Here is a 113,463-nt window from a genome sequence, read left to right on the forward strand (position 1 = left end):
ACAGCGCCGATGGTACTGCAGGGGGGACCCTGTGGGAGAGTAGGACGCCGCCGAACTCCTTTTAGAGCTCTGGCTCTTGGGCACACAGCCCAGGAGCCAGAGCTTTTTTGCGTTGAGGTAGGGTCGGGGAGCATCGTAGGTACGTTTCCCACAGGAGGCCCCCGGGTGGAGGTCCAGGAGACCCGTGTCCAGACGGACCGGGTCCTCACCATCCCCAACATCCTCAGCATGGCGCGGCTCGTTGGTGTGCCGTTGTTCCTGTGGCTGATTCTCAGGCCCGAGTTCGGCGGGCCGAAGAGCGACGGCTGGGCGCTTCTGGTGCTGGCTCTGAGCGGCGTCAGTGACTACCTGGACGGCAAGCTCGCGCGGCGTTGGAACCAGATCAGCAGTCTCGGCCGGCTACTCGATCCTGCGGCCGATCGGCTCTACATTCTCTCGACTCTGGTCGGTCTCACCTGGCGGGAGATTCTGCCCATCTGGTTGACCGCTGCACTTTTGGCGCGAGAGCTGGTTCTGCTGGTGATGGTGGGCATCCTCAGGCGCCATGGCTATCCGCCACCGCAGGTGAACTTCCTTGGGAAGGCGGCCACGTTCAACCTGATGTACGCCTTCCCGTTGTTGCTGCTCAGCGACGGAGATGGATGGATCCCGTCACTCGCTGCTATTTTCGGATGGGCGTTCGCCGGATGGGGTACAACGCTGTACTGGTGGGCAGGAGTCCTCTACGTGGTACAAGTCCGCCGCCTGGTTCGTGCGGACGCCATGGCCGATTGAACTCGCCGATTGAAGCGGGCGTAGCGGCTCGATGGCCCGCGGCGGAAAAGTGCGGGACAATCTGGATGGGTGAAGTCGGCTAACCGTCGTCTCTTAGAGGAGGACGCTTCCGACATGAAGGCCGTCGTGATGGCCGGGGGCGAAGGCACACGCCTGCGCCCCATGACCTCAAGCATGCCCAAGCCGCTCCTGCCGGTGGCCAACCGGCCGATCATGGAGCACGTTCTGCGGCTGCTCAAGAGGCATGGGCTGACCGAGACCGTGGTGACCGTTCAGTTCTTGGCCTCACTGGTCAAGAACTACTTCGGTGACGGCGAAGAGCTCGGAATGGAGCTCAGCTATGCCAATGAGGAGAAGCCTCTCGGTACCGCCGGAAGCGTCAAGAACGCCGAAGAGGCGTTGAAGGACGATGCTTTCCTCGTCATCTCCGGTGATGCCCTGACCGACTTCGACCTCACCGAGCTGATCAATTTCCACAAGGAAAATGGTGCGCTGGTCACCGTCTGTCTGACACGCGTGCCCAATCCGCTGGAATTCGGCATCACCATCGTCGACGAGGAAGGCCGGGTCGAGCGCTTCCTGGAGAAGCCCACCTGGGGGCAGGTCTTCTCGGACACCGTGAACACCGGCATCTACGTCATGGAGCCGGAGGTGTTCGACTATGTCGAGCCCGACGTTCCCGTGGACTGGTCCGGCGATGTCTTCCCGCAGTTGATGAAGGAAGGCAAGCCGATCTACGGGTATGTCGCGGAGGGATATTGGGAGGATGTCGGCACTCACGAGAGCTACGTGAAGGCGCAGGCCGACGTCCTGGAGGGCAAGGTCGACGTCGAGATCGACGGCTTCGAGATCTCCCCGGGCGTGTGGGTGGCAGAAGGTGCCGAGGTGCATGCCGATGCCGTTCTCCGTGGGCCCCTGTACATCGGGGACTACGCCAAGGTCGAGGCCGGGGCGGAAATCCGGGAGCACACCGTCGTCGGCTCGAACGTCGTCGTGAAGAGCGGGGCCTTTCTGCACAAGGCTGTGGTGCACGACAACGTGTACATCGGGCAGCACAGCAATCTGCGCGGTTGCGTCGTCGGAAAGAACACCGACATCATGCGTGCCGCCCGGATCGAGGACGGCGCGGTCATCGGAGACGAGTGCCTGATCGGTGAGGAATCGATCGTTCAGGGCAACGTGCGCGTCTATCCGTTCAAGACCATCGAGGCCGGCGCCTTCGTCAACACCTCGGTGATCTGGGAGTCGCGGGGCCAGGCACATCTCTTCGGTGCTCGTGGTGTCTCCGGAATCCTGAATGTGGAGATCACACCCGAGCTTGCCGTTCGTCTCGCCGGGGCCTATGCGACGACCCTGAAGAAGGGGTCCACCGTCACCACGGCCCGCGACCACTCCCGTGGTGCCAGGGCGCTGAAGCGGGCGGTCATCTCCGCGTTGCAGGCCAGTGCCATCGACGTACGAGATCTGGAGAACGTACCGCTGCCTGTGGCGCGGCAGCAGACCGCGCGGGGTAGTGCCGGCGGGATCATGATCCGGACGACTCCCGGAGTGCCGGATTCTGTCGACATCATGTTCTTCGACGGGCAGGGGGCCGACCTGTCGCAGGCCAGTCAGCGGAAGTTGGACCGGGTCTTCGCGAGGCAGGAGTATCGGCGAGCGTTCCCGGGAGAGATCGGGGATCTGCATTTTCCGGCCAGTGTCTTCGACTCGTACACCGGGTCGTTGCTGCGGAACGTCGATACGACCGGGATCTCGGAGTCGGGGCTGAAGGTCGTGGTCGACGCCTCCAACGGCAGTGCCGGGCTTGTGCTGCCCAGCCTGCTGGGCAAGCTCGGTGTGGACTCGCTGACCATCAACCCCGGTCTCGACGAGTCGCGGCCCACGGAGTCGGCGGATGCGCGGCGGTCGGGGCTGGTGCGGCTGGGAGAGATCGTGGCGTCCGCGCGGGCGGCGTTCGGGGTGCGCTTCGACCCTGTCGGTGAGCGGCTGTCGCTGGTCGACGAGAAGGGGCGGATCGTCGAGGACGACCGGGCTCTGCTCGTCATGCTCGACCTGGTGGCCGCGGAGCGGCGCAGTGGGCGGGTGGCGCTGCCGGTGACCACCACGCGGATCGCCGAGCAGGTGGCGGCGTATCACGGGACTCAGGTGGAGTGGACGACCACCTCACCGGACGATCTGACCCGGGTCGGTCGCGACGACACGACGATCTTCGGCGGTGACGGCAGGGGCGGGTTCATCGTCCCGGAGTTCAGCAGCGTCTTCGACGGTACGGCCGCCTTTGTGCGGTTGATCGGGTTGGTGGCGCGGACGCAGCTCACGCTCAGCCAGATCGACGCGCGGATTCCGCGGGCGCATGTCATCAAACGGGATCTCGCGACTCCCTGGGCCGTCAAGGGGCTGGTGATGAGGAGGGTCGTCGAGGCGGCCGGAGATCGCTTTGTCGACACCACTGATGGGGTGCGGGTCGTGGAGACCGACGGGCGCTGGGTGATGGTCCTGCCCGACCCGGCCGAGGCTGTCACCCATCTGTGGGCCGAGGGGCCGGACGACGCGTCCGCGCAGGCCCTGCTCGACGAATGGTCGGCCGTCGTGGACAGCGCCGGCCGCTGAGGCAAGCAGCACGCGCGCGTGCCGGACAGGTGTCCCCGAATGGGGCCTGTCCGGCACGCCGGTGGGGCCATTCGGAGGTAGTGGTCGCGACATGCGACGATGTGCGGCATGCCGCAGCCCCCCGTTCGGAGCACACCTACGCCCCCCGCGCGCCCGGACGCGTCCATGTCGCTGCTCACCAACGTCATGGATCACAGCCTCGACGACGGGTATGCCGAGGCCGCGGCCCGGAAGAAGGCCGCGGGCGACGGAGGTCTGCCCAAGACTCTGAGGGCGAAGCTGGGGCTCGCCGCCGGTCTGGTGCTCGCGGCGCTCGTGGTGACCGTGGGAGCGGCGCAGGCGCGGGTCGCGGCGCCCGTCATGGCCAAGGAGCGCGAGGAACTGATCGACCGCATCGACCGTGAGACCGGGGCGGCGGACAAGCTGGAGGAGTCCGTCGACAAGCTGCGGGACGACGTGAGCGCGCGACAGCGCGAGGCGCTGAAGACGACCGGGGACAGCGACCAGGCGGAACTGGTGGGCATCCTGGCCGGTGCTGTGGAGGTGCACGGGCCCGGAGTGAAGCTGGTCGTGAACGACGCCAAGGAAGCCGCCGCAGGGGGTGACGGCGATCCGCGCGGCACGTCCGGATTTTCCGACACCGGGCGGGTGCGTGACCGTGACATGCAGCGTGTGGTCAACGGGCTGTGGGAATCGGGCGCCGAGGCGATCTCCATCAACGGGCAGCGGCTGACAGCATTGTCGGCGATCAGGGCCGCGGGTGACGCGATACTGGTCGACAACAAGCCGCTGGTTCCGCCGTACACGGTGCTCGCGGTGGGGGACGGGGAGCGGCTGAGCACCAGGTTCCAGGACAGCGCCGACGGGCTCTACCTGCATGCCCTGCAGGAGAACTTCGGGATCAGGACCAGCATTTCGGCGCAGGACGACCTCCGGCTGCCCGCCGCACCGAGCGTGACCGTACGTACAGCACAGCCGAACACCGAGAAATCCGAGAAGGGCACATCGTGATCGCCGTACTGGGCCTCGTCGTGGGAGTCGTGGCCGGCCTGTTGGTCCGGCCTGAGGTTCCGGCGGTCGTCGAGCCTTATCTGCCGATCGCCGTCGTGGCGGCTCTCGACGCCGTCTTCGGGGGTCTACGGGCCATGCTCGACGGCATCTTCGACGACAAGGTCTTCGTCGTGTCGTTTCTGTCCAACGTGGTCGTGGCCGCGCTGATCGTTTTCCTGGGGGACAAGTTGGGCGTGGGCGCCCAGCTGTCCACGGGTGTCGTCGTCGTACTCGGCATCCGGATCTTCTCGAACGCCGCGGCGATTCGCCGGCACGTGTTCCGGGCGTGAGGCCGATGAGCAACCACGACGAGACGCCCGAGAACAGGCTGCGCAAGGAACTGCCCGAGGAGGCGCCGGCCGGCGCACCCGAGCCCGCGCAAGCTCCCGAGGAGCAGCGGACCGAGCTGACCGGGCGGCAGCGGCTGGCGCAGGGCCTGTGGCCGCCGAGGGTCACCCGGGCCCAACTCATCGTCGCCCTGCTGCTGTTCGGCCTCGGCTTCGGCCTGGCCGTCCAGGTCGCGTCGAACAGCGACGGTGACAGCGCCCTGCGTGGCGCACGTCAGGAAGATCTCGTTCGCATTCTCGATGAACTGGATGACCGTACTCAGCGTCTTGAGGACGAGAAGCAAGGTCTCGAGAAGCAGCGCGACGAGCTGGAGAACAGCTCGAACCAGGCCGAGGAGGCCCGCAAGCAGACCGTCGAGAAGGAGAGGCAACTCGGCATTCTGGCGGGCACGGTGGCTGCGCAGGGACCTGGCATCACGATGACCATCGACGACACGAAGGGGACGGTCGAGGCGGACATGCTGCTCGACGCGATCCAGGAGCTGCGCGCGGCCGGCGCAGAGGCGATCCAGGTGAACGGCGTACGCGTCGTCGCCGGCACCTATCTGACGGATTCCGGCAACAGCGTGAGCGTCGACGGGAACAAGATCAACGCTCCCTATCGTTTCAAGGTCATCGGCAAGCCGCAGGACCTGGAACCGGCGCTCAACATCCCTGGAGGCGTGGTGCAGACCCTCGAGAAGGAGCAGGCCACCGTGACCATCGAGCGGTCGGACAAGATCGTCGTGGACGCCTTGCGAGCGGCGAAGCGGCCTGACTACGCTCGGTCGTCCTCCCAGTGAACCGGCGGTGCATGGGGGACGTCCGGCGAGGGCATGAGGTTGCGGGGGGTCGGCGCACCGAATGGGTGGTGCGTGGTGGAAACTGTCTGATGGAGACGGACGTTGTCAGGATGTCCGGGTCGGCCAGAGAGTGCAGTCAGGGTTCGTCCTGCCCCACGGGCGGGTCTGTTTCGGTCAAGGGGAATCGCCCGTGAAGTTGTTTGCGAAGTTGTTCGGCAAGAGCGCGCGAGAGAGCAGCGACAACGCGACCGCTCGTCATCGCGCCCAGGGGGACGAGGAGGGCCAGCGCCCGCTGTTCAGGGACCAGGTTCCTGGTCCGGGCGGTGACATTTCCGGAGGTCAGGGCGCGCCGTCAGTTGACCCTGGCCAGTCCGGCGGCATAGGTTTCGGACAACCGTCAACCTCAAGTACGGGTGGAGGGTTTTCCCCGATGTCGGCCCTGGTGTGTACGAGGTGCGGTAACCGCAACGCGGAGAACAGCCGCTTCTGTTCCAACTGTGGCGCGCCGCTGCGGGCCGGTGCGACGCCCGAGCGCCCGTCCGAGACGACCTCCACGATCTCCATCTCCGGCCTCGAGGCGTACGACGCCGAGGCGACCGGCCAGACGCCGATCCCGGCGCTGTCTCCCGAGGCCCAGGCGGCCGTCGACGCGCTGCCGCTGGGCTCCGCGTTGCTGGTGGTGCGTCGCGGACCGAACTCCGGCAGCCGCTTCCTCCTGGACGGCGACCTGACCACGGCCGGGCGGCACCCGCAGAGCGATATCTTCCTGGACGACGTGACGGTCTCGCGTCGGCACGTCGAGTTCCGTCGCGCCCAGGACGGCTCGTTCACGGTGGCCGATGTCGGCAGTCTGAACGGCACGTACGTCAACCGCGAGCGGATCGACCAGGTCGCTCTGAACAACGGTGACGAGGTGCAGATCGGCAAGTACCGGCTGGTCTTCTACGCGAGCCAGCGGGGCTACTGACCCTCCCCCGGAGCCCATCCGGGGAGACCCAGGGAAGGTCCATGCTGAAATCACCGAGCGGCGGTGCCCGGCCCGGCATCGCCGCCACGGACAGTCGGCTGATGAGCATCGGCACGGTCCTGAACGTCCTGCGCGACGAGTTCCCTGACATCACCATCTCCAAGATCCGCTTTCTGGAGTCGGAGGGTCTCGTCGAGCCGCAGCGGACCCCCTCGGGGTACCGCAAGTTCAGTGCGCAGGACGTTGAGCGGCTCGGTCACGTCCTGCGGATGCAGCGGGATCACTATCTGCCGCTCAAGGTGATCCGGGAGCACCTGGACGCCATGGAGCGCGGTGAGGCCGCACCCCTGCCGGCCCTGTGCCGTCAGCGTGACGGAGAAACGGTCCTGGAGCCCGTGGAGGCGCCCACGGCTGCCCGGATCGGGCGGGCCGAGCTGCTCGCCGCCGCCGAGATCGGTGAGCAGGAGCTCGAGGAGTGGGAGTCGTACGGGTTGATCGCTCCGCTGCCGGACGGGGCGTACGACGCGGAGGCCGTCACTGTGGCCTCGCTCGTCGCCGAGCTGGGGCGGTTCGGGATCGAGCCGAGGCATCTGCGGGTGATGAAGGCCGCCGCCGACCGTGAGGCCGGGCTCGTGGACCAGGTCGTGGCACCGCTCAGGCGCCACCGCAACCCCCAGACCAGGGCACATGCCGAGGCCCGGGTGAAGGAACTGGCGGGGCTCACGGTGAAGCTGCACGCCGCCCTGGTGCAGACCGCTCTCGGGGTGCGGCTGCCCTGAGCCTGGCGTGTCGGGGGAAGGCCGGATCGGCCACCCGTTCTCGGCCCGACTACCCAAACGTCCCGAGCACGGCCTAGGGTTGCTGTGTGAACGAGCTCGATGTCGTAGGTGTCCGGGTCGAAATGCCCTCCAACCAACCGATCGTGCTCCTGCGCGAAGTGGGAGGCGACCGCTACCTCCCCATCTGGATCGGGCCGGGGGAGGCGACGGCGATCGCCTTCGCCCAGCAGGGCATGGCCCCGGCGCGACCGCTGACCCACGACCTGTTCAAGGACGTGCTGGAGGCCGTCGGCCAGGAGCTCACCGAAGTACGCATCACGGATCTGCGTGAGGGCGTCTTCTACGCCGAGCTGGTCTTCGCCAGCGGCGTCGAGGTGAGCGCCCGTCCGTCCGATGCCATAGCGCTGGCCCTGCGCACCGGAACGCCGATCTACGGCAGCGACGGAGTGCTCGACGACGCGGGCATCGCGATCCCGGACGAGCAGGAGGACGAGGTGGAGAAGTTCCGCGAGTTCCTCGACCAGATCTCGCCCGAGGACTTCGGCACCAGCAGTCAGTGAGGCGGCGTGGGCGGTTCAGCGGACTCGCGGTCCGTGACAAGGCGGCCCACAGTCGGTTACGGCTCAAATGCCGGCATTTGCCAACGGCGAGTGAGAGCGTCCTGGGGCTTGCGCCGAGCGCATTCGGCTAGCCTTTCCCCGCGGTGGGGTGCGGGAAACCACTCCTAGGGTGATTATCACTCGGCGTGCCGAGTGTGGCGATCGTTGACGCACCCCTGGTGACTGCCTACCGTCGAGAAGGCAGGTCAAGGACGGAGGTCGGCGTGAGAAGCAGCGGCGACGGTACGGGTGGGGGCGCCCCCGGGCGCAGTCTCGGGGCGAGCGGACCGTACCCTCCCCCGGGCACTCAACTTCGTTCGAGCAGGGGGTACCCCCATCCCAGCGGCCCGCTTCAGGGCAGCGCGGCCGATCACGCTCCGCAGCGACCGACGGCCGTGCCGAGCAGCGGTGGAGGGGCGGCGTCCATGGAGACCGAGCAGATCGGCTACCGCGGTCCGACGGCGTGTGCGGCCGCCGGTATCACCTACCGGCAACTCGACTACTGGGCGCGCACCGGCCTGGTCGAGCCGAGTGTGCGGCCCGCGTACGGGTCGGGGACGCAGCGGCTGTACAGCTTCCGGGACGTCGTCGTCCTGAAGATCGTCAAGCGATTCCTCGACACCGGAGTTTCGCTGCAGAACATCCGTACCGCTGTGCAGCATCTGCGGGAGCGGGGCTTTCGTGATCTGGAGCGCATGACGCTGATGAGCGACGGTGCGACGGTGTACGAGTGCACCTCGCCGGACGAGGTGCACGCGCTGCTCCAGGGTGGGCAGGGGATCTTCGGGATCGCCGTGGGTGTCGTGTGGCGGGACGTCGAGAGCGCCCTGTCGCAGCTGCACGGGGAGCGGATCGACACCGGGGAGACGCTGGTCGGGCACAATCCGGCGGACGAGTTGGCTCGGCGGCGTAATCGGGCTGTCTGAGCGGACAGAGCGATCCGAGCGGGCCGAGTGATCCGGGCGGCTATCGCTCGAGGACGTTCGGGAGCCTCGTATCTGCCGGGCGGGTTGGGGCCGGCGGTTTGACGGGACGGCTTGCCGGCGGGCGCGGGAGGCGCCGCTCGTCGGCCGCCTTCGGGCAGTCGTAGCGGGGCATTGTCAGTGGCGTGAGGCAGCATCGGAGATGTGAGAAACGCGCCCACGATCCTGCATCTCGACATGGATGCCTTCTACGCCTCGGTGGAGCAGGCATCCAAGCCGAGCCTGCGCGGGAAGGCCGTGATCGTGGGCGGGCTCGGGCCGCGGGGAGTCGTCGCCACCGCGTCCTACGAGGCTCGGGTTTTCGGGGTGCACTCGGCGATGCCGACGGCGCAGGCGCGTCGGCTGGCGCCGAATGCCGCGTATCTCGTGCCGCGCTTCGGGATCTACCGGGAGATCAGCGAGCAGGTGATGGCGCTGCTGCGGGAGCTGTCGCCGCTGGTGGAGCCGCTGAGCCTGGATGAGGCGTTCGTGGATCTGGAGACAGTGGGAGCGGCGTGGGACGAGCAGTCGGCGCGGCTGGTGGGGACGAAGCTGCGTGCCGACATACGGGCGGTCACCGGGCTTGCGGGGTCGGTGGGGCTGGCCGCTTCCAAGATGCTGGCGAAGATCGCCTCGGAGCAGGCGAAGCCCGACGGGCTGGTGCTGATCGAGCCGGGGACAGAGAGGGCCATGCTCGGGCCGATGTCCGTGCGGACGTTGCCGGGGGTGGGGCCGGCGACGGGGGACCATCTGCGGCGGGCCGGGATCCATACCGTGGACGAGATCGCCGAGGCGGGGGAGGACGAGCTCGTCCGGCTGCTCGGCAAGGCTCATGGGCATGCCCTGTACGCCATGGCGCTGGCGCATGACGAGCGGCCCGTGGTGGCCGAGCGGGAGGCCAAGTCGGTGTCGGTCGAGGACACGTATGACGTGGACATTCATGACCGGGTCCGGGTGGGGCTGGAGGTGCAGCGGCTGGCCGACCGGTGTGTGCGGCGGTTGCGTGGGGCGGGGTTGTCCGGGCGGACGATCGTGCTGAAGGTGCGGCGGTACGACTTCTCCACGCTGACGCGGTCCGAGACGCTGCGGGGGCCTACGGATGATCCGGCGGTGGTGCGGGAGGCTGCGGCACGGTTGCTGGATGCCGTGGACACGACGGGGGGTGTGCGGCTGCTGGGGGTCGGGGTGAGTGGGCTGGCCGACTACACGCAGGAGGATCTGTTCGCGCAGGCGGCGGGGGAGCGGGGCGAGCACTTCGAGGAGGAGGGGGATCACGATGAGCCGGCGGAGGAGCGGGAGGTGGTGCCTGCCGGGCGGCGGTGGGCTGCGGGGCATGACGTGCGGCACGTCGAGTACGGGCATGGGTGGGTGCAGGGCAGTGGGCTGGGGCGGGTGACCGTGCGGTTCGAGACGCCTGAGTCCGAGCCGGGGCGGGTGCGGACGTTTCGGGTTGACGATCCGGGGTTGGAGGCGGCGGAGCCGTTGCCGTTGGTGTCGCGAAGACCCGGGGATTCGGGAGCGGGTGGTGGGGAGGGGGAGGAGGAAGGGGACTCCGGGGTGGCGCCTGCGGTGTCGGGCGGCTAGAGGGTGGGTCACTGAGGGTGCGGGTCGACTGCGAGTGTGGGTGCCCTGTGCCTGGATGTGTGTCGCGGGTTGTGGTTGCGCTGGAGGTGGGGACGCTCGCCCGCGCTTGCGGGGTGCCGCCTGCGCCCACCCGTGCCGCCCCAGCGGCACGACTGCCCGCAGGCTAGGTGAGTGGGTGGGTTCGGGTGCCGCGGGCTGGGTGAGCGGTGCGTCGGGTGGCTGGGGTCGGCTGTGTGAGGACGGCTGGAGGGCTCGGAGGGCCTGGATGCTCAGGTTGCGTGGCCGCAGGCGCTGTGGGCTCGGCTGCTCAAGGCTCCGTGGGCATGGCTCTTGCTGGCCCCGCGGGCTTCGGCTGTGTGGGGTGCCGTGGGATGGGCGGGGCTCTACATGGGCTGTGCGAGGTGGGGGACGTCGGCTGCGCGGGGATGGTGGTTGAGGTGGGTGAAGCGGCAGGGCTGTGGGGTGGTTGTGGGCCGAGACGGGCGTCGGGGCTGGGGGGATGGGCCTGTCAGGTGTCCTCCGTGCCTGCCAGGTTGCCGAAGTCTCGGTCCGGGATGGGGGGTGGAGGGGTCACGTCCAGGCCGTAGTGGTGGTAGAGCTGGAGTTCCTGTTCGGGGGAGAGGTGGCGGCCTACGCCGAAGTCGGGGGCGTCCTTGATCAGGGCGCGCTCGAAGGGGACGTGGAGGGTGCCTTCCACGAGTTCGCTGGGCTCCAAGGGGACGAAGGCGTCTCGGGAGAACAGGCCGGTGCGTATCGCCGCCCATTCCGGTACTCCGGTCGCGTCGTCGAGATAGACCTCGTCGATGGTGCCGATCTTGGTGCCGTTGCGGTCGAAGGCCTTGCGGCCGATCAGATTGCGCGGATCGATGTCGGTCTGCACGGGCCCTCCACTTGGTCGCAACTCATACGTAAGCACTACGAAAGGGCAGATTGGTGAGCGCGGCCACTCGAAGGTTCGTGCGTTGACCCCGCTGGTAGGCTTGCTAGCGGCTGCTGACCCCGTGCGGGAGAGCTCTCCGGACACCATCCGGAGGCGCCGAAGGAGCAAATCCTCCCCGGAATCTCTCAGGCACACGTACCGCACGGACGAGGTCACTCTGGAAAGCAGGGCGGGTGTCGACGGCTTCCGCTCTCACCGACGGTGAAAGCCGGGAGCCCTTGGGTGACCCGGTGAAGCTCTCAGGTTGAGATGACAGAGGGGGAGGCCGTCCGGGTACCCGCGCCGTGGTGCCCCTCGAAGGTCGTGTCAGACCAGGAGGCCTCCGCAATGACCGCCCATCGCATTCCGCTCTCCGAGCTCGAGCAGGGTATTCCCTTCGAGCAGCGTCATATCGGTCCTGATCATGAGGCTCGGGCCAAGATGCTCGCCCAGGTCGGATACGGCTCGCTCGACGAGCTCACCGCCGCCGCGGTGCCGGATGTGATCAAGAACGCTGACTCGCTCGATCTGCCGGGTGCGCGTACCGAGGCCGAGGTGCTGGCCGAGCTGCGGTCGCTCGCCGATCGCAATCAGGTGCTGGACTCGATGATCGGGCTCGGGTACTACGGGACGTTCACTCCGCCGGTCATTCTGCGGAATGTCATGGAGAACCCGGCCTGGTACACCGCCTACACGCCGTACCAGCCGGAGATCTCGCAGGGGCGGCTCGAAGCCCTGCTGAACTTCCAGACCATGGTGGCCGAACTCACCGGGCTGCCGACCTCGGGTGCCTCGCTGCTCGACGAGGGCACGGCCGCCGCCGAGGCCATGGCCCTGTCCCGGCGTATGGGCAAGAACAAGAAGGGCCTGTTCCTGGTCGATGCGGATGTCCTTCCGCAGACCATCGCCGTGATCGAGACCCGCGCCGAGCCGACCGGTGTGGAGGTCGTCGTCGCTGATCTCAGCGCTGGGATTCCGGCCGACGTCGCCTCGCGTGACATCAACGGCGTGCTCCTCCAGTACCCGGGCGCTTCCGGTGTCGTACGGGACATCAAGCCCGTCATCGAGCAGGCGCACGAGCTCGGTGCCCTCGTCACCGTCGCCGCCGATCTGCTCGCGCTCACGCTGCTGAAGTCCCCCGGTGAGTTGGGGGCGGACATCGCGGTCGGCACGACGCAGCGGTTCGGTGTGCCGATGGGCTTCGGTGGGCCGCACGCCGGCTACATGGCCGTGCACGAGAAGTTCGCGCGCAGCCTGCCCGGGCGGCTCGTGGGTGTGTCCGTGGACGCCGACGGGAACAAGGCGTACCGACTGGCCCTCCAGACGCGTGAGCAGCACATCCGCCGGGAGAAGGCGACCAGCAACATCTGTACCGCCCAGGTGCTGCTCGCCGTGATGGCCGGAATGTACGCCGTCTACCACGGGCCCGAGGGGCTGAAGGGCATCGCTCGGCGGACCCATCGGTATGCCTCCGTCCTTGCCGCGGGGCTTGCGGCGAGCGGGGTCGAGGTGGTGCACGGTGCCTACTTCGACACCTTGACCGTGCGGGTGCCCGCGAAGGCCGCCGAGGTCGTCGCCGCCGCCCGGCAGAACGGCGTCAACCTGCGTCTCGTCGACGCCGACCACGTGTCCATCGCCTGCGACGAGACCACCACGCGGGCCCAACTGGGCTCCGTATGGACGGCGTTCGGGGTCGAGGGCGACATCGAGGCGCTGGACGCGGCGGCCGCGGACGCGCTGCCGGGTGGGCTGCTGCGCGACGACGAGTACCTCACGCACCCCGTCTTCCACCAGCACCGCTCCGAGACGGCGATGCTGCGCTACCTGCGCAGGCTCGCCGACCGCGACTACGCGCTGGACCGCGGCATGATCCCGCTGGGCTCCTGCACGATGAAGCTCAACGCGACCACCGAGATGGAGCCGGTCACCTGGCCGGAGTTCGGGCAGCTGCACCCGTTCGCGCCCGCCGAGCAGGCGCAGGGCTATCTGACGCTCATCCGTGAGCTGGAGGAACGTCTCGCCGAGGTCACCGGCTACGACAACGTGTCGCTGCAGCCCAACGCCGGGTCGCAGGGTGAGCTGGCCGGGCTGCTCGCCGTGCGCGGGTACCACCGGGCCAACGGGGACGAGCAGCGGACCGTGTGTCTGATTCCGTCCTCGGCCCATGGCACCAACGCCGCCAGCGCCGTCATGGCCGGCATGAAGGTCGTCGTCGTGAAGACCGCCGACGACGGTGAGATCGACGTCGAGGACCTGCGGGCGAAGATCGAGCAGTACCGCGACGAACTGTCGGTGCTGATGATCACGTACCCGTCGACGCACGGTGTGTTCGAGGAGCACGTCGCCGAGATCTGCGCGCAGGTGCACGACGCGGGCGGGCAGGTGTACGTCGACGGCGCGAACCTCAACGCCCTTGTGGGGCTTGCCAAGCCCGGGCACTTCGGCGGTGACGTGTCCCACCTGAACCTGCACAAGACGTTCTGCATTCCGCACGGTGGCGGCGGTCCGGGCGTCGGGCCCGTCGCCGTGCGGGCGCACCTGGCGCCGTACCTGCCGAACCACCCGCTGCAGCCCGCCGCCGGGCCCGAGACGGGCGTCGGGCCGATCTCGGCCGCGCCTTGGGGCTCCGCCGGGATCCTGCCGATCTCGTGGGCGTACGTCCGGCTCATGGGTGGCGAGGGGCTCAAGCGGGCCACGCAGGTGGCGGTGCTGTCCGCCAACTACGTCGCCAAGCGGCTGGAGCCGCACTACCCGGTGCTCTACAACGGGCCGGGCGGGCTGGTCGCGCACGAGTGCATCATCGATCTGCGGCCGCTGACCAAGGCGACCGGGGTGAGCGTCGACGACGTGGCCAAGCGGCTCATCGACTACGGCTTCCACGCGCCGACGATGTCGTTCCCGGTGGCCGGGACGCTGATGATCGAGCCGACCGAGTCCGAGGACCTGGCCGAACTCGACCGGTTCTGCGAGGCGATGATCGCCATCCGCGCGGAGATCGAGAAGGTCGGGTCGGGCGAGTGGCCCGCCGACGACAACCCGCTGCGGAACGCTCCGCACACCGCCGGCGCGCTGGGCGGGGAGTGGGAGCACGCGTACGGCCGTGAGGAGGCCGTGTTCCCGGCCGGTGTGTCGGTGGCCGACAAGTACTGGCCCCCGGTGCGCCGGATCGACCAGGCCTTCGGTGACCGCAACCTCGTGTGCTCCTGCCCGCCGCTGGACGCGTACGAGGACTGACGTACCGACGTAGTCATCGAGGGGCTCCGCCTGTGCCGTACCTGGCCGGGCGGAGCCCCTCGTGCGTCACGCCGTCGTCAGTGCCACCTCTGTCGCCTTGACCAGCGCGACCACGGGGACTCCGGGGGACAGGGCGAGGTCGGTGGTGGCGTCCTTGGTGATGGCCGCGGTCAGGTCGGCGCCCTCCACGGCGATCTTGACCGATGCCATCGCGCCGCCCGTGGTGAGGGCGGTGATCGTGCCGGGGAGCTGGTTGCGGATGGACAGGCCCTTGACCGGGGCGGTGGCGAGGGAGATCTCCGTGGCCTTCACGAGGGCCTTCACGGCGGTGCCTTCGGCCAGGCCGAGGTCCTCGACGCTCTCCAGGGTGATCGCCGCGGTGAGGTCCTGGCCGCCGGAGAGGCGGATCTTGACCGTTGCCATGACCTCGCCGGGAGTGATGGCGGTGACGGTGCCGGAGAGCTGGTTGCGGATGCTCAGGCTCATGGGGGACGCCTCGCAGGGGGTAGGAGTTTGTGGCGTTTTGGGGTTGCGATTCCTACCGTAGTGGGCCCTCTTGTCCGGTTACGTGCGGTCGATGTGGACGTTCGTCGACTTCACGCGGGCGGTGGCCTCCATGCCGACCTCCAGGCCCAGTTCCTCGACCGCCTCGCGGGTGAGGAGGGAGACCAGCCGGTGCGGGCCTGCCTGGATCTCGACCTGGGCCGCCACGTCGCCGAGCTTGATCGCGGTGACGATGCCGGGGAAGGCGTTGCGGACCGAGGTGTACGAGGTCTCCTCCTCGCCGCTGCCGGACTTGGCGAGTTCGACCGAGAACGCGGCGAGGTCCTTGCCGTCGATGAGGCGCCGTCCGCTCTCGTCGCGGTGGGTCGCCACCCGGCCCGCGTCCGCCCAGCGGCGGGCGGTGTCGGGGCTGACACCCAGCAGCCGCGCCGCCTGGCCGATCGTGTAGGAGTGCATGGCGGTCACGATAGGGGTACGGGCCGGGAACTGCGGGCGGGGGGTTGGGCGTTGGATGTAACGCGATATGGCGTTAGTTCGGGTTGGTGGCGTGTGATCGGGGTGAGGGATGTCGGCTGGGCTGTCGTGTACGGGGCTGCGCGCTTCGGACGCGGACCGGGACCGTGTGGTGGACGCGCTGAACTCCGCGGCGGGGGACGGGCGGCTGACCATGGAGGAGCTGGACGAGCGGGTGAGTGCCGCCCTTTCCGCCCGCACCTTGGCCGAGCCGGCCGAGCTGATGCTGGATCTGCCGGCGGTGCCGGGCGGAGTCGAGGTCAAGGACGTGGTCCGCATCGAGCAGCAGGGCGGTTCGGTCGGATGGGGCGAGGGCATGCGGGGCGGCACCCTGAGGCTGGTCACCCGGCCGGGCGTCGTGGTGGACACCGACTCCCTGGTGGTCGAGTACGCCAAGGGCAAGGCGCGGCCGGCCGGTGACGCCGGCGCGCCGGTCGTGCTGGGGGTCGAGATCGCCGGGCGGAAGGCGTACGGGCGGGTCGTGGTCGGTCCCGCACGGCGCACGCCGTTCGGGAGATCGCCCGCCGCGTGAGCGGTGCGTTCAGTGGATCCCCGACGCCCTGAGTACGGCCTGTGCCGTCGCGTCGTCGATCTGGTGCCCCAACTGCTCCAGCACGTCGGCACCATCCAGCAGCGTCCCGCGTTCGCGTGAGCGGCGTACCCCGGTGTCCAGCTCGTGCCACAGCAGCGGGTTGGCGACGAGGATCCTTGGGTCCAGGTTCAGGCGATGGCCGTCGGTGTCACGAAGGATCAGGTGTGCGGAGACGTCGCCGTACCGCCGTACGGCCACCAGTGCGTCCGTGCGCACCCGCTGTCGGCGTACGAGCCCCTGGACCGCCAGCCATCCCGGGCCCGCGGTCACGCGCTGCGGGAGCAGGATCATGAAGAGTACGGCCGTCATCGCCAGCCACAGCAGCGCGCGGGACGGTGTCAGGGTCTCCGCGTCCAGGTCGACCAGCAGGGTCATACCGAAGAAGACCAGGGCGCAGCCCGTGGCGAACCGGGCGCTGCCACGCCAGTGGCGGTCGCCGGCCGGAGCAGGACTCGGTCTGCTTCCTTGCACAAGCAGACCGTAGGGGTCGGCGGTGCTGGAGCGAACGCCGCTGACGGTGCTCTGACGGCTTACGGTTCAACGTTGACGCGATCCTGATGCCCGAGGCTGTTTCAGCCCGTGTGCACCCGTGGCCTGCGCTCGCGGTCCGGCTCCGCCTCGCGCAGCACCTCGCGGGTGACCGGGGCGACCTCGCCCTGGCCGAAGAGGAAGAAGCGCAGGAAGTTGGTGAAGGGGTTGCCCTCGGTCCACTCGAAGTAGATGTGCGGGATGCAGCCGGTCGAGTCGCGGACGTGCAGGAGCAGTGCGGCCAGGGCGTTGGGGACGGAGGAGGACTCGAGGGTGAGGACGCGGTAGCGGCTGTGCATGACCTCGCCGCGTACGGTCAGGCCCGCCTCGAACTCGGACGGGTCGGTGACCGTCACCTCGACGAAGACGAAGTCCTCCTGGCCCGGGACGTCGTTGTCGTTGCGGATCTGCTCGATCTTGTCGCGGTACTCGGCCTTGTCCCGCTGGTCGGGCTCGTTGGCGATGAACCGGATCTTGCGGCTGGCGATGTCCCGGACGAAACGTTCCGCCATGTCGTCGAGGGTCACGCTGGTCACGCGGAGCTCGAAGGCGCGCAGCAGCCGCGAGAGCAGGGAGATGAGGATGATGCCGGCGATGAAGCAGGCGCCGATCTTCACACCGTCGGGACGCTCGATGACGTTCGCGACCGTCGTGTAGAGGAACACCGCCGAGATGACCGCGAAGCCGATGAACCACTTGCGCTGGCCGGCCTCGCGGGCCGCGATGGTCACGGCGATCGCGGCGGAGCTGATCAGGACCAGCACACCGGTGGCGTAGGCGCCGCCCTGGGCGTCGACGTCCGCGTCGAAGATCCAGGTCACCAGGAACGCGACCAGCGTGAAGACGATGACCATGGGGCGTACCGCGCGCGCCCAGTGCGGGGCCATGCCGTAGCGGGGCAGATAGCGGGGCATCAGGTTGAGAAGGCCGGCCATGGCGGAGGCGCCGGCGAACCACAGGATGGCGATCGTCGAGGCGTCGTAGACCGTGCCGAAGGCGTTGCCGAGGTACTCGTGGGCGAGGAACGCGAGGGCGCGGCCGTTGGCCTCGCCGCCCGCCTCGAACTCCTTCTCCGGGATCAGCAGCGTGGTGATGAAGCTCGTCGCGATCAGGAAGCAGCTCATGATCAGGGCGGCGGTGGTGAGCAGCTTCTTCGTGTCCCGGATCCGGCCCTGGGGGTTCTCCTCGGTCTCGCCCGGGTCGCCCTTGACGTGCGGCATCACCGCGACGCCGGTCTCGAAGCCGGAGAGGCCGAGCGCGAGCTTGGGGAAGACGATCAGGGCCACGCCGATCATGACGAAGACGTTGCCGTGCTCGGCGGTGAGGGCGCTGGACCAGTCGGTGACCACGTGTCCCTCGGTCACGACGTGATAGAGGCCGACGGCCACGACGACGGCGTTCAGCGCGAGATAGCTCGCGACCAGGGCGACGGCGACGCCGATCGCCTCCAGGAAGCCCTTGAGGAACACCGCGCCCAGCAGTGCCACGAGGATCAGGGTGATCACCAGCTGCTTGTCGTGCAGCGCGCTTTCCAGGTGCGGGTTCTCGACCAGGTGGGTCGAGGCGTCCGCCGCCGACAGGGTGATGGTGATCAGGAAGTCCGTGGCCGCGAAGCCCAGCAGGGTCAGGACGAAGAGCTTGCCCTTCCAGAAGGTCAGGAGCCGCTCCAGCATCGCGATCGAGCCCTGGCCGTGCGGGCTCTCCTCGGCCACCCGCCGGTACACGGGCAGGGCGCCGGCGAGGGTGACGATCACTAGCACGATCGTGGCGATGGGGGAGAGCAGGCCGGCCGCGAGGGCCGCGATGCCGGGCTGGTAGCCGAGGGTCGAGAAGTAGTCGACGCCGGTGAGGCACATGACGCGGTACCAGGGCTGGCCCTTGTGCTCCAGCTTGGACTCGGCCTGCTCCGCCTGGCGGCCGTGGCCCTTGCCCATGTCGGACAGGCCCTCCAGCATCCAGGCGCGCAGGCGACTGGGCGGGGGGTGTTCGGTCGTGGCCATCGGCGTGCTCCTGATGTGCGGGACGCCGCAATGTGCGGGGCGACGTCGGAATCCGGCCATCACGCGGACGGCGGCACCAGCGTAAGCAGAGAGTGACGCTGGGGCCCATGGATAACCGGCGTAGCGGCGTCAAGCTTCCGTTAAGACTCGCTGCGCCGGCGTTGGGCGACCGTCAAGAGCTCAGCTCGGGGGCTTCTTCGGGGGTTGCTGGGCTGTATGGGGGTGGGTGGCTCCGGTGGATAGGAGGTGTACACCCAGCGTCACCCCTGACCGCCCCCTGCCTTGTCAAGACAGTGTCAACGTCCCTGTGGGAGGCGCCAGGGATGCGTCAAGAAGCCTGCCCGGGGTCTCACGGAGCGGTTCGCTGAGACCTGATGAACGGAGTATCGCGCGGACGGCTGAAGGTCTACCTCGGGGCGGCCCCAGGGGTGGGCAAGACGTACCGCATGCTCGATGAGGGGCGGCGTAGGGCAGGCCGTGGAGCCGATGTGGTGGTGGCATTCGCCGAGTGTCACGGACGTCCCCGGACCGAGGCGATGCTCGACGGACTGGAGGTCGTGCCGCGGGTCCGATGCGCCCACCAGGGCGGGCAGTTGGAGGAGATGGACCTCGCCGCGGTGCTCGACCGGCGCCCGCAGGTCGCGATCGTCGACGAGTTCGCCCACCGCAACGTCCCCGGCGGCGGGCGCAATCCCAAGCGGTGGCAGGACATCGAGGAGCTGCTCGCCGCGGGCATCGATGTCATCACGGCCGTCAACGTGCAGCATCTGGAGTCCCTCAAGGACGTGGTCGAGAAGATCACCGGGGTTCCGCAGCACGAGACGGTGCCCGACGAGGTCGTACGCCGGGCTCGGCAGGTCGAGCTCGTCGACATCCCGCCCGAGGGGCTGCGGCGTCGTATGGCGCACGGCAACATCTACGCGCCGGAGAAGATCGACGCGGCCCTCGCCCACTACTTCCGGCCCGGAAACCTCACCGCGCTGCGGCAGTTGGCGCTGTTGTGGGTCGCCGACCGGGTCGACGAGGCCCTCAACAGCTACCGTGCCGAGCACGCGATCGGCGGGGTGTGGGAGACCCGGGAGCGGGTGGTGGTCGCGCTGACCGGCGGCCCGGAGGGTGACACGATCATCCGGCGGGCGGCACGGATCGCCGCGCGGTCGGCCGGCGGGGAACTGCTCGCCGTGCACGTGACCCGTAGCGACGGACTGGCCGCCGGTGCCTCGCACGCCTCGCTCGCGCGGCAGCGCCGGCTCGTGGAGGACCTCGGCGGCAGTTACCACTCGGTGGTCGGAGACGACGTCGCGGCCACGCTCGTGGAGTTCGCCCGTGCCGGGAACGCCACCCAGCTCGTCCTCGGCGCCAGTCGGCGCGGGCGCCTGGAACGGTTCGTGACGGGTCTCGGGACGGGGGAGGCCGTCGTCGCGCTCTCCGGCGACATCGACGTCCACCGGGTCACCCATGAGCGGGCCGGCCGCGGCACCCTGCTGCCGTCCCGCCGCCGTACCCTCTCCGCGTCCCGCCTGATCGCGGGACCGGTCGCCGGGCTCGTGCTGCCGGTGCTGCTCACTCTCGTCCTCGCGCACCTGCGCGGCACCCTGAACCTGACCAGCGAGGCCCTGCTGTTCCTGCTTGCGGTCGTGGGTGTGGCCTGCATAGGCGGCGTGGCCTCCGCGGTGATCGCCTCCGTCACCGCGTCCCTGCTGCTCAACTACTGGTTCATCCCGCCCATAGGGGCGTTCACGCTCGACAACGCCGACGCCCTGCTGGCGCTGGCCGTGTTCGCGCTGGTCGCGGCCACGGTGGCCGCCGTCGTCGACCGTTCCCTGCGCCTGTCCCGCAGAGCCGCGCGGGCCACCGCCGAGGCGGAGACCATGTCGTCCCTGGCGGGCAGCATCGTGCGTGGCGGGCAGACGATCCCGGCCCTGCTGGAACGTACCCGGGAGACCTTCGGCATGGAGTCGGCGGAACTGGTCGACGAGCCGCCCGATACCGCCGGGGTGACCGCCGTACCGGCGGGCTCCGGCGCCTGCCTGGTGCTGCGGGGCCGTGACCTGTCGTCGTCCGAACGGCGCGTGCTGGCCGCCTTCGCCGCGCACGTCGGGTCCGCGGTGGAGCGGGCCCGGCTCGCCGAGGCCGTCGCCGAGGTCGAGCCGGTGAAGGCCGCTGACCGGATGCGTACGGCGCTGCTGCGGGCCGTCGGCCACGACCTGCGTACCCCGCTGGCCGCGGGCTGGGCCGCGGTGACGTCCCTGCGCAGCCGGGATGTCGACTTCTCCGCCGAGGACCGGGACGAACTCCTCGCCACCGCCGACGAGTCCATGGCCAGGCTGAACCGGCTGGTGGACAACCTGCTCGACCTCAGCCGTCTGGAAGCGGGCGTGCTGAAGCTGAAGCTTCGGCCCACCTCGCTGGAGGAGGTCCTTCCGGCGGCGCTCGTGGACACCCCCGATGTCGAGGTCGGGGACGTCGAGGATCTGCCCTCGGTGCTCGTCGATCCGCCGCTGCTGGAACGCGTGATCGCCAACCTGGTGGCCAACGCTGCTCGGCACAGCCCGCCGGGAACCAGGGTGCTGGTCACCGCCAGTGCGTTGGCGGGGCGGGCCGAACTCCGGGTCGTCGACCGTGGGCCCGGTCTTCCGGAGGCTGGGCGGGAGCGGCTCTTCGAGCCGTTTCAGCGGCTTGGGGACACCGACAACACGACGGGGCTGGGGCTGGGGCTCGCCCTGGCTCGGGGGCTGACCGAGGCGATGAGCGGCACGGTGTTTCCGGAGGAGACTCCGGGGGGTGGGCTGACGATGGTTGTCTCGTTGCCGATGGCGGACGGCGCAGGACGGTCGTAGGGGTGGGTGCAGGACGGTCGCAGGCGTGGGTGCTGTGTGGCGGGTGCGGGTTCGTCGTGGCTGGTCGCGCTCTCGCGGGGGAGCCGCATGTCGACACATCCCCGCGCCCCTGGGGCGCCGGTCACCCGCGCGTCAAGGTGGTGTCAAGGACGGCCGCGTACGCGCGAAGAACGCGCAAGGAGCCGACGGGAACGACGAGTTCGGGACAGAACCTTGGTCAGTCACGCGCGGCGTCTCGCGCGTGGCTGCTCGTCCGTACGAAGGAGCACGTATCCCATGTCCGTCCTGACCGCCACGCCCGGGGCGACCCCCGCAGACGAGGAACCGCCCGATACCGGCGAACGGCACCGGCTCACCGCCGTCACGGGCCTCGCCGCCCTGTCCCTGGACGCCATGGCGTCGGTGGCCTACGGGCCCGAGGCGATCGTCCTGGTGCTGGCCGCGGCCGGTGCCCACGGCCTCGGGTTCACGCTGCCGGTCACCCTCGCCATCGCCACGCTGCTGGCGGTGCTGGTCGCCTCGTACCGACAGGTGATCGCGGCTTTCCCGGACGGCGGCGGCTCCTACGCCGTGGCGAAGACACACCTGGGCCGACGCACGAGCCTGGTCGCGGCGGCCTCGCTGGTCCTGGACTACGTGCTCAACGTCGCCGTAGCCGTCACGGCCGGTGTGGCGGCCCTGACCTCCGCCTTCCCGGCCCTCTATGACGACCGGCTGTGGCTGTGCCTGGCCGTGCTCGCGCTGATCACGGCGGTGAACCTGCGGGGCATCGTCGAGTCGGCGAAGGCCTTCATCGCGCCGACCGCCATATTCGTCGGCTCCATCTTCGTGCTGATCGTCGTCGGCCTGTTCCGGTCCGCGCCGGTGAGCACCGAGGCCGCCGCGGGGCACGCCTCGGTCCTCTCCGCCGACGCCACCACCGTGGGCGCCCTGCTCCTGCTGAAGGCATTCGCGTCGGGCTGCTCCGCCCTCACCGGCGTCGAAGCCATCGCCAACGCCGTCCCGTCCTTCCGCGTCCCGCGCGTCAAGCGCGCCCAGCGGGCGGAGATCGCCCTCGGCGCGGTCCTCGGCGTGATGCTGATCGGCCTGTCGGTGCTGATCTCCCGCTTCCATCTCCAGCCGGTCGACGGCGTCACCGTCCTCGCCCAGCTCGCGGACGCCTCCTTCGGCCACAACTGGGCGTTCTACGTCATCCAGTTCGCGACGATGATCCTGCTCGCCCTGTCCGCGAACACCTCCTTCGGCGGCCTGCCCGTGCTGCTGAAGCTGCTCGCCCGCGACAACTACCTGCCGCACGTGTTCGCGCTGAAGGCCGACCGGCAGGTGCACCGGCACGGCGTACTGGCCCTTGCGGCCGTCTCCACCGCGCTGATCCTCTTCTCGGGCGGCGACACCAACACGCTCGTCCCGCTCTTCGCCATCGGCGTCTTCGTCGGCTTCACCATCGCGCAGGTGGGCATGGTCCGGCACTGGCGTCTCCAGAGGGGCCCCGGGTGGCGCGGCAAGGCCCTGCTCAACGGCTTGGGCGGGCTGCTGACCGGCGTCTCGGCCGTCGTCGTCACCGCGACCAAGTTCGAGGAGGGCGCCTGGCTGATCGTGATCGCCCTGCCCCTGCTCGTGATGGCCTTCGAGACCGTGCACCGCGCCTACACCCGGATCGGTGAGCGCCTCGGCCTGGGCCGTATCCCCGAGCACCCGCACCGCGACCGCTCGGTCGTGGTCGTGCCGGTCTCCTCGCTGTCCCGGCTCACCTCGGAGGCGCTCACCGCCGCCTCCTCGCTGGGCGACGAGGTCCGTGCGGTCATCGTCTGCCACCCCGACCCCGAGGACCGGGCCGCACTGCACGCCCTGGAGCGCTCCTGGACCGAGTGGGACCCCGGCGTGCCCCTGGTCCGGCTGGCCGGCGAGCGCCGCTCCCTGGGCCGCCCCATCGCCGCGTACGTCCGTGACGTCATGGCCGCCGAGCCGGCCACCCGGGTCACCGTGCTCATCCCGGAGACCGAGCCCGAGCGCGTGTGGCAGCGGCTGCTGCAGAACCAGCGGGGCGCGATCGTCGCGCATGCCGTCCGCAGGGAGACGGACGCGGTGATCTGCCGGTTGCGGTTCCGCTTGTTCTGACCCCGGGCCCGTCTGTCAGCTGCGGCGATCGTGCCGCCGTATGAGTTCCGTCAAAGGCGTGCAGCGGGCCGTAAGGGAGCCGTCAACGGCGCTCGATTCCGGCCACGAAGGCTGTTTCCTCTAACCGTCCCTGTCCGACCGAACCTCACTCCAGGAGCTCACGGTGGCCGATCTGGCCTTCGTCGTCACCACGATCGCGGCCTTCGCGCTGGTGGCCTTCGTCGCCAAGGGGGTGACGAAGCTGTGACCGCCGAGAACATCGTCGGCCTCGTCGTGGCCGTCGCCCTGCTGGGCTATCTCGTCCTCGCCCTGATCTTCCCGGAGAGGTTCTGAGACAAGAGATGGGTCCCGTCCTCGCCGGTGCGCTCCAGCTGCTCGCTCTGATCGCAGCCCTGGCGCTCGCCTACAAACCCCTTGGCACCCACATGGCCAAGGTCTACTCCTCCGACCAGCACTGGCGCGTCGAGAAGTGGATCTACAAGGGCATCGGCGCCAACCCCGACACCGAGATGCGCTGGACCGCGTATCTGCGCGGCGTTCTCGCCTTCTCCGTCGTCGGCGTCCTCTTCCTCTATCTGCTGCAGCGGCTGCAGGGCGTGCTGCCCGGTTCGCTGGGCTTCGCGGCCATCGACCCGGACCAGGCGTTCAACACAGCCGTGTCCTTCGTGACGAACACCAACTGGCAGTCGTACTACGGCGAGCAGGCCATGGGCCACGTCGTGCAGACCGCCGGTCTGGCCGTGCAGAACTTCGTCTCCGCGGCCGTCGGTATCGCGGTGGCGGTCGCTCTCGTACGAGGCTTCGCCCGGTCCCGCACCGGTGAACTCGGCAACTTCTGGGCCGACTTGGTGCGCGGTGTCGTACGCATCCTGGTGCCGGTGGCCTTCGTCGCGGCGATCGTGCTCGTGACGTGCGGCGCGATCCAGAACTTCTCCGGCATCCATGAAGTGGGTCAGTTCATGGGCGGCTCGCAGCAGTGGAACGGCGGCGCGGTCGCCTCCACCGAGGCCATCAAGGAGCTCGGCACCAACGGCGGAGGCATCTTCAACGCCAACTCCGCCCACCCCTTCGAGAACCCCACCCCGCTCTCGAACCTCTTCGAGATCTTCCTGATCCTCGTCATCCCGTTCTCGCTGACCCGCACCTTCGGCCTCATGGTCGGCTCGGTCAGGCAGGGCTACGCGATCCTCGCCACCATGGCCACCATCTGGCTCGGCTTCACGGCCCTGATGATGTGGACGGAGTTCGCCCACCACGGTCCGGCGTTCGACATCGCCGGCGGGGCGTACGAGGGCAAGGAGGTCCGCTTCGGCATCGGCGGCTCGTCGATCTTCGCCACGGCGACCACCCTCACCTCGACCGGCGCGGTGAACTCCTTCCATTCCTCCTTCACCGGCCTCGGCGGCGGCATCACCATGCTCGGCATGATGCTGGGCGAGATCGCGCCCGGCGGTACCGGCTCCGGCCTCTACGGCATGCTGATCATGGCGATCATCGCGGTGTTCATCGCCGGTCTGATGGTCGGCCGTACCCCTGAGTACCTGGGCAAGAAGATCGGTACCCGGGAGATCAAGCTGGCGGCCTGCTACATCCTGGTCACCCCGGCGCTGGTACTCGTCTTCACCGCCTTCGCGATGGCGCTGCCGACCCCGGCGAACTCCATGACCAACAGCGGGGCGCACGGGTTCTCCGAGATCCTGTACGCCTACACGTCCGCCTCCAACAACAACGGCTCGGCCTTCGCCGGTCTGAACGCGGACACGCAGTGGTTCAACACCACCCTGGGCCTGTGCATGCTGCTCGGCCGCTTCGTGCCGATGGTGTTCGTGCTGGCGCTGGCCGGCTCGCTCGCCGAGCAGAAGCCGGTGCCGGCCACGGCAGGCACGCTGCGCACCGAAAAGCCGCTGTTCACCGGGTTGTTGGTGGGCGCGATCCTCATCATCACCGGTCTGACGTACTTCCCGGCCCTGGCGCTGGGCCCGCTGGCCGAGGGGCTGGCCTCATGACCACCGACGTAACGAAGACCGACGTAAAGAAGCAGGACTCCATGTCCACACCCACCCTTGCGCCGCACCAGGACGCGCCGACGGGGCACAAGTCCCCCGAAGGCCGTGTCGGCGCGGGCCTCTTCGACCCGAAGCAGCTGGTCAAGTCGCTGCCGGACGCCTTCCGCAAGCTCGACCCGCGGGTGCTGGTCAAGTCCCCCGTGATGTTCGTGGTGTGGATCGGCTCCGTCCTGACCACCGTCTTCTCCTTCAAGGACCCGGGCGACTGGTTCGGGTGGACCATCAGCGCCTGGCTGTGGCTGACCGTGATCTTCGCCAACCTGGCGGAGGCCGTCGCCGAGGGCCGCGGCAAGGCCCAGGCCGACACGCTGCGCAAGGCCAAGACCGACACGGTGGCGCGCCGGCTCGACGGCTGCGTCGAAGAGCGCGTGCCGGGCACCGAGTTGAGGATCGGCGACCTGGTCGTCTGCGAGGCGGGCGACATCATCCCGGGTGACGGTGACGTCGTCGAGGGCGTCGCGTCCGTCGACGAGTCGGCGATCACCGGTGAGTCGGCCCCCGTCATCCGGGAGTCCGGCGGCGACCGCTCGGCGGTCACCGGCGGTACGAAGGTCCTCTCCGACCGCATCGTCATCAAGATCACGACGAAGCCGGGTGAGACCTTCATCGACCGGATGATCAACCTGGTCGAAGGCGCCGCGCGGCAGAAGACGCCCAACGAGATCGCGCTGAACATCCTGCTGGCCTCGCTGACGATCGTCTTCCTGCTGGCCTGTGCCACGCTGCCGCCGTTCGCGGACTACGCGGGCACGCACCTGACGATGGTCGTGCTGGTCGCCCTGCTGGTCTGCCTGATTCCCACGACCATCGGTGCCCTGCTCTCCGCGATCGGCATCGCGGGCATGGACCGACTGGTGCAGCGCAACGTCCTGGCGATGTCGGGCCGCGCGGTCGAGGCCGCCGGTGACGTCTCCACGCTGCTGCTCGACAAGACCGGCACCATCACGCTCGGCAACCGCCAGGCATCGGAGTTCGTGCCGGTGAGCGGCACCACCGAGGCCGAAGTGGCCGACGCCGCCCAGCTCTCCTCGCTGGCCGACGAGACACCCGAGGGGCGTTCGATCGTCGTCCTGGCGAAGGAGAAGTACGGACTGCGCGAGCGGCACCAGGGCGAGCTGGTCGGCGCCGAGTGGATCGCGTTCACCGCCCAGACCCGGATGTCCGGCGTGGACGTCGACGGACGCAAGATCCGCAAGGGCGCGGCCGGTTCGGTCATCGCCTGGGTCCAGGAGCAGGGCGGCACGGTCGCCGAGGACGCGGACGCCGTCGCCAACCGGATCTCCGAGGCGGGCGGCACGCCGCTGCTCGTCGCGGTGGAGGACGCGGACGGTGCCCGGATCCTGGGCGTCATCCACCTCAAGGACGTCGTCAAGGACGGCATGCGCGAGCGGTTCGAGGAGCTGCGCCGCATGGGCATCAAGACCGTCATGATCACGGGTGACAACCCGCTGACCGCCAAGGCGATCGCCGACGAGGCGGGCGTCGACGACTTCCTCGCGGAGGCGACTCCCGAGGACAAGATGGCGCTGATCAAGCGGGAGCAGGCGGGCGGCAAGCTCGTCGCGATGACCGGTGACGGTACGAACGATGCGCCCGCTCTCGCGCAGGCCGACGTCGGCGTGGCCATGAACACCGGTACGTCGGCCGCCAAGGAGGCCGGCAACATGGTCGACCTCGACTCGAACCCGACCAAGCTCATCGAGATCGTCGAGATCGGCAAGCAGCTGCTGATCACCCGCGGCGCGCTGACCACGTTCTCCATCGCCAACGACGTCGCGAAGTACTTCGCGATCATCCCGGCGCTGTTCGCGGCCGTCTACCCGGGTCTGGACAAGCTCAACATCATGGGCCTGTCCTCGCCGGACTCGGCGATCCTGTCCGCGGTCATCTTCAACGCGCTGATCATCATCGCGCTGGTGCCGCTGTCCCTGAAGGGCGTGCAGTACCGGCCGGTCAGCGCGGACCGCATGCTGCGGCGGAACCTCACCGTCTACGGACTGGGCGGTCTGGTCGCCCCCTTCATCGGCATCAAGCTCATCGACCTGCTCATCTCCCTCATCCCCGGGCTGTAACTTTCCAAAGGCGTGCTGATCCCCATGAACAACTCGGTTACGAACACGGCCCGGCTGCTCGGGGCGGGCCTGCGCGCCCTCCTCGCGCTGACCCTGGTGACCGGCGTCATCTATCCGCTGGTGGTCACCGGCATCGCCCAGGGGCTGTTCCACAACAAGGCGAACGGCTCGGAGGTCAAGGCGGACGGCAAGGTCGTCGGCTCCTCCCTGATCGGCCAACAGGGCTACAGCCTGGACTACTTCCAGCCTCGGCCGGCCAACGGACTGGGGGAGAACTCGGTCAACACCCAGTACAAGCTGATCCTGTCCGGCGCCACCAACCGTTCCGGCGACAACGCCGAGCTGATCAAGTGGGTGAAGGAGGCCAAGGCCAAGGTCGTCAAGGAGAACTCCACCGCGGACTACAAGGTCGAGCCGTCCGACGTGCCCGCCGACGCGGTGACGTCCTCCGGCTCCGGCCTCGACCCGGACATCTCGCCGTCCTACGCCGAACTCCAGGTCCACCGCGTCGCCGAGCGCAACGACCTGCCCGTCGCCCAGGTGCGCAAGCTGGTGGACGAGCACACCGAGGGCCGCACGCTCGGCTTCATCGGCGAGCCGCGTGTGAACGTCCTCGAACTCAACATCGCGCTCAAGGAACTGACCAAGGACAACTGAACGATGACCCGGGTGCTGGTCGTGGAAGACGACCCACAGCTTGTCCGAGCACTCGTGATCAACATGCAGGCCCGCCGGTTCGGAGTGGACGCGGCGCCCGACGGCGCCACGGCCCTCCGGCTGGCGGCCGCGCGGCAGCCGGACGTGGTGATGCTCGACCTCGGCCTCCCCGACATGGACGGGGTCGACGTCATCCGGGCTCTGCGCGGCTGGTCCCGTGTGCCGATCGTGGTGCTGTCGGCCCGTCAGGCCTCCGTCGAGAAGGTGGCCGCTCTCGACGCGGGAGCCGACGACTACGTCACCAAGCCGTTCAGCATGGACGAGCTCATGGCCCGGCTGCGGGCCGCCGTCCGCCGTACCGAGGAGTCTTCGCTCGCCCTCGGGACGACCCGGGTGGAGACGGCCGGGTTCACCGTCGACCTGCTGGCCAGGAAGGTCGTACGGGCCGGACGCGACGTGCGCCTCACCCCGACCGAGTGGCATCTGCTGGAGATCCTGGTGACCAATCCCGGGCGCCTGATCACCCAGAAGCACCTCCTGCAGGAGGTCTGGGGCGTGTCCCGCAGCGGCAAGACCAACTACCTGCGGGTCTACATGGCCCAGTTGCGCCGCAAACTCGAGGCGGACCCCTCGCACCCCCGCTATCTCATCACCGAACCCGGCATGGGTTACCGCTTCGAAGGGTGAACATGGCACGCGGCAAGCTTCGGATCTACCTCGGTGCGGCACCGGGCGTCGGCAAGACGTACGCGATGCTGTCCGAGGGGCACCGGCGGGTGGAGCGCGGCACCGACTGCGTGGTCGCGTTCGTGGAGCACCACGGCCGGCCGCGCACCGAGGTGATGCTGCACGGTCTGGAGCAGATCCGGCGCAAGGAGCTGGAGTACCGGGACACCTCCTTCACCGAGATGGACATCGACGCCGTCCTGGCCCGCCGGCCCAGGGTGGCGCTGGTCGACGAGCTGGCCCACACCAACATCCCCGGCTCGCGCAACGCCAAGCGCTGGCAGGACGTGGAGGAGTTGCTGGCGGCCGGGATCGACGTGATCTCGACCGTCAACATCCAGCACCTGGAGTCACTGGGCGACGTCGTCGAGTCGATCACCGGTGTACGGCAGCAGGAGACGGTGCCGGACGAGGTGGTGCGCCGGGCCGACCAGGTCGAGCTTGTCGACATGTCGCCCCAGGCGCTGCGGCGGCGGATGGCGCACGGCAACATCTACAAGCCGGACAAGGTCGACGCGGCCCTGTCGAACTACTTCCGCCCCGGGAACCTCACCGCGCTCAGGGAATTGGCCCTGCTCTGGGTGGCGGACCGGGTCGACGAGTACCTCAACGCGTACCGCAGCGAGCACGAGGTCTCGACGATCTGGGGTTCCCGGGAGCGGATCGTGGTCGGGCTGACCGGTGGCCCGGAGGGCCGGACCCTGATCCGGCGGGCCGCCCGTCTCGCCGAGAAGGGCGCCGGCGGTGAGGTGCTCGCCGTCTACATCGCCAGCAGCGACGGGCTGACGTCCTCGTCGCCGAAGGAACTGGCCGTGCAGCGCGGCCTGGTCGAGGACCTCGGGGGCACCTTCCACCACGTCGTCGGCGACGACATACCCGTGGCCCTGCTGGACTTCGCACGCGGGGTGAACGCCACCCAGATCGTGCTCGGTGTCTCCCGCCGCAAGAGCTGGCAGTACGTCTTCGGGCCCGGCGTCGGCGCCACGGTCGCCCGTGACTCGGGCCCCGACCTCGACGTGCACCTGATCACCCACGACGAGGCGGGCAAGGGCCGCGGACTGCCCGGGCCCCGCGGCGCGCGCCTCGGCCGGTCCCGGATCACCTGGGGCTGGCTGGTCGCTGTGCTCGGCCCGGCCGCCCTCACCGTGCTGCTGACGCACGTCGCCCCCGAAGTCGGCCTCGCCAACGACATGTTGCTGTACCTGTCGCTGACGGTCGCCGCGGCACTCCTCGGCGGCCTGCTGCCGGCGCTGGCCTCCGCGGTGGTCGGTTCCCTGCTGCTGAACTGGTACTTCACCCCGCCGGTCCACACGCTGACCATCGCCGACCCGAAGAACATCGTCGCCATCGCGATCTTCATCGGCGTCGCCGTGTCGGTGGCCTCCGTGGTGGACCTGGCGGCCCGTCGCACCCACCAGGCGAACCGCCTGCGTGCCGAGTCGGAGATCCTGTCCTTCCTCGCCGGGAACGTGCTGCGCGGCGAGACCAGCCTGGAGGCGTTGCTGGAGCGGGTCCGGGAGACCTTCGGCATGGTGTCGGTGGCGCTGCTGGAACGGGAGAGCGACGTCGACCCGTGGACCTGCGCGGGCAGCGTGGGCCCCCGGCCCTGCCAGAACCCCGACGACGCGGAGGTGGACGTGCCGGTCGGCGACCACATGTCCCTGGCGCTGACCGGCCGGGTACTGCCCGCCGAGGACCGCCGGGTTCTCGCCGCCTTCGCCGCGCAGTCCGCCGTCGTCCTGGACCGCCAACGCCTCCGGCACGAGGCCGACCAGGCCAAGGAACTGGCCGAGGGCAACCGCATCCGTACGGCCCTGCTCGCCGCGGTGAGCCACGACCTCCGTACCCCTCTGGCCGGCATAAAGGCATCGGTCTCCTCCCTCCGGTCCGACGACGTGGCCTGGTCCGAGGAGGACGAGGCCGAGCTGTTGCAGGCGATAGAGGAGGGCGCCGACCGGCTCGACCACCTCGTCGGCAACCTGCTGGACATGTCGCGCCTGCAGACCGGCACGGTCACACCGCTGATCAGGGAGATCGACTTGGACGAGGTGGTGCCGATGGCGCTGGGCGGGGTTCCCGAGGGCAGTGCGGAGCTGGACATCCCGGAGACGCTGCCCATGGTCGCCGTGGACAAGGGCCTGTTGGAGCGGGTCGTCGCCAACGTCGTCGAGAACGCCGTCAAGTACAGCCCGCGGGACGAGCCGGTGCTGGTCTCCGCCAGCGCCATCCGCGACCGCGTCGAGGTCCGTGTGGTCGACCGCGGGCGCGGCGTCCCGGACGAGGCCAAGGAACGCATCTTCGAGCCCTTCCAGCGTTACGGCGACTCCCCGCGCGGCGCGGGCGTAGGCCTCGGCCTCGCGGTCGCCCGCGGTTTCGCCGAGGCGATGGGCGGCACGATCAACGCGGAGGACACACCTGGCGGCGGGCTGACCATGGTGCTGAGCCTGCGGATGGCGCAGGGGAGACGGCCGGGGGAGTCGGAGGCGTCGGCTGCGGTGGGTTCGTAGCGGCTGGATCTGGGCGAGGCCAGGGGGTTGGCGGGGTCGCGCGCCGCCTCGGGGGCTTATGAGGGCGTCGGGGCTGCGCGCCGTCTCGGGGCGCATGAGGGCGGTGTGCCGGTGTGGGCCGTGGGTTGGCCTGCCGGTGCGTCATGCCGATGGCGGGTGTGGGGCTGTGCGGAGCGGCAGGCGCGGCAGTGACCTGCAGGATCGGTCGGCGGGTGCGTTCGGCGAGGGTCGGTTGGTAGGTGGGCGGCCGGGGTTGGTCAGGTCGACGGGAGGTGTGTCGTCGGCGACTGTTCGCTGAACGTCACGTCGGTGGGTCTTGCGGTCGGCGACCTCCACCAGGGCACGCCCCGGGGTGCCGGGAGCCACCAGGGCGCACATCCACACGCCGGGCCCGCAGGCACCGAAGACATCAGCGAGGAGGCCCCACCAGGCGCTCGCGTGCCAGCTCCTGCCACTCATGGACCAGCAGGCTCGTCCCAGGACCCCGCCGCGAGGCGAGTTCACCGCCCGGCGGCTGCCAGGCCGGCACCGGCCACAGTTCGGCACCACGCCGCCGCGCCTCGTCGGCGGCCCGGGACAGCGCGGTGAGGCTGCCCAGGGAGCCGCTCACGCCCACCACGACCCGTGCGGTCGCGGGGCCGTCGGAACAGGACATGTCTTCACCGTTCTTCTCTTCACGGGGTTCTCTCCCATCACACCCCCGATGGTCGGCCCTCAGCCAGCCCGAGCGGCCCTTCTTGGCGCACCTCTGACGGCCGTTGCCCCGGTCGGACGCCCCGTGTCAGCATCCCGTCAGCGTCCGGGCCATCGCCGTCAGCATCGCGTCATGAGGGGTCCGAAACTCCGGGGCGTCGGGCATAGCGTCAGTGGCAAGCCCCGGTCCGCCTCCCCGCGTCCGGGGCCGTCAAGCAACTCGCCCGACCCACCTCGGATCCTCCCGGAGGCATCCCATGGCAGACATCCTGTCCGACGAAGACCCGGAGCCCTCTGATCGGTCCCCGGCCGGCCCTCTCTACGTTCCGGTCCGGCCGGGACAGGCCGCCTGCGCGGCCCGCCTCTTTCGCACACCGATCGGTGACCGCACGGCCGTGGGGTTCACCTCCCAGCGGAAACTCACCGCGACCCTCGGCCCCGACCAGCCCTGGATCCGGCTCGCCGAGCCGGCCCTGCGCTCCCTGACCGCACCGCTCGGCGTCACCACCGTCACGGTGGACCCCCAGTTCTGCGCGCCCGCCCCGGCCCCGACCCTGGCCCCGCCCCCGGTCCCGGCCACGCCGTCCGCCGCGGAGCCCGCCCGGCAGCACTCCGGCCCCCGTTTCCGTCAGGGCGCCTGGGACCCCCAGGCCGTCGGAGCGCTGCGCGTGACCGGCGCTGCGGCGATCGTCTCCGCACTCGCGATGTGGATCGGCTGAAGGGGTACGGCACGATGACCACGCTTCACGAACCCGCGGTGACCGCCGTCCCGGCCGACGCTCTCTCGGTGTGGCCCGCCTCGGCCGTCGAGCCCCGCGAGGGTGAGATCACCGTCGGCGGCGTACCGCTCGCCGAGGTCGCCGACCGTTTCGGCACGCCCGTCTACGTCATCGACGAGGACGAGGTCCGCGAGCGCTGCCGCACCTACCGGCACGTCTTCCCCGACGCCGACATCCTGTACGCGGCCAAGGCGTTCCTGTGCCGGGCGATGGTCCACTGGGTGGACGAGGAGGGCCTCGGCCTGGACGTCTGCTCGGCCGGTGAGCTGGAGCTCGCCGTCACCACCGGCTTCCCGCCGGAGAACATCGTGCTGCACGGCAACGCCAAGTCCCCGCGTGACCTCGACACCGCCCTGCGCCTCGGAGTCGGCCGCATCGTCATCGACAGCCCCTCCGAGATCGCCCGGCTGGCCGCGGCGGTCGGACCCGACGGCCACCAGAAGGTGATGGTCCGCGTCGTGCCCGGCATCAGCGCCGGCGGCCACGAGAAGATCCGCACCGGCACCGAGGACCAGAAGTTCGGCCTGTCGATCTCCGACGGCTACGCGCAGTACGCCATCGCCCGGATCCTGGACCAGCCGCAGCTCGAACTGACCGGTCTGCACTGCCACTTGGGATCGCAGATCACCAGTACCAAGCCCTATCTGGCGGCCGTACGGCGCATCGTCGGGCTCATGGCCCGGCTGAAGGAACAGCACGGCCTGGCCCTGCCCGAACTCGACCTCGGCGGCGGCCACGGCATCGCCTACCGCCCGGGCGAACCCGCCCTGGACCTCACCACCTTGGCCCGCAAGGTGCGTGCCGAACTGGTCGAGGCGTGCGCGGCGGCGGGGCTCACCGTGCCCCGACTCATCATCGAACCGGGGCGGGCGATCGCGGGTCCGGCGGGGATCGCGCTCTACCACGTCCTCGCCGTCAAGCGCACCGGCGCGCACACGTACGTCGCCGTCGACGGCGGCATGAGCGACAACCCGCGGCCCGCCCTGTACGGCGTCCGGTACGCGCCCCGTCTGGTCGGCCGGCACAGCACCGCAGCCCCGGCCCCGGTCACCGTGGTGGGCCGCCACTGCGAGGCGGGCGACATCGTCGCCGCCGACGTCGAACTCCCCGAGGACATCCGTCCCGGAGACCTGCTCGCCGTCCCGGTCGCCGGCGCCTACCACCTGTCCATGGCCTCCGGCTACAACATGGTCGGCCGCCCGCCGGTGGTCGCCGTCGACGACGGCCAGGCCCGGCTCCTGATCCGCCGCGAGTCCCTGGAGGACATCCGCAGCCGCGACGTGGGCCTGTAACCCGCGCCCCGGCCCCGACCCACCTCCGGACGAACCAGGCCCCGATCCACCTCCGGACGGAAGCGCCCCCCAGCCGCCTCCGGACGAGAGACCGCCCGACCTCGTCCGGAGGTGCCGCGGTTCCCGCACCCTTGTCGCGTCCCGTGCGCCCCCTTACAGTCCGCTCCGTAATGTTCGTCCATCGAGCCGAATGTTTCGACCCACCCTGCGGAGGGCTGACGCACATTCGCGACCTCGTGCGCTGGCGGCAGATCGGCAACGTGCTCGGCAACTGCTGGTGCGCCGTCGCCGGTGTCCGGGTGGCCCGTATCGACCCCTCGACGGGAAGGTGCTCGAAGGTCCCTTCCCGGTGAGTCCGGGACAGGCATGCGGCATCCCGAGGCGCCGCACCTCTACCGCGTACGGCGGTTGGTGGTACCTGATGCTCGCCGAGGGCGGCGCGGCCCTCGGTCACAGTGCCTGCGTCGCCCGCGCCCGCTCCCCGAGCGGCCCCTACGAGCCGGCCCGCGCCAACCCCGTCCCCTCCCACCGCAGCACCCGACGGCACCTGATGGATGGCGCCGGCGGCCTGGCATCCCCTCGAACCGCCCCCCCGCGGGACGACTTCGGCGCCGCGATCCTGGCGCCGTACCGGATCTCCCCGCACCGTCGGCCGGAGGGCTCGTGGTCGCTGAGCGAACGGCCGGGACGGCTCACCCTGCCCGCCACCGGCGACAGCCTCGACCGGCCGGGACACGCCTTCGTCGGGCGCCGCCGGCACCACCCCGACTGCCGGTTTGAGGCTCGTTCTGGAACCCGGAACGGGCCGCGCCGGACTGCCCGTTCGCCTGGACGAGGCCCATCACTACGACCTCGAGGTCGGCGGGCCCGACACGATCGCCCTCGCGATCGACAGCCCTTCAGGAGCCGTACGACTCGCTGAACTCGACGGCCACCATGTGTCCACGCAGGCGGCCCGGCGGCTTCACCGGCCGGGTGGTCGGCATGTACGTCACCGAGGGCAGTGCGGCCTTCGACTGGTTCGGGTACGTCCCCGAAGAGCCGCCCAGGCCGTGACAGTTGGCGGCAGATTCACCGCGTACAAGGGGTTGCCACCGTTTGGCAGCTGTCTCTAGGGTGCGGCAGCAACGAAGCTTTCTGGATCTCTTCCGAAACTTTCGGTTCCAGTGGACGGTCAAGGACGGGCCGTCCCGTACCCAAGGAGCGCATGATGGGCGACCCGGGACTGTCCCGCCGCGGCTTCCTGGCGGCCTCCGCCGCGGCCGGTGTGGGCATGACGGCACTGAGCGGTTGCGGCGGCGACTCGGAGGGAGGGTCGTCGGACGGCACGACCACCGTCGAGTGGTGGAACATCTCCACCACCGAGCCGACGAAGGGGGTCTGGGCGGCGCTGGCCAAGAAGTTCGAGGCCCAGAACCCCAACGTAAAGATAAAGATCGTCCAGTTGGAGAACGACGCCTACAAATCCAAGATGACGGCGCTGATCGCCTCCGGGAAGCTGCCCGACATCTTCCACACCTGGGGCGGCGGTGTCCTCAAGCAGCAGGTCGACGCCGGGCTCGTCGAGGACCTCACCGACCGGACGAAAGATTTCGCCGACGGCCTGCTGCCGGTCGCGAAGGAGCCGTACATCCTGGACGAGAAGGTGTACGGCATCCCGTTCGACATCGGCATGATCGGTTTTTGGTACAACAAGGCGCTCTTCAAGGACGCGGGCATCAGCGAACCGCCGACGACCTGGAGCGGATTCCTCGACGCCGTACGGGAGTTGAAGGCCAAGGGCACCATCCCGCTCGCCCTGGCCGGCAAGGAGAAGTGGCCCGGCATGTACTACTGGGCCTATCTCGCCATGCGCACCGCGGGCGCGTCCGCCCTCCAGAAGGCCTACGACGACAAGGACTTCACCGGCGACGCCTTCGTCGAGGCCGGTCAGCATCTCCAGGAACTCGTCGACCTCCAGCCGTTCCAGAAGGGCTTCCTCGGCGCCGCGTACTCCACGCCCACCGGCCAGGCCGCGGCCGTCGGCAACGGCAAGGCGGCGATGGAGCTCATGGGCCAGTGGGCACCCGTCGTCCAGGCCGACGCCGGCAAGGGCCTCGGTGACGACCTCGGCTTCTTCCCGTTCCCGGCGGTCGACGGCGGCAAGGGCGCCATCACCGAGGTGTTCGGCGGAGGCGGCGGACACGCCCTGCGCAGCGGCGCTCCACAGGCCGCCGTCGACTTCCTGAAGTTCTTCGCCTCGGAGGCGACGGACGTGGAACTGGTCAAGAAGACCGGCATCCTCCCGGTGCTCCCGGCGGCCGAGAGCGCCATCGTCGACCCCAACATCAAGGCCGTACAGGCGCAGTTGAAGGCCGCCACCGGCTTCCAGCTCTATCTCGACCAGGCGTACGCGCCCGCCGTCGGCCAGGAGGTCAACGACAGCGTCGCCGCACTCATCGCCGGGTCCAAGTCGCCTCAGCAGGTCGCCGAGTCGATCACGCAGACCGCGAAGGAAGAGCAGTAGCCGGCGATGACCTCCACGTTCCTTCCGGACAAGCGGACCGGACCCGACGTCGACCTCCCGCCCCCGTCCACCGGCGCCGCACGGGGGCGGGCCCGGCGGCGCGCGCTGCACTGGCTCACCGCGGTCGGCTTCCAGGTGCCCGCGCTGGTGCTGTTCATCATCCTGGTGCTGTTGCCGATCCTGTTCGCGCTGTACGCGGCCTTCTTCCGCTGGGGCGGCTTCGGCATGCCGTCGGACTACGTCGGCGCCGACAACTTCACGCGGCTCCTCGACGACCCGGTCTTCCTGGGCGACCTGTGGCGCTGCTTCGTCCTGGTCGCCCTGTCCCTGGTGCTCCAGCTGCCGTTCGCGCTGGCCCTGGCCGTCGCCCTCAACCAGCGGATCCGCGGCCGGGCCGTCTACCGGATGCTGTTCTTCGCGCCGTACGTGCTGTCCGAGGCCATCACCGGCGTCCTGTTCAGCATGATCTTCGCCCCCGACGACGGACTTGCCGACCGGATCCTCGGCGGGATCGGCCTGGACGGTCTGGGCGGGGAGTGGTTCGCCGACCCCTCCATGGTCATGGCCACCCTGTTCCTGGTCATGACGTGGAAGTACTTCGGCTTCCACATGATGCTCTACCTGGCCGGACTCCAGTCCATCCCGCGGGAGTTGACCGAGGCGGCGCTGATCGACGGCGCCGGACCCTGGCAGCGCTTCCGCAGCGTCACCCTGCCGCTGCTCGCGCCCACCCTGCGCATCAGCGTCTTCCTGTCGGTCATCGGGTCGATCCAGTTGTTCGACCTGGTGTGGGTGGTCACCCAGGGCGGCCCCGACCACCACTCCGAGACCATGGCCGTGACCCTGTTCCAGTACGGCTTCAAGCGCTACCAGGTCGGCTACGCCAGCGCGATCAGCGTGGCCATGTTCGGCATCAGCCTCGTCTTCGCCCTCGCCTACCAGCGGTTCGTGCTGCGGCGCGACCTCGAAGGGGCCACCACCACGATGAGGGGGGACGGCAAGTGAGCCGCAAGACCCTGAGGAACCTGCCCCTGCACGTGGTCCTCGTCGCCGTCGGCGCGGTGATGGCCGTACCCCTGCTCTACGCCCTCTTCTCCGGCTTCAAGTCCACAGACCAGCTCTCCGGCAACCCGGTCGGGCTGCCCGACCCCTGGGTCGGCGGCAACTACACCGGCATCCTCGGCTCGGGCGACTTCTGGCGGCTGCTCGGCAACAGCACGCTGATCGCCGTCGCCACGACCGTCCTCGTCGTCGCGGTGTCCGCGCTCTCGGCGTTCTCCTTCGCCCGGTTCGCCTTCCGCGGGCGGGAGTTGCTGTTCACGCTGTTCACGATGGGGCTGATGTTCCCCTTCGCGGTGGCGGCGCTGCCCCTGTTCCTGCTGCTGCGCTCCATGGGCCTGCTGGACAACCCGCTGGGCGTGATCCTGCCGCAAGCCGCCTTCGGGCTGCCGATGACGATCATCATCCTGCGCGGGTTCTTCCGGCAGATCCCGGGCGAGCTGGAGGAGGCGGCCACGCTCGACGGGTGCGGTCCGCTCGGGTTCTTCTGGCGGGTCCTGCTGCCCATGGCACGGCCCGCGCTGGGCACGGTCTCGGTCCTCGCCGTCGTCACCAGCTGGAACAACTTCTTCCTGCCCCTCCTGGTGTTCACCGACTCCACGTGGTGGACCCTGCCCATCGGCGTCCAGCAGTTCCAGGGCCAGTACTCGGCGGACTACGCCCGCGTCTTCGCCTATCTGGTGCTGGCCATGGTCCCCGCTCTCGCCTTCTACTCGGTCGCCGAGCGCCAGCTCGTCGGCGGCCTCACCGCCGGTGCCACGAAGGGATGACCCGCGCCGGGGGTTCGTACGGCTCGCCCACACATCCGCACGTGAGGAGTCGCACCATGCGCAAGAACCGTCTCAGACTCGCCGGTGTTCTCGCGGCCGTCCTGGTCGCCGTCACCGGCCCCGCCGCCCAGGCCCATGACAAGCCGCCCACTCTCGCCGACCTCGCCGAGCGTCACGGCCGCTACTTCGGCAGCGCGACCGACAACCCCGAACTCGTCGACGAGCCGTACAAGGCTCTTCTCGGCAGCGAGTTCGACCAGATCACCCCCGGCAACGGCATGAAGTGGTACGCCACCGAACCCCAGCAGGGCGTCTTCGACTTCACCGAGGGCGACGAGATCGTGAACCTCGCCCGCGCCAACCACCAGAAGGTGCGCGGCCACACCCTCGTCTGGCACAGCCAGTTGCCCGGTTGGCTCACCGGCCGCGAGTGGACGGCGACCGAGCTGCGGGCCGTACTGAAGAAGCACATCCAGACCGAGGTACGGCACTACCGGGGCAAGGTCTTCGCCTGGGACGTCGTCAACGAGGCGTTCAACGAGGACGGCACGTACCGCGAGACGATCTTCTACAAGACGCTCGGCCCCGGCTACATCGCCGACGCCCTGCGCTGGGCCCGTCAGGCCGACCCCAAGGTCAAGCTCTACCTCAACGACTACAACATCGAGGGGATCGGCCCGAAGAGCGATGCCTACCACAACCTGGCCAAGGAGCTGAAGGCGCAGCGTGTCCCGCTCGACGGCATCGGCCTCCAGGCCCACCTGGCACTCCAGTACGGCTATCCGACCACCCTGGAGGACAACCTCCGCCGGTTCGCCGAGCTGGGCCTGGACACCGCGCTCACCGAGGTCGACATCCGGATGATCCTGCCCGCGACCGAGGAGAAGCTGGCCCAGCAGGCCGAGTGGTACGCGGACCTGACCGACGCCTGCCTCGCGGTGCGCCGCTGCGTCGGCATCACCGTCTGGGACTACACCGACAAGTACAGCTGGATTCCGGCGTTCTTCGAGGGCCAGGGCGCCGCGCTGCCGTGGGACGAGCAGCTCCGGCCGAAGCCGGCGTACTACGCGATCAGGGAGGCGCTGAGGTAGGCAGGAGGCAGGGCGATCGGGGCGCTACGCTGAGTGACCGCCGCTGAACGCACGTGGGGGCCGGCTCGCAGTCAGGGTCTGCGACCGGCCCCTGGAGGAACGCCGGGCGTCCGTCGGTCCGCCCGGTGGTGCAGGGCCTCTCCGGCGCGATCCGCCGGGCAGGCGTTATGCGGCGGTTACCACCTTGCCGGTGCCATGCGGACGGTGCGGGGCGATGATCCGGCCGTCCGGCAGGAGCTCACCGGTGTCCTCGAAGAGCAGAACACCGTTGCACAGCAGGCTCCACCCCTGCTCCGGGTGGTGCGCCACGAGACGGGCGGACTCCCGGTCGGCGGAGCTGGCTGAGGGGCACGATGGCTGGTGCTGGCACATGGATGGGATCTTTCGCTCTGTCGTGATGTGTGAGATGGCTGTGGTGTCTGTTTCGCGGCGTGAAGACTCGTTCATGGCCGCCCCCCGTTTGATAAGTCGGTCGGAACCCAGTGTTGCCCCACGGGCGTCAATCCGCAGGGATTTCGCGGCACCGCTTTCTTACAGATTGATGACGCATCCCGAGCGCCGACGGTTCATCCCAACTCCACGGTCACTTCGGATGGTTCGCCGTGGTCGGATAGGGCTAGTCCGGTCGAGCCGGGACCTTGCGAGGCTCATTCGAGCGCATTCTCGCTCGTACGAGTTATTTACGGTTCGTCCGTGCGTGTTTTGTTGTTCTCCGATACGAGCCTAATCCCGCCGCCGAACAGGCGCGTACCCCGCTGCCCGGAAGTGGGCGGCAGGGTACGGAGGCGCTCGCGCGGTGCGCTGTCAGGCGGGTGAGCCGAGCAGCGGAGGCAGCGGAGGCAGGGGAGCCGGGGTCGCCCGGTGGGTGAGCACCGGGAGCAGTTCGGCGACCCGGTGCGGCCGGTGGGACGCGATGCCGGGCGGGGCCGGGGCCAGCGGGATGAGGATGTCCGTGGCGTCGGGGTGGCCGACGGCGCCGTCCGCGGTGCAGTCGCCGTGCAGCCACAGGGTGAGCATGTAGAGGCCGGGGAACGAAAGCAGCCGTGGCTGGAAGGGTTGCTGGATCGTCTCGGCCTGGCGCAGCGCACGCTCCGTGGAGGCGATGTACGGGCCCTCGAAGAAGTGCGAGAAGGCCCAGCCGTCGGGGGTCAGCCGGGTCTCGGCGGCGGCCACCGCGCGTTCGCCGCAGTGGATCAGGAAGCGCCAGCCGGCCAGCCGGGTCGCGGCCACGCCCGCCGGGGTGATCTCGTCCACGACATGGACGGGCAGCGGGAGTTCGGGGGTGGCGGGTCCCTGGGCTGCGCGCAGGGAGGGTGTTCGGGCCTCGCGGACCGCGGTGGGTGAACCGAGTGCGGTGAGGACGGAGCGAAGTGCGGGCGCGGGAGCCGGGGGAACATGCAGCGGCATGGTGGGTCGCCTCTCATTCGACAGGCACGGTGGCGCGAGGGCGGGGCGGGGCGGGGGCGGACGGCGCTGTCTGCTCACGGAGGTCAGAGAGGCGGGGGCCTGGGTCAGGGATCGCGAGGGGGGTGAGTGGGGCCTGCCGTACGTCACCTGACGGCAGGTCCTGGGACCTCGGGCGCCAACCCTCTGCCTTGATTGCGGAGTTTATACGACGAGTGTTCAGACGGTGTTTCGTCTAACCGCTTTTGGTGCACCCGGCAAGGGTTCATTCGGTCGCGGATATGCGGGAATCATCCCGATTCCCGGCCGGTCATACGTCGATGACCTCGAAAAATGCCACGGCCGCGGTCGGCCAATTCTCGTCGGCGTTTTTCACGAGTTCGCGGGCCGTCCGAAACTGCACCGTGCCGCATGCCTGGTGAATGTGCCACCGGTTCCCGCCGACAGCCTAGCGGGCGCCGCACCCGTGCGGGACGTTATCGATCGCTTCGGCTGGGCATCATCCCACCTGACCCAGGAGACCGGCGGCCGGATCCGGGGCCCGCGCGGCGGGCAACAGGGCCCGCCCAACCGAGGAGGGAAGCTTCGATGGGGGAGAAGGTCGTGGCAGGTCGGTTCGATCTGTCCGATCGCCAGCGCTACCGCGAGAAGCTGCGGCAGTGCCTGACGGGCCTGGAGCGGCTGCTGGAGGAGAAGCGGTTCGACCGCCCCAAGAACCTCATGGGGCTGGAGATCGAATTGAACCTCACCGGCGCCGACGGGATGCCGAAAATGCTGAATGCTCAGGTGTTGGAGCGGATCGCGAGTCGTGATTTCCAAACAGAACTCGCCATGTTCAATCTGGAAGTCAACATTGCCCCACACCGATTGCAGGGGCGGGTATTCGACGGACTGGCCGAGGAACTCCGTACGTCGCTGGCATATGCCGACCGAAAAGCGGGTGAGGTCGACGCGGGAATCGTGATGATCGGCATTCTGCCGACCCTCGACCGGGACGACCTGGTCTCCTCGAACCTCTCCGCCGTCGACCGCTACACCCTCCTCAACGACCAGATCGTGGCCGCCCGCGGCGAGGACTTCACGCTCGACATCGACGGCGTGGAACGCCTGACCTGCACCTCGAAGTCCATAGCCCCCGAAGCCGCCTGCACCTCCGTGCAGCTGCACCTCCAGGTCACCCCGGGCCGCTTCGCCGACGTGTGGAACGCGGCGCAGGCGATCGCGGCCGCCCAGGTCGCGGTGGGCGCCAACTCGCCCTTCCTCTTCGGGCGCGAGCTGTGGCGCGAGTCCCGCCCCCCGCTGTTCCAGCAGTCCACCGACACCCGCCCGCCCGAGCTCCAGGCCCAGGGCGTACGGCCGCGGACCTGGTTCGGGGAGCGGTGGATCACCTCGGCGCACGACCTCTTCGAGGAGAACCTGCGCTTCTTCCCGGCCCTGCTGCCGATCTGCGACGACGAGGACCCGCTCGACGTCCTCGACTCCGGCGGCACACCGACGCTCGCCGAACTCGTCCTGCACAACGGCACCGTGTACCGCTGGAACCGCCCGGTCTACGGCATCGCCGACGGCGTCCCGCACCTGCGCGTGGAGAACCGCGTACTACCCGCCGGGCCCACCATCACCGACGTCATCGCCAACGCGGCCTTCTACTACGGCGTCGTCCGCGCCCTCGCGGAGGAATCGCGGCCCGTGTGGACCCGGCTGCCCTTCGAGGCGGCGGCCGCCAACTTCGACGAGGCCTGCAAGCACGGCATCGACGCCCGGCTGCGCTGGCCTCGGCGCGGGCGGTACGGCGGGACGACCGAGGTCGACGCGGTGAGCCTCGTACGCGACGAACTGCTGCCGCTGGCCGAGGTCGGCCTGGACGCGTGGGGAGTCGAGCCGGCCGACCGGGATCTCTACCTGGGCGTCATCGAGGAGCGATGTCGACGGCGCATGAACGGCGCGTCCTGGCAGGCGGCTACCTTCCACCGGGCACTGGAGTCCGGGATGGCCCGGGACGCGGCACTGGCGGCGACGACGCGGCGGTACCGGGAGCTGATGCATCGCGGGGACCCGGTGCACACGTGGCCGGTGGGACTGCTGGAGCCGGTGCCGTTGGGGTGACGGACGGGTGGACCGGCGAGAGGGGGGTCTCGTCAGCCCTGCTCACCCGGTGATGCCGCGTCCACGATCGCCTTGAGGATCACCGAGTGGATGCGCGAGATCGCCGAGCACCGCCGACAGCCGGTCACGCTGCGTGCCCTCGCCCCTTCGGGGACGGCGGCCGCTCGGTCGGTGGGCCCTAGCTCGGGGCCGGAGGCGTCGCGCGCCGGTGTGTCCAGGACCTGCCCGTCACCGCCGGCCACGTCGCGCAGACCGGCGTCGGCCGGCTCGAGCCAGCCGTACGTCTTCCCTGGTCGGCCCAGCGGCATCGCGACCGCCACCGTACGGCGGCGCATGCGGCGACGAGGCCCGCGTCGACGGGGGTCGCCGATGCCCGCCCCATACTGATCGGGCAAGCTGTGACGTCCCATGACGGTGGTGCCCCTCCCTATTGCTGTGGGGCAGCGACGGGGATGAGGCGGGATTACTCAAGGAGGCAGGTGTGCAGGGCGAGGCAGGCCCCGTGGCCGATTCTTTTCCGCACGAGCGGCCGTCGCGTCGGATCTTCCGTGATGAGACGCTGCTTGTTCTGGCGCTCTCGCTCGGTGCGAGCGGTGTGTCCGCCCTGATCAGCTTTGTCGGATCGGTCACCAAGCCCGGGGGACTCAAGGACCAGGCGGCCACCCTCAACGCCTCGGCCGCGCCGGGCCGTCCCTGGCTGGATCTCGCCTGGCAGCTCTTCGGGATCACCACCGCGCTGGTGCCCGTCGCGCTCGTCGCGCACTTCCTGCTGCGCGAGGGGGAGGGCCTGCGCACCCTCGGCTTCGACCGCACCCGGCCCTGGCTGGACCTCGGCCGTGGCGCGGCGATCGCGGCCGTGATCGGCAGCACCGGAATCGCCTTCTACCTGCTGGCCCGAGGGCTCGGCTTCAACCTCACGGTGGTGCCCGAGGCGCTGCCCGACGTGTGGTGGAAGTACCCGGTGCTGATCCTGTCGGCGATGCAGAACGCGATCCTGGAAGAGGTCATCGTCGTCGGCTATCTGCTGCGCAGGCTCGGCCAGTTGGGCTGGACGCCGGGCACCGCGCTGGTGGCCAGTTCCGTACTGCGCGGCTCGTACCACCTCTACCAGGGCATCGGCGGCTTCCTGGGCAACATGGCGATGGGCGTGGTGTTCGTGTACCTGTACCGGCGTTGGGGCCGGGTGGGCCCGCTGGTGGTGGCACATTCCCTGCTCGACATAGGGGCGTTCGTGGGATACGCGCTGCTGGCCGGGAAGGTGGGCTGGCTGCCGACGGCGTGAGCCCGGTCGCCGGAGGGCGTGCAAGGGGGCGTACGACGGTCTCGTACGCCCCCTTTGTCGTGCCTGGCCGGCCCGCCTAGGCGATCAACTCCCCCTCGATGACGGTCACCGCGCGCCCGCTCAGCAGGGTGCGGTCGCCGCGGAGTTCCGTGCGGACCCGGCCGGAGCGACGGGAGGCCTGCAGGCCGGTGAGTTCGGCCCGGCCGAGGCGCTCGGACCAGAAGGGGGCGAGGGCGGTGTGGGCGCTGCCGGTGACCGGGTCCTCGTCGATGCCGACGTTCGGGAAGAAGCAGCGGGAGACGAAGTCGTATCCGCGGGTGGGGTCCTCGGCGCGGGCGGTGGCGATGATGCCGCGCCGCGAGTAGGCGCCGAGGGCCTTGAGGTCCGGGGCGAGGGCGTGCACCGTCTTCTCGTCGGCGAGTTCGAGAAGCAGGTCGCCGACGTTCGGGCCGGTGTCGAAGGCGGTGAGCGACTCGGCGCCCAGCGCCCGCGCGACACCGTCCGGGACCTCGACCGGCGTGAGCGGGGCGGTCGGGAAGTCGAGTGTGACGGAGCCGTCCTCGCGGGGCGTGGCGACGAGCACGCCGCTGCGGGTGGCGAACCGCACGGGGCCCTCGTGCGCGCCGGTGCTGTGCAGCACATGGGCCGTGGCGAGCGTGGCGTGCCCGCACATCGCCACCTCGGCGACGGGAGTGAACCACCGCAGCGCCCAGTCGGCCTCCCCGCCCTCGGGCAGCCGGTGAGCGAACGCCGTCTCGGCGTGGTTGACCTCCATGGCCACGTTCTGGAGCCAGTCGTCCTCCGGGAAGCCGTCCAGGAGCAGGACCCCGGCCGGGTTGCCGGCGAAGGGCCGGTCGGTGAAGGCGTCGACGATTCGAATCCGCATGGCGTCGACGCTAGGGGGTGCGGGGAGCGGGCGGCCAAGGCCAATTCGGGGGTGCTGGACCGATTTCGGGGAGGGGAGGGGAGGGCTGCGGCCGAGCCCTACTCGGGGAGCACGGTGCCGGCGCCCGAGCAGATGGTCCTGCTCGGCGTCGGTTCGGCCGCGATGCTCGCGGTCGGCGGAACGATGCCCGCGGTGGCGGCGTCCCAGGGCGGCGAGACAGCGGCGAGCGCTCAGGGAGCGTCCGCCAAGGGTGTGGGCGCCACGGCGTGGAGCTGCACCCCCGAATTGGCCTTGGCCGTGCCTTATCGCGGTGTGCTGACGGCGTGGTCGATCGCGGAAGCGACGTCGTGAGCGACATGGGTGGGCCGGTGGGAGCCCTGGGTCCAGGGTCGGCCGTCCGTCACCCACACGCTTCGCAGTCCGAGCTGGCGTACTCGTCCGCGCACCCTTGCTGTGCGAGCTATTCCGATATATCGTTGAGGCATCGCGACAGATCAACGATGGAATGGAGTGATTGCGATGCGTTCCCATGGATTCGAGCGTGGACACGGTGGACCTGGTGGGCACGGTCACCACGGCCGAGGTGGCTTCGAGGGGCTTCGCGGCGCTTTCGGGCCCTTCGGTCCGGGCGGCGGCGGCCCCGGCTTCGGTGGGCCCGGATTCGGGCCCGGCCCCTGGGGGCCAAGGGGGCGGGGCGGGCCCCGAGGGAGGGCGCGGCGCGGTGACGTGCGCGCGTCGATCCTCGCCCTGCTGAAGGACCGCCCCATGCACGGCTACGAGATGATCCAGGAGATCGCCGAGCGCAGCGGCGGGGCGTGGAAGCCCAGCCCGGGCTCGGTGTACCCCACTCTCCAACTGCTGGAGGACGAGGGCCTGATCGCCAGCGAGAGCGAGGGCGGCAAGAAGCTCTTCTCGCTCACCGAGGCGGGCCGCGAGGCGGCCGAGGCGGGTCCCGAGGCGCCCTGGGAGGAAGCCTCCCGCGGCGTCGACTGGGAGGCCCTCGGTGAGATCCGCCAGGCCGGCTTCGGCTTGATGGAGGCCTTCGGGCAGGTCTGGAAGACGGGCAGCAAGGAGCAGCGTGACAAGGCGCTGGCCGTCATCAACGAGGCCCGCAAGAAGCTGTACCTGATCCTCGCCGACGAGGATTGAGCGGCACCGGCGGCCTCCCCGCCGTAAGTGAAGGCGCTCCGCGGAACACTCCGCGGGGCGCCTTCGTCCGTGCCGCGCGGCCGGTCAGGTCACCAACCCCGCCAGCTTGCGCAGCGACTCGTTCAGCGCCGCCGTGGCCGAGTCCTTGAGCTTGCCCGCCATCAGTGACACCGCCGCCCCGGTGAACTCACCGTCGATGCGGACGATCGTGGCGGCGCCGTCGCCATCGGGGCTGAGCGTGTAGCGCGTGGCCACGGTCACGGCCATCGGGCCCTTGCCGCGTATCGCGAGCACCCGCGCCGGCTCCAGTTCCTCGATGGTCCACTCGACCTCGGCCGGGAACCCCATCAGCTTCATGTTCTCCTGGAAGGTCCCGCCCACTTCGAGGGCCGTGGGGCCACCGCCGGGGAAGCTGGTGTGGGTCGCGTTCCACTGCCCGTACGCCGACCAGTCCGTCAGCTGTGCCCAGACCTTCTCGGCCGGTGCCTCGATACGTGCCTCCGCGCTGACTTCGGCCATGCGACCACCCCTTCGTCTCGGGCTACGGTGTCGCGGAACGTAGCCGTGGGGCCTGGAACATTCAATACTGATGAACCGTCAGGAAATGTGGAGACGTTGCCTGCCTCGCGCCGACGTGGGTCTGCCTCGCGCCGACGCGGGCCTGCCCCGTGCTGACGTGGGACCGCCCGTGCCGATGTGGGACCGCCCCGCGCAGACGTCGGCCCGTCCCGCGGACTCAGCCCACCCGCCGTATCACCGCCGCGTCGAACACGTCCCACGCCCGCGGCAGCGCGCTCTCGTCGTGGCAGTGCCACGCCTCCCAGAACAGGTCGGCGAGCAGGGCGTCCTCCGGGGCGTACACCCGGTAGACGTACTGTCTGCCGTCCACGGCCGGTAACGCCACCAGCCAGCACCTGCTCTCCATCTCCCTGTGGGACGTGCGGCGCGGCGCCATGGTTGCGCACGAGGCGCACTGCAAGGCGGCACGCGCCCCTGGGGTCGTTCGGCGTGATCTCATCCGTAAGGAGGAGATTCCGGCCGGCGGAGTCCACTCTGTGTGGGACGCGAAGATGCTTCCCCTCGGGGATGACCCGGCTCGCTGCGGCTGATGGGGTAAGGGATTGTGCAACCCCGTATTCCCCGGCAGTCGGCCCAGGAACAGGACTGTCGGCGCCCGGACACCCCGGCGGACGATGCCAGGCTCAGTGACGAGCTGGCAGCGGTGGTCTCCGGTGCCCGCCGCCGGGCGGTCAGGGACGGGGACCGGCAGATCGACTCGGCCCATCTGCTGCACTCGCTCCTGGAGCACGATCCGGACGTGTACGACGTCTTCGGCGACGGACCCCAGATCGCCCGCCTGCTCGGCTATCTCGTGCAGCGCACCATCGGCTACGGCCTGCGCTGGCAGGGCAGCGTCGAGGACTCCGGCGCCGTACCCGTCGTGACGGACGGCGAGGGCTTGTCCCCGCTTGCCGCGAGCGCCATGGAACATGCCCGTCGACGCGCCGCCGGACGCGGCGACACCCAGGCCCGCGGCATCGACCTGCTCGCGGCGATCCTGCTGGACCCACAGGCGCGCGCCGTCGAGGTGCTCGACCGCGCCGGCATCGACGCGAACACGGTCCGGGCCCGGATCGACGGGCGGCGTGACGAGTACGTCGGCGGCGACACCGCTCGCTAGCCGCGCACGAACCCCCGCGCAAGCGGCTCCACAGCCCCCACCTCCCTCCTTCACTCCTCGTCGGGTCCACTCCGCGTCGGGGCTCCCGTCCACCCGCTGAGACAGGTGCCATAGGGGGTGACGCTCCTGTCATCGCCTGTCATCATGTGCCGGTGCGTACGTATGAGAGCGGTCGGGCCGGCCGCGGCAAGGGCGTCGGGCTGGGTCTGGCGCTCGGTTCCGCGGTCGCCTTCGGAGGATCCGGTGTCGCGGCGAAGCCGCTGATCGAGGCGGGGCTCGACCCGCTGCACGTGGTGTGGCTGCGCGTGGCCGGCGCCGCCCTCGTGATGCTGCCGCTCGCGGTGCGCCACCGTGCCCTGCTGCGCAGCCGCCCCGCGCTGCTCGCCGGGTTCGGGCTGCTCGGTGTGGCCGGTGTGCAGGCGTTCTACTTCGCCTCGATATCCCGGATCCCGGTCGGCGTCGCGCTGCTCGTCGAGTACCTGGCGCCCGCCCTCGTCCTCGGCTGGGTGCGGTTCGTGCAGCACCGGCCGGTGACGCGTGCCGCCGCCGTCGGCGTGGTCCTCGCGGTCGGCGGACTCGCCTGTGTCGTCGAGGTCTGGTCGGGCCTGAGCTTCGACGCCCTCGGACTGCTCCTCGCGCTCGGCGCCGCCTGCTGCCAGGTCGGCTACTTCGTCCTGTCCGACCAGGGCAGCGACTCCGGCGAGGCGGCCCCGGACCCGCTCGGCGTCATCGCGTACGGCCTGCTCGTCGGCGCCGCCGTCCTGACCGTCGTGGCCCGCCCCTGGAACATGGACTGGTCGGTCCTCTCGGACACCGCCGACATGAACGGCACCCCGGTCGCGGCCGCCGTGCTGCTGGCCTGGATCGTGCTCGTCGCGACGGTGATCGCGTACGTCACCGGCGTGGTCTCGGTACGACGGCTGTCGCCGCAGGTCGCCGGAGTCGTGGCCTGCCTCGAGGCGGTCATCGCGACCGTCCTCGCCTGGTTCCTGCTCGGCGAGCACCTCTCGGCGCCGCAGATCGTCGGCGGGGCGGTCGTCCTCGTCGGGGCGTTCATCGCGCAGTCCTCCGCGCCCGCCAAGAGCCCGGCCGAACCGGTGGCGAGCGGTGGCCCCGAGCGTGAGTTGTCCGCCCGCGGAAACGTCGCCTAGGCTGCACGATCATGCCTTCGACACTCGTTCTTCCGCCTCCGGCCGCCTGAGGCGGGCCCTCCGGAACATCGGCCCGGCATCTCGCCGGGCGGAACGGTGCTGCCCGCAGACGAAGTCCGCGGACCCCGCTGAGCGGGGCTCCTCCCAGAACTTCTGCATGTCTGCGGAGAACAACTCGTGTCGAACACCTCTGTCTCCGGCCTGCCCATCGGGCGAGGCCTCATCTACCTGATCATCGCCGGTGCCGCCTGGGGCACCGCGGGCGCGGCCGCCTCCCTGGTCTACCGGACCAGTGACATGGGGCCGATCGCCCTCTCCTTCTGGCGCTGCGCCGTCGGCTTCGTGCTGCTGCTCGCCGTCCGGCTCCTGCGTCCGCGCACGCGAACCGTCACATCCGAGCCCCTCGGCCGCAAGGCGCTGCGGGCAGGGGTCACGGGTCTCGGGCTCGCGGTGTTCCAGACGGCCTACTTCGCGGCCGTGGACGCCACCGGACTCGCCGTCGGCACCGTCGTCACCCTCGGCGCCGGCCCTGTGTTCATCGCGCTCGGCGCCCGGTTGACCCTGGGGGAGCGGCTCGGCCGCGGGGGTGTCGCAGCCGTCCTCGGCGCGCTCACCGGGCTCGCGGTGCTGGCGCTCGGCGGCGAGGGCGCGACCGTACGACCATGGGGCGTGCTGCTCGCGCTGGTGTCGGCGGCCGCGTACTCCGTGATGACCCTGCTGACCCGCAAGTGGGGCCGTGACGGCGGGGCCGACGCCGCCGACACGTCCCTCTGGTCCTTCGCGGTGACCAGCCTGTGCCTGCTGCCGTTCGCCCTCGCCGAGGGGCTGCTGCCGCACACGGTCGACCGCGTCCGGCTCGGCTGGCTGGTGGCGTACATCGCGGCCGTGCCCACGGCCCTCGCATACGCCCTCTACTTCGCGGGCGCGGCCGCCGTACGGTCCGCCACCGTGTCCGTGATCATGCTGCTGGAGCCGGTCAGTGCGGCGGTGCTCGCCGTCGTCCTGCTCGGCGAACACCTGACGGCGCCGACCCTCGCCGGAACCCTGCTGATGCTCGGGTCGGTCGCCGGCCTTGCGGTGGCGGAGACACGTGGCGCGAGGCGGGAGCCGCTGCCGGCGTGACGTCGAGGGGCCCGCACCGCACGGGTGACGGGCCCCTCGATCAGCCCGTGCGCCGACGGAGCAGGTGGTCGCGGGCCGCCGCGTCCCGCGGACCGTTCCGCTGCGCCAGACTGGCCGCGACCCTGTCCTTGACCTGTTCGGTCCGGTGATTGGCGTACTTGAACTTGGCCCGTACGCCCGTCACTTCGAGCCGCACCCCACGGAGCCCGGACAGCAGGCGGCCGTACGGGACCTCGCCCACCGCGACCGGTGCCGAGCCGCCCTCCGGCTGGAAGTGGCCGACCTGGCGGTTGAGCAGCTCGGCCTTCTCGGCCGGGTCGTCCACGACATGGGCCCGGCACCGGAGTTGGACCGCGGCGTAGAAGCTGGTCGGAGTGCCGTGCTCGGGCGGTTCCTCCGGTGCTGCCTGCCAGGGGCCCGGTACGTACACGTAGTCGTCGACCACGCTCAGGACGACCTCGGGGTGGGCCGACAGGGCCGGCCACATCGGGTTGGGGCGGGCCAGGTGCGTGACGACCTCGCCGCGCTCGGCGTCGTACACGAAGTGCAGCGGCTGGACGTGGGGCGGCTCCCCGTCCAGGCCGTTGACGACGAGTTGCCCGAAGTCGTGCACGGCCAGCCACTGCTGCCACTCGGCGTCGTCACGGGGCGCGTCCCAGGGGTGGATCAGCATCACAGGGCTCCGAGGTAGCCGGGGAGCTCGGTGCCGGGGGCCAGGTCCGGGTCCCCGACCGGCGCCTCGTAGCCCTTGCGCAGCGGGACGACGCCGGCCCAGTGGGGGAGGGCGAGGTCCTCGGGCTCGTCGTTCACACCGCCGGTGCGCAGCTTGGCGGAGACCTCGTTCAGGTCGAGGCGGATCACGGCGGTGGCCGCAAGTTCCTTCTTGTTGGCGGGACGGGAGTCCGCCGCCCGGCCCGGCACCACGTGGTCGACCAGGGCGTCGAGGGCGACCCTCTTCTCCTCGGGGTCCGTCACGTCGTACGCGAGCCCGTGCACCACCACCGACCGGTAGTTGATCGAGTGGTGGAAGGCCGAGCGGGCCAGGATCAGCGCGTCGACGTGCGTGACCGTCAGGCACACCGGCAGCCCGGGGTCGGCCTGGCCGGTCATCCGCAGCGGGCGCGAGCCCGTCGAGCCGTGGACGTAGAGCGTCTGGCCGACCCGGCCGAACAGGGTGGGAAGCACGACCGGAGCGCCGTCGCGCACGAAGCCGAGATGGCAGACGTAGGCCTCGTCGAGTATCGAGTGCACCAGTTCCTTGTCGTACGACGCCCGGCCCGGTGAGCGTGTGGGGACGGTGCGGTCGGTCGGCGTATAGGCGGCGGTCGGCGACGTCGGCTGCTGGGTCCCCTGCATTGCGCTCTCCATTGCACTAGTGCATAATTGTGTTTGTGCTAGGAGGATATCGGATCGAAGGGCGACGCGCAGCGGAGATTGCGGCGAGCGTCGAGCGCGCGGTGGGTGCCGGAGAGCTGGAACCCGGTCAACTTCTTCCACCCATGCGGGAGTTGGCGGTCGAGCTGGGCGTGAATCCCAACACCGTCGCCGCCGCGTATCGCACCCTGCGTGAGCGCGGGGTGATCGAGACCGCGGGTCGCCGGGGCAGCCGGGTGCGGCCGAGGCCGGCAACGACCGGGCGCGAGCATGCCCGGGTGGTCGTGCCCGAGGGCGTACGCGACGTGGCGAACGGCAATCCCGACCCGGCGCTGCTGCCCTCGCTCGCGAAGGCCTTCGCGGCCGCCGCCGAACAGAGCGACGGGGAACCGGTGCTGTACGGAGCCGACCCCGTGGAGCCGGAGTTGGCCCGGATGGCACGGGCCGAGCTGGACGCCGCCGCGGTGCCGGAAGGTCCTCTGGCCGTCGTCTCCGGTTCGCTCGACGCCATCGAGCGCGTGCTCGCGGCCCACCTCAAGCCGGGAGACACCGTCGCCGTCGAGGACCCCGGCTGGGGCAGCCTCCTCGACCTGATCCCCGCGCTCGGGCTGCGCAGCGCCCCGGTCGCCGTCGACGACGAAGGGCCGCTGGTGGACGACGTCCGGCGAGCCCTGGCAGCAGGGGCCCGCGCCCTGATCGTCACCTGCCGCGCCCAGAACCCCACCGGCGCCGTGGTGAGCGCCACGCGCGCGCGTGCCCTGCGTTCCGCACTCCGCGAGCACCCGGAGATCCTCCTGATCGAGGACGACCACGGCCACGGCATCGTCGACCTCCCCCCGCACCCCCTGTCCGGCACCACCCGCACCTGGGCCTTCGTCCGCTCGGTCGCCAAGGCCTACGGCCCGGACCTGCGGCTCGCCGTACTCACCGGGGATCCGGTCACGGTCGACCGGGTACGCGGCCGCCAGAGGCTCGGGCCCGGCTGGGTGAGCCGCCTCCAGCAGCGGGCGGTGGTGCGGCTGTGGGCGGACGGCGCACTGGATCCGACGGCCGTGGCGGAGGCGTACGGCAACCGCCGTGACCTGCTGCTGAGTGCGCTGGCCGACCGCGGGGTCGAGGCGCATGGCCGCAGCGGCCTGAACGTCTGGATCCCGGTGCCCGACGAGACGACCGCGGTCGCCCGCCTCCTCCACGCGGGCTGGGCGGTGGCCCCCGGGGCCCGCTTCCGGGCGAGCGCGCCACCCGGCATCAGGGTCACGGTCTCGACCCTCGGCCCGGAGGAAGTCGCCCCGCTGGCGGACGCGGTGGCGTCGGCGGTGGCGCCGGCCCCGGCTAGGAGATACGTGTAACGCCGGGAGGGGCAGCCACCCCTCTTTCGGGGGCGCGGGGAACTGCGCGACAAGCCGCAACGCACCCGCACCGCACACGATCATTCCGCGCCTCCCCACCAGCTAGGCGCTCTTCCGCCGCACCTGCGTAAGCGCCGCCCCCGCCAACACGATCGCCGCCCCCACCGGCGTCGACCAGCTCAACGACTCGCCCAACAGGGCAACCCCCGCAGCCGTCGCGATGACCGGAATGAAGTACGTGACCATCTGCGCCGTGGTCGGCCCGACCTCCGCGACCAGCCCGTACTGGATCAACACGGCGAGCCCGGTACCAAGCGCCCCCAGGGCCACGATCGCAAGCAGAGGGACCAGCGACACCCGCGTCGGCATGGAGGTGAAGAGCGGCGTCACAACGGCCAGTTGTCCCGTCGCCAGCAACAACTGCGCCCCGGTCAGCGACAGATGCGACTCACCGGACCCGGCCAGGGTCCGGCGGACGTATATCCACCCGATCGGGTAGCTCAGCGAGGCCAGCAGCGCCATCGCCGTACCCGTGGCGTCCAGTCCGGCGAACCCCTGCCACGCACCCAACACCGTCAGCACACCGAGAAATCCGATACCGAGCCCGGCCACCCTCACCCGCGTCGGCCGGTCCTCCGAGAGCGCGACCAGGGACAGGGCCATGCCCCACAGGGGCGAGGTCGCGTTGCAGATACCCGCCAGCGTGGACGGAATGGTCAACTCGGAATACGCGAACAGCGAGGACGGCAGCGCGTTCAACAGGAACGCGGCAACCGTCAGATGCCCCCACGTGCGCGCCCCGCGCGGCAGCCGCTCCCGCTTCACCGCCATCGCCGCCGCCAGCACCGCCGTACCGAACACCAGTCGCCCGAGTGTGACTTGGAAGGGTGCGTAGCCGTCGGTGCCCACCTTGATGAGCAGGAAGCTGAAGCCCCAGATCAGGGAGAGCGCGGCGAAGCGCAGCCGCCAGTCGAGACGGCGGCGGGGGAGAGGACGGACAGGCGCTGCGGCCGGGGTGCGCGAGGCGGTGGCGGTGGTCATGGCAGCAACGATGCTGCACATGATCTCGTAGCACAATCGAGATTTTGCACGCGATATCTCGTAGTATTGCTTACATGTTGAATCTGGAGCGCCTGCGCACCCTGGACGCCCTCGCCCGCCACGGCTCGGTCAGCGGCGCCGCCGAGGGGCTGCACATCACGACGTCCGCCGTGTCGCAGCAGATGTCCAAGCTGGAGCGCGAGATCGGCCAGCAGCTCCTCGCCAAGAACGGCCGGGGCGTCCGGCTCACCGACGCCGGGCGGCTGCTCGCCGAGCATGCCGCGCGCATCCTGTCGCAGGTCGAGCTGGCCCAGTCCGACCTGGAGGCGCAGCGCGGAAAGGTCGTCGGCGAACTGAGGCTCGCGGCGTTCCCGACCGCCGCGCGCGGGCTGTTCCCGTCCGCGCTCTCCGCCCTGCGCGCGGAGCACCCCGCGCTGCGGGTGCGCTCCTGCGAGCTCGAGCCGGAGACCGGCATCGCCGGAGTGATCCGCGGCGACCTGGATCTGGCCGTCGTGCTCGACTGGTACAACAAGCCGATGGCGCTGCCCGAGGGCCTGGTCAAGGCGCACATCCTGGACGACCCGGCCGACGTGGCGTTGCCCGCGGGGCACCGGCTCGCCGACCGGGACGAGGTGGACCTCACCGAGTTCGCCGAGGACGAGTGGATCACCTGGGGCGAGGGCGAGTTCTGTCACGAGTGGCTGATGTTCACGCTGCGCTCCAAGGGCATCGAGCCTCTTCTCGGCCACCGCGCCCCCGAGACGCACACCCAGCTCGCGCTGGTCGCGGCCGGACTCGGCGTGTGCATCGCGCCGCTGCTGGGGCGCCATCCGATGCCTTCGGCGGTCGTGACCGTGCCGCTCAAGCAGCGGGTGCGGCGGCATGTGTACGTCGTCTGGCGAGCCGACGCCGACCGCCGCCCCTCGATCCGGGCGGCGGTGCGGGCGCTGCGTGAAGCGGGGGAGAACGTCTCCTGACGCCTCCTACAGAGACCCCAGCTTCCGGAAGTCCCACGACACGATCTTCTCCGGCGTCAGCCGCACCCAGGCGTGCCGGCCGTCGTGCGGCATCTCGTCGAGGCCGAAGTTCTTGCGGGCGAACAGCGTCTCGGGGACGTCGAGTTCGGCCCGCAGCTCGCCGACACGCGGGCTCTCGCCCACGAACTCGACGGTGCCGGACAGCTCGACGCCGCGCAGCTGCTCGTACTCCTCACCCGTGTCGATCACGATCGCGACCCGCGGATCACGGCGCAGATCGGTCCAGCGCTTGCTGCGGACGACCGAGTACAGCCACAGCGAGAGGCCGTCCCAGGCGAACCACAGGGCGCTGACATGCGGGAAGCCGTCGGTGGACACGGTGGCGACCCGGCAGGTGCGCTGCTCGGTGAGAAACTCGTCCAGCTCGCCGGGCGTCATCATGATCTTGCGGCCTCGGCGCTGAGTGACGGTCATGCGGCCCCCTCTTCTCTCACGTCGTGCCAGAGGAGAGATCCTCTGACATCACGTCAGAAAAGGATGAGTCGTCTTCCGCCGACACGCAATGGTGGTTCCGTCCTTACGCGAGGGTGGCTACGCTCGCCCGCCCACGCCGCCGTCGGTCACAGGGGGACCCATGCCGTCGTACGCCGAACTCAGTGAACTCCTCGACCCCGCGACCACCGTCCTGCTCACCGTCGAGTGCCAGCAGGGCGTCGTCGGACCGGACAGCGCGCTGCCCGAACTCGCCAAGGAGGCCCGCTCCTCGGGTGCCCTCGCCAACGTCGCCCGGCTGGTCGCGGCGGCCCACGAGAGCGGCGTCCAGGTGATCCACGCGATCGCCGAACGCCGCCCCGACGGACGCGGTGCCAACCACAACGCCCGCCTGTTCCGCGCCGCCGAACGCCTCCCCGTCCAGCAGCTGTCCGGCACCACGGCGGTGCGGGTGGCGGCGCCGATCGAGGTCGCCGAGGAGGACATCGTCGTACGGCGGCTGCACGGCCTGTCCCCGATCCAGGGCACCGACGTCGACGCCCTGCTGCGCAACCTCGGCTGCCGCACGCTGATCGTCACCGGCGTCTCGGCCAACGTGGCGATCCCGAGCGCCGTCTTCGACGCCGTGAACCGGGGGTATGTCGTGGTGGTGCCACGGGACGCCGTCGCCGGGGTGCCCTCCGACTACACCCGGGCGATGATCCGCCACACCCTCGCGTTGGTCGCCACGGTCGCGACCACGGACGAGGTACTGGGCTGCTTCAAGCGTCCACGCCGAGCGGGCCGGGCCTGAGCCCTGTCCCACGCCGAAGGTCAGGCGAGCGTGATCGAGTCGCCCGACACGCTGATCTCCTTGGCGGCCAGCGCCTGGGTGGCCGGCCCCTTCTTCACGCTGCCGTCGAGGACGGAGAACTGGCTGCCGTGGCAGGCACAGGAGAGGGTGTCCTCCTTGAGGTCCGTCATCGGACAGTTCTGGTGGGTGCAGATCGTCGAGAAGGCCTTGTAGTCGCCCGCCGTCGGCTGCGAGACCACCACCTTCTCGTCGCTGAAGACCTTGCCCCCGCCCTCCGGTATGTCGGAGGTCTTCGCGAGCGCGGAGCCGGTGGACGGCTCGTCCTCCGACCCGCATGCGGTCAGCGCGACGGCGAGCCCCGCCGCGCCGACCGCCGCCACGACGGTACGGCGGCTCGGTCCCGACACCGGCTGAACTGATTCGCTGGTCATGCTGACGTTCCTTCCGCGGATTCTTGATCTGCCGAGAGGTACGGTCCTTTGGGACCGGCTGTTCAGACGATGTCGGAATCCTGACCCGGTCCGGCGAAGAGGTGGGTAAAGCGGACCTGTCGGTTCCCTGTCCGAAGCTGTCGGTCCGCTGTCGGCGCGAAAGCATCGGCGCCCGCCCGGGCCGTCCCGGCCGCCGCTCCCGCGCCAGTAACCTGGGACGATGCTCAAGGAAGTCATCGCGACCCGCTACATCACGCCCCTGCGTGAGGGCGGCTCGCTGCCGGGGCTCGTCGAGGCCGACGACTTCGGGACGTACGTCATGAAGTTCACCGGCGCCGGACAGGGCCGCAAGACGCTGGTCGCGGAGGTCGTCTGCGGTGAACTCGCCCGCAGGCTGGGCCTCAGGGTGCCCCGGCTGGTGACGATGGAGCTCGACCCGGTGCTGGGGCTCGGCGAGCCCGACCAGCAGGTGCAGGAGCTGCTCAGGTCCAGCGGCGGCACCAACCTCGGCATGGACTTCCTCTCCGGCGCGCTCGGCTTCGACCCCCTCGCGTTCGAGGTGAGCTCCGAAGAGGCGGGCCGCATCGTCTGGTTCGACGCCCTGGTGAACAACGTCGACCGGTCCTGGCGCAACCCCAACCTGCTGATGTGGCAGGGCGAGCTGTGGCTCATCGACCACGGCGCGACCATGATCTGGCACCACAACTGGCCCGGGGCGGAGGCATCGGCGGCGCGCCCCTACGACGCCTCCGACCACGCCCTCGCCCCCTTCGCGCCCGATGTGCGGGGCGCCGCCGCCGAGTTGGCGCCGCTGGTCACCGAGGAACTGCTCGCCGAGGTGACCGCCGGGATCCCGGACGCCTGGCTGGCCGGCGAACCGGGCTTCGACACACCCGACGATCTCCGCCGGGCCTATGCGCGGCCCCTGCTCGCCCGCGCCGCCGTCGTCCACGAGCGCGTCACCGGAATCGAGGAGAGCAAGTGAGCGAGCGACACATCCACATGGCCGGCCATGTGGTCGAACGCCACATCATCCGGGGCGGCGAGTCGAACGACCGGGACGTCTTCGAGTACGCCCTCCTGCGCGTCGTGCCCCGTGTCGAACGCGGCGAGTGCGTCAACGCGGGCGTGCTGGTGTACTGCCGGGCCCGGGGCTACGTCGGTGCCCGCACCCACCTCGACGAGGCCCGGCTGCTCGTCCTCGACCCGGACGCGGACGTGGCCGGCGTCCGGGCCGCCCTCGGCGCCGTCGAGCGCGTCTGCGGCGGCGGTGAGCCGGCGGGTCAGGCGGCCGGTGACGACGCCGGTCGGCGCTTCCGCTGGCTGATCGCGCCCCGCTCGACGGTCGTCCAGCCGGGGCCCGTGCACACCGGGCTCACCGCCGATCCTGCGGCCGAGGCGGAGCGGCTGCTTGACCGGTTGGTGAAGTAGCGGATCAGGTAATGGATCACATGCACGTGGTCACCGTTGACACCGCGTGCCAGGACTTCTAGCGTCACGTGCATCGAAGGTACTAAGCGGTCGCTCACCCGAGGAGAGTCACTGATGTCCACCACTGAGCAGCGGGTCGCCGTGGTCACCGGCGGAGCGCGCGGCATCGGCGCCGCCACCGCCGTACGGCTGGCCGCCGAAGGGCGCGCGGTCGCCGTGATCGACCTCGACGAGGCGGCCTGCAAGGACACCGTGGAGAAGATCACCGCGGCCGGCGGCAAGGCGCTCGCGGTCGGGTGCGACGTCTCCGACGAGGCGCAGGTCGAGGCCGCGGTCGCGCGGATCGCCGAGGAGCTCGGCGCCCCGACCATCCTGGTCAACAACGCGGGCGTGCTCCGTGACAACCTGCTGTTCAAGATGAGCGTCTCCGACTGGGACACCGTCATGAACGTCCACCTGCGCGGCGCCTTCCTGATGTCCAAGGCGTGTCAGAAGCACATGGTGGACGCGGGCTTCGGCCGCATCGTCAACCTCTCCTCGTCCTCCGCGCTCGGCAACCGCGGCCAGGTCAACTACTCCGCCGCCAAGGCCGGTCTGCAGGGCTTCACCAAGACCCTCGCCAAGGAGCTCGGCAAGTTCGGCGTCACCGCCAACTCCGTCGCCCCCGGATTCATCGCCACCGAGATGACCAAGGCCACCGCCGACCGCGTCGGCATGGGCTTCGAGGACTTCAAGGCCGCCGCCGCCACCCAGATCCCGGTGGCGCGGGTCGGCGAGCCGGAGGACATCGCCAACGCCATCGCCTTCTTCACGGGCGAGGCGGCCGGCTTCGTCTCCGGCCAGGTGCTGTACGTCGCCGGCGGACCGCTCGACTAGGGATCAGGGAGAACACGGACATGACTGCACTGCCTGAACTCTCCGGCAAGGTCGCCCTCATCACGGGCGCCAGCCGCGGCATCGGCTACGGCGTCGCCGAGGCGCTCGTCGCGCGCGGCGACCGCGTCGTCATCACCGGCCGCACCGAGGACGCCCTCAAGGAGGCCGTCGAGCAGCTCGGCGCCGAGCGCGCCGTCTACGTGGCCGGCAAGGCGCACGACGAGGCCCACCAGGCCGTCGCCGTCGAGCGCGCCATGGAGGCCTTCGGCCGGGTCGACTACCTGGTCAACAACGCCGGCACGAACCCGGTGTTCGGGCCGCTCGCCGACCTCGACCTGGGTGTCGCGCGCAAGGTCTTCGAGACCAACGTGATCTCGGCGCTCGGCTTCGCGCAGAAGACCTGGCACGCCTGGCAGAAGGACAACGGCGGCGCGATCGTCAACATCGCCTCCGTCGCGGGCATCGCGCCCTCGCCCTTCATCGCCGCCTACGGCGTCAGCAAGGCCGCGATGATCAACCTCACCCAGCAGATGGCGCACGAGTTCGCGCCCAAGGTGCGGGTCAACGCGATCGCCCCGGCCGTGGTGAAGACCAAGTTCGCGCAGGCGCTCTACGAGGGCCGCGAGGAGGAGGCCGCCGCGGCCTACCCGCTGGCCCGCCTCGGCGTGCCCTCCGACATCGGCGGCGCCGCCGCGTTCCTCACCTCGGACCAGTCCGACTGGGTCACCGGTCAGACGCTCGTCGTCGACGGCGGCATCTTCCTCAACGCCGGCGTCGGCTGACGCACGGGACACGACACCGACACCGACATCGACACGGGCGCCGCTGGACACGAGCGGCGCCCGTGTCGACGTATCGGGAGATCAGCGGCCTTTGACAACGTAGTCATCGAAGAGGTGGCCAAGACCTCCTGAGACCGGAGGTCCACCGGCCGGAACACTGCGGTATGTTTTGCCGACCCTTGGCATGGCAGATCGAGGAGCGTGCGCGTGTTCAACCGGATCCGACGCCTGCGGCAGGTGGCGGCCATCGCGTCCATATCGTCCCTGGTGGCAGGGTGCGGTGTTCTCTCGTCCGATTCGACGGAGGAGGCGGGACCGATCGTCGTGGGGACGACCGCCGCTCCCAGCACCCTTGATCCCGCTGCGGCCTGGGACAGCTCCTGGGAACTGTTCCGCAACATTTACCAGACGCTGCTCAGCTACCCCTCCGGCGCGAGCGAGCCCGAGCCCGACGCCGCCGAGAGCTGCCAGTTCACCGACAACTCGAACATGAAGTACAAGTGCGAGTTGCGCGAGGGCCTGAAGTTCTCCGACGGGCACACGCTCGACGCGAAGGCGGTCAAGCACTCGATCGACCGCATCCGGGAGATCAACGTCAACGGCGGTCCCGCCGGTCTGCTCGGCAGCCTCGACCGGGTCCAGGTGCTCAACGACCGCGAGGTCGTCTTCCACCTGAACAAGGCCGACGCCACCTTCCCGTTCGTGCTCGCCACGCCCGCCATGTCGATCGTCGACCCCGAGGACTACCCGGCCGACAAGCTGCGCGAGGACAACAGCATCGTCGGGTCCGGGCCGTACACCCTCGAGTCCTACGACGAGGGGAAGGAGGCCGAGCTCCTCAAGAACGACAGCTACCAGGGGTACGCGGAACGCAAGAACGACGCGGTGACGATCCGGTACTTCCAGGACTCGCCCACCATGGTCGGCGCGCTGCGCGACAAGGAGCTCGACGTCGCCATCCGCGGTCTCGCCGCCGACGACATCGTCGACCTCCAGGCCGACGACAAGGACGAACTCCAGCTGATCGAGGGCTCCGGCACCGAGATCAACTACCTGGTCTTCAACCCCAAGGACCCGATGGCCGGCAAGTCCGCCGTCCGCAAGGCCATCGCCCAGCTCGTCGACCGCCCGGCGATCGCCCACAAGGTCTACAAGGACACCGTCGAGCCGCTGTACTCCATGGTCCCCAAGGGCCTGACCGGACACACCACGGGCTTCTTCGACGACTACGGCGACCCCAGCGCGGCCAAGGCCCGCAACATCCTCACCGAGGCGGGCATCTCGACCCCCGTCCCGCTCGAGTTCTGGTACACCAGCGACCGATACGGCTCCGCCACCAAGGGCGAGTTCGAGGAGCTGAAGAGCCAGCTGGAGGAGTCCGGGCTCTTCAAGATCACCCTCAAGAGCCGCCCCTGGAAGACGTATGTCACCGGCTACCAGAACGGCGAGTACCCGGTGTTCGGACGCGGCTGGTTCCCCGACTTCCCGGACGCGGACAACTTCATCGCGCCCTTCGTCGGCAAGCAGAACGCGCTCGGCACGCCCTACGTGACGCCCAAGATCACCGAGACTCTGCTGCCCAGCTCCCGCGCCCAGAGCGACCGCGCCAACGTGGTCAAGGACTTCGAGGACGCCCAGCGCATCCTCGTCGACGACGCGCGGCTGCTGCCGCTGTGGCAGGGCCGGCAGTACGTGGCCGCGAGCTCGGAGATCTCGGGCGCGGAGCGGGCGCTGGACCCGTCGACGATCATGTTGGTGGGGGAGCTGTACCGCAAGACCAGCTGGTAGGGAGACCCACCGGCGGGGCGGCCTGTCGGGATGTGCGGTCCGCGGAGCGATTGTCAGTGGTCGCCTGTAGGTTCTGAGACCTGGAAGCGACCGCTGGTCGTGGACCGCACATCGTCTGCCGCACACCGTAAGGAAGTTGACGTGACCGACATCGCCATGCTGCCCGAGTCCTGGCGCGGGGTTCTGGGTGACGAGCTGCAGCAGCCCTACTTCAAGGAGCTGACGGAGTTCGTCGAGGAGGAGCGGGCGAAGGGTCCCGTCTACCCTCCGCGCGAGGAGGTCTTCGCCGCGCTGGAGGCGACGCCGTACGAGAAGGTGAAGGTCCTGATCCTCGGCCAGGACCCGTATCACGGCGAGGGCCAGGGCCACGGCCTGTGCTTCTCGGTCCGCCCCGGAGTGAAGACGCCGCCTTCCCTGCGCAACATCTACAAGGAGATGAAGGAGGAGCTCGGCCACCCTGTCCCCGACAACGGCTATCTCATGCCGTGGGCCGAGCAGGGCGTCCTGCTGCTCAACGCGGTGCTGACGGTCCGCGGCGGCGAGGCGAACTCGCACAAGGGCAAGGGCTGGGAGAAGTTCACCGACGCCGTGATCCGCGCCGTGGCCGACCGGCCCGACCCCGCGGTGTTCGTGCTCTGGGGCAACTACGCCCAGAAGAAGCTCCCGCTCATCGACGAGACACGGCATGTGGTGGTCAAGGGGGCGCACCCCTCCCCGCTGTCGGCGAAGAAGTTCTTCGGCTCCCGCCCGTTCACGCAGATCGACGAGGCGGTGGCCCGGCAGGGGCACGAGCCGATCGACTGGCGGATCCAGGACCTGGGCTGACCGTCGCGGGGCCGGTCCCGCGCCGGACCGGCCCGGTGCCGTACGGAGCCGCCTGACCCGGATCGCCGGTGGGGGCCGTTAGCGTCGGAGGGATCATCCGACGAGGGTCCGGAGGCCGGTGTGGCGGAGCAACGGGAGCAAGCGGCGCCGGACGCGTTGCTGACGCGGATCGGGCAGGTCGTCATGCTCCATCACGCGGGGGACCGGGAGGAGGCCCGGCGCCGGTTGCTGGACCTGTGGACGGAGCTCGGCGAGGACGGCGACCCCCTGCACCGGTGCACGCTCGCGCACTACCTGGCGGACACGCAGGACGACCCCTCGGACGAGCTGGCGTGGGATCTGCGGGCGCTGACCGAGGCGGAGGGGGCGGGTAGTGCTCCGGGCATGCGGGCGCTGTATCCCTCGCTGCATCTGAACCTGGCCGCCGACTATGTGAAGCTCGGCCGCGCGGAGGCCGCGCGCGTGCATCTGCGCCGGGCGCGGGGGGCGGCGGGCGTGTTGGGGGACGACGGGTACGGGGACGGGGTGCGGGCGGAGATCCGGCGGTTGGAAGGGTGGCTGGGGGAGGGGGCGTAGGCCGGGCTGTGCGGCCGACCGAAGACTGCGCAAGCCGCTTGAGTCGGCCTGGGGCTTGGCCCTACTGCCCGTACGTCTGCTCGCAGATCCTCGACTCCGGGCTGTCCGCCCGCCACTTCCCGTACTCCCTGCCCAGCGCGCAGACGTCCGTGTTCTTCGGGGCCTCGGGGCGGATCGGCTGGGGCACGTCGGGGATCTTGACCGGCGGTCGCTTCGGGGTGTCGGCGGCGGGGCGGTGGGGTTCGTGGCGTTCGGGGCGGGAGTGGTGCGAGTGTGAGCGGGGGGCTGGGTGTTCCTTCGCCGGTGGCTCGGCGGCGGGGGACGCGGCGTGTGCGGTGGACGGCGTGGGGTCCGGGCGGCGGGACGGGTCGATGAGGGTCAAGGCCTCGCGGGCCGGCGACTGCACGACCGGCCGTTCCGTCGGCACGCCCGGTCGCGGCGCCGGCGGCTGGGACGGTGTCGGCACCGGTGGGCCGGGCGGCTTCGGTCCCTGGACCGTCGTACAGCCGGAGAGGGCCGAGACAGCCACGGTGACCAGGAGCGTTGCGGTGGTCGTCGTTCGATGCACGCGCGCAACTCTGGTGGGTCGAGCGGCCGTTGGGGCACCGGACGAGCGGAGGTTGATCCGCACGGGTGATCTCTGACCCCGTACGGGCGGCGCGCTCCCGCCCCGGCTGACGTCAGTCGCCCGTGGCGCCGTCGACGCGCTCGCGGACCAGGTCGGCGTGGCCGTTGTGGCGGGCGTACTCCTCGATCATGTGGGTGTAGATCCAGCGCAGGTTGAACCGCTCGCCGGTCCGCCGGTGCTTGCCCTCGGAGATGTCGTCGAGGCCGAAGCGGGCCGCGTTGCGCCGGGCGCACTCGATCTCGGCCTGCCAGGTGGCGTACGCCTCCTCCCAGGCGTCCGTCTCGGAGAGGTGGAACTCGCCGTCCGGGTCCGCCTCGGTGTAGTAGATCGGGCCGGCGTCCTCGGCCGCGAGCACCTTGCGGAACCAGCCCCGCTCCACCTCCGCCATGTGCCGCACCAACCCCATCAGGGACAGCTTTGACGGCTCCACCGAGGCGGTCCTGAGCTGGGCGTCGGTCAGGCCCTCGCACTTCCAGGCGAGGGTCTGCCGGTGGTACTCCAGCCAGCCCTCCAGCATCGTGCGCTCGTCGGCGGTGGTGGCAGGCTCACGGCGTTCGGTCGTCATGCTCGCATCCTTGCTCAACTCGGGCCGGATCACGAGGAGTTTTCACGTCGCCGGCTCACCGGCCGAACATCCCGTCGAGCAGCTCGCGCAGTCCCGCCCGGACCTCCTCCAGGCTCGGCACCTCCGTGCTGTAGGACCCGGCCACGCAGCTGAACATCAGCCCGTCGGCCCAGGCCACCAGGGACAGTACGTGCCGGGCGGGATCGGTCGACCCCATCGCGGTGACCATCGCGGTGAGCTGGTCGCGGAAGCGGGCGCCCGTGGCGTCGAAGTAGGCGCGCAGCTCGGGGCGGCGCGTGGCCTCCAGGGCCAGTTCGTAGCGGGCGAGGGTGAGTTCGCGGCCGTGGGTCAGGGCGCGGTGCGTCGCCAGGGCCAGGCCGGCCACGAGCGAGTCGAGGCCGGCCCGCGGGTCCGGCATCTCCTCCAGTGCCAGGACACGCGCCTCGCGGTGGGCGAGCCGGCGCACCGCCAGCTCCAGCAGCGCCTGCCGGGTGCGGGCGAGGTTCGAGGTGGAGCCCGGGGGAAGCCCGGCCGCCTCGTCGACCGCCCGGTGCGTGAGCCCGCGCATGCCGCGCTCGGCGAGCAGGGCGAGGGCGGTGTCGGCGACGAGGTCGGCGCGGGTGCCGCCGACGGTGGTGCGTTCGGCCATGGAGATCAACCTACCCGTTTCACTACGCCTGTAGTACAGTCGGTGCACTGCTTCACTACACCTGTAGTTACTGTGGGATCTGTACCCGCATCCTTTGCGAGGAGGAGCCATGGCACAGTCCAGGCGGGCCGTCGTGATCGGCGGCGGCATCGGCGGCCTGACCGCGGCGGCCGCACTGCACCGCGGCGGCTGGGACGTCACCGTGCTGGAGCGGGCCCGGTCCCTTGAGCCGGTCGGCGCGGCCATCTCCCTCGCGCCCAACTCCCTGCGCGCGCTGGACGTCATCGGGCTCGGCGACGAGATCCGCGACCTCGCGGCCTGGCAGGGGGACGGAGGGCTGCGTACCCCGTCGGGGCGCTGGCTCTCCCGGACGGACGCCGACGCCGTGGCCCGACGCTTCGGCGGCCCTCTCGTCCTGCTGCACCGGGCCACTCTCGTCAACAGCCTCGCCGCAGGACTCCCCGCCGAGGCCGTCCGTCCCGGAGCCGCCGCCGTCGTCGCCGACCCGGGCGACGCCGACCGGCCCGCGCGCGTGAGCACCGCGGACGGCGACCTCGAGGCCGACCTGGTGGTGGCCGCCGACGGCATTCAGTCGGCCGTACGCCGGGCGCTGTTCCCGGACCACCCCGGGACCGTGTACTCCGGGTTCACCACGTGGCGGGTCGTCATCCCGGTGCCTGGCGCGGAGTTCGCCTCGCACGAGACCTGGGGCCGCGGCCGTATCTGGGGCTCGCACCCGCTCAAGGACGGCCGGGTCTACGCGTACGCCGCCGCCCGCACGCCCTCCGGAGAACGCGCGCCCGACGACGAGAAGGCCGAACTGCTGCGCCGGTACGGCGACTGGCACGACCCGATCCCAGCGATCCTCGCCGCCGCCCGCCCCGAGGACGTCCTGCGCCACGACGTCCACCTCATCGCCGAGCCGCTGCCCGCCTACCACCTCGGCCGGGTCGCCCTGGTCGGGGACGCCGCGCACGCCATGCCGCCGACGCTGGGGCAGGGCGGCAACCAGGCCATCGAGGACGCGGTCGTCCTGGCCCTCACCCAGGCTCCTGGTCAGGCTCGGGGGAACTCCGTCGGCGACGGCCTCGCCGCCTACACGGCGGAGCGCCTCCCGCGTACGACCGCCATCGCCCGCCAGGCCGTCAAGATCGGCCGGCTCAACATGATGACCGGCCGGGCCGGGATCGCCGTACGGAACACGACGATCGCCGCGCTGTCCAAGGCCGCCCCCCTGCTCTTCCTCCGGGGCTTCGACGGCATCGCGAACTGGCGGCCGCCACAGCCGCCGTATGCTGCCGGGAAGACCCCCGCAGGCAACCGCTAGAGGAGTGCACCCCGTGAAGGTCGGCTGCATCGGACTCGGTGACATCGCGCAGAAGGCCTACCTGCCGGTGCTCGGCGGCCGGCCCGGAGTCGAACTGCATCTGCAGACCCGTACGCCCGCGACGCTCGCCCGGGTCGCCGACGGTCTCCACCTGCCGCCGGAGCAGCGGCACGAGGACCTCGACTCACTCCTCGCCCAAGGCCTCGACGCCGCCTTCGTGCACGCGCCCACCGTCGCCCATCCGGAGATCGTGACCCGGCTGCTGGAGGCGGGTGTGCCGACGTATGTCGACAAACCGCTCGCCTATCGCTTCGCCGAGTCCGAGCGGCTGGTGGTGCTCGCCGAGCGGCGCGATGTGAGCCTCGCCGTCGGCTTCAACCGGCGATACGCGCCCGGCTATGTGCAGTGCGCCGACCATCCGCGCGAGCTGATCCTGATGCAGAAGAACCGGATCGGGCTGCCGGAGGAACCGCGCTCGATGATCCTGGACGACTTCATCCACGTCGTGGACACCCTGCGCTTCCTGGTGCCCGGCCCGGTCGACGACATGACCGTGCGAGCCCGCGTCGAGGGCGGGCTGCTGCACCATGTCGTGCTGCAGCTCGCCGGGGACGGCTTCACCGCGCTCGGCGTGATGAACCGGCTCAGCGGTTCGGCCGAGGAGATCCTCGAGGTGTCCGGGCAGGACACCAAGCGTCAGGTGCTGAACCTCGCCGAGGTCGTCGACCACAAGGGCCAGCCGACCGTCCGGCGGCGCGGGGACTGGGTGCCGGTGGCCCGGCAGCGCGGCATCGAGCAGGCGGCGCTGGCCTTCCTCGACGCCGTGCGCGCGGGCAAGGTGCTCAGCGCCCGGGACGCGCTGGCGACCCATGAGCTGTGCGAGCGGGTCGTACGGGCGGTTCAGGAGCAGCGGGCCGCCTGAGCCGGGGCCGCAGGGTCCGGATGCCCTCACCCACGCCCCAGACGGCCATGATCAGCAGCGCCGCCTGCACCGGCCACTCGCCGAAGCGGACGTACGGCGTGACACCGGCGGACAGCGGCACCTCGTAGACGGCGCTCGTGCTCGCGCTCGTGCCCAGCCAGGAACCGATGCGCTGCCCGCTCGGGCCGTACACGGCGGAGACGCCGGTCAGCGTCGCGTGCACCATCGGGCGGCCGGTCTCGGCGGCGCGCAGCGCGGCGAGCGAGGCGTGCTGCTCGGGGGCCCAGCTCTGCTGGAACGTCGAGGTCGCCGACTGGGCGATCAGCACCTCGGCGCCGTCGTCGGCGAGGTTGCGGCTCATGTCGGAGAACGCGGACTCGAAGCAGACCATCGGGCCGACGCGCAGCCCGTGCCCGGCGTCCATGACGACCTGCCGCGTGCCGCGCCTGCGGTCCTCGGCCGCCGCCTCGCCCACGGAGGTGGCCCAGCCCAGCAGCGAGCGGGCCGGTATGTACTCCCCGAAGGGGACCAGCCGCATCTTGTCGTAGCGCTCGCCGGTCAGGCCGTCCGGGCCGACCAGGATCGAGCTCTTGTAGATGCCGGGCTTGTCGGAGCGCCGCGCATCCACGTTGACCAGGATGTTCGCCCCCGTCTCGCGCGCCAGTGCGGCGAGCCGCCGGGCGAAGTCGGGCCGGTCGTCGAGGTCGTAGCCGACGCTGCTCTCACCCCAGACGACCAGGTCGACGTCCTGACCGGCCAGCTCGCGGGTGAGCTGCTCCTCCCGGTCGAAACGCCGGTCTGCGCCCCCGCCCGGGATGACACCTGGCTGCACGACGGCGATCCGGACCCGGTCGTCGACGTGGGGTCGCGGGGACCACACCCACACGGCCGAGGTGACGACGGCCGTGACGAGAAGCCCCGCCACCGCCGGTACCCACACTCTCCGCACCGTCACGAGGACGGCGGCCGCGACATTGACGGCCACCGCCAGGAAGCTGATCAGCCACACCCCGCCCACCGAGGCGAGGCGCAGCGCGGGCTCCACCTCCCACTGACTGGAGCCCAGCACGCCCCACGGCCCGCCGAGCCCCTGCCAGGAGCGGACCAGCTCGATCAGCAGCCAGCCCGACGGCAGGACGACGAGGGCCGCCGCTACGCGCCCCGCGGACGGTCTCCCGGCCAGGAAGCGGCGCACCAGCCATCCCCAAGGGGCCCACAGCGCGCCGAGCAGGGCGGCGAGGACGAACGTGAACACATGCAGGTTCGGCAGCAGCCAGTGGTGCATCGCCAGCATGAAGCCGAACCCGCCCCACCAGCCGTCGTACAACGCCCGCTTCCCCGTCGGCGCGGAGCGGAGCAGCGCGATCCACGGGACCAGGGCGACGTACGCGAACCACCACAGCGAAGGCTCCGGGAAGGCGAGCACGGGCAGCGCACCGGCCAGCGTGGCGGCGGTCGAGCGCCGCCACGGCGAGGCGAGCCAGTGGCTGATCGTCTTCATGCGGCGTCTCCCTACCCCGTGGTGCTTCCAGTGTGCTCGCAGGCACTGACAGTGGGACAGTGGGCGTCCGCTCAGTCGATCACCGCCGGCGCGGTCCGCTCGGGCAGTCGGCGCCACTTCTCCTGTACGACCACCTCGTGCATCCGCCAGCCGTCGTACGTCCGCAGCAGTCCGAAGGAGTACCGGCCGCCGCACACGAAGTCGGGGGCGGAGGATCCCGTGCCGTTCTCGGCGAACCGCATGGGATTGACGTAGTCGGCCTGGACCCGGGCCGTGTCGCCGGTGTCCTGCTCCAGGACTCCGAAGCGCACCCGGCGGTTGACGATGAGATGCTGCCGCATCGAGAACAGGCGCATACTCTCCGCGAGCCACCCGGCGACCTGTCCGGCGTCCCCCTCGATGCCGCCCGCCGAGCGGTAGTCCGCGCGGCCGGCAGGGGCGAACAGGTTCCGGTACGCCGCCCAGTCGCCGTCGTCCACGGCCACCGCGTACTCGGTGATCAGTTCGTCCACCGCGAGCCGGTCCCTCAGGGTGGCGAGTTCCACACGCTGCGTCATCGGCTCAGTGTTGGGCATGAGGTGGGTTGAGCCAAGGGGGCGTGCAGCGATACGGCGATATTCGGTGGATCTCCGCGGGGGGCGGCAGGGAGGCTGTCCTCCGTGAATGATCAGAACGACCGGCCCGTGCCACCCCTCCGGCAGGAACCAAGGTTTCGCATACGCGCCCACCACACCGAGTCCACGGTCACCGTCTACCAGGCCTACCAGCCCGAGATCGGCCTGGCCGCGGCCCGGGGCGGCCGCTTTCCGTCATCGTGGAGCCGCGAGCGCATGACGTGGATCAAGCCGTCGTTCCTCTGGATGATGTACCGCTGCGGCTGGGCCACGAAGCAGAACCAGGAGACCGTCCTCGCCGTCGAGATCAGCCGGGAGGGCTTCGTCTGGGCGCTGCGAAACGCGTGCCTCTCGCACTACGTGCCCGCCCTGCACGGTGACCAGGCCGGCTGGAAACGGCAGTTGAGGGCGGCACCCGCGCGCGTGCAGTGGGATCCGGAACGCGATCTGCGCCTCAACGCTCTGCCGTACCGGTCCCTGCAGCTGGGGCTCTCCGGGGAGGCGGCCGCCCGGTACGCGGACGAGTGGATCGTCGGCATCGAGGACGTGACTCCGCTCGCCACGGAGGTCCACGCGCGTGTAAGGGCGGGTGAACTGGATCGCGCGGCCGAGCTGTTGCCGCAGGAGCGGGCGTTTCCGCTGGAGGACGATGTCCTCGGGCATCTACGAGCCGAGAGCCACCGATGATCGAGCAGCCGATGACCGGCGAAGCCGTTCGAAGGCGGTAGGGCCGGGCCTGCCGGGCAGGAACTCCTTGATTTGGCGGGCGCATTCCTGCGGTGTGCTCTGTTCGGTGTCGCACTCCAGGTCGTAGACGCCGTGAGCGTGCACCCGCGCCAGCTGGCCGACGGCGAGGCCGGGCGGCCGGTCGCCGCGCTCGCGCTCCCTGCGCTCCAACTCCTGTGGACTGCAGTGCACTTTGACCAGGACGACGTCCTGTGGCTCGAAGAGCGCCAGACAGTCCCTGAGGCGCCATTCAGCGCTCAGTACGTGGTCGACGACGACGTTGTTGCCGGCGGCGGCCATGCCCGCGACCGCGCGGTGGAAGCCCTGCCAGGTGCGGTGGAGGACGGTGGCGACGTCGTCCGGCGGGACGGGGGCCTGGGACCGCATCGCGTGGAAGGCGTCGACGGGCATGTGGAAGTACGGCTCAGGGAGGATCCGCAGCAGTTCGGTCGCGATGCTCGACTTGCCCGAACTGGACGTGCCGTTGAGGAAGACGATGAGGCCGCGGCGCGGCGGCACGTCGTCCAGATGCTCCATGGAGTGGATCATAGGAGAGGGCCCGGACGTCTTGTGCGCAGCCCCTGCCTCAAGCCGCCTCGATGACCTCACCGCGGATGGCGGCCGCCCACTCGACCACCAGCAGTTCGTACTCCGCGCGCTCCTGAGCCGACAGCGAGCCGCCCGCGCGCAGCCACAGGGCGCGTATCTCCTCGTTCACCTCGCCAGCAGAGCGCACGGAACCAGGGTCTAAGGAATGGGGGGACATGCGGGCAAGCCTAGGGGCAAGAGCTGACAGTGCGCTACCGGACGGCTACGCGCAACGTATGTGATTGGTCACGGATTTCGGGCGCGGGGACTGTTACTGACTGGTGGGTCAGCGAGCTCCCGCCCTCAGTCGGTCCAGACGATCACGCAATGGCCGGGCCGGGCTGCCTCGGCGTAGAACTTCCGCATCGCTCTGACGTGTTCGACGAGATCCACAGCGTCGACCTCGACGCCGTCCTGTCGTCGTACAACTCGTCGTGATCGAGGAAGCCGATGTCCCCGCCGGGGTCCCCGGAGACCGCCCGGTCGAGCAGCGCGGTCACGGCCGGGTCGACTCCCGTCGAGCGGCAGTGCGAGATGAGGCCCCATATCGCCCAGTCCGTGTCCAGGAGATCGTCGGACGGCGGGTTCCAGCCGGGCGCCGACCCGGGGGAGTCGAGCGCGGAGGCTCGGCAGCGCTCGAGGTACTCCGGGGTGACGCGGGCGAACCGCTGGGTCAGGGCCATGGGCGACTGGGCGCTCGTCAGCCCGCCGACTCCGCCGCGTGCGGGCTGAGCACGCCCGCCGTCACCAGGACGATGATGACGATGCCGAGTGCGATGCGGTACCAGACGAACGGCATGAAGCTCTTGGTCGAGATGTACTTCATGAACCACGCGATGACCGCGTAACCGGTGGCGAAGGCAATCAGCGTCGCGAAGATCGTCGGGCCCCAGGAGACGTGGCCGCTCTCCATCGCGTCCTTGAGCTCGAAGAGGCCCGAGGCGAGCACGGCCGGGATCGCGAGGAGGAAGGAGTAGCGGGCCGCGGCCTCGCGCTGGTAGCCCATGAAGAGGCCGCCGCTGATGGTGGCGCCGGAGCGGGAGACGCCGGGGATGAGGGCCGCGGACTGGCACAGGCCGAAGATCAGGCCGTCCTTCACGTTCAGGTCCTCGAGCCCCTTGCGCTGCTTGGCGGCGCGATGCCGGCCGCCCGACTCGTCACGTGCCGCCAGCCGGTCGGCGATGCCGATGATGATGCCGACGACGATCAGCATCGTCGCCGTGATGCGCAGGTCGCGGAAGGGGCCCTCGATCTGGTCCTTGAGGGTCACACCCAGGACGCCGATCGGGATCGAGCCCACGATCACCAGCCAGCCCATCTGGGCGTCGTGGTCGCGCCGCATCTCCTTGTTCGTCAGCGACTTCAGCCACGCCAGGATGATCCGCCCGATGTCCTTGCGGAAGTAGATCAGCACCGCGGCCTCCGTGCCGATCTGCGTGATCGCCGTGAAGGCCGCACCCGGGTCCTCCCAGCCCGAGAACGCCGCGGTCAGCCGCAGATGCGCGCTGGAGGACACGGGGAGGAACTCGGTCAGCCCCTGGACGAGTCCGAGGATGAGCGATTCAAACCAAGACATGAAGTTACGGAGTCCAGTGCTGATCGTGGTGAGGGGCGGAGGGGACACCGCGTCGGCGGCGCAGTGATCGCGAGTGTCGAGGGGCAGCGTAGCGTCCCTCGATGACGGCTCCGGCACAGGGGGCTGGCAGGGCGTTCGCCCACTCCCGCAATACCGGTGTTGACCTGCGGCGGGGCCGCCGCTTACGTTGCTGCGGACTGAAAGCGCTTGCTGTCCTTGTCGCCGGTGCCGGTCGCTTGTCGGTTGTCGCTCGTGCCTGTCCCTGTTCCCCGTCCCCGTGCCCCGGAGGAGTCTGATCACGTCCATGGCCGCATCCGAGTCCGCCCCGCTCTCCGGGCGCCGCATCAGGGTCGCCGTGATCGGCACCGGCGCCATCGCGCGCGACTCCCACCTGCCCGCGCTCGCCAGGCTCGCCGAGGAGGGCGAGACGGAACTCGTCGCCGCCGTCGACGTCGATCCGGCGTCGGTCGAGTCCTTCTGTGCTGTCGCGGGCGGCGCTTCCCACGCCTACACCGATCTCGACCGGATGCTCGGCGAGCAGCGGCCCGACCTGGTCACCATCTGCACCCCGCCCACGCTGCACCGCGACCAGACCGTCGCCGCGCTGCGCGCCGGGGCCTGGGTGTGGTGCGAGAAGCCGCCGGTGCCGAGCCTCGCCGACTTCGACGCCGTCGAGGCGGAGGAGGGCAGGGACGGCGGGCCGTACGCCTCGATCGTCTTCCAGCACCGCTTCGGCTCGGGCACCCGGCACGTACGGCGGCTCCTGGCCGAGCAGGCCATGGGCCGGCCGCTCGTCGCGCACTGCCAGACGACCTGGTACCGCGACACCGCCTACTACGCCGTGCCCTGGCGCGGCCGCTGGCAGACCGAGGGCGGCGGTCCCGCGATGGGGCACGGCATCCATCAGATGGATCTGCTGCTCGACCTGCTCGGACCGTGGAGCGAGGTGCGCGCCATGGCCGGCCGGCTGGTGCACGACGTCGAGACGGAGGACCTATCGACCGCCCTCGTGCGCTTCGCGAACGGTGCGATGGCGACCGTCGTGAACAGCGTGCTGAGCCCCGACGAGGTCAGCCGCATCCGCATCGACTGCGAGCGCGCCACCGTCGAACTCACCCATCTCTACGGCCACGGCAACGACAACTGGCGCATCACCCCGGCCCGGGACGTGCCCGCCGCCGAGGCCGCGGCCTGGCAGGACTTCGGCACGGACCTACCCAGTTCCCACCTGGAGCAGCTGCGGGAGCTGGTCGCGAGCATGCGCGCGGGGGAGCGGCCGCGCAGCAGTGGCGCGGACGGGCGGACGAGCCTGGAGCTGATCGCCGCGCTGTACAAGTCGGCGTTCACGGACGCGACGGTGCGTGCGGGTGAGATCGGTCCCGGTGACCCGTTCTACTCGGCGATGCACGGGGATGCGCCCGGCTGGGCGCCCGTCGTGGGCGGGCAGGCAGGCGCCGGCGAGGGAGCCGTCGTGGGCGAGGGGGCCGCCGCGTGACCGGGCTGCACGTCGTCCATGCGTACGGCGACCGCATCACCGTCACCGAGCCGGTCGGCGGCGTCGAACTGCTCGCCTACGTCTACCGGCCGGAGGCCGCCTGGGAGGCCCCGAAGCCCTACGTCCACCCGCTGCGGACCCTCGCCGGCGGCGTCGTCACCGACTACCGGCCCAACGACCACCGCTGGCACAAGGGCCTGGCGCTCACGGCCTCGCATCTGTCGGGGGCGAATCTGTGGGGTGGCAACTCCTATGTCCATGGACAGGGGTACCTCGAACTCCCCGAGCGCGTCGGGTCGATGGCGCATGTCCGCTTCGACGAGGTCTCCTTGGACGGTGACCGTGTCGTCATCGCCGAGCGGCTGACGTGGCAGCCCCACAGCGGTGAGCTGTGGGCCGACGAACTGCGCCGGGTCGAGGTGCACGACGTCGAGCCGGAGTCGGGGTCCTGGGCCCTGACCTGGACGAGCTCCGTGACGAACCGGCGCGACGAGCCGCTGCGGTTCGGCAGTCCCACCACTGCCGGACGCGAAATGGCCGGGTACACCGGCCTGTTCTGGCGCGGCCCGCGTGCCTTCCAGGGCGGCCGGATCATCGCTCCGGACGCCGAGGGCCCCGGATTGATGGGCGAACAGGCGCCCTGGCTGGCCTACTCGGGCGAGCACGACGGCACCGACGGCCACGCGACCCTCGTCTTCGCGCACGCCCCCGAGAACGACCACGCGGGGGAGCGGGGCGCCCACCCCGCCCACTGGTTCGTACGCAACGAGCCCTTCGCGGGCGTGGCCCCGTCCTGGGCGTTCCACGACGAGCTGGAGCTGGCGCCCGGCGACACCCTCACCCGCCGCTACCGGGTCGTCGTGGCCGACGGGGCGTGGGAGCGGGACGAGATCGCCAAGTATCTGCGGACGCATCCCTGGAGCTGACCGCAGGCGTCCGACGTCACAGCGGCGTCACGCCGCCGTCGGCCCCGTCACCGTCCATCCCGGCATCTGGGGGTGGGCCGTGAGGTCCTCGTGGCGCACTGCGTCGCCGCAGGCCCGGCAGGTGACGACCGGGATCAGCTCGTTGCCGCAGATGTGCTCGATCACCATGGGACGGTCGTCGTCCTTGCGGAGATGGCGGTCGCCCCATGCCATGAGCGTCATCAGGACCGGCTCCAGTTCCAGCCCCGCCTGCGTGGGACGGTACTCGAACCGCTGGGGTCGCTCGCTGTAGGTGCGTTTGGTCAGGATGCCGGCGTCGACGAGGCGGCGCAGCCGGGTGGCCAGGATGTCGCGCGGGGCGCCGATGTTGCGCACGAGCTGGTCGAAGCGGCCGTTGCCGAGACACACCTCGCGCAGCACGAGCAGGGAGTACTTCTCGCCGACGAGCGCCAGGGCGTCGGCGATGGAACAGGGGCGCGGGTCTTTGGTGGCGGCCATGGCGCTCAGTTTAGGGGAGGGTTCGACTTTCCAACCGTAGCGGGTTGGATATTCAAACTCGCGGGGCTAGGGTGAGTTCGGATTTCCTACTCACCGGTAGTCGAGAGGGCCCGCACCATGCGTGACGCAGTCATCGTCGAAGCCGTACGCACCCCCATAGGCAAGGGCAAGCCGAACGGCTCCCTGGCGCACGTCCATCCCGTCCAGCTCCTCGCCCACACCCTGCGCACCCTCGTCGAGCGCTCCGGCGTGGACCCGGCGCTGATCGACGACGTCATCGGCGGCACCGTCGACCAGGTCGGCGAGCAGGCCATGAACACCACCCGCTACGCCGCCCTGTCGGCGGGCTTCCCGGAGTCGGTCCCGGCGACCACCGTGGACCGCCAGTGCGGCTCCTCCCAGCAGGCTGTGCACTTCGCCGCCCAGGGCGTCATCTCGGGCGCGTACGACCTGGTCGTCGCCTGTGGCGTCGAGTCCATGAGCCGGGTGCCGATGTGGTCGAACGTCCCACCCGGCAAGGACCCCTTCGGCCCCGGCATCGCCGAGCGCTACCCGGAGGGGCTCGTCCCGCAGGGCATCAGCGCCGAGCTGATCGCCGCCAAGTGGTCGATCACGCGCGAGCAGATGGACGCGTTCGCCGTCTCCTCGCACCGCAAGGCGGCCGAGGCCTGGGAAAAGGGCCTGTTCGACGCCGAGGTCGCGCCCCTGGAGGGTGTCTCGCGCGACGAGTGCGTACGACCGGGCAGCACCCCCGAGATCCTCGCCGGCCTCAGGCCCGCCTACCACGACCCTGCCTTCGCCGAACGTTTCCCGCAGATCGAGTGGAACGTCACCGCGGGCAACGCCAGCCCCGTCAACGACGGCGCCTCCGCCGTGCTCATCACCTCCGCCGAGACGGCGGCCCGACTCGGTCTGCGCCCCCTCGCCCGGCTGCACAGCTTCGCCGTCACCGGCTCCGACCCCCTCCTCATGCTCACGGGAGTCGTCCCGGCGACCGAGAAGGTGCTGCGTCGGGCGGGGCTGAGCCTCGACGACATCGACCTCTTCGAGGTGAACGAGGCCTTTTCCAGCGTCGTCCTGGCCTGGCAGCAGGAGACCGGCGCCGATCTCGCCAAGGTCAACGTGCACGGCGGCGCCATCGCCCTCGGCCACCCGCTCGGCGCGAGCGGCACCCGGCTGACGACGACCCTGGTCCACGCGATGCGCGAACGCGGCGCCCGCTACGCCCTGCAGACGATGTGCGAGGCGGGCGGGCTCGCCAACGCGATGATCATCGAGTCGGTCTGATCCGACCGGCTCAGCGGCGGCGCAGGTGGTGGCGCTTGCGCCAGGCCACCACCGCGCCCGCGAGCGCCGGCAGCGCGATGGCGGCCACCGCGATCAGGAACACCGGGGACGTCGGTGTGGAGGCCCGGGCGCCGGCGACGACGTACGCGGCGACGTTGGGGATCGACCCGAGCGCCGTCGCGAGCAGGAAGGGGACCATGCCCATGCGGGATACGGCGGCGGCGTAGTTCGCGGCCCAGAACGGCACACCGGGGAACAGCCGCACCGCCAGCATCGAGCGGAAACCGTGCTTGCTGAACTGGTTGTCCGCCGCCGTCAGCCACCGGCCGCGCAGCAGCGGGCGCAGCGCCTCCTGGCCGAGCAGCCGGCCCAGGGCGAAGGCGAGACCGGCGCCGAGCACGGTGCCCGCCAGGGCCGTGCCGATGCCCCACTCGGAGCCGAAGAGCGCGCCGGCCGCGAGGTTCAGCAGAGGCCGTGGCACGAACGCCACCGTGATCAGCCCGTACGCCACCGCGAACAACACCACCGCGGCCGCGCCTCCGACCTGTGGCGGCCAGCCGTTCGCCAGGAGCTTCTGCGGCTCGAAGAGCAGCACCGACGACGCGGCCGCCGCGAGCAGGACCACGAGCAGGGACAGCCGTGACCACGGCGAGAGCAGCGCTCTCGAGCAGCGCGTGGCGAAGCCTGCGGGTACGGGTACGGGCGCCTGGACGGCGAGTTCCGTTGCGGTGGCCCGGGGAGAGGCAGTGGCGGTGCCCCCAGAGCGGGTGGTGGCATCGTCGAGCATTCGGCGACAGTAACCGACGAAGATGTGTGATCGCCGTATGGTTCGTCTCATGCGCGTCACAGGTGAGGGAACGTTGGAAGTTCCCCGCAGTGCTCTGGCCGACACGGTCCTGGAGCGGCTCACCGCCGCGTACACCGCCGCCGCGGACCCGGAGCGGGCCGTCGCCGCCCGGGCGTACATGAAGGACGTGGCCCCCTTCCTCGGCATCCCCACACCCGAGCGCCGCGCCCTGTCCCGCACCGTCGTCCAGGGCACACCCCGCCCCACCGAGACCGACTGCACCGCCGTCGCCCTGCGCTGCTGGCAGCTGCCCGAGCGCGAGTACCACTACTTCGCCGTCGACTATCTGCGCCGGCACGTCGGGCGCTGCTCCTCCGGCTTCCTGCCCGTGGCCCGGCACCTGATCACCACCGTCTCCTGGTGGGACACCGTCGACGCGCTCGCCGCGCATGTCGTCGGCGGGCTCGTCGCGGCCGACCCCGAGCTCACGGCGGACATGGACGGCTGGATCGTCGACGACGACCTGTGGGTCGCCCGCACCGCCCTGCTCCACCAGCTGCGCTACAAGGAGAACACCGACACCGAACGCCTCTTCGCCTACTGCCTGCGCCAGTCCGCTCATCCCGACTTCTTCATCCGCAAGGCGATCGGCTGGTGCCTGCGCGAGTACGCCAAGACCGACCCGGACGCCGTACGGGACTTTCTGGCGCGGGAGCGGGGGCGGTTCGCACCGCTGTCGGTGCGGGAGGCGCTGAAGAACATCGGCGTCTGAAGTCCCGTACCGCGAAAAACCATTCGACGGTGGGCAAGGCGTCGGCAATGATCGACGTCATGTTCCGGCACGCCTTCGTCCTCGCAGCATCCGCAGTCGCGGATGCTCCGAAGGCTGCCGTTCCCGTCTTCCTGGCTGCTGTCGACGGCGCCCGAAGCTGACCCTCTCCGGACACTCCGGCGGACCCCGCAGGGGGAGGGTCGGCGAGTCCCCGGGGTCCCCATCTCCTTCGCTGAGACTTCGAGGTACAGCCATGTCCAAGACGGCATACGTGCGCACCAAACCGCATCTGAACATTGGCACGATGGGTCATGTCGACCACGGCAAGACCACGTTGACCGCCGCCATCACCAAGGTCCTCGCCGAGCGCGGGTCGGGCACCTTCGTGCCCTTCGACCGCATCGACCGAGCGCCGGAGGAGGCCGCGCGCGGCATCACCATCAACATCGCGCACGTCGAGTACGAGACCGACACCCGCCACTACGCGCACGTCGACATGCCGGGCCACGCCGACTACGTCAAGAACATGGTCACCGGCGCCGCGCAGCTCGACGGGGCGATCCTCGTCGTCTCCGCGCTCGACGGGATCATGCCGCAGACCGCCGAACACGTGCTGCTCGCCCGGCAGGTGGGCGTCGACCACATCGTCGTCGCCCTCAACAAGGCGGACGCGGGCGACGAGGAGCTCATCGACCTCGTCGAGCTGGAGGTCCGCGACCTGCTCACCGAGCACGGCTACGGCGGCGACGCCGCGCCCGTCGTACGGGTCTCGGGGCTGAAGGCGCTGGAGGGGGACCCGAAGTGGACGGCGTCGATCGAGGCGCTGCTCGACGCGGTGGACACGTACGTTCCGATGCCGGAGCGGTATGTGGACGCGCCGTTCCTGCTGCCCGTCGAGAACGTGCTCACCATCACCGGGCGGGGGACGGTTGTCACCGGCGCGGTCGAGCGGGGCACCGTGCGGGTGGGTGACCGGGTCGAAGTGCTCGGGGCCGAGGTCGAGACCGTGGTCACCGGGCTGGAGACGTTCGGCAAGCCGATGGACGAGGCGCAGGCCGGGGACAACGTGGCGCTGTTGCTGCGGGGGGTTCCGCGGGATGCCGTCCGGCGGGGGCATGTGGTCGCGGCGCCGGGGAGTGTGGTGCCTCGGAGCCGTTTCTCCGCGCAGGTGTATGTGCTGTCGACGCGTGAGGGCGGTCGTTCTACGCCGGTCTCCAGTGGGTATCGGCCGCAGTTCTACATCCGTACCGCGGATGTGGTGGGCGACATCGACCTCGGTGAGGCGGGTGTCGCGCGGCCCGGGGAGACGGTTGCCATGACCGTCGAGCTGGGGCGTGAGGTTCCGTTGGAGCCCGGGCTCGGATTCGCCATCCGTGAGGGCGGGCGGACTGTTGGGGCGGGAACCGTCACAGCCGTTGAATGAGGGTTGTGCGGTTCGTGGGGGACTGCGGGTCCATCGTGGCTGGTCACGCAGTTCCTCGCGCCCCTGAAGGGGCACTCCCGTGCCCCCTGTCGAAAGTCCCCGGCACAATGAGGAGGTGAACGAGCCCATACCCGTCACCCGGCCCGTCGACTACGGCACCGCCAAGCTGATGCCCGACGTCGATCGGAAGCGGGCCTGGCTGCTCACCGTCGACGGGGCGCCCCAGTCGTACGTCGATCTCGACGAGCCGACGTATCTGGAGTTCGAGTACGCGCGGCGGCTGGGGCATGTGCTGGACACCGTCGCCGAGGCGGGGCGGGCGCTGGATGTGCTGCATCTCGGGGGCGGGGCGCTCACACTGCCCCGGTATCTGGCGGCCACCCGGCCCGGCTCGCGGCAGGATGTCGTCGAGGCGGACCGGGGGCTGCTGGAGCTGGTCGTCGAGCATCTGCCGGTCGCGGACGGGGACGGCGTCCGGCTGCACGCCGGCGACGCCCGGGCGTGGCTGGAGGCGGCTCCGGGCGACTCGGCCGACGTGCTGGTCGCCGATGTCTTCGGTGGGTCACGGGTGCCGGCTCATCTGACGTCCGTGGGGTACGCCCGGCACGCCGAGCGGGTGCTGCGGGGGAGCGGCGTCTACCTGGCGAACCTCGCCGACGCCGCGCCCTTCGCCTTCCTGCGCTCCCAACTCGCCACCTACGCCACGCTGTTCGAGGAACTCGTGCTGATCGCCGAGCCCGGCGTGCTGCGCGGGCGGCGGTTCGGCAACGCGGTGCTGGTCGCCGCGCACCGGCCCGTCGACACGGCCGCCCTGGCCCGGCTCACCGCCTCCGACGCCTTTCCGGCACGGGTGGAACACGGACCCGCCCTGCGGGAGTTCATCGGCGGCGCGCGACCGGTGCGGGACGAGGACGCCGTACCGTCACCCGAGCCCCCGGACGGGGCTTTCAGCATCGGCTGAGTCGACCTGGCTGCCCGCGGTCACCTGCTTGGTACGGCGCCGGAGGTTGCGTACGTCCGGTACGCACAGGACCGCCGCCGTGACGACCACGATCAGCGTGGCACAACCCCACAGCGCGGACGTGCGCCCGAACGCGGTCTCCGCCGGGCCGGCCAGTGCCGTCGCCAGCGGGACCAGGGCGACGGAGCCGAACCAGTCGTACGCGGCGACCCGGGACAGCTTGTCCTCCGGTATCTCCTGATGCAGCGCGGTCATCCAGGAGACGCCGAACACCTCCAGCATGACGCCGGTCACGAACATCACCGCGCACAGGACGGTGACCGGGACCGGCACGGCCAGCGCGGCGGAGGGGAGCGCGAGCGGGAAGACGCACAGGGTGCCGGCGAGGAGCAGGCGGCGGGGCTTCCAGCGGGTCATGAGCAGGGCGCCGGCGACCGTGCCCGCGCCGAAGAAACCCAGAGCCAGGCCCCACGGGCCCGCGCCGCCGAGGTGGTCGCGGGCGACGAGCGGGCCGTAGACCGCGTCGGCGGCGGCGACGACCGCGTTGGCGAGGGAGAACTGGACGACGACGGCCCACAGCCACGGCCGCCCGGCGAACTCCCGCCAGCCCTCCCGCAGATCGGCGAGCATGCCGCCGCCCGGCGTGCGCTCGGGAACGTCACGCACGTCGAGGAACGCCCGCATGGCCCCGGCGATCGCGAAGGCCGCCGCGTCCGCCGCCAGCACCCAGCCGGGCCCGATCGCGGCCACCATGGCACCGCCGAGCGCCGCGCCGCCCACCGACGCCCCCTGCATCGCCATCCGGAACACGGCGAACGCCCGGCTCGCCTCGTCCCCCTTGACCGACGACAACAACATGCCCTCGGCCGCGGGGCTGAAGAACGCCTGGCCGGTGCCGCCGAGGGCGGTGAGCAGCATCATCTGCCACAGCTGCGCCTCCCCGGAGAGGACCAGCACGGCGAAGGTGGCCTGCGAGAGGCAGTTGAGGGCGTTGGCCGCGACCATCACCCGGTGCCGGGGCAGCCGGTCCGCGACGGCGCCGCCGATCAGCAGGAAGAGCACCAGGGGCAGGGTGCGCGAGGCGGCCACCAGCCCCACGTCACCGCCGTCGCCGCCCGTCTCCAGCACCGCGAACGCGGCGGCGACGAGCGCGCCGTGACTGCCGAGGTTCGTGACGAACGCGGCAGCGGTCAGCAGACTGTAGTTGCGGCCCGCCCAGGCGGGGCGGCGGGAGGGACGCCGGGAGGGGCGGCGGAGGTCGGCGGGGGAGGTCACCGGCCGACTATCGCCGTCCGGCCTCCGATTTGCCAATTGATTTGCAGGTCACGGGCCGGATGGGGCCACTCGTCGGGCACGGACGGGCTGCGCGGGGGCCCGGTGCGAATACGACGCTCGTCACATCGGGTTCGACCTGTTCCCTGGATCCTACTCATGGGTAACATGACCGTCATGAGCGCAGACCAGATGTCCATCGGCGAGATGCTCGCCGCCACCGTGCCCATGGCCCGGACCCTGAACCTCGAGTTCCTGGAGACCACGCCGGAGAAGGCCGTGGTGGTCCTGCCGGACCAGAGCGAGTACCACAACCACGTGGGCGGGCCGCACGCCGGTGCGATGTTCACCCTCGGGGAGTCCGCCAGCGGGGCCATCGTGCTGGCCGCGTTCGGTGAGCAGCTCTCGCGTGCCGTGCCGCTCGCCGTGCGGGCCGAGATCTCCTACAAGAAGCTCGCCATGGGCGCCGTGACCGCCACCGCGACCTTGGGCCGTCCGGCCGCCGAGGTCGTCGCGGAGCTGGACGCTGGGGAGCGGCCGGAGTTCCCGGTGGCGATCGAGATCCAGCGCGGGGACGGTGCCGTCACCGGCGAGATGACCGTCGTCTGGACGCTGCGTCCGAACAGCTGAGCCGGTCGCACGGCAGCGAGCGGGGCCCCGTGTGGGGCCCCTGATCGCTTTCCGGACCGCCACGGCTCAGGCCGCGAGCCGCCTGCGCTCCGCCCCGGCGTCCTCCAGGCCCGCGACGAACTCCTTCAGCCAGGCCGTGAACTCGGGCCCCAGGTCCGCTCGGCCGCACGCCAGCCGCACCACCGTGCGCAGGTAGTCCGCCTTGTCGCCGGTGTCGTAGCGCAGCCCGTCGAAGACGACCCCGTGGACCGCCCCGTCGGCCGCCATTTCCTGCAGGGCGTCGGTCAGTTGGATCTCGCCGCCGCGACCGGGCGGGGTGCGCTCCAGGATGCCGAAGACGGCCGGGTCGAGGACGTAGCGGCCGATGACCGCGTAGCGGCTCGGCGCGTCCTCGCGTGACGGCTTCTCCACAAGGCCCGTGACGCGGACCACGCCGTCCTCGCCGGACGGCTCCACGGCCGCGCAGCCGTACAGGTGGATCTGCTCCGGCGGGACCTCCATGAGCGCGACCACGCTGCCCCCGTGGCGGTCGCGGACCTCCAGCATCCGGCTCAGCAGGGTCTCGCGCGGGTCGATGAGGTCGTCGCCCAGCAGGACGGCGAACGGCTGGTCGCCGACGTGATGGCGGGCGCACAGCACCGCGTGGCCGAGGCCGAGCGGGTCGCCCTGGCGGATGTGGTGGATGTCGGCGAGCCGGGCCGGGTCGCGCACCGCGTCCAGCCGTACGGTGTCGCCCTTGGCGGCGAGCGCCTGCTCCAGCTCGAAGGCGTGGTCGAAGTGGTCCTCGATGGCCCGCTTGTGCCGACCGGTGATCATCAGTACGTCGTCGAGCCCGGCCGCCGCGGCCTCCTCGACGACGTACTGGATGGCCGGCTTGTCGACGACCGGCAGCATCTCCTTCGGGGTCGCCTTCGTCGCGGGCAGGAACCGGGTGCCGAGGCCCGCGGCCGGGACGACCGCCTTGCGGACCGTGCGGGCCGTGCGGTCCGGATCGGGGGTGGGTGTCGTGTGGGGGACGATCATGCGGCCCATGCTGGAGTACGGGGATGAGAGCAGGCCGGGAGAAAGCTCGGAGCTTGCTGTGCGGTATGCGGAGTTGAAGATTCCGTGGACCAATGGTCTTTGCCTGCACACAACTTGGCGCGCGACCTGACGGTGCTTTCGAATGCGGGTGCGGCTACCGCCGGTAACTTTTCTGAATTCTCTGCTTTTTGAACGACGGTCACTCGAACTTCTTGTTTCCTGTACATCGCTTGTGCGAAAGTGAGCGACCCCGATAGCCGGTCCACAGGTGACGCGGCATAGGTACGCACCAATCACGCACCTGCTTTCCGACGGACGCGCATTCGCCATGGCGTCCTGCGGCTGGGAAGGAAATGGTTCAGTGCAATCCCCTCACCCCCCACGACCGCCTTACCCGCCACGGCCCGGGGTGAGCCCCGGAGGGTCCGACCGCGATCTCCTCGCGAACCTGGGCAAGACCGGTGCGGACGGTCATGCCGTCGCGCTGCTGATGGCGCGGCACTGGCGCGCCGTTCACGACTACGCGGCCATCTGCCTCGTGTCCACCGAGAGTTCGGCCTCGATGGTGGCCGCCGCGGCGTTCCATCGCGTGCTCGGCCGGCCGGCCGACAGCGCGCTGCGCCCCCAACTCCTCACCGCCGTACGGGACCTGGTGAAGGAGTGGGCGGCCGACGGCGCAATTTCCGCCCTGATGCCGGAACTCGGCAAACCCACCGGAGGACGCGGGCTGCGCGCCGCACGGTCCGTGACGCCCGAAAGGCGCCACATCGCCGAGCGCGCATTCCGGGCTCTTCCGGGCGCTTCGCAATGCCTCCTCTGGCACACCGAGGTCGAGGCGGAACCGATAACCGTACCCGCTGGTCTGCTGGGGGTGGACACGGACACCGCGTCGGCCGCGATGGAGGGAGTGCGGGAGCAATTCCGGGCGGGTTGCGTCCGCGCCCACCGCGAACTCGCACCCACCCGGGAATGCCGTTTCTACAACCGCCTCCTCGACGTCCCCATTCGCCGGGGCGGGGCTCTGTTGCCCGATGTGCAACAGCACCTGATGGAATGCCGATACTGCCGTCACGCCGCCGAGCAGCTCAGCCATTTCGAGGGCGGACTCGAAGTGCTGCTGGCCGAAACCGTGCTCGGCTGGGGCGCCCGGCGCTATCTCGACTCCCGGCCCGGACGGGGCGGCGTGGGCCCGGCGTCGTGCAACCGCCCCCGACGCGGCGGACGGCACCGCCCGGACCAGCTCGCCGCCTCGCGCGGACGCGCGAAAGTCCTCGCCCTGGGCGTGGGCCTGACCTCCCTCGCCCTGCTTGTCACGGTGCTCACCGCCAAGGGCTGGTCCGAGGAGAGCGGCGTGCCCGACGCGCAGGCGACCTGGGGGGTGCCCAGCGGCAAGTCCGTCAGCCCGGGCGCGGTGTCCAGACCCTCGACAGGCGGTTCACCGTCGGCCGCCTCGGCCGAGGATCCCGTCGAGATCGCCCAGGGCAGGCTCCGCAACGTCGACCGGGGCCTGTGCCTGGACCTCCACAAGGGCGAGATCCGCACCGGTGCCCGGGCCGAGCTGGCGGAGTGCTCGTCCGCCGCGTCCCAGCAGTGGTCGTACCAGGACAGTGGCCTGCTGCGCAGCGCCGCCGACCCCACCCTCTGCCTCGACTCCGACGCCGACTCCGACAAGGACACAGTCGTCCTGGCCAACTGCCTCGCGCACGCCGGCGAGGTGCGCTACGACCTCACCGTCCACGGGGAGCTGCTGCCGCGCCGGTCCGGAGGGCTGGCGGTCGCGTCCGGTGACGACGACAGCGTGGTGCTCGCCGAACGGGACGGGTCCGAGGCGCAGCGCTGGTTGCTCGACGGCGGGCTGGCCGGCGTGGGCGAGACGACGCCCGAGCTGAAGGCCGAGGAGGGGAAGCCGGACGAGAAGGGGGACGGCGGCGCCCCCGCGGAGCCCGAGTCCGAGGAGCCGGGTGCCGCGGTTCCCGATTCGCCCAAGGCCGACTCCCCGAAGGGCGACCCGGATGACGACCGGGGTGACGATCCGGACCGGCCGTCGGATGATCCGGAACCGCAGTACGAGACGCGGTACGTCCAGGACGACTCCGGCGACGCGGCCGAGCCCGCCGCCCCTGCCGACGCCGTGGACGCCGTCGTGGCCCTGCCGGCCGAGGTGCGTGCGACCGTGTCCACCGTCGTCGGTACGGCGACGACGGCGCTCGACCCCGCTCTCCGCTAGTCGAGGGTCCCCCGGCCAGGGGTTGACCCCTCCCTCCCCTCCCTTCCGTCACTGCCTTCATTCGGCCGTTCTCGTCCACATCGTTGACACGCGTCACCAATGCCTCACAACGTGGTGCCTTCAACTGCGGACGAATGTGGAGGTGGACCGGTGTTACGTCGTCTGTCCGTCGCGCTGCTGGCCCTCGCGGCGGCGCTCATCAGTCCCGTGCCCGCGCAGGCGCAGGCCGCCGACGATCCCGTGGTCCGCACGGACGCGGGCCTGGTCCGCGGTGAAACCACCGCCGAGGGACGGCAGTTCCTCGGCATCCCCTACGCCGAGCCGCCCGTCGCCGAACTCCGCTGGCGGGAACCGCGGCCGGTCCGGCCCTGGCAAGGAGTCCGCACGGCACGGGACTTCGGCAACAAGTGTGTGCAGGCGGCGAGTTGGGACCCCGGCTACGAGCAGCCGAGCCACACCGAGGACTGCCTCGACCTCAATGTGTATGTCCCTGAAGAGACCCATACACCCGAAGGTGCCGCCCGCCGGGCGGTCCTGGTCTGGTTCCACGGCGGAGGGCTCACCGCCGGGGCCGGCCAGGACGTCGCCCCCGACACCTTCGCCCGGCAGACCGACACGGTCGTCGTGACCGTCAATTACCGCCTCGGGGCGATGGGCTTCCTGGCCACGGCCGGCCTCGACGGCGAGGCCCGCGACAAGGTGTCCGGCAACTTCGGCATGCTCGACCAGCAGGCCGCGCTGCGCTGGATCCGTGCCAACATCGGCCGTTTCGGCGGCGACCCGGGCCGCGTGACCATCGCGGGTGAGTCGGCGGGCGGCCGTTCGGTCTGTACCCAGCTGGCCTCGCCGACGGCGAAGGGGTTGTTCCGGGCCGGAATCATCCAGAGCGGGGCGTACGGCGACTGCGGTGCGCGCACGCACGAGACGGCCGTGGCCCAGGGAGCCGCCTTCGCGCGGAAGCTCGGCTGTGCCGACGTCGCCTGTCTGCGGGCCAAGCCGCCCGCCGAGATCCTGGCGGCGCAGAGCGGGTTCGACTGGGCGCCGGTGACCGGCGGCGCGTTCCTGCCGAGGCAGCCGAAGGAGGCGTTCGCGCAGGGTGCCGCGGCCGGCGTACCGGTCATGAACGGCGCGAACCAGGACGAGGGGCGCCTCTTCGCGTTCGCCCGCTTCGACCTGAGCGGCACCCCGCTCACCGCCGACCAGTACCCGACGGTCATGCGGGCGGACTACGGCGACGCGGCGCTCGCGCGCTACCCCCTGTCCTCGTACCCCGCCCCGACCATCGCCTACGCCACGGCCCAGGGCGACCAGATGTTCGCCTGCCCGGCCCTCCGCCTCGACTCCACACTCGCCGGACGCGGCAAGGTCTACGCGTACGAGTTCGCCGACCGCACCTCCCCGCCCTTCGCGTCCCTGCGCAACCTCGGCACGGACTTCGACTTCGGCGCGACCCACGTCAACGAGGTGCAGTATCTCTTCAAGCACTTCGGCCTCCCGTCACCGCTGAACGCCGAGCAGCGGAGGCTGGCGCGGCAGATGGTCCAGTACTGGGGCTCCTTCGTCCGGGACGGGGTGCCGCGCGCGGCGGGACAGCCCGCGATGCCCTCCCGGCCGGGGGCGGTGCTGGCACTGCGCACCACGTCCGCCGGCGGGAATGAGACGAGCGCCACCGTGCACCGTGAGCACCAGTGCAACCTCTGGGACGCCGAGACCGTCACTCAGAACGGGTAGGCTGCCCCGGCGCACGCTCACGGCCGAGCGTGCGCCGGGGACGCAGGGTCCAGGAGACGAGAGGAAGCGGCGTTGCACGTCCAGGAATGGCTCGAAACGGTGCCCCCACTGGCGATCTATCTGCTGGTCGGCGTGGTCATCGGCCTGGAGAGCCTGGGCATCCCGCTGCCCGGCGAGATCATCCTGGTCTCCTCGGCGCTGCTCGCCTCACAGCACGGTGAGATCGACCCCTTCGTGCTCGGCGCCTGCGCGACCGCGGGCGCGATCATCGGTGACTCCATCGGCTACGCCATCGGCCGCAAGGGGGGCCGCCCTCTTCTGACCTGGCTGGGCACGAAGTTCCCCAAGCACTTCAGCGAGGGCCACATCGCCACTGCCGAGCGCTCCTTCCAGAAGTGGGGCATGTGGGCCGTCTTCTTCGGCCGCTTCGTAGCCCTCCTGCGCATCTTCGCCGGCCCCCTCGCGGGCGTCCTGCAGATGCCGTACTGGAAGTTCCTGATCGCCAACGTCTTCGGCGGCATCCTCTGGGCGGGCGGCACGACCGCGGTCATCTACTACGTGGGTGTGGTCGCCGAGTCCTGGCTGAAGCGCTTCTCGTGGCTGGGCCTGGTGGCGGCGGTCCTGATCGGCCTGACGTCGATGCTGATCATCAAGCGCAAAGCGAAGAAGGCGCAGGTAGCCCATCAGGAACCGGAACCGGTGGCCGCCGGGGAGTGAAGCGCCCCTTCAGGGGCGCGGGCGGGGCTGTAGCGATCTGCGGCTCCGCCGCGTGGGCGCGACCAGCCACGAACAACCCGTAGACCGCGCAGGACCTTACGCCCCGTGCTCTTCCCGGTGTGCCTTCGCCAACTCCGCATACATGGTCCCGTTGAGCGTGACACCCTGCCGCTCTTCCCCCGTGAGCTCCCGCTTGACCTTCGCAGGAACCCCCGCCACAAGCGACCCGGGCGGCACCTGCATCCCCTGCGGCACCAACGCCTGCGCGGCCACAAGCGACCCCGCCCCGATCACCGCGCCATTCAGCACCGTCGCGCCCATCCCGATCAGACAGTCATCCTCAACGGTCGCCCCATGCACGACGGCGTTGTGCCCGATGGACACCCGCTCGCCGACGGTCACAGGGAAGCCGGGATCAGCATGAAGCGTGCAGTTGTCCTGCACGTTGCTGCTCGCGCCGACGGAGATCTTCTCGACATCGCCGCGCAGCACCGCCCCGTACCAAACGCTCGCCCCCGCCTCCAACGTCACATCCCCGATCACTGACGATGTGGGGGCCACGAATGCCGCCTCATCGATCTTCGGTTCCCGTCCCCCGATACCCATGACCAGCGCTCTGTGCGTCATCGCCCTCTCCTCACCACGAACGTCGTAGACGCACGCTACGCCACCCGGTAGGGCGAAGATCACAGGCCTCCCACCCCATCAGGGCGCCGCATGCTCAGTACGGTGAACGCGTGCCCAAGCGCAAGAACACGTTCTCATCCTGGCGGCGCGGCCTCGCCCAGCGCGCCGTCCACGCGGCCTGGGCCTGGGCGCAGCGCACGGGTTCGGTGACCGCCGAGAACCCCGGCCGCCTCCGCTTCGGCTCGATCGGCGAAGCCACCCGCCTCGCCTTCCCGCTCGGCACCGTGTTCGGCGAACCCTGGATCCACCTCGGCTCCCACTGCATCGTCGGGGAGCAGGTGACGCTGACCGCCGGTCTGATGCCCGACCTGGACCTGGGCCCGGAGCCGATCCTGCGCATAGGGGACGGCGTGGTGCTGGGCCGCGGCAGCCATGTCATCGCCGACACGACGGTCACCATCGGCAGCGACTGCTACTTCGGGCCGTACGTCTACGTCACGTCCACCAACCACTCGTACGACGATCCGCACGAGCCCATCGGCAAGCAGTGGCCGCGGATGGAGGCGGTCGAGATCGGCCCGGGGTGCTGGATCGGCACCGGCGCCGTGATCCTGCCGGGCGCGCGGATCGGGCGGAACGTCGTGGTCGCGGCCGGTGCGGTGGTCCGGGGCGCGGTGCCCGACCACGCCGTCGTGGCGGGGGCGCCCGCCCGTGTCGTACGGCGCTGGACGCCCGGCGACGGCTGGCAGCCGCCTCTTCGGACCCCGGCGCCGGTGCCGATACCCGATGGGATCACCCCCGAGCAGCTGCAGGCGCTGGCCGAGCTGGACGAGGAGACGGCGGCGAGGCTGGCGGAGCTGGACGAGAAGGCGGCCGCCGAACTTGCCGAGCCTGCCGCGGAGTCCTGAGTCAGCCGGCCGCCAGCAGCACCGTGCCCACCAGCGCGAGCCCCGCGCCCGCCGCCTGCATCCCACGCAACCGCTCGCTGAGGAAGCCACGTGCCGCCAGGGCGGTCACCACCGGGTAGAGAGAGGCCAGGACGGCGGCCACGGTGACCGGGCCGTGCTGGGCGGCGACCACGTAGGTGCCGTTCGCCCCGACGTCGGCGAGGCCGACGAAGGCGAGCGCGGGCAGCGAGCGCCAGGGAAAACCGTCCTCCGGGAGGGCCGCGGCGCCCCGCCGCACGGAGACGTACAGCGCGAGGCCGCCCGCCGCGATGTTGACCACGCGCTGCACGAAGAGGGCGAGGAACAGGCCGGTCACGGTGGACGACGCCTCCGCGATCAGCGCGAACACCGTGCCGAAGCCGAAGGCGGCGATCAGGGTGAGCAGGATGGCCTGCCGCTGCACGGGCGCGCCCCGCAGCTGCGGTCCGCCCGCGAGCACGACGCCGAGTACGGCGACCGCGATGCCCGCGACCTGAATCAGACCGGGCCGCTCGCCGAGGAAGAGGCCCACGCCGACCGGGACGGCCACGCCCACGGTGCCGAGCGGGGAGACCACGCCCATGGGGCCGAGCGCGAGAGCCTTGTAGAAACAGAGCAGGGCGATCGGCCCCACCACACCGGCGGCGACCGCGAACCACAGCTGGGATCCGGCCTCGCTCCAGCCACCCGTGGCGATCACGATCACACCGAGTACGACCGCGGCGATCCCCTGCGAGACGACGACCACCGTGAGCGCGGGGGTGCGCCGGGTCAGCAGTCCGCCGCCGAAGTCGGCCAGCCCCCACAACAGGCTGGTGGCCAGGGCGAAAAGTGCTGTCACGGGGTGCCTCGCAGTACAGTTCGGTGAACGATCGGGTGCACCCCACCGTAGTACAGCTCGCTAGACCCTGTCATCCAGAATATTGAACTCCGGAATTTGGACGGAATGTGTCGGACCTCGACCTGTTGACCCAGTCCCTGGCGCGCAACGTCAAACACTGGCGCGCGGCGCGCGGCTTCACGCTGGACGTGCTCGCCGCCAGGGCAGGTGTCAGCCGCGGCATGCTCATCCAGATCGAGCAGGCGCGCACCAACCCCAGCCTCGGCACGGTGGTCAAGATCGGTGACGCGCTCGGGATCAGTATCACCACCCTGCTCGACTACGAGCAGGGGCCGAAGGTGCGGGTCGTCCCGGCCGACCAGGTCGTGCGGCTGTGGCACACCGACGCGGGCAGCCACAGCCGGCTCCTCGCCGGCGCCGAGGCGCCCGGCCCGCTGGAGATGTGGCACTGGCGGATGATGCCGGGCGAGAGCAGCGACTCGGACCCGCATCCGGTCGGCACCGTCGAGATCGTCCACGTCACGGCGGGCGAACTGACCCTCACCGTCGACGGCACGGAGTACCGCGTCCCGGCCGGCGCGAGCGCCACCTTCGAGGCCGATGCCCCGCACTCGTACGGCAATCAGGGCGACGTCCCGACCGAGTGGATGCTGGCCGTCTCGGTCCCGCCCGCCCGCTGAGATCTCGCTCCGGCGGTGTCGGCGGGCCTGTTAGCGTGCGTTCATGGACGCGCCCATCGGACACTTCGACAACGCCACCCCCGCCCCCGACTGCCTCGACGAACTCATCGGCCCGGTCGCCGACGCCGTACGCCACTGGCGCGGCAGCGTCCCCGCCGACCAGATCGTCTACGTCGAGACCGACCCGCAGTGGGCGGACACCGCCGTCTTCGTCGAGCACTACGGGCAGGAACTGCTGGAGCAGTCCGCGAACTGCGTGGTCGTCGCGGGCAAGCGCGGCGGCGAGACCACGCTGGCCGCGTGCGTCGTGCTCTCCACCACCCGGGTCGACGTGAACGGTGTCGTCCGCCGTCAACTCGGCGCCCGCAAGGCGTCGTTCGCCTCGATGGACACGGCGACCGGCGAGACCGGCATGGAGTACGGCGGCATCACCCCGATCGGGCTGCCCGACGGCTGGCCGGTGATGGTGGACTCGGCCGTCGTCGACCTGCCGTACGTCCTGGTCGGCAGCGGGCGCCGGCGGGGCAAGCTGCTGGTGCCGGGCAAGGCGTTCGCCGAGCTGCCGGGGGCGGTCGTACTGGAAGGACTCGGCGTCGCCTGAGGTCCTGGGCTCAGGTCGTGGCGTGGTGGGCGAGGGCCAGGTGCGGATCCGCCTCGCCCGGCGCCGGTGCCGGGTCGGCGTGGACCAGGGCCGCGGTGAGCCGGGGGACGGCGTGCAGCAGGGCGTGTTCGGCGTCGACGGCGATGGCGTGCGCCTGACGTACCGTCACCTCGCCGTCCACGACGACCGCCACCTCGGCGCGCAGCCGGTGCCCGATCCAGCGCAGCCGCAGCTCGCCCACCTCGCGCACGCCCGCGACGTCCCGAAGCGCCCGCTCGGCCCGGTCCACCAGGGCCGGGTCCACGGCGTCCATCACCCGCCGGAAGACCTCGCGTGCCGCGTCCCGCAGCACCAGCGTGATCGCGGCCGTGATCGCCAACCCCACGATGGGGTCCGCGAGTTGCCACCCGAGCGCCGCGCCCCCGGCACTCAACAGGACGGCGAGTGACGTGAATCCGTCCGTACGGGCGTGCAGTCCGTCCGCGACCAGCGCGGCCGAGCCGATGGAGCGGCCCACCCGGATCCGGTACCGGGCCACCCATTCGTTCCCCGCGAACCCGACGAGCGCCGCCGCGGCCACGGCCGGGATCTGCTGCATCGGGCGTGGGTCGAGCAGGCGGTCGACGGCCGTCCACGCCGCGAAGGCCGCGGACGCGGCGATCGTCAGCACGATGGCGATGCCCGCGAGGTCCTCGGCCCGCCCGTAGCCGTACGTGAAGCGACGGGTCGCCGCGCGCCGGCCGAGCACGAAGGCGATGCCGAGCGGTACGGCGGTCAGCGCGTCCGCGGTGTTGTGCACCGTGTCGCCGAGCAGCGCGACCGATCCGGAGACGACCACCACGACCGCCTGAACGAGCGCCGTCACCCCGAGCACGGCCAGCGAGACCCACAGCGCGCGCATACCGCGGGCCGAGGACTCCAGGGCGGAGTCGAGCTTGTCGGCGGTTTCGTGGGAGTGGGGACGGAGGAGGTGGGTGAGGCGGTGGCGGAGGGGGGTGCGGGTGTGGGAGTGCTCATGGTGGCCGTGGCCGTGGCCGTGGCCGTGGTGGTGATCGTGGCTGCGGTGGTGCTCGTGAGGGTGGCCGTGATGGCCCTGGTGCTCGTGCGAGTGCCCGTCGCTCACGGCGGTCCCCTTCCGGTGCGTGGGAGTGGGCGAGTGACCACCCACGACGCCATTATGTGCGTATGAGCGCACGCATGCACCTATCACCTGCGTACGATGCGCACCCGCGCAAGGAGGGCCGCCGGCGATCTGCTCCCTCGGCGACGGCCGGCTGTGACTCAGTAGTCGGCGTTGGTGCCCAGGTACTGCTCCGCGAACGCCATCGCCGCGGTCGGGGAGCCGAAGAGGCGGCGGAGGCGGGCGAGGGTGGTGCCCGCGCGGTAGGGGTCACCGGAGGACGCGCCGTGGTAGACCTCGGAGAGCCAGTGGGAGAACTCCTGGTAGTCCCACACCCGGCCCAGGCAGGCCACCGAGTAGCCGTCGAGGCCGGTGCCGTCGCCCTTCGTGAGGTACGCGACGATCGCGTCGCCGAGCAGGAAGGCGTCGTGCAGGGCGAGGTTCATGCCCTTGGCGGCGATCGGGGCGGTCAGGTGGGCGGCGTCGCCGGCCAGGAAGAGGCGGCCGAACACCATGGGTTCGACCACGTAGTTGTGCATGTCGAGGACGCGCTTCTCGATGAGCCGCCCCTCGTTCAGCGGCGGCGCGCCGTTCGCCCCGAGCCGCTGCTGCAGCTCCGTCCAGACCCTGTCGTGCGACCAGGTCTCCGGGTCGTCGCCGGGCGGGCACTCGAGGTAGTAGCGGGTCACCTCGGCGCTGCGCGGCATGTGTCCGGCGAACCCGTTCGGATGCATGCCGAACAGCACGCAGTCGGAGGACGGCGGCGCCTCGGCGAGCAGCGCCAGCCAGCCGATGCCGTAGTCGCTGCGGGAGATGTGGGCACGGCCGTCGGACACGGCGGCGCGCGTCACCCCGCGCGCCCCGTCGCAGCCGGCCACGAAGTCGCAGTGCACGACCTCGCGTCGGCCCGTCTCCGGGCAGGTGTACGACACCGAGGGGTGGTCGGTGTCGAGGTCGTGCAGTTCCACGTCCTGAACGCCGAAGCGTATGGCCCCGCCGCGCACGTCCGCGTACTCGCGCACCAGGTCCGTCACCAGCAACTGCTGCGGATAGATCCAGTGGTGCTGTCCCGTCAGCTCGGTGTACGCGAACCGGTAGCGCTCCCCGGCGAACCGGAACTCGCACTCCGTGTGCCGCTGCGCCCGCGCCAGCAGCGTGTCCGCGAGGCCCCGCCGCTCGAGTCCGCGTACCGCCCACTCCTCGATGACCCCGGCCCGCGGCCGCTGCTCGATGAACTGACGTGTCTCGGTCTCCAGGACCAGACAGTCGACGGACGCCGCCCGCAGGATGTTGCCGATGGTGAGGCCGGCCGGCCCGGCGCCCACGATGACGACCGGGAAGCGTTGCGGGGCAACGGAGTTGGTGTGGGGGGAGGTCGAAGTCACCCGAGCATTATGGGGGCGGGTGATGTGGGGAGGGGAGGGCTCCGGGGCGGGCTCGGCGGCTCGGCGACGTATCGCCTGCCGGTCAGCCCAGGCGCGGGATCTCGATCGCCGGGCAGCGGTCCATGACCATGTCGAGGCCGGCGGCGCGGGTGCGGTCGTAGGCGGCCACGTCGATGACGCCGAGCTGGAACCAGACGGCCTTCGCGCCGATGGCCACGGCCTCGTCGGCGACGGCCCCGGCGAGGTCGCTGTTGACGAACACGTCGACGACGTCGACTTCGAAGGGGATCGCTTCCAGAGAGGGGTATCCATGTTCCCCGTGGACCGTCTCCGCCTTCGGGTGCACGGGCACGATGCGCTTGCCGAAGCGCTGGAGGACGTCGGCGACCCCGTAGGCCGCACGCCGCTGGTTCGTCGACAGGCCCACGACGGCCCAGGTGTCGCCGAGCTCGGTGAGGATCTTGCGCACTGTCGCCGGGTCGCCGTACACGCTTGGCCTCCTTGGGGATCGTGCAAGGGCTGCTGTTCCGGGCAACAGCGGGCGGTGTGCGCTGATTCCCCGGTGGAAAACGGGGTCAGTACCAGCGCGCTGCGCGTCATCACGGCGCCGGAGACCCCGCCCCGCGGCCCGTACCGCGGTGGTGTCGGGCGCGTACCACCGCGGCCACCGGACGTGCGCCCGCGCAGTCCGCTGACGGTTCGCCGGCCGGGGATCCCCCACGCGCGGCCGTTCGGGTCGGGTCGGGCGAGGTCGGGCAACTCCGCACGTCCGACCCCTTGACAGCCCTCCCCAGGGCCCAGATGGTTGTTGCTCATAGTGAATGCTGATGCGTTATCCGCAACGATGTGGGATGGCGGCCGCTCCGCCTCCCCTTCCCTCGTCGATCTCCCATCCGCTCCGGCGTGCCAGTCGGTCAGGCGGAATCACCGACGGGTCCCCATGACGTCGTCCGCGACGAAGACTCTCCTGCCGTCTGTGGAAAGGACGAGTTGATGAACAGAACCCGCGAGAGGAACGGGAGCAGAAGCCATCCCGTCGAAGCGGACCTCCCCGGAAGCCCGGCGGCACGCGTGGGCCCGCGGACCGACCGGGTCGTCTTCGGTGTCGCCGCGGCCCTCACCCTCGCCTTCGTCGTCTGGGGAGCGACGGCGACCGACACCCTGGAGAGCGTGTCCGGCAAGCTGCTCGACGGGACCATCCGAAACGGCGGCTGGGCGTTCGTCCTCGCCGCCTCGGGCTTCGTGGTCTTCGCTCTCTGGCTGGCGATGAGCCGTTACGGGCGGATCACCCTGGGCGCGGAGGGCGAGCAGCCCGAGTTCCGCACCGTCTCCTGGATCGCCATGATGTTCAGCGCGGGCATGGGCATCGGCCTGATGTTCTACGGCGTGAGCGAACCGCTGTCGCACTTCACCACTCCACCGCCGGGTACCGACCCGGCCGACGCCAACCAGGCCATGGAGACCGCCATGGCCACCACCCTCTTCCACTGGACGCTCCATCCGTGGGCGATGTACGCGGTGGTCGGCCTGGCCATCGCCTACAGCACCTTCCGGCGCGGACGCCGGCAGCTGATCAGCGCCGTGTTCACCCCGCTGATCGGTGAGAAGCGGGCGAACGGCTGGGGCGGCAGGGTCATCGACATCCTCGCCATCTTCGCCACCCTCTTCGGCTCCGCGGCCTCCCTGGGGCTCGGCGCCCTGCAGATCGGCAGCGGCTTCACCGGGCTCGGCTGGATGGGATCCGTCGGCACCGGCCTGCTGGTCGCCGTGATCGCGGTGCTGACCGTGGCGTTCGTCGCCTCGGCCGTGTCCGGGATCGCCAAGGGCATCCAGTGGCTGTCCAACATCAACATGGTTCTGGCGGTGACCCTGGCGGTCTTCGTGTTCCTCGTCGGGCCGAGCATCTTCATCCTCGACCTGCTGCCCACCTCCATCGGCGCCTTCCTCGGCGACCTGACCCAGATGGCAGGGCGCACCGAGGCGTCGAGCGGTGAGGGAGTCGCCGACTGGCTGGCCGGCTGGACGGTCTTCTACTGGGCCTGGTGGATCTCCTGGACGCCGTTCGTCGGCATGTTCATCGCGCGCATCAGCCGCGGCCGGACCATCCGGCAGTTCGTGGGCGGGGTCATCCTGGTGCCCAGCACCGTCAGCCTGCTGTGGTTCGCGATCTTCGGCGGCTCGGCGATGCACCTGCAGGACGAGGGCCGACTCAAGGGCGCCGGGACGGCCCAGGGGCAGCTCTTCGACGTGCTCCAGCAGTACCCGATCGCGACGGTGACGAGCATCGTGGTGATGATCCTCGTCGGAATCTTCTTCGTCTCCGGCGCCGACGCCGCCTCGATCGTCATGGGCACGCTCTCGCAGCGCGGATCCCTGGAACCGACCCGGACCGTGGTGGTGTTCTGGGGTGTGCTGACCGGAGCGGTCGCCGCGATCATGCTGCTCATCGGCGGCGGCAAGGGCGACGCGCTCACCGGGCTGCAGAACCTCACCATTCTGGCGGCGGCCCCCTTCACCCTCGTGATGATCGGCCTGTGCATCGCGCTCACCCGCGATCTGCGCCAGGACCCGCTCATCCTCCGCGGACGCAAGGGCAAGGAAGCGATCGAGACGGCCGTCATCGCCGGCCACGAGCAGTACGACGGCGACTTCGAACTCCGCATCGGTCCCTGCACGTCCACGGATGGCGCGAAGTCGGCACAGCCCCAGCCGCCGACGCAACCCACGCATTCCCCAACCTCCTCCGCCGGCTGAGACCGGCGGACCCGCGCCCTCCGCGCCCGGCGAGGTCGTGGAACCGCCCATGTGCGGCCACGACCCTGCCGGGCGTTCGTGCTGTCGCGCCGGGATTCCGACCGGCCGAGGGAACCCTCGTCGCGCTCCTTGACCGCCGGTTCGCGCTCAAGGATGCTGTGTTGCGACACGTGAGATGTGTGCCGTAATGAGCAACATCTGATTCAAGTCTCGATCAGCCGAGGAGTGGCCATGACGCACCAGGTCCGTGCTGTCGTAGCGCGGGGCAAGGGCGCCCCCGTCAGCCTGGAGACGATCGTCGTGCCGGACCCGGGTCCGGGTGAGGCGCTGGTGAAGATCGAGGCCTGCGGGGTCTGCCACACCGATCTTCACTATCGGGAGGGCGGCATCAACGACGACTTCCCCTTCCTGCTGGGCCACGAGGCCGCGGGTGTGGTGGAGTCGGTGGGGGAGGGGGTGACCGACGTCGCGCCCGGTGACTTCGTGATCCTCAACTGGCGTGCGGTGTGCGGTCAGTGCCGTGCGTGTCTGCGCGGTCGGCCCTGGTACTGCTTCAACACCCACAACGCCAAGCAGAAGATGACCCTGCTGGACGGCACCGAGCTCTCGCCCGCGCTGGGCATCGGCGCGTTCGCGGAGAAGACGCTGGTGGCGGCCGGGCAGTGCACGAAGGTCGCCCCGACCGCGTCGGCGGCCGCCGCCGGCCTCCTGGGGTGCGGCGTGATGGCGGGCATCGGCGCGGCCATCAACACCGGCAACGTCGGACGGGGCGACTCGGTCGCCGTCATCGGCTGCGGTGGTGTCGGGGCCGCGGCGATCGCCGGGGCGAACCTGGCGGGCGCGGCCAAGGTCATCGCGGTCGACATCGACGACCGGAAACTGGCCACGGCCGAGAAGCTGGGCGCGACCCACACCGTCAACTCCAAGAACGCCGACGCGGTGGAGGCGATCCGCGAGCTGACCGGCGGCCACGGCGCGGACGTCGTCATCGAGGCGGTGGGCCGTCCGGAGACGTACAAGCAGGCGTTCTACGCCCGCGACCTCGCCGGCACTGTCGTTCTGGTCGGCGTGCCCACCCCGGAGATGAAGCTGGAACTGCCGCTGCTGGACGTCTTCGGCCGGGGCGGGTCGCTGAAGTCCTCCTGGTACGGCGACTGCCTGCCTTCCCGGGACTTCCCGATGCTCATCGACCTCTATCTCCAGGGCCGGCTCGACCTGGACGCGTTCGTCACGGAGACCATCGCACTGGACGAGGTCGAGAAGGCCTTCGAGCGGATGCACGGCGGCGACGTGCTGCGCTCGGTGGTGGTCCTGTGATGGCCGCGCGCATCGAGCATCTCGTCACCTCGGGCACGTTCTCGCTGGACGGCGGCACCTGGGACGTCGACAACAACGTGTGGATCGTCGGCGACGACCACGAGGTGATCGTCATCGACGCCGCACACGACGCCGAGGCCATCGCCCGAGCCGTCGGTGGGCGCACCCTGCGGGCCATCGTGTGCACCCACGCGCACAACGACCACATCGACGCCGCGCCCGACCTCGCGGAACGCACCGGTGCCCCGGTCCTCCTCCACCCGGACGACCTCCCGCTGTGGAAGCAGACCCACCCCGACCGGGCGCCGGACGCCGAACTGACCGACGGGCAGGGCCTCACGGTGGCCGGCATCGAGCTGACCGTGCTGCACACACCCGGCCACGCGCCGGGCGCCGTCTGCCTGTACGTGCCGGCCCTGAGTGCCCTCTTCAGCGGCGACACCCTGTTCGCGGGCGGGCCGGGGGCGACGGGACGGTCGTACAGCCACTTCCCGACCATCGTCGACTCGATCCGGGACCGGCTGCTGACCCTGCCGGGCGACACCGTCGTACACACCGGACACGGCGACACGACCACCATCGCCGCCGAGGCACCGCACCTCCAGGAGTGGATCGACCGCGGCTTCTGACGGCCGCCGGCGACCCTCACGCGCCCGCCCTCGGCTCGCGTCCCCCGCGAGTCGATGCGGCGGGCCGCTGTTGTCCTATATGAAGCGAGTTCTATATGGCGCAACAAAAGGAACGGCTCAGAGTGCCCTCTGAATGCCTTGACAAGGGTTCTGGGCGACCTCAGACTGATGTTGCGCTTACCGCAATCCGTTTCGTTATACGCACCGAGGTGTCATGATGATTCCCGCGTGCCGTCTCGAGGATCTCCCCCGAGGCGAGGCCCACCGGCTCGACATCGATCCGCCGGTCTCGGTGTTCCACACCGACGACGGCGAGCTCTTCGCCATCGACGACACCTGCACCCACCAGGACGCGTCGCTCGCCGACGGCTGGCTGGAGGGTCGCGAGGTGGAATGCCCGCTGCATGCTTCGAAGTTCGACCTGAGGACCGGCGCGGTCGACGCCCCGCCGGCCAAGCTTCCGGTCCGGACGCACGAGGTCATCGTCGAGGACGGCGTCATCTACGTCCGGCTGTCCACGGACGCGCCCAACCTGCCGCCCTGCATCGCTGCCCGGCTCGCCGGAGGTCCCGCGTGAGGACCGTCGCCGTGGTCGGCGCCTCACTGGCCGGTCTGTCGGCGGCGCGCTCGCTGCGCAAGCAGGGCTACGACGGTCGGCTGGTCGTCATCGGAGACGAGCTCCACCGCCCGTACGACAGGCCCCCGCTGTCCAAGGAGTTCCTGTCCGGCACGCTCGGCGAGGCCGAACTCGCGCTGGAGACGGACGACGAGGACCTGCGGGCGGAGTGGCTGCTGGGCGTCCGCGCCACCGGACTCGACCACGCGCGGCGTGCCGTCCGGCTCGACGACGGACGGGAGGTGTCCGCCGACGGTGTCGTCATCGCGACCGGCGCCGCGGCGCGCACCCTTCCCGGTTCCGAAGGGCTGGCCGGAGTGCACACCCTGCGCACCCTGGACGACGCCCGCGCCCTGCGGGACGAACTGGCCCGCGGCGGACGGCTGGTGGTGATCGGCGGAGGCTTCATCGGAGCCGAGGTCGCCTCCACCGCGTACGCCCTCGGGCTCGACGTGACCGTCGTCGAAGCGGCCCCGACCCCGCTCGCCGGACCACTCGGCGAGACCATGGGCGCCATCGTCTCCGCCCTCCACGCCGACCATGGCGTGCGGCTGGAGTGCGGTGTGGGCGTCAAGGGGCTGAGCGGGGAGAATCGTGTCGACGCCGTCCTGCTGGAGGACGGCCGCGGCATCCCCGCCGACATCGTCGTCGTCGGCGTGGGCGCACGCCCGAACGTCGAGTGGCTGGAAGGCTCCGGCATAGCTCTCGACAACGGCGTCAAGTGCGGCGCCGACGGCCGCACCAGCCTGGCCGGCGTGGTCGCGGTCGGTGACTGCGCCAACTGGTACGACCCGCGCGCGGGTTTCCATCGCCGCGTCGAGCACTGGACCGGCGCGCGCGAGCGCCCCGACGCCGCGGTCGCCGCGCTGCTGGCGGGCGGTGCGGTGGAACCGGGTGTGCCCAGGCCGCCGTACTTCTGGTCCGACCAGTACGGCGTGAAGATCCAGTTCGCCGGTCATGCGGCCGGAGCGGACAGCGTGACCATCGAGGCGGGCGCCGCGGACGACCGCGACGTCCTGGCCGTCTACCGGCGGGCCGGGAACCCGGTCGCCGTGCTCGGGATGAACCAGCCGCGGCTGTTCATGCGCTGGCGCAAGCAGCTCGCCGCCACCGCGTCCTGACACCCCCCGCATCTTGACACCGCCCCAGCGGCATCTCATGCTGCGGTTGCGCATAGCACGCAGCGTTGCTCCATGCACAACACCGTCCGGAGTCGCTCTTCCCGGCGCGTGACTGACCCCTCCACGACGTTCTCCCGAGGAGTGCACCGTGACCTCGACCAGCCTGCCGGACAGCCTGATCGCCACTCTCCCCGGCTCCTCCTACACGGACCCGGGCATCTTCGCCCAGGAGCAGGAGCACATATTCGAGACCATGTGGTTCTGCGTGGCCCGCGCTTCCGAGCTGGCGAAGCCCGGCGCCTTCCGCACCGTCGACGTGGGGCGCGAGAGCATCCTCGTCACCCGGGCTAGGGACAACAGCATCCGTGCGTACTTCAATGTCTGCCGGCACCGCGGGGCCAAGCTCTGCACCGAGGAGACCGGCGAGGTCAAGCGCGCCTTCCAGTGCCCGTACCACGCCTGGACGTACGACCTGAACGGCAAGCTCGTCGCGGCGCCCAACCTCACCAAGATGCCCGACGTGGGCCGGACCGAGTACGGCCTGGTGAGCGTGGCCGTGCGCGAATGGCTCGGCTATGTGTGGGTCTGCCTCGCGGAGAACCCGCCCTCCTTCGAGGAGGACGTCATCGGGGAGGTCGTCGCCCGGCTCGGCGACGTCGAGTCGATCGAGCGCTACGGCATCGACAGTCTCTCCGTGGGCAAGCGGATCGTCTACGACGTCAAGTCGAACTGGAAGCTCATCATCGAGAACTTCATGGAGTGCTACCACTGCGCCACCATCCACCCGGAACTGACCGAGGTGCTCCCGGAGTTCGCGGACGGTTACGCCGCCCAGTACTACGTCGGTCACGGTGCCGAGTTCGGCGAGGACGTCCAGGGCTTCACCGTCGACGGCTCCGAGGGCCTGGACCGCATTCCCGGGGTCGCGGACGACCAGGACCGCCGCTACTACGCGATCACCGTCAAGCCCCAGGTGTTCATCAACCTCGTCCCCGACCATGTGATCTTCCACCGGATGTATCCGGTGTCCGTGGACCGCACGATCGTCGAGTGCGACTGGCTCTACCTTCCGCACGTCGTCGAGAGCGGCAAGGACGTCAGCCGGTCGGTGGAACTCTTCCACCGGGTCAATCAGCAGGACTTCGACGCCTGCGAGCGCACACAGCCCGGCATGAGCTCCCGGATGTACGCCAAGGGTGGCGTACTCGTGCCCAGTGAGCATCACATCGGCGCGTTCCACGACTGGGTGAACGAGCGCCTGGGCACCCCTCAGGCGTGACTCAGCCCAGGTAGCCCATCCGGTGGCTGATCTCCTGGGCGCCCTTGAGCAGCACCGGGGAGAGCTCGTGCATGCGGTCCTCGGTGAGCCGGTAGGCGGGACCGGAGGCGCTGAGTGCGGCGATGACGTCACCGTCCCGGTTGCGGACCGGTGCGGCCATGGCGTGCAGGCCGATCTCCAGCTCCTCCAAGGTGATGGAGTAGTTCCGCTCCCGCGTCTCGGCGAGGTTCCTCTCGAGCTTCGTCTTGGCGGTGATGGTGCGCGCCGTGACCTTCTTCATGCCGGCCTCGGTCAGCAGGGTCGTGCGCTCCTTGGTCGGCAGATACGCCAACAGGATCTTGCCGCTCGACGTGGCGTGCAGAGGAGTCAGCTGGCCGACCCAGTTGTGCGCGGTGATGGCTCCCGGGCCGCGCACCTGGTACAGGTTGATCGCGTAGTGCTCCTGCATGACGGCGATGTTGACGGTCTCGCCGATCTCCTCGGCGAGGCGTTCGCAGACCGGACGGCCCTGCTGGGTGATGTCGATACGGCCGGTGACGGCGCCGGCCAGACGGACGATCCCGAAGCCGAGCCGGTACTTGCCGCGTTCACCGGCCTGCTCCACCAGGCCGCGCGCCTCCAGGGCGCCGAGGAGACGGAAGGCGGTGGACTTGTGCACCTCGATCTCGGCCGCCACCTCGCTGACGCCCGCCTCGCCACGCTGGGCGAGGATCTCCAGGACGCTGATGGCGCGGTCCACCGACTGGACGCCGCCCGCTTGTGAATTCGACGTTTCTGTGTCAGGGCTGTAGTTGCTCACAGTGAAACTATACGCGTAGTAAACAACACGACTGCAAGTAACGCCGTCGAAACGAAGACCCAGAAGTTGCGCGGTTCGCAACCTGGTGCGTATAGCGCTACCGGGTTTAGCATTCCTCGCACATCTACGGCGCGAGCGAGACGAGGCACCATGGCTCCCCTGCAGTACGACTTCGTCATCGTCGGTGGCGGTTCGGCCGGCAGCGCACTGGCGAACAGGCTCTCCGCAGACCCGGCGAACCGGGTGCTGGTCCTGGAGGCGGGCCGGTCCGACTACCCGTGGGACGTCTTCATTCACATGCCCGCGGCGCTGACCTACCCCATCGGCAGCCGGTTCTACGACTGGAAGTACGAGTCCGAGCCCGAACCCCACATGGGCGGCCGGCGCATCTACCACGCGCGCGGCAAGGTGCTGGGCGGTTCCAGCAGCATCAACGGCATGATCTTCCAGCGCGGCAACCCCATGGACTATGAGCGCTGGGCCGCCGACCCGGGCATGGAGACCTGGGACTACGCGCACTGTCTGCCGTACTTCCGGCGTATGGAGAACTGTCTGGCGGCCGATCCGGACGACGAGTTCCGCGGTCATGACGGCCCTCTCGTCCTTGAGCGCGGCCCGGCGACGAACCCCCTCTTCGGAGCCTTCCTCAAGGCCACCGAGGAGGCGGGCTATGCGCCCACCGACGACGTCAACGGCTACCGGCAGGAAGGTTTCGCCAAGTTCGACCGAAATGTCCATCGTGGACGTCGGCTCTCGGCCTCGAAGGCGTACCTCAAGCCCGCGACGAAGCGGCCGAACCTCACCGTCAGGACCCGCGCCCTCGTCACCCGCGTCCTCTTCGAGGGCAAGCGCGCCGTCGGCGTCGAGTACCGGCGGGGCCGGGGCGCGCTCCAGCAGGTCCGCGCCAAGGAAGTCATCCTCTGCGGCGGCGCCATCAACTCCCCGCAACTGCTCCAGCTCTCCGGCGTCGGCAACGCCGAGGAACTGCGCGCCCTCGGCATCGATGTCGTCCACGACCTTCCCGGCGTCGGCGAGAACATGCAGGACCACTTGGAGGTGTACATCCAGTACGCCTGCAAGCAGCCCGTCTCCATGCAGCCGTACCTGGCGAAGTGGCGGGCCCCCTTCATCGGCCTGCAGTGGCTGTTCCGGAAGGGGCCGGCCGCGACCAACCACTTCGAGGCCGGCGGCTTCGCCCGCAGCAACGAGGACGTGGACTACCCCAACCTGATGTTCCACTTCCTGCCCATCGCGGTTCGTTACGACGGCTCCGTGCCCGCGGGCGGACACGGCTACCAGGTCCACGTGGGCCCCATGTACTCCGACGCGATCGGCTCCGTGAAGATCAAGAGCAAGGACCCGCGCGAGCACCCGGCCCTGCGCTTCAACTACCTCTCCACCGAGCAGGACCGCCGCGAATGGGTCGAGGCGATCCGGGTGGCCCGCAAGCTGCTCAACCAGCCCGCGCTCGCTCCCTACAACGACGGGGAGGTCTCGCCCGGACCGTCCGTGGAGACCGACGAGGAGATCCTCGCCTGGGTCGCCAAGGACGGCGAGACCGCTCTGCACCCGTCCTGCACCTGCAAGATGGGCACCGACGAGATGTCCGTCGTCGACCCCACCAGCATGCGGGTGCACGGAGTCGAGGGACTGCGTGTGGTGGACGCCTCCGTCATGCCGTACGTCACCAACGGCAACATCTACGCACCGGTGATGATGATCGCCGAGAAGGCCGCCGACCTGATCCTCGGCAAGGAGCCGCTCGCGCCGTCGAAGGCCGCGTACTACCGCCACCCCGACGCCAAGAAGCAGGCGGAGTAGGCGTTGGGCGCCGCAGGACTCCGGGCGCTGCTGAACAGCGTCCGCTACGAGGTGCTGCCCGCGAGGGCGACCGAGGACAAGGTCCTCGCCCATGTCCCGCGCGACGTCGTCGTCACCGTGACGGCGTCACCGGTCAAGGGCCTGGAGCCGACCCTCGACCTCGCCGGCCGGCTCGCGGCGCACGGCTACCGGGTCGTCCCGCACGTGCCGGCGCGGCTGCTGCGGGACGACGTACATCTGAAGGAGGTCACGGGCCGGCTCCGCGAGGCGGGCGTGGACGACGTCTTCGTCCCTGCCGGGGACTCCGACCCTCCTGCCGGGGTCTACGACGGGGCGCTGCCGGTGCTGCGCAGGCTGAGCGAGCTGGGCAGCCCCTTCGTCCGTGTCGGCATCACCGGCTACCCGGAGAGCCATCCGCTCATCCACGACGACGTCACCGTCCAGGCGATGTGGGACAAGCGCGAGCACGCCACGTACATCGTGAGCAACCTGTGCTTCGACCCGCGGGTGCTGGGGGACTGGCTCGCTCGTGTACGGCGCCGGGACGTCACCCTGCCGGTCCATGTGGGCGTCGCGGGGCCCGTGCAGCGGGCGAAGCTGCTGGCGATGGCCACCAAGATCGGGGTGGGGGAGTCGACGCGCTTCCTGACCAAGCACGCCTCGTGGTTCGTGCGTTTCGCGGCCCCCGGCGGGTATGCACCCGAGCGGCTGCTGTCCCGCACGCAGGAGGCTCTCACCGCCCCCTCGGCGGGGGTGGCCGGGCTGCACCTGTTCACGTTCAACCAGATCGCCGAGACGGAGCGGTGGCGCCGCGCGCTGCTGGACCGGCTGGGCGGCTGACCCGGGAGAAGGATGGCAACGGACACCGACTGGCAGCTGACCCGAACCTTCACCAGCACATCGGGCGACATCCGCTGGGACCGGCTGGGGCAGCCCGGCCGGTCGCCGGTCGTCCTGCTGCACGGCACGCCCTTCTCGTCGTACGTCTGGCGTTCCGTGGCCCGCTCGCTCGCCCGGGACCACCAGGTGTTCGTCTGGGACATGCCCGGCTACGGAACCTCCGAGAAGGCGGCGGGGCAGGACGTGTCCCTGGCCGCGCAGGGCCGGGTCTTCACCGAACTCCTGGGCCACTGGGGCCTGGTGGAACCGCTCGTGGTCGCCCATGACTTCGGCGGCGCCGTCGCCCTGCGGGCACATCTGCTGCACGGCGCCCGATACCGGGCCCTCGCCCTGGTGGACCCGGTCGCGCTGGCACCGTGGGGCTCTCCGTTCTTCCGGCTCGTCGGCGAGCACGCCGACGTGTTCGAGCGGTTGCCGCCCGCGCTGCACGGCGCCCTGGTGCGCGAGTACGTCGGTTCCGCCAGCGGCCCCGGCCTGCATCCCGCGGTCCTCGACCGGCTCGTCGAGCCCTGGCTGGACGGCCCCGGCCAAGCGGCCTTCTATCGGCAGATCGCCCAGGCCGACCAGCGCTACACCGACGAGATCCAGGGCCGGTACGGCGACATCGGCATGCCCGCGCTCGTCTGCTGGGGCGAGGACGACACCTGGATCCCGGTGGCGAAGGGGCGCGAACTCGCCGCTCTCGTCCCCGGCGCGCGGTTCGAACCGATCAGCGGTGCGGGCCACCTCGTCCAGGAGGACGCCCCCGCGGAACTCACGGCCGCGCTCATCGCCTTCCTCCAGCAGTCGCTGTGAGCGGGGGCGGTGCGCCCGGCGTCGTATACGACAAGGGCGGGACCGGAATCCGGTCCCGCCCCCCTGTGGTCGCGGCTCAGCGGAAGACCACCGTGCGGTTGCCGTCCAGCATCACGCGGCTCTCGCTGTGCCACTTCACCGCGTGTGCGAGCACCTGGGCCTCGACGTCCCGCCCGACGGTGACCAGGTCGCCGGGGTCGAGCGAGTGGTCCACCCGGATCACGTCCTGCTCGATGATCTGCCCCTCGTCCAGGTCCGGGGTCACATAGTGCGCCGTCGCGCCGACGAGCTTCACACCTCGGGTGTAGGCCTGGTCGTAGGGGCGCGCGCCCTTGAAACTGGGGAGGAAGGAGTGGTGGATGTTGATGGCGCGGCCCTCCAGCTGCTTGCACAGGTCGTCGGAGAGGACCTGCATGTACCGGGCCAGCACCACCAGGTCGACGTCCAGCTCACGCACGAGCTCCATCAGCCGCGCCTCGGCCTCGGGCTTGGTGTCCCTGGTCACCGGGATGTGGTGGAAGGGGATGTCGTAGGTCTCCGCGAGGCCCTCGAAGTCCCGGTGGTTGGAGACGATCGCGGGGATCTCGATGTTGAGGGCGCCGGTCCGCCGGCGGAAGAGCAGGTCGTTCAGGCAGTGGCCGAACTTGGACACCATGATCAGGGTCCGGGTGGGTGTGGCCGCTTCACTCAGGGCCCAGGTGATGCCGTAGGCCTGGGCCACGGGACCGAACCGGTAACGCAGCTGTTCCAGATCGACGTTCGGATCGGAAACGTCGAAGTGAACCCTCATGAAGAAACGGCTCTGAAGTCGGTCGTCGAACTGCTGGCTTTCCAGGATGTTGCCGGAGTTCCTGACCAGAAAGCCGCTCACGGCGTGAACCAGTCCCGCGCTGTCGGGGCAGGAGAGGGTGAGGACGTACTCACGGCCGGGTTGTGGGCGAGGGGACATGTGCGGCCTCCGTCGGTGCGCATTGCACAACATGGTGAGCGATACGCAACATGGTCGGCTCGGTGCCGCTTGCGGTCAAGGGTGGCCGGGCAAGTGATGGCATGGTCAAATCGTCACCGGCCAACCCCTTGACGCCGGTCTGCACATTCGCCAGGGTGTTCCACCACAAGCAATTGGGTGCACGATGCGCAACGAATTTCGGTTGAAAGGCTCGGCGCGTGGCAGACCTGTACGTGGATGGTGAATGGCGGGATCCGGTGGCCGGCGGGCACCGGGAGATCCGATGTCCCGCTGACGGCACGCTCGCGGCGACCGTCTCGGAGGCGACACGCCCCGACACCGAGGCCGCGATCGCGGCGGCCCGCCGTGCCTTCGACGCGGGGCACTGGCCGAACACCCCCGAGCGGGAGCGCGGCGCCCTGCTGCTGCGCACCGCCGACATTCTCGAGCGCGATGCCAAGGATTTCGCCCGCGCCGAGTCCCTGGACACCGGCAAACGGCTGGTGGAGAGCGAGTACGACATCGCCGATGTCGTCTCCTGCTTCCGCTACTACGGCGGGCTCGCGGGCACCGACGCCGGCCGTGTGATCGACACCGGCCGCGACGACGCCGTGAGCCGGGTCGTCCATGAGCCGATCGGTGTGTGCGGACTGATCACCCCCTGGAACTACCCGCTGCTGCAAGCCAGTTGGAAGGTCGCCCCAGCGCTCCTCGCCGGCAACACGATCGTCCTCAAGCCCAGCGAGCTCACCCCCTCCACCTCCATCCTGCTGATGAAGGCACTTCAGGAGGCCGGGATCCCCGCCGGAGTCGCCAACCTCGTCCTGGGCACCGGGCCCGAGGTGGGCGCACCGCTCTCCGAGGACCCGGCCGTGGACATGGTCTCCTTCACCGGAGGCCTGGAGACCGGCAAGCGGATCATGGCCACCGCCGCCGCGACCGTGAAGAAGGTCGCGCTGGAGCTCGGCGGCAAGAACCCCAACGTCGTCTTCGCCGACGCCGACTTCGAGGCGGCCGTCGACTTCGCCCTCACGGCCGTCTTCCTGCACTCGGGCCAGGTCTGCTCGGCCGGGGCCCGGCTGATCGTCGAGGACTCCCTGCACGACCGCTTCGTCGACGAGGTCGTCCGCCGCGCCCGGCAGATCCGGCTCGGCGGCCCCTTCGACCCCGACGCCGAGACCGGAGCCCTGATCTCCGCACAGCACCGGGACAAGGTCGAGGCGTACGTCGCCTCCGGCCTCGCCGAGGGCGCCGTACTGCGCTGCGGCGGCGCACGGCCCGACGACCCCGCGCTGGCCGACGGCCACTACTACCTGCCCACCGTGCTCGACGAGTGCCGGCAGGACATGCGCGTGGTGCACGAGGAGTCCTTCGGGCCCGTGCTCACCGTGGAGCGCTTCACCGACGAGGACGACGCCGTACGCATCGCCAACGACACCGAGTACGGACTCGCCGGAGCCGTCTGGACCCAGGACGCCGGCAAGGCCCAGCGGGTCGCCCGGCGGCTGCGTCACGGCACGGTGTGGATCAACGACTACCACCCCTATGTGCCGCAAGCGGAATGGGGTGGCTTCGGGCATTCGGGCGTGGGACGGGAGCTGGGACCGACCGGCCTGAACGAGTACCGAGAGCCCAAGCACATCTGGCAGAACATCCAACCCCGGCCGCAGCACTGGTTCCGCGGCTGAACGCCGAAAGAAGGTCGAACGTGACCACACAGACCGAGGTGCCGCAGCGGCGCGGCACGCCCCAGGACTCGGGCTCCACCCCGGTCATATCCGTGCGCAGGCTGTGGAAGGTGTTCGGGCCGAAGGCCGACCAGGTGCCGGAATCCGAGGAACTGTGCGGCCTCACCCGCCGCGAGCTCATGGACCGCACCGGATGCACCGCCGCCGTACGCGACGTCCACTTCGACGTCTCGCCCGGCGAGGTATTCGTCGTCATGGGCCTGTCCGGCTCCGGCAAGTCCACCCTGGTGCGATGTCTCACCCGGCTGATCGAACCCACCGCCGGTGAGGTCGTCTTCGAGGGCGAGGACATCCGCAAGGCCGACGACAAGCGCCTGCGCGACCTGCGGCGCCGCAAGTTCTCCATGGTCTTCCAGCACTTCGGTCTGCTGCCCCATCGTCGCGTCGTCGACAACGTGGCGTTCGGGCTGGAGATCCGGGGCATGAGCAGGGCCGAGCGGACCAAGCGGGCCCAGGAGGTCGTCGAGCTGGTCGGCCTCGCGGGCTACGAGAACTCCTACCCCGACCAGCTGTCCGGCGGTATGCAGCAGCGCGTGGGCCTCGCCCGGGCGCTGGCCGGCGATCCGGACGTGCTCTTCTTCGACGAGCCGTTCTCGGCGCTCGACCCGCTGATCCGCCGGGACATGCAGAACGAGGTCATCCGGCTGCACCACGAGGTCGGCAAGACGATGGTGTTCATCACCCACGACCTCTCCGAGGCGCTCAAACTGGGCGACCGCATCCTGATCATGCGCGACGGCAAGATGGTCCAGTGCGGCACCGGCGACGAACTCGTCGGCGCCCCGGCGGATGACTACGTACGCGAGTTCGTCAAGGACGTGCCCCGCGGCGACGTGCTCACCCTGCGCTGGATCATGCGCCCGCCGGCCGACGGCGACGCCCTGGACGGCCCCGAGCTGGGACCGGACGTCGTGGTCAAGGAGGCCACCCGGGCGGTGCTCGCGGCCGACAAGCCGGTCAAGGTCGTCGAGAACGGCAAGCTGCTCGGCATCGTCGGCGACGAGGAGATCCTCGCGGTGGTCGCCGGGCAGGAAGGCGGCGCGTGATGACCGTCGCCGTGGAGAAGACCGAGAAACCGGATGGACCGGAGGAATCGGGGGCGAGCGGGGCCGTGGAACGGACCGCTCCGGCCAAGGGCGTGCGCAAGGCCAGCCGATCCATGGTGGTGGGCGCGATCCTGGTCGTCTGGCTGGCGCTGTTCCTGGTGCTGCGCGGCAGGCAGACCCTCGCCCTGGGGGCGGCGGACCTGACCGATCTGCACCGGTGGTTCAACGACGTCAACGACTCGATCGGCGCGAACCGCAACTCCAACCCGCTGTTCCTGTACTTCTTCAACGAGATCCGCCTGGTCATCGACACCCTGGTGACCTTCGTCCAGGAACTGATCTCACAGCCCTCCGCCGACCGCCCCGTCCCGCAGATCGGCTGGCTCGGTGTCGTCGGTATCGCCGGCTATGTCTCCTGGGCCCTGGGCAACTGGCGGGTCGCGCTGCTGGCGGTGGCCGGCTTCACCTTCCTGGGCCTGCAGGGTCTGTGGCAGGAGAGCATGGACACCCTGGCGCTCACCGTCTCGGCCGTCTTCGTGGCGCTGCTGTTCGCGATCCCGCTGGGCGTGTGGGCGGGGCTGTCCGACCGGTTCAACCGGATCGTGACGCCCTTCCTGGACCTCATGCAGACGATGCCGACCTTCGTCTACCTGGCCCCGCTGACCCTGTTCTTCCAGATCGGACCGGCCTCCGCCACGATCGCCACGCTGATCTACGCGGCACCGCCGACGATCCGCATCACCGCCCACGCCATCCGTTCCGTCCCCGAGACCACGGTCGAGGCGGCCGACTCGCTGGGTGCCACCCGACGGCAGTCCCTGACGAAGGTGCTGCTGCCGATGTCCAAGCGGACCGTGGTGATGGGCGTGAACCAGACCATCATGGCCGCCCTGGCCATGGTGACCATCGCGGCCCTGATCGACGCGCCCGGCCTCGGCAAGACCGTCGTCCAGGCACTGCAGTCGCTCGACGTCGGCACGGCCTTCAACGCGGGGCTGGCCATCGTCGTCATGGCCATCGTCCTGGACCGGGTCACCACCGCGGCGAGCGGACGCGCGGAGGCGGCCCGACGTTCGAAGAACCGTTTCCTGACCTGGCGACGCCCGCTCCTGGGCGTCGGCGCGGCCGTCACGGCGGTCCTGATCTACCTGTCCCACACCTACATCTGGGCGGCGGAGTTCCCCGGCGAGGGAGGCACCGGCAGCGCCATCTCCAGCGGGGCCGACACCGTGACAACCTGGGCGCAGGACAACCTGTCGGGTATCACCAACGCCTTCCGCGACGCCATCACCAACGGTCTGCTCAACCCGTTCCAGACACTGCTCACCGACTCCCCGTGGTGGCTCGTCGGCGCGGCCCTGATCGCGCTCGGCGTCGTCCTCGGCGGATGGCGCGCCGGCATCACCACGGCCGTGTGCGTGGGCCTGCTGGTCGGCACCGGAGTGTGGTCGGACAGCATGACGACGCTGGCCTCGACCGTCGTCGCCACGGTGCTCGTGATGCTGCTCGGCATCGTCTTCGGCGTGTGGATGGGACGCAGCGCGCTCGTGGACCGGCTGGTCAGGCCGAGCCTGGACGCGGCACAGGTCATGCCGCCGTTCGTCTATCTCGTCCCGTTCCTCGCGCTGTTCGGCGCGACCCGCTTCACGGCGATCGTCGCCGCCGTCGTCTACGCGGCCCCCGTCGCCATGAAGATCATCGCGGACGGGGTACGGAACGTGCCCGCCACCACCGTGGAGGCGGCCACCTCCGCCGGGTGCAACACCTGGCAGATCATCACCAAGGTTCAACTGCCGATGGCACGCGGCGCCCTGACTCTCGCCACCAACCAGGGCCTGATCTACGTGCTGTCGATGGTTGTGGTGGGCGGCCTGGTGGGAGCGGGCGCCCTCGGCTACGACGTCGTGGCCGGCTTCTCGCAGGGACAGCTGTACGGGAAGGGGCTCGCCGCGGGGCTGGCCATCGTCCTTCTCGGCGTCATGTTCGACCGGATCACTCAGGCGGCGGCTCGCCGCACCAGCGCATAAGGAGCACGACCATGGCAAGACACTGGCGAGCCGGAGCGGCCGGCATAGCGATACTCGGCCTCACCCTCACGGCCTGCGGTGGCGCGAAGGTCGGTGACGACAGCGCCGGCGGCTCGGGCGAGTCCGGCAAGTGCGGCACCTTCAACCTCGCGGTCAACCCGTGGGTGGGGTACGAGGCCAACGCGGCGGTCATCGCCTACGTCGCGGAGCAGGACCTCGGCTGCAAGGTCACCAAGAAGGACCTGAAGGAAGAGATCGCCTGGCAGGGCTTCGGGACGGGCGAGGTCGACGCCGTCGTCGAGAACTGGGGTCACGACGACCTGAAGAAGAAGTACATCACCGACCAGAAGACCGCCGTCGACGCCGGGGCGACCGGCAACGAAGGCCTCATCGGCTGGTACGTGCCGCCGTGGCTGGCCAAGGCGCACCCGGACATCCTCGACTGGAACAACCTCGACAAGTACGCGGCCGAGTTCAAGACGTCCGAGTCCGGCGGCAAGGGCCAGCTCCTCGACGGCGACCCGTCGTTCGTCACCAACGACGAGGCGCTGGTGAAGAACCTGAAGCTGGACTACAAGGTCGTGTACGCGGGCAGTGAGACCGCCCTCATCCAGGCCTTCCGCAAGGCGGAGAAGGACAAGGAATGGGTGATCGGCTACTTCTACGAGCCGCAGTGGTTCATGTCCGAGGTGCCGCTGAAGAAGGTCAAGCTGCCCGAGTACAAGGAGGGCTGCGACGCCGACGCGGAGAAGGTGAACTGCGACTACCCCGTGTACAAGCTGGACAAGATCGTCAGCGCGAAGTTCGCCAAGTCGGGCAGCCCCGCCTATGACCTGGTGAAGAACTTCACCTGGACCAACGACGACCAGAACACCGTGGCGAAGTACATCGCGGTGGACAAGATGACCCCCGAGGCGGCGGCGAAGAAGTGGGTCGAGGCCAACCGCGACAAGGTGGAGGCCTGGATCAAGTAGCTCCGCGAACCGTACGTCGCGAGCCGGTCGAAACATGCCCGGCGGTCGGTGCGCACCCCGCGCGCACCGACCGCCGGGCATCGCCGTGTTCCGGCCCGTTTTCCGAGGTCCCGCAGCCCTTGACACCCACTTGTGCGGAAGGCACATTGAGTTGCGCAACCTGAATCAAGTTGCGTGGACAGCAACTCGATCGGCTCGACTGGTTCAACAAAACCGGAGGTGCGGCG

General features: G+C 70.3%; 109 protein-coding genes, 1 pseudogene and 1 riboswitch. Of the genes and pseudogenes, 73 read left to right on the top strand and 37 right to left on the bottom strand.

What is annotated here, in order from left to right:
- Positions 1–165: 165 nt before the first annotated feature.
- The 10 genes from clsA to ABD932_RS41580 all read left to right on the top strand — a co-directional run bounded on the left by clsA (position 166) and on the right by ABD932_RS41580 (position 10,454).
- A complete protein-coding gene (clsA, locus tag ABD932_RS41535; protein WP_126389934.1) occupies positions 166–774 on the top strand; it encodes a cardiolipin synthase ClsA in 609 nt (202 codons plus the stop codon).
- Positions 775–888: 114 nt separating this feature from the next.
- Complete coding sequence (locus tag ABD932_RS41540; RefSeq protein WP_345021406.1) at positions 889–3,384, top strand: sugar phosphate nucleotidyltransferase; 2,496 nt, start codon at positions 889–891, stop codon at positions 3,382–3,384.
- Positions 3,385–3,483: 99 nt separating this feature from the next.
- A complete protein-coding gene (locus tag ABD932_RS41545) occupies positions 3,484–4,395 on the top strand; it encodes a DUF881 domain-containing protein (protein ID WP_345021408.1) in 912 nt (303 codons plus the stop codon).
- On the top strand, positions 4,392–4,724 hold the full coding sequence (locus ABD932_RS41550) for a small basic family protein (RefSeq protein ID WP_003988855.1): 333 nt from the start codon (positions 4,392–4,394) through the stop codon (positions 4,722–4,724). The genes ABD932_RS41545 and ABD932_RS41550 overlap by 4 nt, the downstream gene beginning before the upstream one ends.
- Positions 4,725–4,729: 5 nt before the next feature.
- Positions 4,730–5,563 (top strand): DUF881 domain-containing protein, encoded by an 834-nt coding sequence (locus tag ABD932_RS41555; protein ID WP_345021409.1) that lies wholly within the window; start codon positions 4,730–4,732, stop codon positions 5,561–5,563.
- Positions 5,564–5,624: 61 nt separating this feature from the next.
- The gene (locus tag ABD932_RS41560) at positions 5,625–6,530 is read left to right on the top strand and encodes a zinc-ribbon and FHA domain-containing protein (protein WP_345021411.1); all 906 of its coding nucleotides are present in this window, start codon (positions 5,625–5,627) and stop codon (positions 6,528–6,530) included.
- A gap of 41 nt (positions 6,531–6,571) precedes the next feature.
- Positions 6,572–7,309, top strand: coding sequence for a transcriptional regulator FtsR (ftsR, locus tag ABD932_RS41565; RefSeq protein ID WP_345021413.1), 738 nt, complete (start codon positions 6,572–6,574; stop codon positions 7,307–7,309).
- 86 nt (positions 7,310–7,395) lie between these two features.
- Positions 7,396–7,869: a bifunctional nuclease family protein gene (locus tag ABD932_RS41570; RefSeq protein ID WP_004002801.1), complete on the top strand. Its 474-nt coding sequence runs from the start codon at positions 7,396–7,398 to the stop codon at positions 7,867–7,869.
- A 263-nt stretch (positions 7,870–8,132) separates the two neighbouring features.
- Positions 8,133–8,834: a MerR family transcriptional regulator gene (locus ABD932_RS41575; RefSeq protein ID WP_345021415.1), complete on the top strand. Its 702-nt coding sequence runs from the start codon at positions 8,133–8,135 to the stop codon at positions 8,832–8,834.
- Positions 8,835–9,035: 201 nt separating this feature from the next.
- Entirely contained in the window at positions 9,036–10,454 is a 1,419-nt protein-coding gene (locus ABD932_RS41580; RefSeq protein WP_345021417.1) for a DNA polymerase IV, read from the top strand.
- Between the two features lie 508 nt (positions 10,455–10,962).
- On the opposite strand, the gene ABD932_RS41585 is transcribed toward ABD932_RS41580, so the two are convergent.
- Entirely contained in the window at positions 10,963–11,334 is a 372-nt protein-coding gene (locus tag ABD932_RS41585; RefSeq protein ID WP_126389920.1) for a PRC-barrel domain-containing protein, read from the bottom strand.
- 114 nt (positions 11,335–11,448) lie between these two features.
- Positions 11,449–11,545: riboswitch (glycine riboswitch) on the top strand.
- A 176-nt stretch (positions 11,546–11,721) separates the two neighbouring features.
- Between ABD932_RS41585 and gcvP the strand changes: the two genes are divergently transcribed.
- Complete coding sequence (gene gcvP, locus ABD932_RS41590) at positions 11,722–14,607, top strand: aminomethyl-transferring glycine dehydrogenase (RefSeq protein WP_345021419.1); 2,886 nt, start codon at positions 11,722–11,724, stop codon at positions 14,605–14,607.
- A 66-nt stretch (positions 14,608–14,673) separates the two neighbouring features.
- Here the strand turns inward: gcvP and ABD932_RS41595 are convergent, their stop codons facing one another.
- Positions 14,674–15,093, bottom strand: a complete 420-nt coding sequence (locus ABD932_RS41595; protein WP_345021420.1) for a TOBE domain-containing protein — start codon at positions 15,091–15,093, stop codon at positions 14,674–14,676.
- Between the two features lie 78 nt (positions 15,094–15,171).
- Positions 15,172–15,567 (bottom strand): TOBE domain-containing protein, encoded by a 396-nt coding sequence (locus tag ABD932_RS41600; RefSeq protein ID WP_345021422.1) that lies wholly within the window; start codon positions 15,565–15,567, stop codon positions 15,172–15,174.
- Between the two features lie 109 nt (positions 15,568–15,676).
- Here ABD932_RS41600 and ABD932_RS41605 point away from each other — a divergent pair, with 109 nt between their 5' ends.
- Complete coding sequence (locus ABD932_RS41605) at positions 15,677–16,156, top strand: DUF1707 SHOCT-like domain-containing protein (protein WP_345021424.1); 480 nt, start codon at positions 15,677–15,679, stop codon at positions 16,154–16,156.
- A gap of 9 nt (positions 16,157–16,165) precedes the next feature.
- On the opposite strand, the gene ABD932_RS41610 is transcribed toward ABD932_RS41605, so the two are convergent.
- A complete protein-coding gene (locus ABD932_RS41610; protein WP_345021425.1) occupies positions 16,166–16,687 on the bottom strand; it encodes a hypothetical protein in 522 nt (173 codons plus the stop codon).
- A 101-nt stretch (positions 16,688–16,788) separates the two neighbouring features.
- Entirely contained in the window at positions 16,789–18,744 is a 1,956-nt protein-coding gene (locus ABD932_RS41615) for an APC family permease (RefSeq protein WP_345021427.1), read from the bottom strand.
- 374 nt (positions 18,745–19,118) lie between these two features.
- Between ABD932_RS41615 and ABD932_RS41620 the strand changes: the two genes are divergently transcribed.
- The 8 genes from ABD932_RS41620 (at position 19,119) to ABD932_RS41655 (ending at position 31,730) form a co-directional block, all read left to right on the top strand.
- On the top strand, positions 19,119–21,584 hold the full coding sequence (locus tag ABD932_RS41620) for a sensor histidine kinase (RefSeq protein WP_345021428.1): 2,466 nt from the start codon (positions 19,119–19,121) through the stop codon (positions 21,582–21,584).
- Between the two features lie 276 nt (positions 21,585–21,860).
- Positions 21,861–23,702 (top strand): APC family permease, encoded by a 1,842-nt coding sequence (locus tag ABD932_RS41625; protein WP_345021429.1) that lies wholly within the window; start codon positions 21,861–21,863, stop codon positions 23,700–23,702.
- A 243-nt stretch (positions 23,703–23,945) separates the two neighbouring features.
- On the top strand, positions 23,946–24,035 hold the full coding sequence (gene kdpF, locus ABD932_RS41630) for a K(+)-transporting ATPase subunit F (RefSeq protein ID WP_016434100.1): 90 nt from the start codon (positions 23,946–23,948) through the stop codon (positions 24,033–24,035).
- Between the two features lie 8 nt (positions 24,036–24,043).
- A complete protein-coding gene (kdpA, locus tag ABD932_RS41635) occupies positions 24,044–25,708 on the top strand; it encodes a potassium-transporting ATPase subunit KdpA (RefSeq protein ID WP_345021430.1) in 1,665 nt (554 codons plus the stop codon).
- Complete coding sequence (kdpB, locus tag ABD932_RS41640) at positions 25,705–27,840, top strand: potassium-transporting ATPase subunit KdpB (RefSeq protein ID WP_345021432.1); 2,136 nt, start codon at positions 25,705–25,707, stop codon at positions 27,838–27,840. The genes kdpA and kdpB overlap by 4 nt, the downstream gene beginning before the upstream one ends.
- Before the next feature lie 24 nt (positions 27,841–27,864).
- Complete coding sequence (locus ABD932_RS41645; protein WP_345021434.1) at positions 27,865–28,497, top strand: potassium-transporting ATPase subunit C; 633 nt, start codon at positions 27,865–27,867, stop codon at positions 28,495–28,497.
- Between the two features lie 3 nt (positions 28,498–28,500).
- Positions 28,501–29,184: a response regulator gene (locus ABD932_RS41650; protein WP_345021436.1), complete on the top strand. Its 684-nt coding sequence runs from the start codon at positions 28,501–28,503 to the stop codon at positions 29,182–29,184.
- Between the two features lie 2 nt (positions 29,185–29,186).
- Positions 29,187–31,730 carry a sensor histidine kinase gene (locus ABD932_RS41655; RefSeq protein WP_345021438.1) on the top strand — a complete coding sequence of 848 codons (2,544 nt, stop codon included), beginning with the start codon at positions 29,187–29,189 and terminating at the stop codon, positions 31,728–31,730.
- Between the two features lie 409 nt (positions 31,731–32,139).
- Here the strand turns inward: ABD932_RS41655 and ABD932_RS41660 are convergent, their stop codons facing one another.
- Complete coding sequence (locus ABD932_RS41660; RefSeq protein WP_345021440.1) at positions 32,140–32,385, bottom strand: universal stress protein; 246 nt, start codon at positions 32,383–32,385, stop codon at positions 32,140–32,142.
- A 295-nt stretch (positions 32,386–32,680) separates the two neighbouring features.
- On the opposite strand from ABD932_RS41660, the gene ABD932_RS41665 reads away from it, so the two are divergent.
- The 7 genes and pseudogenes from ABD932_RS41665 to ABD932_RS41695 all read left to right on the top strand — a co-directional run bounded on the left by ABD932_RS41665 (position 32,681) and on the right by ABD932_RS41695 (position 39,920).
- Positions 32,681–33,142, top strand: coding sequence for an SAV_915 family protein (locus ABD932_RS41665; RefSeq protein ID WP_345021442.1), 462 nt, complete (start codon positions 32,681–32,683; stop codon positions 33,140–33,142).
- Between the two features lie 14 nt (positions 33,143–33,156).
- Complete coding sequence (gene lysA / locus ABD932_RS41670) at positions 33,157–34,494, top strand: diaminopimelate decarboxylase (protein WP_345021444.1); 1,338 nt, start codon at positions 33,157–33,159, stop codon at positions 34,492–34,494.
- 266 nt (positions 34,495–34,760) lie between these two features.
- Positions 34,761–35,550 (top strand): annotated as a pseudogene (locus tag ABD932_RS44190) (beta-xylosidase family glycoside hydrolase); the annotation flags it as partial.
- Between the two features lie 154 nt (positions 35,551–35,704).
- Positions 35,705–37,000 carry an extracellular solute-binding protein gene (locus ABD932_RS41680; protein ID WP_345021592.1) on the top strand — a complete coding sequence of 432 codons (1,296 nt, stop codon included), beginning with the start codon at positions 35,705–35,707 and terminating at the stop codon, positions 36,998–37,000.
- Positions 37,001–37,006: 6 nt separating this feature from the next.
- Positions 37,007–38,005: a carbohydrate ABC transporter permease gene (locus ABD932_RS41685; RefSeq protein WP_345021446.1), complete on the top strand. Its 999-nt coding sequence runs from the start codon at positions 37,007–37,009 to the stop codon at positions 38,003–38,005.
- A gap of 59 nt (positions 38,006–38,064) precedes the next feature.
- Entirely contained in the window at positions 38,065–38,829 is a 765-nt protein-coding gene (locus ABD932_RS41690; protein WP_345021594.1) for a carbohydrate ABC transporter permease, read from the top strand.
- A gap of 56 nt (positions 38,830–38,885) precedes the next feature.
- Positions 38,886–39,920 (top strand): endo-1,4-beta-xylanase, encoded by a 1,035-nt coding sequence (locus ABD932_RS41695; RefSeq protein WP_345021448.1) that lies wholly within the window; start codon positions 38,886–38,888, stop codon positions 39,918–39,920.
- Between the two features lie 165 nt (positions 39,921–40,085).
- Here the strand turns inward: ABD932_RS41695 and ABD932_RS41700 are convergent, their stop codons facing one another.
- On the bottom strand, positions 40,086–40,292 hold the full coding sequence (locus tag ABD932_RS41700; protein ID WP_345021450.1) for a DUF5999 family protein: 207 nt from the start codon (positions 40,290–40,292) through the stop codon (positions 40,086–40,088).
- Between the two features lie 432 nt (positions 40,293–40,724).
- Entirely contained in the window at positions 40,725–41,327 is a 603-nt protein-coding gene (locus ABD932_RS41705) for a hypothetical protein (RefSeq protein WP_126389888.1), read from the bottom strand.
- 585 nt (positions 41,328–41,912) lie between these two features.
- Between ABD932_RS41705 and ABD932_RS41710 the strand changes: the two genes are divergently transcribed.
- Positions 41,913–43,430, top strand: coding sequence for a glutamate-cysteine ligase family protein (locus ABD932_RS41710; RefSeq protein WP_345021453.1), 1,518 nt, complete (start codon positions 41,913–41,915; stop codon positions 43,428–43,430).
- A 32-nt stretch (positions 43,431–43,462) separates the two neighbouring features.
- Here ABD932_RS41710 and ABD932_RS41715 read toward each other — a convergent pair whose 3' ends face one another.
- Positions 43,463–43,765: a hypothetical protein gene (locus ABD932_RS41715; protein ID WP_345021455.1), complete on the bottom strand. Its 303-nt coding sequence runs from the start codon at positions 43,763–43,765 to the stop codon at positions 43,463–43,465.
- Positions 43,766–43,911: 146 nt separating this feature from the next.
- Between ABD932_RS41715 and ABD932_RS41720 the strand changes: the two genes are divergently transcribed.
- The gene (locus tag ABD932_RS41720; RefSeq protein ID WP_345021457.1) at positions 43,912–44,712 is read left to right on the top strand and encodes a CPBP family intramembrane glutamic endopeptidase; all 801 of its coding nucleotides are present in this window, start codon (positions 43,912–43,914) and stop codon (positions 44,710–44,712) included.
- A gap of 76 nt (positions 44,713–44,788) precedes the next feature.
- Here the strand turns inward: ABD932_RS41720 and ABD932_RS41725 are convergent, their stop codons facing one another.
- On the bottom strand, positions 44,789–45,598 hold the full coding sequence (locus ABD932_RS41725) for a PhzF family phenazine biosynthesis protein (RefSeq protein ID WP_345021459.1): 810 nt from the start codon (positions 45,596–45,598) through the stop codon (positions 44,789–44,791).
- 51 nt (positions 45,599–45,649) lie between these two features.
- Here ABD932_RS41725 and ABD932_RS41730 point away from each other — a divergent pair, with 51 nt between their 5' ends.
- Both ABD932_RS41730 and ABD932_RS41735 read left to right on the top strand, forming a co-directional pair.
- Positions 45,650–45,949, top strand: coding sequence for a hypothetical protein (locus tag ABD932_RS41730; protein ID WP_345021461.1), 300 nt, complete (start codon positions 45,650–45,652; stop codon positions 45,947–45,949).
- A gap of 168 nt (positions 45,950–46,117) precedes the next feature.
- Positions 46,118–46,747: a PadR family transcriptional regulator gene (locus tag ABD932_RS41735; protein ID WP_345021462.1), complete on the top strand. Its 630-nt coding sequence runs from the start codon at positions 46,118–46,120 to the stop codon at positions 46,745–46,747.
- An 84-nt stretch (positions 46,748–46,831) separates the two neighbouring features.
- Here ABD932_RS41735 and ABD932_RS41740 read toward each other — a convergent pair whose 3' ends face one another.
- A complete protein-coding gene (locus ABD932_RS41740; protein ID WP_345021464.1) occupies positions 46,832–47,266 on the bottom strand; it encodes a type II toxin-antitoxin system Rv0910 family toxin in 435 nt (144 codons plus the stop codon).
- 217 nt (positions 47,267–47,483) lie between these two features.
- A complete protein-coding gene (locus ABD932_RS41745; RefSeq protein ID WP_250092373.1) occupies positions 47,484–47,636 on the bottom strand; it encodes a hypothetical protein in 153 nt (50 codons plus the stop codon).
- A 234-nt stretch (positions 47,637–47,870) separates the two neighbouring features.
- On the opposite strand from ABD932_RS41745, the gene ABD932_RS41750 reads away from it, so the two are divergent.
- From ABD932_RS41750 to ABD932_RS41760, 3 genes are all read left to right on the top strand, one after another.
- Complete coding sequence (locus ABD932_RS41750) at positions 47,871–48,428, top strand: Clp protease N-terminal domain-containing protein (RefSeq protein WP_345021466.1); 558 nt, start codon at positions 47,871–47,873, stop codon at positions 48,426–48,428.
- A 146-nt stretch (positions 48,429–48,574) separates the two neighbouring features.
- A complete protein-coding gene (locus tag ABD932_RS41755; RefSeq protein WP_345021467.1) occupies positions 48,575–49,579 on the top strand; it encodes an EamA family transporter in 1,005 nt (334 codons plus the stop codon).
- A gap of 177 nt (positions 49,580–49,756) precedes the next feature.
- Positions 49,757–50,701 carry a DMT family transporter gene (locus ABD932_RS41760; protein ID WP_345021469.1) on the top strand — a complete coding sequence of 315 codons (945 nt, stop codon included), beginning with the start codon at positions 49,757–49,759 and terminating at the stop codon, positions 50,699–50,701.
- Between the two features lie 40 nt (positions 50,702–50,741).
- Here the strand turns inward: ABD932_RS41760 and ABD932_RS41765 are convergent, their stop codons facing one another.
- Together ABD932_RS41765 and ABD932_RS41770 are read right to left on the bottom strand one after the other, a co-directional pair.
- Positions 50,742–51,374: an FMN-binding negative transcriptional regulator gene (locus tag ABD932_RS41765; RefSeq protein WP_345021471.1), complete on the bottom strand. Its 633-nt coding sequence runs from the start codon at positions 51,372–51,374 to the stop codon at positions 50,742–50,744.
- Positions 51,374–52,057 carry a pyridoxamine 5'-phosphate oxidase family protein gene (locus tag ABD932_RS41770; RefSeq protein ID WP_345021473.1) on the bottom strand — a complete coding sequence of 228 codons (684 nt, stop codon included), beginning with the start codon at positions 52,055–52,057 and terminating at the stop codon, positions 51,374–51,376. The genes ABD932_RS41765 and ABD932_RS41770 overlap by 1 nt, the downstream gene beginning before the upstream one ends.
- A gap of 35 nt (positions 52,058–52,092) precedes the next feature.
- On the opposite strand from ABD932_RS41770, the gene ABD932_RS41775 reads away from it, so the two are divergent.
- The gene (locus ABD932_RS41775) at positions 52,093–53,424 is read left to right on the top strand and encodes an aminotransferase class I/II-fold pyridoxal phosphate-dependent enzyme (RefSeq protein WP_345021475.1); all 1,332 of its coding nucleotides are present in this window, start codon (positions 52,093–52,095) and stop codon (positions 53,422–53,424) included.
- 102 nt (positions 53,425–53,526) lie between these two features.
- On the opposite strand, the gene ABD932_RS41780 is transcribed toward ABD932_RS41775, so the two are convergent.
- Positions 53,527–54,501 carry a DMT family transporter gene (locus ABD932_RS41780; protein ID WP_425587592.1) on the bottom strand — a complete coding sequence of 325 codons (975 nt, stop codon included), beginning with the start codon at positions 54,499–54,501 and terminating at the stop codon, positions 53,527–53,529.
- 38 nt (positions 54,502–54,539) lie between these two features.
- Here ABD932_RS41780 and ABD932_RS41785 point away from each other — a divergent pair, with 38 nt between their 5' ends.
- Complete coding sequence (locus ABD932_RS41785) at positions 54,540–55,442, top strand: LysR family transcriptional regulator (protein WP_345021478.1); 903 nt, start codon at positions 54,540–54,542, stop codon at positions 55,440–55,442.
- Between the two features lie 6 nt (positions 55,443–55,448).
- Here the strand turns inward: ABD932_RS41785 and ABD932_RS41790 are convergent, their stop codons facing one another.
- Positions 55,449–55,916 (bottom strand): pyridoxamine 5'-phosphate oxidase family protein, encoded by a 468-nt coding sequence (locus tag ABD932_RS41790; protein WP_345021480.1) that lies wholly within the window; start codon positions 55,914–55,916, stop codon positions 55,449–55,451.
- Between the two features lie 160 nt (positions 55,917–56,076).
- Here ABD932_RS41790 and ABD932_RS41795 point away from each other — a divergent pair, with 160 nt between their 5' ends.
- A complete protein-coding gene (locus ABD932_RS41795) occupies positions 56,077–56,727 on the top strand; it encodes a cysteine hydrolase family protein (RefSeq protein WP_345021482.1) in 651 nt (216 codons plus the stop codon).
- Between the two features lie 20 nt (positions 56,728–56,747).
- On the opposite strand, the gene ABD932_RS41800 is transcribed toward ABD932_RS41795, so the two are convergent.
- On the bottom strand, positions 56,748–57,158 hold the full coding sequence (locus ABD932_RS41800) for a Rieske (2Fe-2S) protein (RefSeq protein WP_345021484.1): 411 nt from the start codon (positions 57,156–57,158) through the stop codon (positions 56,748–56,750).
- A gap of 220 nt (positions 57,159–57,378) precedes the next feature.
- Between ABD932_RS41800 and ABD932_RS41805 the strand changes: the two genes are divergently transcribed.
- The 7 genes from ABD932_RS41805 to ABD932_RS41835 all read left to right on the top strand — a co-directional run bounded on the left by ABD932_RS41805 (position 57,379) and on the right by ABD932_RS41835 (position 63,436).
- A complete protein-coding gene (locus tag ABD932_RS41805) occupies positions 57,379–58,143 on the top strand; it encodes a HipA family kinase (RefSeq protein ID WP_345021486.1) in 765 nt (254 codons plus the stop codon).
- On the top strand, positions 58,140–58,589 hold the full coding sequence (locus ABD932_RS41810) for a DUF3037 domain-containing protein (protein ID WP_345021488.1): 450 nt from the start codon (positions 58,140–58,142) through the stop codon (positions 58,587–58,589). The genes ABD932_RS41805 and ABD932_RS41810 overlap by 4 nt, the downstream gene beginning before the upstream one ends.
- Before the next feature lie 114 nt (positions 58,590–58,703).
- Complete coding sequence (gene fabG, locus ABD932_RS41815; RefSeq protein WP_093904097.1) at positions 58,704–59,465, top strand: 3-oxoacyl-ACP reductase FabG; 762 nt, start codon at positions 58,704–58,706, stop codon at positions 59,463–59,465.
- Between the two features lie 20 nt (positions 59,466–59,485).
- On the top strand, positions 59,486–60,247 hold the full coding sequence (locus ABD932_RS41820; protein ID WP_345021491.1) for an SDR family oxidoreductase: 762 nt from the start codon (positions 59,486–59,488) through the stop codon (positions 60,245–60,247).
- A 207-nt stretch (positions 60,248–60,454) separates the two neighbouring features.
- Complete coding sequence (locus ABD932_RS41825) at positions 60,455–62,035, top strand: ABC transporter substrate-binding protein (protein WP_345021493.1); 1,581 nt, start codon at positions 60,455–60,457, stop codon at positions 62,033–62,035.
- 141 nt (positions 62,036–62,176) lie between these two features.
- Positions 62,177–62,860, top strand: a complete 684-nt coding sequence (ung, locus tag ABD932_RS41830; protein ID WP_345021495.1) for a uracil-DNA glycosylase — start codon at positions 62,177–62,179, stop codon at positions 62,858–62,860.
- A gap of 120 nt (positions 62,861–62,980) precedes the next feature.
- The gene (locus ABD932_RS41835) at positions 62,981–63,436 is read left to right on the top strand and encodes a hypothetical protein (protein WP_345021497.1); all 456 of its coding nucleotides are present in this window, start codon (positions 62,981–62,983) and stop codon (positions 63,434–63,436) included.
- Positions 63,437–63,497: 61 nt separating this feature from the next.
- Here ABD932_RS41835 and ABD932_RS41840 read toward each other — a convergent pair whose 3' ends face one another.
- The 3 genes from ABD932_RS41840 to ABD932_RS41850 form a co-directional block, all read right to left on the bottom strand.
- Complete coding sequence (locus ABD932_RS41840; RefSeq protein WP_345021499.1) at positions 63,498–64,004, bottom strand: hypothetical protein; 507 nt, start codon at positions 64,002–64,004, stop codon at positions 63,498–63,500.
- A 112-nt stretch (positions 64,005–64,116) separates the two neighbouring features.
- The gene (locus ABD932_RS41845) at positions 64,117–64,629 is read right to left on the bottom strand and encodes a DinB family protein (RefSeq protein ID WP_345021500.1); all 513 of its coding nucleotides are present in this window, start codon (positions 64,627–64,629) and stop codon (positions 64,117–64,119) included.
- Between the two features lie 55 nt (positions 64,630–64,684).
- Positions 64,685–65,278: a TetR/AcrR family transcriptional regulator gene (locus ABD932_RS41850; protein ID WP_345021502.1), complete on the bottom strand. Its 594-nt coding sequence runs from the start codon at positions 65,276–65,278 to the stop codon at positions 64,685–64,687.
- 109 nt (positions 65,279–65,387) lie between these two features.
- Here ABD932_RS41850 and ABD932_RS41855 point away from each other — a divergent pair, with 109 nt between their 5' ends.
- Both ABD932_RS41855 and ABD932_RS41860 read left to right on the top strand, forming a co-directional pair.
- Entirely contained in the window at positions 65,388–66,605 is a 1,218-nt protein-coding gene (locus tag ABD932_RS41855) for an FAD-dependent monooxygenase (protein WP_345021504.1), read from the top strand.
- 13 nt (positions 66,606–66,618) lie between these two features.
- On the top strand, positions 66,619–67,527 hold the full coding sequence (locus ABD932_RS41860) for a Gfo/Idh/MocA family protein (protein ID WP_345021506.1): 909 nt from the start codon (positions 66,619–66,621) through the stop codon (positions 67,525–67,527).
- Here the strand turns inward: ABD932_RS41860 and lnt are convergent.
- Both lnt and ABD932_RS41870 read right to left on the bottom strand, forming a co-directional pair.
- Positions 67,448–69,028: an apolipoprotein N-acyltransferase gene (lnt, locus tag ABD932_RS41865; RefSeq protein WP_345021508.1), complete on the bottom strand. Its 1,581-nt coding sequence runs from the start codon at positions 69,026–69,028 to the stop codon at positions 67,448–67,450. The two genes, ABD932_RS41860 and lnt, sit on opposite strands and share 80 nt — an antisense overlap.
- Before the next feature lie 71 nt (positions 69,029–69,099).
- Complete coding sequence (locus ABD932_RS41870; RefSeq protein ID WP_345021510.1) at positions 69,100–69,585, bottom strand: nuclear transport factor 2 family protein; 486 nt, start codon at positions 69,583–69,585, stop codon at positions 69,100–69,102.
- A 102-nt stretch (positions 69,586–69,687) separates the two neighbouring features.
- On the opposite strand from ABD932_RS41870, the gene ABD932_RS41875 reads away from it, so the two are divergent.
- Positions 69,688–70,329, top strand: a complete 642-nt coding sequence (locus tag ABD932_RS41875) for a DUF4291 domain-containing protein (RefSeq protein WP_345021511.1) — start codon at positions 69,688–69,690, stop codon at positions 70,327–70,329.
- Here ABD932_RS41875 and ABD932_RS41880 read toward each other — a convergent pair.
- From ABD932_RS41880 to ABD932_RS41895, 4 genes are all read right to left on the bottom strand, one after another.
- Positions 70,306–70,905 (bottom strand): chloramphenicol phosphotransferase CPT family protein, encoded by a 600-nt coding sequence (locus ABD932_RS41880; protein ID WP_345021513.1) that lies wholly within the window; start codon positions 70,903–70,905, stop codon positions 70,306–70,308. The two genes, ABD932_RS41875 and ABD932_RS41880, sit on opposite strands and share 24 nt — an antisense overlap.
- Positions 70,906–70,954: 49 nt before the next feature.
- Positions 70,955–71,134: a hypothetical protein gene (locus tag ABD932_RS41885; RefSeq protein ID WP_126389818.1), complete on the bottom strand. Its 180-nt coding sequence runs from the start codon at positions 71,132–71,134 to the stop codon at positions 70,955–70,957.
- 142 nt (positions 71,135–71,276) lie between these two features.
- A complete protein-coding gene (locus ABD932_RS41890; protein WP_345021515.1) occupies positions 71,277–71,639 on the bottom strand; it encodes a hypothetical protein in 363 nt (120 codons plus the stop codon).
- Between the two features lie 17 nt (positions 71,640–71,656).
- Positions 71,657–72,532: an undecaprenyl-diphosphate phosphatase gene (locus tag ABD932_RS41895; RefSeq protein WP_345021517.1), complete on the bottom strand. Its 876-nt coding sequence runs from the start codon at positions 72,530–72,532 to the stop codon at positions 71,657–71,659.
- A gap of 304 nt (positions 72,533–72,836) precedes the next feature.
- Here ABD932_RS41895 and ABD932_RS41900 point away from each other — a divergent pair, with 304 nt between their 5' ends.
- Both ABD932_RS41900 and ABD932_RS41905 read left to right on the top strand, forming a co-directional pair.
- A complete protein-coding gene (locus ABD932_RS41900; protein WP_345021519.1) occupies positions 72,837–74,027 on the top strand; it encodes a Gfo/Idh/MocA family protein in 1,191 nt (396 codons plus the stop codon).
- Positions 74,024–74,953, top strand: coding sequence for a DUF6807 domain-containing protein (locus ABD932_RS41905; RefSeq protein ID WP_345021520.1), 930 nt, complete (start codon positions 74,024–74,026; stop codon positions 74,951–74,953). The genes ABD932_RS41900 and ABD932_RS41905 overlap by 4 nt, the downstream gene beginning before the upstream one ends.
- A 27-nt stretch (positions 74,954–74,980) precedes the next feature.
- Here the strand turns inward: ABD932_RS41905 and ABD932_RS41910 are convergent, their stop codons facing one another.
- Positions 74,981–75,451, bottom strand: coding sequence for a winged helix-turn-helix transcriptional regulator (locus tag ABD932_RS41910; RefSeq protein ID WP_345021521.1), 471 nt, complete (start codon positions 75,449–75,451; stop codon positions 74,981–74,983).
- Positions 75,452–75,568: 117 nt separating this feature from the next.
- Between ABD932_RS41910 and ABD932_RS41915 the strand changes: the two genes are divergently transcribed.
- The gene (locus ABD932_RS41915; protein WP_345021523.1) at positions 75,569–76,738 is read left to right on the top strand and encodes a thiolase family protein; all 1,170 of its coding nucleotides are present in this window, start codon (positions 75,569–75,571) and stop codon (positions 76,736–76,738) included.
- A 10-nt stretch (positions 76,739–76,748) separates the two neighbouring features.
- Here the strand turns inward: ABD932_RS41915 and ABD932_RS41920 are convergent, their stop codons facing one another.
- Entirely contained in the window at positions 76,749–77,525 is a 777-nt protein-coding gene (locus ABD932_RS41920; RefSeq protein ID WP_345021524.1) for a TVP38/TMEM64 family protein, read from the bottom strand.
- Between the two features lie 49 nt (positions 77,526–77,574).
- Between ABD932_RS41920 and ABD932_RS41925 the strand changes: the two genes are divergently transcribed.
- The 3 genes from ABD932_RS41925 (at position 77,575) to ABD932_RS41935 (ending at position 80,681) form a co-directional block, all read left to right on the top strand.
- Positions 77,575–78,297: a DNA alkylation repair protein gene (locus ABD932_RS41925; protein ID WP_345021526.1), complete on the top strand. Its 723-nt coding sequence runs from the start codon at positions 77,575–77,577 to the stop codon at positions 78,295–78,297.
- Positions 78,298–78,550: 253 nt separating this feature from the next.
- A complete protein-coding gene (gene tuf / locus ABD932_RS41930) occupies positions 78,551–79,720 on the top strand; it encodes an elongation factor Tu (protein WP_345021527.1) in 1,170 nt (389 codons plus the stop codon).
- A gap of 115 nt (positions 79,721–79,835) precedes the next feature.
- Positions 79,836–80,681 (top strand): spermidine synthase, encoded by an 846-nt coding sequence (locus ABD932_RS41935; protein WP_345021528.1) that lies wholly within the window; start codon positions 79,836–79,838, stop codon positions 80,679–80,681.
- Here the strand turns inward: ABD932_RS41935 and ABD932_RS41940 are convergent.
- Positions 80,643–81,956, bottom strand: a complete 1,314-nt coding sequence (locus tag ABD932_RS41940) for an MFS transporter (protein WP_345021529.1) — start codon at positions 81,954–81,956, stop codon at positions 80,643–80,645. The genes ABD932_RS41935 and ABD932_RS41940 overlap by 39 nt on opposite strands.
- A gap of 174 nt (positions 81,957–82,130) precedes the next feature.
- Between ABD932_RS41940 and ABD932_RS41945 the strand changes: the two genes are divergently transcribed.
- Positions 82,131–82,583 carry a DUF4442 domain-containing protein gene (locus ABD932_RS41945; RefSeq protein WP_345021530.1) on the top strand — a complete coding sequence of 151 codons (453 nt, stop codon included), beginning with the start codon at positions 82,131–82,133 and terminating at the stop codon, positions 82,581–82,583.
- Positions 82,584–82,649: 66 nt separating this feature from the next.
- On the opposite strand, the gene galU is transcribed toward ABD932_RS41945, so the two are convergent.
- A complete protein-coding gene (gene galU / locus ABD932_RS41950; protein ID WP_345021531.1) occupies positions 82,650–83,606 on the bottom strand; it encodes a UTP--glucose-1-phosphate uridylyltransferase GalU in 957 nt (318 codons plus the stop codon).
- 328 nt (positions 83,607–83,934) lie between these two features.
- Between galU and ABD932_RS41955 the strand changes: the two genes are divergently transcribed.
- From ABD932_RS41955 to ABD932_RS41965, 3 genes are all read left to right on the top strand, one after another.
- Positions 83,935–85,833 carry an RICIN domain-containing protein gene (locus tag ABD932_RS41955; RefSeq protein WP_425587593.1) on the top strand — a complete coding sequence of 633 codons (1,899 nt, stop codon included), beginning with the start codon at positions 83,935–83,937 and terminating at the stop codon, positions 85,831–85,833.
- Between the two features lie 150 nt (positions 85,834–85,983).
- Positions 85,984–87,564, top strand: coding sequence for a carboxylesterase/lipase family protein (locus ABD932_RS41960; protein WP_345021532.1), 1,581 nt, complete (start codon positions 85,984–85,986; stop codon positions 87,562–87,564).
- A 72-nt stretch (positions 87,565–87,636) separates the two neighbouring features.
- Positions 87,637–88,281 carry a DedA family protein gene (locus ABD932_RS41965; protein ID WP_345021534.1) on the top strand — a complete coding sequence of 215 codons (645 nt, stop codon included), beginning with the start codon at positions 87,637–87,639 and terminating at the stop codon, positions 88,279–88,281.
- A gap of 96 nt (positions 88,282–88,377) precedes the next feature.
- Here the strand turns inward: ABD932_RS41965 and ABD932_RS41970 are convergent, their stop codons facing one another.
- Entirely contained in the window at positions 88,378–88,908 is a 531-nt protein-coding gene (locus ABD932_RS41970; RefSeq protein WP_345021535.1) for a gamma carbonic anhydrase family protein, read from the bottom strand.
- A gap of 110 nt (positions 88,909–89,018) precedes the next feature.
- Here ABD932_RS41970 and ABD932_RS41975 point away from each other — a divergent pair, with 110 nt between their 5' ends.
- Positions 89,019–89,816 carry an acyltransferase gene (locus tag ABD932_RS41975; RefSeq protein WP_345021537.1) on the top strand — a complete coding sequence of 266 codons (798 nt, stop codon included), beginning with the start codon at positions 89,019–89,021 and terminating at the stop codon, positions 89,814–89,816.
- A 1-nt stretch (position 89,817) separates the two neighbouring features.
- Here ABD932_RS41975 and ABD932_RS41980 read toward each other — a convergent pair whose 3' ends face one another.
- Positions 89,818–90,675, bottom strand: coding sequence for an EamA family transporter (locus ABD932_RS41980; RefSeq protein WP_345021539.1), 858 nt, complete (start codon positions 90,673–90,675; stop codon positions 89,818–89,820).
- Between the two features lie 107 nt (positions 90,676–90,782).
- Here ABD932_RS41980 and ABD932_RS41985 point away from each other — a divergent pair, with 107 nt between their 5' ends.
- The gene (locus tag ABD932_RS41985) at positions 90,783–91,355 is read left to right on the top strand and encodes a helix-turn-helix domain-containing protein (RefSeq protein ID WP_345021541.1); all 573 of its coding nucleotides are present in this window, start codon (positions 90,783–90,785) and stop codon (positions 91,353–91,355) included.
- Between the two features lie 43 nt (positions 91,356–91,398).
- Positions 91,399–91,956, top strand: coding sequence for a YbaK/EbsC family protein (locus tag ABD932_RS41990; protein WP_345021542.1), 558 nt, complete (start codon positions 91,399–91,401; stop codon positions 91,954–91,956).
- Between the two features lie 10 nt (positions 91,957–91,966).
- Here the strand turns inward: ABD932_RS41990 and ABD932_RS41995 are convergent, their stop codons facing one another.
- From ABD932_RS41995 to ABD932_RS42005, 3 genes are all read right to left on the bottom strand, one after another.
- Positions 91,967–93,079: a cation diffusion facilitator family transporter gene (locus ABD932_RS41995; protein WP_345021544.1), complete on the bottom strand. Its 1,113-nt coding sequence runs from the start codon at positions 93,077–93,079 to the stop codon at positions 91,967–91,969.
- A gap of 158 nt (positions 93,080–93,237) precedes the next feature.
- On the bottom strand, positions 93,238–94,461 hold the full coding sequence (locus ABD932_RS42000; protein ID WP_345021546.1) for a 4-hydroxybenzoate 3-monooxygenase: 1,224 nt from the start codon (positions 94,459–94,461) through the stop codon (positions 93,238–93,240).
- A gap of 82 nt (positions 94,462–94,543) precedes the next feature.
- Positions 94,544–94,951, bottom strand: coding sequence for a CoA-binding protein (locus ABD932_RS42005; protein ID WP_345021547.1), 408 nt, complete (start codon positions 94,949–94,951; stop codon positions 94,544–94,546).
- A 503-nt stretch (positions 94,952–95,454) separates the two neighbouring features.
- Between ABD932_RS42005 and ABD932_RS42010 the strand changes: the two genes are divergently transcribed.
- The 6 genes from ABD932_RS42010 (at position 95,455) to ABD932_RS42035 (ending at position 102,177) form a co-directional block, all read left to right on the top strand.
- On the top strand, positions 95,455–97,215 hold the full coding sequence (locus tag ABD932_RS42010) for a BCCT family transporter (protein ID WP_345021549.1): 1,761 nt from the start codon (positions 95,455–95,457) through the stop codon (positions 97,213–97,215).
- A gap of 231 nt (positions 97,216–97,446) precedes the next feature.
- Positions 97,447–98,532 carry an S-(hydroxymethyl)mycothiol dehydrogenase gene (locus ABD932_RS42015; RefSeq protein ID WP_345021551.1) on the top strand — a complete coding sequence of 362 codons (1,086 nt, stop codon included), beginning with the start codon at positions 97,447–97,449 and terminating at the stop codon, positions 98,530–98,532.
- A complete protein-coding gene (locus ABD932_RS42020) occupies positions 98,532–99,161 on the top strand; it encodes an MBL fold metallo-hydrolase (protein ID WP_345021552.1) in 630 nt (209 codons plus the stop codon). The genes ABD932_RS42015 and ABD932_RS42020 overlap by 1 nt, the downstream gene beginning before the upstream one ends.
- 214 nt (positions 99,162–99,375) lie before the next feature.
- Positions 99,376–99,738: a bifunctional 3-phenylpropionate/cinnamic acid dioxygenase ferredoxin subunit gene (locus tag ABD932_RS42025; RefSeq protein ID WP_345021554.1), complete on the top strand. Its 363-nt coding sequence runs from the start codon at positions 99,376–99,378 to the stop codon at positions 99,736–99,738.
- Entirely contained in the window at positions 99,735–100,898 is a 1,164-nt protein-coding gene (locus ABD932_RS42030) for an NAD(P)/FAD-dependent oxidoreductase (protein ID WP_345021556.1), read from the top strand. The genes ABD932_RS42025 and ABD932_RS42030 overlap by 4 nt, the downstream gene beginning before the upstream one ends.
- Positions 100,899–101,046: 148 nt before the next feature.
- Positions 101,047–102,177, top strand: a complete 1,131-nt coding sequence (locus ABD932_RS42035) for an aromatic ring-hydroxylating oxygenase subunit alpha (protein WP_345021558.1) — start codon at positions 101,047–101,049, stop codon at positions 102,175–102,177.
- Between the two features lies 1 nt (position 102,178).
- Here the strand turns inward: ABD932_RS42035 and ABD932_RS42040 are convergent, their stop codons facing one another.
- Entirely contained in the window at positions 102,179–102,976 is a 798-nt protein-coding gene (locus ABD932_RS42040; protein WP_345021560.1) for an IclR family transcriptional regulator, read from the bottom strand.
- Positions 102,977–103,126: 150 nt separating this feature from the next.
- On the opposite strand from ABD932_RS42040, the gene betA reads away from it, so the two are divergent.
- From betA to ABD932_RS42055, 3 genes are read left to right on the top strand one after another with little or no spacing between them, the layout of a single operon-like run.
- Positions 103,127–104,797, top strand: a complete 1,671-nt coding sequence (betA, locus tag ABD932_RS42045) for a choline dehydrogenase (RefSeq protein ID WP_345021562.1) — start codon at positions 103,127–103,129, stop codon at positions 104,795–104,797.
- Between the two features lie 3 nt (positions 104,798–104,800).
- A complete protein-coding gene (locus ABD932_RS42050; RefSeq protein ID WP_345021563.1) occupies positions 104,801–105,637 on the top strand; it encodes a methylenetetrahydrofolate reductase in 837 nt (278 codons plus the stop codon).
- A 12-nt stretch (positions 105,638–105,649) separates the two neighbouring features.
- Positions 105,650–106,492 (top strand): alpha/beta fold hydrolase, encoded by an 843-nt coding sequence (locus tag ABD932_RS42055; protein WP_345021565.1) that lies wholly within the window; start codon positions 105,650–105,652, stop codon positions 106,490–106,492.
- Positions 106,493–106,568: 76 nt separating this feature from the next.
- On the opposite strand, the gene purU is transcribed toward ABD932_RS42055, so the two are convergent.
- Complete coding sequence (purU, locus tag ABD932_RS42060; RefSeq protein ID WP_345021567.1) at positions 106,569–107,441, bottom strand: formyltetrahydrofolate deformylase; 873 nt, start codon at positions 107,439–107,441, stop codon at positions 106,569–106,571.
- A gap of 218 nt (positions 107,442–107,659) precedes the next feature.
- On the opposite strand from purU, the gene ABD932_RS42065 reads away from it, so the two are divergent.
- The 4 genes from ABD932_RS42065 to ABD932_RS42080 are packed head-to-tail and all read left to right on the top strand — an operon-like array spanning position 107,660 to position 113,236.
- Positions 107,660–109,129, top strand: coding sequence for an aldehyde dehydrogenase family protein (locus tag ABD932_RS42065; protein WP_345021569.1), 1,470 nt, complete (start codon positions 107,660–107,662; stop codon positions 109,127–109,129).
- Between the two features lie 20 nt (positions 109,130–109,149).
- Positions 109,150–110,235: a quaternary amine ABC transporter ATP-binding protein gene (locus ABD932_RS42070; RefSeq protein WP_345021571.1), complete on the top strand. Its 1,086-nt coding sequence runs from the start codon at positions 109,150–109,152 to the stop codon at positions 110,233–110,235.
- A complete protein-coding gene (locus ABD932_RS42075; protein WP_345021572.1) occupies positions 110,235–112,262 on the top strand; it encodes an ABC transporter permease in 2,028 nt (675 codons plus the stop codon). The genes ABD932_RS42070 and ABD932_RS42075 overlap by 1 nt, the downstream gene beginning before the upstream one ends.
- Positions 112,263–112,273: 11 nt before the next feature.
- Positions 112,274–113,236, top strand: coding sequence for an ABC transporter substrate-binding protein (locus ABD932_RS42080; RefSeq protein ID WP_345021574.1), 963 nt, complete (start codon positions 112,274–112,276; stop codon positions 113,234–113,236).
- The last annotated feature ends 227 nt before the right edge of the window (positions 113,237–113,463 follow it).

Source organism: Streptomyces shaanxiensis (assembly GCF_039537145.1).
In the GTDB taxonomy this organism is placed as follows: domain Bacteria; phylum Actinomycetota; class Actinomycetes; order Streptomycetales; family Streptomycetaceae; genus Streptomyces; species Streptomyces shaanxiensis.

Bases quoted from the DNA above. Each gene is read 5' to 3' on its own strand.
- ABD932_RS41710 (WP_345021453.1), top strand. From the start codon at position 41,913: ATGGGGGAGAAGGTCGTGGCAGGTCGGTTCGATCTGTCCGATCGCCAG.
- gcvP (WP_345021419.1), top strand. From the start codon at position 11,722: ATGACCGCCCATCGCATTCCGCTCTCCGAGCTCGAGCAGGGTATTCCC.
- ABD932_RS41665 (WP_345021442.1), top strand. From the start codon at position 32,681: ATGGCAGACATCCTGTCCGACGAAGACCCGGAGCCCTCTGATCGGTCC.
- ABD932_RS42075 (WP_345021572.1), top strand. From the start codon at position 110,235: ATGACCGTCGCCGTGGAGAAGACCGAGAAACCGGATGGACCGGAGGAA.
- ABD932_RS42010 (WP_345021549.1), top strand. From the start codon at position 95,455: ATGAACAGAACCCGCGAGAGGAACGGGAGCAGAAGCCATCCCGTCGAA.
- ABD932_RS41890 (WP_345021515.1), bottom strand. From the start codon at position 71,639: ATGGCCCTGACCCAGCGGTTCGCCCGCGTCACCCCGGAGTACCTCGAG.
- ABD932_RS42020 (WP_345021552.1), top strand. From the start codon at position 98,532: ATGGCCGCGCGCATCGAGCATCTCGTCACCTCGGGCACGTTCTCGCTG.
- ABD932_RS41900 (WP_345021519.1), top strand. From the start codon at position 72,837: ATGGCCGCATCCGAGTCCGCCCCGCTCTCCGGGCGCCGCATCAGGGTC.
- ABD932_RS41850 (WP_345021502.1), bottom strand. From the start codon at position 65,278: ATGGCCGAACGCACCACCGTCGGCGGCACCCGCGCCGACCTCGTCGCC.
- ABD932_RS41620 (WP_345021428.1), top strand. From the start codon at position 19,119: ATGAACGGAGTATCGCGCGGACGGCTGAAGGTCTACCTCGGGGCGGCC.
- ABD932_RS41800 (WP_345021484.1), bottom strand. From the start codon at position 57,158: ATGACCAGCGAATCAGTTCAGCCGGTGTCGGGACCGAGCCGCCGTACC.
- ABD932_RS41765 (WP_345021471.1), bottom strand. From the start codon at position 51,374: ATGCTGATCCACCCCTGGGACGCGCCCCGTGACGACGCCGAGTGGCAG.
- galU (WP_345021531.1), bottom strand. From the start codon at position 83,606: ATGATCGTCCCCCACACGACACCCACCCCCGATCCGGACCGCACGGCC.
- ABD932_RS41685 (WP_345021446.1), top strand. From the start codon at position 37,007: ATGACCTCCACGTTCCTTCCGGACAAGCGGACCGGACCCGACGTCGAC.
- ABD932_RS41615 (WP_345021427.1), bottom strand. From the start codon at position 18,744: ATGGCCACGACCGAACACCCCCCGCCCAGTCGCCTGCGCGCCTGGATG.
- ABD932_RS41545 (WP_345021408.1), top strand. From the start codon at position 3,484: ATGTGCGGCATGCCGCAGCCCCCCGTTCGGAGCACACCTACGCCCCCC.
- ABD932_RS42025 (WP_345021554.1), top strand. From the start codon at position 99,376: ATGATGATTCCCGCGTGCCGTCTCGAGGATCTCCCCCGAGGCGAGGCC.
- ABD932_RS41555 (WP_345021409.1), top strand. From the start codon at position 4,730: ATGAGCAACCACGACGAGACGCCCGAGAACAGGCTGCGCAAGGAACTG.
- ABD932_RS41785 (WP_345021478.1), top strand. From the start codon at position 54,540: ATGTTGAATCTGGAGCGCCTGCGCACCCTGGACGCCCTCGCCCGCCAC.
- ABD932_RS41945 (WP_345021530.1), top strand. From the start codon at position 82,131: ATGAGCGCAGACCAGATGTCCATCGGCGAGATGCTCGCCGCCACCGTG.
- ABD932_RS41690 (WP_345021594.1), top strand. From the start codon at position 38,065: ATGGCCGTACCCCTGCTCTACGCCCTCTTCTCCGGCTTCAAGTCCACA.
- ABD932_RS41955 (WP_425587593.1), top strand. From the start codon at position 83,935: ATGGCGTCCTGCGGCTGGGAAGGAAATGGTTCAGTGCAATCCCCTCAC.
- ABD932_RS41915 (WP_345021523.1), top strand. From the start codon at position 75,569: ATGCGTGACGCAGTCATCGTCGAAGCCGTACGCACCCCCATAGGCAAG.
- ABD932_RS41990 (WP_345021542.1), top strand. From the start codon at position 91,399: ATGGACGCGCCCATCGGACACTTCGACAACGCCACCCCCGCCCCCGAC.
- ABD932_RS42080 (WP_345021574.1), top strand. From the start codon at position 112,274: ATGGCAAGACACTGGCGAGCCGGAGCGGCCGGCATAGCGATACTCGGC.
- ABD932_RS41650 (WP_345021436.1), top strand. From the start codon at position 28,501: ATGACCCGGGTGCTGGTCGTGGAAGACGACCCACAGCTTGTCCGAGCA.
- lnt (WP_345021508.1), bottom strand. From the start codon at position 69,028: ATGAAGACGATCAGCCACTGGCTCGCCTCGCCGTGGCGGCGCTCGACC.
- ABD932_RS41845 (WP_345021500.1), bottom strand. From the start codon at position 64,629: ATGACGACCGAACGCCGTGAGCCTGCCACCACCGCCGACGAGCGCACG.
- purU (WP_345021567.1), bottom strand. From the start codon at position 107,441: ATGTCCCCTCGCCCACAACCCGGCCGTGAGTACGTCCTCACCCTCTCC.
- ABD932_RS41715 (WP_345021455.1), bottom strand. From the start codon at position 43,765: ATGCGCCGCCGTACGGTGGCGGTCGCGATGCCGCTGGGCCGACCAGGG.
- ABD932_RS41895 (WP_345021517.1), bottom strand. From the start codon at position 72,532: ATGTCTTGGTTTGAATCGCTCATCCTCGGACTCGTCCAGGGGCTGACC.
- ABD932_RS41605 (WP_345021424.1), top strand. From the start codon at position 15,677: ATGTCGGCTGGGCTGTCGTGTACGGGGCTGCGCGCTTCGGACGCGGAC.
- ftsR (WP_345021413.1), top strand. From the start codon at position 6,572: ATGCTGAAATCACCGAGCGGCGGTGCCCGGCCCGGCATCGCCGCCACG.
- ABD932_RS41855 (WP_345021504.1), top strand. From the start codon at position 65,388: ATGGCACAGTCCAGGCGGGCCGTCGTGATCGGCGGCGGCATCGGCGGC.
- ABD932_RS41735 (WP_345021462.1), top strand. From the start codon at position 46,118: ATGCGTTCCCATGGATTCGAGCGTGGACACGGTGGACCTGGTGGGCAC.
- ABD932_RS41910 (WP_345021521.1), bottom strand. From the start codon at position 75,451: ATGGCCGCCACCAAAGACCCGCGCCCCTGTTCCATCGCCGACGCCCTG.
- ABD932_RS41540 (WP_345021406.1), top strand. From the start codon at position 889: ATGAAGGCCGTCGTGATGGCCGGGGGCGAAGGCACACGCCTGCGCCCC.
- ABD932_RS41595 (WP_345021420.1), bottom strand. From the start codon at position 15,093: ATGAGCCTGAGCATCCGCAACCAGCTCTCCGGCACCGTCACCGCCATC.
- ABD932_RS42015 (WP_345021551.1), top strand. From the start codon at position 97,447: ATGACGCACCAGGTCCGTGCTGTCGTAGCGCGGGGCAAGGGCGCCCCC.
- ABD932_RS41725 (WP_345021459.1), bottom strand. From the start codon at position 45,598: ATGCGGATTCGAATCGTCGACGCCTTCACCGACCGGCCCTTCGCCGGC.
- tuf (WP_345021527.1), top strand. From the start codon at position 78,551: ATGTCCAAGACGGCATACGTGCGCACCAAACCGCATCTGAACATTGGC.
- lysA (WP_345021444.1), top strand. From the start codon at position 33,157: ATGACCACGCTTCACGAACCCGCGGTGACCGCCGTCCCGGCCGACGCT.
- ABD932_RS41920 (WP_345021524.1), bottom strand. From the start codon at position 77,525: ATGCTCGACGATGCCACCACCCGCTCTGGGGGCACCGCCACTGCCTCT.
- fabG (WP_093904097.1), top strand. From the start codon at position 58,704: ATGTCCACCACTGAGCAGCGGGTCGCCGTGGTCACCGGCGGAGCGCGC.
- ABD932_RS41655 (WP_345021438.1), top strand. From the start codon at position 29,187: ATGGCACGCGGCAAGCTTCGGATCTACCTCGGTGCGGCACCGGGCGTC.
- ABD932_RS41885 (WP_126389818.1), bottom strand. From the start codon at position 71,134: ATGTCCCCCCATTCCTTAGACCCTGGTTCCGTGCGCTCTGCTGGCGAG.
- ABD932_RS41700 (WP_345021450.1), bottom strand. From the start codon at position 40,292: ATGTGCCAGCACCAGCCATCGTGCCCCTCAGCCAGCTCCGCCGACCGG.
- ABD932_RS41645 (WP_345021434.1), top strand. From the start codon at position 27,865: ATGAACAACTCGGTTACGAACACGGCCCGGCTGCTCGGGGCGGGCCTG.
- ABD932_RS41795 (WP_345021482.1), top strand. From the start codon at position 56,077: ATGCCGTCGTACGCCGAACTCAGTGAACTCCTCGACCCCGCGACCACC.
- ABD932_RS41695 (WP_345021448.1), top strand. From the start codon at position 38,886: ATGCGCAAGAACCGTCTCAGACTCGCCGGTGTTCTCGCGGCCGTCCTG.
- kdpB (WP_345021432.1), top strand. From the start codon at position 25,705: ATGACCACCGACGTAACGAAGACCGACGTAAAGAAGCAGGACTCCATG.
- ABD932_RS41805 (WP_345021486.1), top strand. From the start codon at position 57,379: ATGCTCAAGGAAGTCATCGCGACCCGCTACATCACGCCCCTGCGTGAG.
- kdpA (WP_345021430.1), top strand. From the start codon at position 24,044: ATGGGTCCCGTCCTCGCCGGTGCGCTCCAGCTGCTCGCTCTGATCGCA.
- ABD932_RS41740 (WP_345021464.1), bottom strand. From the start codon at position 47,266: ATGGCCGAAGTCAGCGCGGAGGCACGTATCGAGGCACCGGCCGAGAAG.
- ABD932_RS41870 (WP_345021510.1), bottom strand. From the start codon at position 69,585: ATGACGCAGCGTGTGGAACTCGCCACCCTGAGGGACCGGCTCGCGGTG.
- ABD932_RS41925 (WP_345021526.1), top strand. From the start codon at position 77,575: ATGCGCGTCACAGGTGAGGGAACGTTGGAAGTTCCCCGCAGTGCTCTG.
- ABD932_RS41820 (WP_345021491.1), top strand. From the start codon at position 59,486: ATGACTGCACTGCCTGAACTCTCCGGCAAGGTCGCCCTCATCACGGGC.
- ABD932_RS42055 (WP_345021565.1), top strand. From the start codon at position 105,650: ATGGCAACGGACACCGACTGGCAGCTGACCCGAACCTTCACCAGCACA.
- ABD932_RS41600 (WP_345021422.1), bottom strand. From the start codon at position 15,567: ATGCACTCCTACACGATCGGCCAGGCGGCGCGGCTGCTGGGTGTCAGC.
- ABD932_RS41625 (WP_345021429.1), top strand. From the start codon at position 21,861: ATGTCCGTCCTGACCGCCACGCCCGGGGCGACCCCCGCAGACGAGGAA.
- ABD932_RS41790 (WP_345021480.1), bottom strand. From the start codon at position 55,916: ATGACCGTCACTCAGCGCCGAGGCCGCAAGATCATGATGACGCCCGGC.
- ABD932_RS41705 (WP_126389888.1), bottom strand. From the start codon at position 41,327: ATGCCGCTGCATGTTCCCCCGGCTCCCGCGCCCGCACTTCGCTCCGTC.
- ABD932_RS41660 (WP_345021440.1), bottom strand. From the start codon at position 32,385: ATGTCCTGTTCCGACGGCCCCGCGACCGCACGGGTCGTGGTGGGCGTG.
- ABD932_RS41680 (WP_345021592.1), top strand. From the start codon at position 35,705: ATGGGCGACCCGGGACTGTCCCGCCGCGGCTTCCTGGCGGCCTCCGCC.
- ABD932_RS41560 (WP_345021411.1), top strand. From the start codon at position 5,625: ATGGGTGGTGCGTGGTGGAAACTGTCTGATGGAGACGGACGTTGTCAG.
- ABD932_RS41770 (WP_345021473.1), bottom strand. From the start codon at position 52,057: ATGCAGGGGACCCAGCAGCCGACGTCGCCGACCGCCGCCTATACGCCG.
- ABD932_RS41880 (WP_345021513.1), bottom strand. From the start codon at position 70,905: ATGGAGCATCTGGACGACGTGCCGCCGCGCCGCGGCCTCATCGTCTTC.
- betA (WP_345021562.1), top strand. From the start codon at position 103,127: ATGGCTCCCCTGCAGTACGACTTCGTCATCGTCGGTGGCGGTTCGGCC.
- ABD932_RS41970 (WP_345021535.1), bottom strand. From the start codon at position 88,908: ATGACGCACAGAGCGCTGGTCATGGGTATCGGGGGACGGGAACCGAAG.